This window comes from Tropicimonas sp. S265A, from assembly GCF_049800835.1.
Lineage (GTDB): Bacteria > Pseudomonadota > Alphaproteobacteria > Rhodobacterales > Rhodobacteraceae > Dinoroseobacter.
Genome location: NZ_JBNAFU010000003.1, coordinates 112,344 through 226,466 on the forward strand (window position 1 = coordinate 112,344; position 114,123 = coordinate 226,466).

Below are 114,123 nucleotides of genomic sequence, written 5' to 3' on the forward strand. Positions count from 1 at the left end.
TGACTTCTTAGGTCAATGCCTAGGCGCACTATTGAATGACCTTGTAAAGTCGTTGAAAACTCTCGACGATGCTTATGCTTTCAACCCGAGACAAGAAACGCTCCAGTTCCTCGTTCACTTGGCAGGCTTTGTCTATTTCTGAATTAGAGCCCTGTGTATACAAACCCGACTCGATCATGAGCCTTGATCGCTCATATGCACTCAATAACGTTCGCGCTTGGTACAATATTTCATTTTCGCCTGTGGATGCTGCATCAGGAAGACTTCGGGAAACTGATTGCAAGACGTCGATCGCCGGGAAGCGGCCTCTTGCTGCTATTTCGCGCGAGAGGATGATATGCCCGTCCAGAATACCTCGAGTGATATCCGATATTGGCTCCTCCAGATCAGATCCGGCCACGAGCACACTGAATACAGCGGTGATATCGCCGGCATCGTGTTCGCCAGGACCCGCTCTTTCGACCAATTCCATAAGCAGACTAGATGTGGACGGTGGGAAACCTCGCATGCTCGTAACCTCTCCGCAGGCACTTGCAACTTCTCGGTGAGCCTCTGCGAAACGCGTAAGGGAATCTGCGATAAACAGGACATGCGCGCCTGCATCACGGAGACATTCCGCAATCGACATCGCTGAAAACAAGGCGCGCCGCTTGATTGCCGGGGATTGATCTGAAGTGGCCGCGACGACCACACAGCGCGTCATGGCATCAGGACCAAGAATCTTTTCTACGAAATCGCGCACCTCGCGCCCGCGCTCCCCGATAAGGACGAGGACTACGACATCCGCCGAGACAGTCTTTGCGAGTTTTCCCAGTAATGTGGTTTTGCCCACGCCGGAGCCCGCAAAAACCCCAATGCGCTGCCCGCGAGCAATAGGAAGGAATGTATTGAGAACCGCCAGGCCGGTTTCCAGCCGTCCTCCGAGTGGTTTTCGGTCCATTGCGTTCGGCGGGGATGCACGAAGGGGGTAGCTGCGGTCTCCGTCGCGCAGACGTGTTCCATCCATCGCGTTGCCGAATGCATCCAACGTATGTCCAACCCACGAAGGATCGGGTGCGATAGAAGACTGTCCGCAATAGATTGCCCGATCGCCAATCGCCAGACCTTCTGTACGTGACTCTGGAAAAACTGACGCTTTCTCACTGTTCAACGCAACCACCTCGGCACCGACAGATCGCCCTGCCTTCGTTTCCAACCTGACTCGGTCTCCGATCTTCAAGAGCCGCGCGAGGCCTTCAACGTCGACGAGTGACTCGCCGAGCCGACAAATCCTGCCAGATACGGTTTCTATTTCTAGTCGCGCAAACTGCCGATTCAATTCAGAAAAGTTGGAACTCTGGATCATCTTGGCGCTTTCACTCCCCGGCTTACCGTTTCTTAAACGAATCGGGGTTAATCCTTGGTTGAAACAGTCGAGGGAGAAGCCCCGATGCTAGATAGTTTGAGCCTTTTGCGTATCGCCGGGGAGAAATCTTCGGCCTCTGCGACTGCGCACAGCGTCATTGCACGTAACATTGCAAACGCGGACACACCCGGCTTTCGCGCACTGGGTATTGAAAGTTTCAAATCGCGTTTCACCGCAGAGAACAGCGCGTCGTTGCGGACGACGCGCGCTGAGCACATGTTCGCAACTGCGCCTGCGTCAGACGTGAAGACCTATATCGATACCGCGGCACCAGTCGACCAGAACGGCAATTCAGTTTCACTGGAGCGCGAAATGGTTCGTATGGCAGAGAACCGGCAGGAGCATGACCTTGCGCTGACAGTCTACAAATCCACGCTAGGCATTCTTCGCGCCGGGCTTGGGCGAGGCTGATCAGTATGTCCAACCTCCTTCAGTCTCTTTCAACTTCGGCTGCAGGCCTTGTAGCCCAAGCAGATCGCTTGAATGTGGTTTCACAAAACATCGCGAATGCTGACACCCCGGGCTATCAACGGAAACAGGTCACGTTCGCGGAAGTCATGGACAACCTTTCCGCGCCAGCAAAGGTTACTGTCGAGCGGATAACTCTTGATGACAGTTCACTGAAGCAAATCCACGACCCGTCGCACCCTTTGGCAAACGAACAGGGTTTTTACGACGGCTCGAATGTAAATCTAATGCTGGAAATGGCGGACTCGAGAGAAGCGCAACGCTCGTATGAGGCCAACCTTCGCAGTTTTGAGAATGCGCGGCAAATGTCCCAGTCGTTGCTCGATCTTTTGCGGCGCTAACCGGGGGTTCAAATGGATATTCGTTCTTCTCTTCTGGCGACACAGGGCTATGCGCAAACGAAGGCCGTCGCCCCGGCATCTCAAGAATCCAACGAAGCTTCGAAGGCAATGAAGTCTGCCCAAAGCTTTATAGAAACGATGCGGGAAAACGAAGCGGTCGTTACTGAAAACCTTATCACCGGTGCAGACCCGCACGCCCTGGTTCAAGCAATTGCCGAGACCGAATTGGCTGTGGAAACGGCCGTCACCGTCAGAAACAAGGTCGTCGAGGCCTATCAGGAAATCCTGAGGATGCCGGTATGATGAGCGACGGACAGTTCTTCGATACTTTGCGCCAGGGCCTGTGGGTCGCCGTCGTCATATCAACGCCGGTTCTCATCGCAGCCCTCGTCACAGGTCTTGCTGTTGGTTTGCTTCAAGCGCTTACTTCGGTTCAAGAGATGACCCTTACATTCGTTCCGAAGGTCGCCGTGATGATGGGCGTCTTTTGGGTGACGATGGGCTCGATGACAGAACTTCTGAAAGACTATTTTCAGGTCGTTCTAATCCCGGCAATCGTGGGGTTCTGAGACTATGGACACCATGATCTACACGGCGTTGTCGCGGCAGTCCGGTCTGAAATCGGAACTCGACATCATTGCGAATAACCTTGCAAACGCCTCGACGACCGGCTTTCGCGCGGAGAGCCTCGTATTCTCAGAATACGTGAGCCAGCAGAGCCGCACGAGAGACTCGGTGTCTATGACCGACATCGGCGCCCGCATCATCGATTCGTCGCAAGGTGCTTTGCGGCAAACCGGGGGTACGTTGGATATCGCGATCGAAGGCGAAGGGTACTTTCAACTTGCCGGCGCCGAGGGGGTGCTGCTGACCCGCGCAGGGTCGTTCGCCAGCAACGAGAACGGTGAACTGGTGTCCCTCGAAGGCCGGCAGGTTCTGGACGAAGGTGGCGCTCCTATCTTCATCCCCCCCAATGCACGCGACATTTCTGTCGCGTCGGATGGAACTCTCAGCGCAGACGGTGCGCCGCTGTCGGTTGTTGGCGTCGTTGCGCCGATCAATGCAACAGCCATGGCGCGCGTTGGTGCAACGGCCTTTGCACCCAACGGCCCTGTGGAAATCGTCGAGGGCGCTACACTCCACCAGGGTTTTCTCGAAACCTCGAACGTCAATCCCTTGGAAGAAGTGGCACGGATGATCGAGGTCCAACGACGCTACGAGTCCGTGAAATCATTCGCCGACCGAGAGCATGACCGTATCAAATCGGTCATCGACACACTTGGACGCTGACGGAGACCGAAATGAAAGCACTATATATCGCCGCCACCGGGATGAATGCCCAACAGACCCGTGTGGAGGTTATCTCAAATAATCTCGCGAACATGGGTACGACAGGGTACAATACAAGGCGGGCAGAGTTCAGCGACCTTCTGTACCAGCAAGTCAAACAACCCGGTACGATCAACGCATCTGACGGCACTGTCCTGCCTACCGGTATCCAAATCGGCCTCGGCGTACGGACAGCTGCTGTCAGCGTGGAACTTGCACAGGGTGGCTTGACGCAAAGCGGCGGCGACCTCGACATCGCGATAGACGGAAACGGCTTCCTGGAGGTTGCCCTCGCCGATGGCACGGCTGGATTTACCCGCGATGGCAGTCTTAAACGCTCGGCCGAAGGCGTCATCGTCACATCGGACGGCTATGCGCTTCAACCCGAAATCGTAATTCCAGACGATGCGAGCCGGATTTCGATTAATTCGGAAGGTGAGATCTTCGCATACTTTCGCGACAGAACGGAACCCGAAGAATTGGGCCAAATCGAGCTCGCCACGTTTCCAAACGCAAAAGGACTTGAAGCGATTGGCGGCAATCTGTTTCTAGAGTCCAACGCATCCGGTCCTCCGATTAATGCAACCCCAGGCTTGGATGGTTTGGGAACCATCCGCCAAGGCTACCTCGAAGGATCGTCCGTGGACGCAGTGCGCGAGATAACCGAACTGATCGAGGCGCAACGAGGGTATGAACTCAATTCCAAGGTCATGACCGCAGCTGACCAGATGATGAGTGCTACGTCACAGGTCAGATAATGCGTCTTCTTCTCATTGCTCTCATTCTCGCGCCGATATCCGGCCAGGCGGACTCGCTTCTGGCAGCGAGAACAATACGGTCACAGACCATTTTGACCGAGGATGACATCACAAAGTCGGAACAGGTATTTGCAGGTGCGATTTCTGACCCGTCACAAGTCATAGGGATGGAAAGTCGCGAGATAATTTATGCCGGTCGGCCAATTACTGTAGGCCAGCTCGGACGCCCCGCACTTATCCAAAGGAACGAAATCATTACGCTTATTTTCGAAACGCCCATCATGCGGATTGAGACCGAAGCGCGATCCCTGGGAAGGGCAGGCCTTGGTGAAACGGTTCGCGTGATGAACTTGAACTCCCGAACCACAGTCTCCGGGACGGTCACAGCGTCCGGGCACGTTCTTGTGGGAAAATAAGGAAAGGACGAAGATGCGAAATACTGTCTTCATCGTGCTCTGCGCAACCTTCGCACTTTCATCTTGCGGGCGTCTCAAGGATGTTGGGCAAACGCCGGAGTTTACGGCCTCGGCTGGAAATTCCGAGTATCTTGCGATGACGGTTCCGACACTTCCACAAAGCCTGACGACTCAAATTCCAACTGAGGAAGCCTCACTATGGAGCGGCAGTCGAAACTCGCTGCTCGGCGACAGAAGAGCGAGTAATGCGGGCGATATCCTTACAGTCGTGATCGAGATCGATGACCGCGCTGAGATCTCCAACAGTACGGATCGGTCTCGCTCGGGGTCCGAGGAGCTCGAGATTGAAGAGTTCTTTGGAATTCCGCAGCGTATCGCACCTCAGCTTCCGGACGGCGCATCTTTGGGATCAGCAGTCAGTACCAATTCGAACAGCAGCTCGGAAGGCGAAGGATCCATTAGTCGACGCGAGAAGCTCACCCTTCGGATTGCTGCAACCGTTATTGGGCTAATGCCAAACGGCGTATTTCAGATACAGGGGAGTCAGGAAGTGCGCGTAAACTATGAACTCAGGGAGCTGATCGTTTCCGGCTTTGTAAGGCCGGAGGATATCTCGAGACAAAACGAGATCACATATGACAAGATAGCTTCTGCAAGAATATCGTATGGTGGTCGCGGCCAGATTTCCGATGTGCAGCAGCCAAGATATGGCCAGCAGATCACAGACATTCTCTTGCCGTTCTGAAACCCGTCATGAGACTAATCTTGCCGGTCTTGGGAGGTCTTATCGGGGTCGCAGGCGGCGTCGGCGCTGCTTATATACTGTCGGAGCCGGTTGAACCAGAAGTCGTGGAGGAAGAGCTCACGTCACCCGCAGAGTTGATTGCACCTCAGGATGATCCCGAACTCGCGGCTGAGCTTGGACTGGAATATATCAGGCTGAACAACCAATTCGTCGTACCTGTTGTGAGAAATGGTGCCGTTTCTGCCCTGGTCATTCTTTCTCTTACGGTCGAAGCTGATGCCGGCACCCGGGAGGCCGTTTTTGCCATGGAGCCCAAACTGCGGGATGCGCTGCTCTCGACCTTGTTCGATCACGCCAACACCGGTGGCTTCGAAGGCGTTTTCACAGAAACGCACACGCTCGCCGGTCTTCGCGCAGCTTTGCGAGAGACGGCAAAGTCACTCATGCCAGAAACAATTCGCGACATCCTGATCATGGATCTGGTACGGCAGGATACAACTTAATCGTATTCGGATCTTTTCAGACGCGCCTTTCTCTCGGCCGCGGCTGCCCCCTTCGCAAGGGTCTTCACAACCAGTTCCTTCGCGGCGGCCTTTTTATGAATGTGTTCAAGTTCGGCTAAACGAACTCTAGCCTCGATCAACGTACTGTTCGTCTCTTCGATTTTCTTCCATGCCCAATTCTCATGCTTTATCTGATGTTCGATATCGAGCGAATCTCGAGACCCTCGGCGCGCGTTTTGAACCGAAACGCGCAAGGCTGAGACAGTGTCTTGCAATTCTCGACACGCCTTGAGTTGAGATACGTATTCGATCTCTGAACGCAACTTTGCTGCGTGCGCCAGATCGAGCAACTGGTTTAGGTGTGCGTCCGGTCTCAACCGAGTTTTCTCTTCTTCAACGCATCGGAGAAACGTATTGCGGCGGCAACAGCCCTGAAATGCTCGGGTCTGATTTTGTCCCCGATCTCACACAGCTTGTGCAAACTGCGCGCTGTCAGAGGATCCCGTCTGACAGGAACTCCGTTCTCATATGCTATTTCCCTGATTCTAAGTGCGATTTCGTCAACACCTTTGGCAACAACGATCGGTACAGACCCTCCGTCACGATCCCACTTGAGCGCAACCGCAAAGTGTGTCGGATTAACAACAACAACGTCTGCATCGGGCACATTCGTCAGCCCGCCTTGACGCGCCCTCTCTTCCGCGCGCTGCCTCCGCTTGGACCGCAATAAAGGGTCACCTTCATTTTCCTTCGCTTCGTCCTGGGCTTCCTTGCGAGACATCCGTAGCTTCTTCAGGTGAAAGGCCCGTTGGACGAGATAATCGATTACTCCGACGCCAAGCGCGAGACCTGAGCATGTCACGCAAAACAGAATGAGCAACTCAAGCGAGAACCTCCACCCCTCCGAAAGGCTCTGATCCAAAAGATTGTACAGTTCGTTAAATTCGCCCTTCAGAAGAAAGAATCCGATGATAAATAAAATAGATAACTTCAGCGCACTCTTGAAAAACTCAAATAAACCTTTTGGTCCAAACTTATTCTTAATACCGGAAACCAAAGAGATGTTAGATAACTTTGGCATTATCCTTTGTGACGAAAATACAAAGTCACGCATCACGAGTGGAACGCCAACTGACGAAACTCCTGACACAATAAGAATAAGCAAAAAAAGGGGCAAAATCGATGAAATGATGCCAAGGTGTTGCAAGATCAAAGCGTCTAGGCCTGCATTTGATTGAATCCATGCATCGCCAGACCAATAGTAAGAGAGTCGCACTTCGAACTCTGGATACGCAACCAAAGAGAAGAGCGTAACCACCATCACTGTAAGAATTATTCCAAAGGCCGAAGATAGTTCCGATGATCTGACAACATCGCCTTTCTCTTTTGCTGACTTCAGCCGTTTCTCAGAGGCTTCAAATTCCTTTTCTCCACTGTCACTTTCACTCATCGCTTACCATCCCCGCAATTCGTGCAGTTGTGCAATCCACGCTCCAAGTGCCAAAGGCAGGAAAATGACAAGAGTCAGCAAAAAACCCCCAACCAGAAGCGGAGCTCCGACAAACGCGACCATCAGTTGGGGCATCGCGCGATTCATGAAACCAAGAAAGGCGTTGTACAGGATGTTGAGTGCGACGAATGGCATTGCGAGAATAACAGCGACCCTGACAACCGTGCCTCCAACGTCCAAAACTGACGTTAGAAGAATCTGAGCGTAGCTTTCTTCAGATGAGCAAATCAGCGGCGTGTTTTGAAGTGCAGCGACAAAATCGATATGCACATCAATGGAGGCCAGAATGAATAGGCCGGCAAAAAGGACAAGCTGTCCTACAGCTGGTGACATATCACCCGCAACACTCGGGCCAAGAATCTGCGAAAGCGAGCTTAGCTGTGAAAGAAAGGCGCCAAAAACCTGTAGAATGAAAACCGAAGCGCGCAAAAGAACACCGAGCTGTAGCCCTGAGATCAGGCTTTGTATGAGTATCACATTGCTTTCAACGCTTTGGCACCTTAGCTCCAGAATGGTTTCAGCTCGCGACGGAAACAGGATAAAAGAGAACAGGATCAAGCATACGACTTTGATACGCACCGACAGCATTCGCTCCCCATAAATTGGTGCAAGTAGCAAGAAACCGGAGACCTGTAGGAACGTGGACTGGATCGCAACACTTGATAGGTATGCCAAGAACTCATTCATTGCGATGGCGCTGCAACAAGACCAACAAGCGACATGTTCTTCTCGCCTCGCAACTCTTCGTAACTCACGACATCTGCCTGAATATCCTTTGACTTGAGAATGGAATAGAGAAATCTGCGTCGCACCTGTGAAGTCACAAAAACAATCGGCAGTCCTTTCTCGGAAATCGTCTTTACCTTCTCTACAGCAGCATCGACCAAAGACTGAAAAAGATCAGGTGGTAGCGCAACAGTTGGAAAGCCGCTCCCTGCACTGGAGTACTTCAAGAAAATATCTTCCCACTCCCTGTCGAGTTGAAGGAGAGAAAGTTCACCATTCTCCGATTTGACCTTCTCAAGGATCTGCATACTCATCGCCTGACGAACCTTCTCAAGTATTGCGTCAGATGACTTCTCGTATTGCGCTGCTTCTGCCGTTATCTCGATAATTCTCGGAAGGTTTTTTATAGAAACACCCTCTTCCAAGAGCATGCGCAAAATCGATAGCAGCACTTCCTTTGAAATTCTTTCCGGAATCGTTTCCGCTATGAGGTTTCTATTTTCGGCTGCACGTACGGTATCCGAAATTTCGGTAATCCGGTTCAGGATATCGTTGAGGGCGCGCATCGTCAGAAGTTGAGAAAGATTGTTCTTTATGACTTCAAGCAAGTGCGTCGAAATCATCTCGATAGGGCTGATGACGCCATGTCCGAGTTTTTCGACCTCTGCTCGTGTGCTCTTCGGAACCCACAGAGCTGATGCGCCGAAGACCGGTTCCTGAACTGGCACCTGCCCTTTGATCGACATGTCCTGATCATCTGTCAGCACTAGATAGTGGTGCACCATGGCTTCTGCGCTCGCAACTTTGACACCTTGTATGCGCAGAACGTATCGACCCGGGGGTAGCGCGGGATCATCCGTGATCCGGACTTCCGGCAGGACAACGCCGAAATCAGTGGCAATGTGCCGACGCAAACCGTCTACGCGAGCCTCAAGGCCTGATATCGGGTCAAGGACCTGTCCAATGAGATTGGGCGCAATGCTTAGATGGATCTCGTCCACATCGAGAAGGTCAACAAGCTTCGGTTCATTGTCGGCTTGGGAAGCATCGGACGGGTCTTCCACTTCTCCATCTGGCTCCTGCCGCGCCCTGTTCACAAAATAAAGCGCGGTCGCGCCGACAGCGAGGGCAAAGAAAGGGAGAAAGGGCATTCCCGGAAAGACGGCAAAAACAGTCATGATGCCTGCCACCAAAAGTAGTGCTTCCGGGAATCTACCGATCTGACGTCCGAGGGCTGTATCTGTCCGGTCGGTCAGGCCTGATCGTGCGAGCAAAAGACCGGAAGCCACTGAAATCACGACCGCCGGAATTTGCGTGACCAGTCCGTCCCCGATCGTCAGGATCGCATAAACCTCAAAAGCATCGCCGACGGTTAACCCATGAACCAGGGTGCCGACCAATAGTCCTGCAACAATGTTGAGCAGCGTAATCAAAAGACCCGCAATGGCATCCCCTTTCACAAATTTGGATGCCCCGTCCAGCGAGCCGAGAAAGCTTGCCTCGGCCTGCTCGGTAGCACGCCTGACCTTTGCTTCCTCGTGCGAGATTGCGCCGGCAGCCACATCACTATCAATTGCAAGTTGGCGCCCTGGCATACCATCAAGAGCGAACCGCGCACCAACCTCGGCCATGCGCGCAGCGCCTTTGGTGATGACCATGAAATTAACGATAAGAATGACGCAAAATGTAATGATCCCAAGTAGAAGACTGCCGCCCATAATGAAGCTTGCGAAACCTTCTATAACACTTCCCGCTGCTGATGTTCCCGTATGTCCCTCTGAAAGGATCAGTTTGGTCGATGAGACATTGAGAGAAAGGCGTAACATCAGTGACCCCAGAAGGATCGATGGAAACGCAGAGAAATCCAAAGGACGCTCAATAAACAGAGTGACCGTGAAGATCGTGATCGCAATTCCAAAAGAAAATGCGAGGCCAAGGTCCAGAACGAAAGAGGGGACAGGCAAGATCATCATGACAATGATTGCCATCAGGAATACGACCAAAGCTGCGGTTGATTGGGCGCCCATACCAGCTACTCCAGATCGCTGCCGACAATCGTTGCAAGCCGCTCCAGTCTTTCGGTAAGCGTCTGGGGGGGCGTCCGGTTCGATGCGGGCTGAGTGGCGTGGTTGACCGCGGCTCCCTGCGCCTCTGCGGAGGAATACGCCGGCGCGTTTTGCTCAAGCCACGCGCCGATTGCCACGGGGGTCATCGATGCCCCGTTCGGTACCAGAACATCTCCCCCCCAGTTTGAGAGATACGACTTCAACAGGAGGGAATGGAATTCATCCTCTTCGTCCGAGAGAAGCGCGAAGCTTTCCTGCAAGAGAGCCTGTTCAAGGGTTGCGTGGTTCGCCGTCATCACGTCGAGAGCTTCGCGCGTCAAGGACGGGTTACGCCGATGCAACGCGTAGCGCAGCTTCAACCTCGCAAGGTCTTGTCCTGCTGGCTCCCTTCGAAACTGAAAAATCGCCGCATCAATGAAAAGCAAATCTTCCGTTGCAAGGTCCAGATCCTGATCAATCGCCCTTTGAAGCAACCGTTGCAAAGCCTTGGTTGACCCCCTGTCAACTTCAGCCAATGCCGCCGCCGTTTCCGTATTGGGGTCCAGACCGAGTGCGTCCGCTCCCTCGGGCGCCATGTCGATCCGGGCCAAGTCCATCGCAGCCGCCGGGTCGAGTTTCTGAGCATTCTCAGCCACCCGCCGGGCTTGCGCGGTTCGCCCGGAAGCCAGCAACTTTTCAGCCAGCGGGGGACCAATATATCGCCTGAGCTGCGCCGACAGGTTGAAAAACTGAAGCACTGCCTTGTCGGCACCCGCGTCGGTCACATTTGGCGCCACCGAACTCGCGAGAAGCGCCCAGATCAGCTCCGGTGACTCACATCCGATGGCCTCGGAAAACGTCCCGTCTGGAAGGGGTTTTCGCGCGACCGTAAGCGCGATGCTCGACAGGTAATCAACTTCGGGAATGCCCTGCGGCAGCAGCGATAGAGTAGACTTTGCCTCCACCGCAAAACCCAGGGCTATCTCCGCAGCGGCCAGTTCGAGCGCCGATTGAACGACGACACGGTCAAGGTCGTTGAACAGTTTTCCCCGAAGCCCGGCCAGCTGATCGAACGAAACCTCTTGCGGCAATTGATACCGTTTCACCGACTTGACGCATTGCGGTGCATCTCCCTCAATCGCAAGGATGGTCGTGCGTGCGCGGTCGCTTTCGATCTGCGTTTGGACCTGAGCGGGTGCAGGTTTGTCGGGTGCCTTTTCCGGTTGATCCGGGTCATCTGTCGCGACGATTTCACCTGCGGGTCGAAAGTCGGAAGCTGCGACAAGCCCTTGCGTCATGGCCCGAGAGAGCGCGTTAACGAGGTCACGCTCAACCGTGCCGATGTTCACTTGGGTTGCCGGAGGTCGTGACTGTGCGAAGTCCGGCTCTGGTAGAAACGATCTTTCAGGCACAGTTGGAACCGTCCCCACCGGGAAAATGGCCTTTCGTTCTGCGCCTCGCTCCTCCGTTTTCGAACCGGTTTCTAGTTTGCTCACCGGAACAGACAGGTTTTCTTCAAAGTTGCTTGTGCGCGGTGCTGGTCCATCTTTGAAGTCCAGGACGATGCGGCCGTTTCTGATCTCGAACGCATCCGCATAGCACTCTGTACAGGCGAGCTGAAAAACAAGGAGTTCCGTTTCCGAATCATACAGAACATCCGCGACACGTGTTCGGGGTATCATGCGGAAAACATTGGACAGACCCGATGGTGTGACGAGGGTTTCCGCAGCAAACGCATACCCTCCTGCGTATCTGCCGAACTTCCAATCCCCAGCGTCCGGCAACTCCACAACAATCCGAGAGAAATCGGCGTGCTCACCGGACCGAAGCACAGTTGCTTGCGCTGGCACAGCCGCAAAAAGCCCAAGCAAAACGACCCAACTCAGCCGCATCAAGCCGCCTCCTGCTGGACTGTCTTGAGGGCATCTTCGAGTTCGACGAAGGACGGGCGAAAATGGCCCGGCGTATTCTGACGACCGACTTCAATGCAAAGATTGACAGGATGCTTGTGCAGGCTCGCGACCAGGACCTCACGGATCAAGAGGTAGAAATTACTTTCCTCCTCCACCACGGATTTCACTTTGGCTGCGAAAGGACCGACCATGCCGTAGGCAAGAAAAACGCCAAGAAACGTCCCAACAAGCGCGCCACCAATCAGCTTTCCGAGAATTTCCGGTGGCTGGTCAATCGATGCCATGGTTTTGATAACCCCGAGAACAGCGGCAACAATACCCAAGGCAGGCAAGCCGTCCGCCATCGTCTGAAGGGCATGGCTCGAGTGCAGCGAATGCTCAAGATGGGCTTCCATACGCTTGTCCAGAACTTCCTCAACCTGATGAGGATCGTCATAATTCATTGAGGCGTTGCGCAGCGTATCCGCAATCAAGTCAACAGCTTCGTGGTCAGCGGCAATCCTGCTGTATTTCGAGAAGATGTCTGAGTTCTCTGGCGCTTCGATATGCTCTTCAAGGGCAACAGGGTTTTGCTTTGCCAGTCGCAGAAGTTCGTAGAGCAAGCACAAAAGATCTCGATAGTCTTCGGACTTCCACTTCGCTCCTTTAAAGACTTTCCCCACATCCTTGATCGTGTGTTTTATCCCCGCCATATCGTTGCTGATAATGAAGGCACCAACGGCCGCACCGCCAATCATCGTAAACTCAAATGGCAGGGACTTCAGAATGATCCCCATTTTACCTCCAGCAGCCAGATAGCCGCCGAAGACCATGACGAAGACGATTACAACACCGACAATTCCGATCATCTCTCGCTCCGTTCCTTACTGATTACTCTGAAGCGGGTCGCTCGCGCAGGTCGCGCGCATTGCGGCCTGCAATCAAAACACTGACCGCATAAGCAAAATCAGGGGACACTCCTGACAGCACCTGCGCTGCGATTTGCGGCTGCATGCGCCCCAGGAACCCCGCGGCAAATTCAGGCGACATGGTTTCGAAGAGCCCCGCAGCATCCTTCGGCTTCATCGCTTCATATACGGATACCAACCGATCAAGGTCATCACGGGCAGTCTCGGAAGCGATCTGCCGTGAGTCTTCGAACTCTGCGCGTTCGGCGGCCAACTCTGCCTGCATCAACTGCAATTCCTCGTAGCTTTCGCGCATCAAGATGTCCGCCTCGGCAAGTTCCGCTTCCCTGAGCGATGCTGTCTCCAACTGCGCATCCAGCGCATCTCGATCCGATTGGAGCGTGCGATACATCAGTTCAAGTTCAGGCAATCCGGTACAGACTTGCGCGCCATCCGCCGTCGTCGAACCTGCTTCAAATCCTGCCGTTGTGGCGAACACCGGCCCCAAACCCCCGCCCAACCGCAGCGCCGCGGACCCGGCAAACAAAAACGCGAGGACGAAAAGCGGATGCAGGATGAAACGCTTGAAATACTTCATCGCAAAGCGCCCCCCACAGGGCGACGCGTGCGCCATTGCACTTCTTCGCGCGCTTCACCCGACGAAGCTTCCTTCTCCGATGGGGCGCGCTTCTCCGGCTCGGGCAAGTCATGCATTGCAGCCAACAGAAGTTCGAGACGCTTGGCTGCGGCTTCTGCTCGTTTGGCGATCTGATCGAGTTCCGACTCGGCCGTCTTCGCGGTGCCTTGCGCTTGAGACAGCGCCTTGGTCATGTCGTCGACCTGGACGGATAGGACTGCAATTGCACCTCCCATCCCTTTCTCGAGGTCCGAGAACCGCGAAAGCCGCCGGGACAAAACAAGGCAATACACAGCAGCGCCGATGGCGCCTGCGGCCAGAAGAATATCTGAAAGAACAGCCAAGCTCGCCTCCTAGTTAAGAACAAATTCGGTTACGAGAAGATCGCGTACGCGCCCTTCCCCGGCGACAACCTGCATGCGACGCAGCAGTTGCGCGCGCATGCGTACAAACGCTTCGGGATCCTCGATGTCTTGCGCCTCAAGGGCCTGCAGATACCCGTTCAACACATCCAGAAACCGTGGCTCCATCCGAGTGATTTCAGCCTCGTAACGGGCGGCGACTTCAAGCTGTGCATTGAAGCGCAAATGCGAGTTCTTTGCGTCGCGCCCGAGCGTGATGATCAACGGTTCAAGGGGAACGAAGGCGACATCTGCAGACGGGCTCTCAGTCTCGGGGACCTGTTCGCTCTCGGCCTCTTTCGCGGGGAGGGGGATCAGCCCAGAGGACGCCGCGAAGAATCCCCCGCCACCTGCTGCCAGCAAAGTGACAAGCGTGACAAGAAGCAGGCCCAGTTTACCTTTTTTCTTTGGTTCTTCTTCGACTTGTTCGTCGGTTGTCTCTGCCATGGTCTCTCCCGCGCTTCTGCTTGCGGCAAGGCCATCGCTAACCCATCAGAACTAACCGATTATTAAGACCGACCCGCTTAGGCTCCGGGAAACTGGAGACCAGAAGGTCAGTATGAATACACAGCAGTTAGAACGGTTGCGTCAGAGTTGGGGCGCGCTTGGTACAAAACAGCAACTCATGACCGGAGGGGTCTTTGTTGCAGCAGTAGTGGCAATTCTTGCCATTGCGAATTTCGCGTCCCGAACTGAGTACGCTTTGCTCTATTCCGGCCTTGAGGCCGCAGCAGCCGGAGAAGTCGTAGCTGCGTTGGAGCAACGCGGCATCGCCCATGAGGTTCGCCCAGGCGGCATTTTCGTGGACGCAACGCAACGCGACCGCCTTCGCTTCTCTCTCGCAGCGGAGGGACTGCCTGCGTCCGCTGGTGGCGGCTACGAACTCCTCGACTCGCTTACCGGCTTCGGAACCACATCGCAGATGTTTGACGCGACCTACAAGCGCGCGAAGGAAGGGGAATTGGCGCGCACAATTGCAGCAAGCAGCGCGATCAAATCCGCCAGGGTACATATCTCTTCGCCGGAGCGGCGCGGTATGCGCAGCATTTCTCCCGGATCTGCGTCCGTTTTCATCACCCCAACCCGCGCGACGCTCTCACGGCCACAGGTCGAGGCTCTTCAGTTCCTTGTGGCGTCGGCCGTTGGCGGGCTGAACCCTAAAATGGTTTCTGTCGTCGACAGTGTCAGTGGCAGGCTGCTGTCCGATGGGGAGCCCACACCCGGCGTTGAGGGCGAGTTGGAGATCAGCTCCACACTCAGAGCGCGCATCGAACGTCTGCTGGAGGCCCGCGTGGGACCCGGCAATGCGATCGTAGAAGTCAATGTCAGTTCAGAACTGGATCGGGAGAAGGTGATCGAGCGGCGGTTCGATCCGGAAAGCCGCGTCGCAATTTCCACGGAGACAACCGAAAACAGTGCGACGTCCAATCAATCCAGCACCGGCCCCGTCTCGGTTGCGAGCAATTTGCCCGACGGTGATGCAACCGGAGGCGGCGAAGACTCGCTATCGGAGACAGAAACGCGTGAACGGGTCAACTACGAGGTTTCCGAGACAACGCGCGAGATAGAGCGCGGTCCTGGCACCATAAAGCGGATCACGGTGGCTGTTCTGGTCAACGGGATCTCGACGGTCGACGACTCAGGCGAAGTCCAGACGCAACCGCGACCGGATACGGAGCTACTGGCCCTCGAAGACCTCGTAAAATCCGCGGTTGGGTTTGATGCAGAGCGCGGCGACGTGGTCACTCTGCGCTCGATGGGAATGCCCAGTATCGAGCCGCAGGGCACCTTCGCCTCTGGTGGCTTCCTGTCCAACCTCGCACTTGACCTGAACGGGCTTCTGCGGCTTCTGGTGTTCGGCCTCGTTGCAATTGTCCTGTCGCTTTTCTTTGTACGGCCTTTGATGATGGCCGCGTTCGCAAAGTCGGGCACGCCAGTTCTTGCTGACCAGTCCCTTCCGCCGCTGGCACCGCCTCAAGCGTCCAGTATGCCAGCGACATCAGAGACATCCGCAACCGGTATCAACACGCAGGCCCCGCCAGCGCTTGATGGCGAGATCGCCGGACCAGGCGTGCCCTTGCCAGACACCGCAGAGCCAGCACGCCTGCCCAACAAGGCCGATGCGGTGATGCGACTCAGAGAGCAGATGAAGCTTCGCAAGGCAGACAGTGTCGCCGTTTTGCAGAACTGGGTCGAAGATACTGGAGAGGTTCGATAAATGGCAGCGTTGGCATTAGAGGAGTTCGGCCTCCCAGCAAGCGCGGACTCGCCGCGAAATCCCGAGACAAAGATTGATCCGGCCAAAGCGCGCATGGAGGGGTACGAGAGCGGTTATCAAGCCGGCTGGGATGATGCGGTCAAGTCAGCCACCGACGAAAACACGCGGATTGATGCGGAGCTTGCGCGCAATCTCGAAGAGCTGTCCTTTACGTTCTTTGAAGCGCAACGACATGTGAGCCTGTCGCTTGAAACGCTGGTGATGACCATGGCTGAAAAGGTGCTGCCAGCGCTTTACCGTGAGCATTTCGGCGCACTGATCAAAGAAACCCTTGCGCCCTTGATCGAAGACAGCGGCAACCTGACCGTAGAATTGCTCTGCGCACCCTCCGATCTGGCGCAGATCACCGATATCCTGCAACCACATAACGAACTGCCACTGTCAATTCGCGCGGAGCCGTCTTTCGCTCAGCATCAGGTCAGGTTCCATCTGGGACACGAGGTCCATGACATCGACGGGGACGCCTTGTTGACCGAGATCCGCACCGCCCTCGAAACACATTTCACCCAGCTTCAGGAAGTCCACGCCAATGTCTCTTGATCAGGAAAGCCTTCAAACGTCCGAACAGTCCACGCCGCTCGTTTCTGTGCCCATCGAAGTCACGGTCTCCGTAGGTCAGGCGCACCCTACAGTCCGCGAACTGCTCGCCTTGCGAAAGGACTCCGTATTGACCCTCGATCGCAGGATCGAAGACCCGGTTGAGCTTTTTGTCGGGGCCCATCTCATCGCACGCGGTGTCCTTGAGGAAAACGAAGATGCCTCTGGTCTCCGTGTGCGCCTCACAGATGTTATTGCGCCTGAAAAGGCCTTCTGATGCGGTGGCTTCCCGGTCCGGTCGCGATCGCTTTCGTTCTTCTGACCACCGTGCCGGCCGCATCTCAGGACTTGGCGATCCTTTTTGGGGAGGAAACCTCCCTGACGAACCGCACTGTCCAAATCATCGCGTTGATTACGGTCCTGAGTCTCGCGCCAGGCATTGCGATCATGGTGACGTGCTTTCCGTTCATCGTGACAGTTCTGTCCATTCTCAGAACTGGTCTCGGGCTGCAATCATCCCCGCCCAACATGCTGATCGTGAGCCTTGCGCTGTTCCTGACATACTTCGTCATGGAACCGGTGTTTCTCGAAGCGTGGCGGACCGGAATTCAACCTCTGGTGAACGACGAACTCGAGATGATGGAAGGTCTGTCCCGGGCCTTGGAGCCTTTTCGGATTTTCATGAGCGCCCGTACCGACCCCGAGACTGTTTTCCGGCTGGCGCAGCTTCGTTCTGAAGGGGATTTCGTAGCGTTCGATCCGGAGAACCCGAGCCTTTCGGTTCTGATCCCGTCTTTCATGCTGAATGAAATCGAGCGGGCGTTTCAGATCGGGTTTCTGATCTTCATGCCCTTCCTGATCATCGATCTGGTTGTCGCGGCAATTCTAATGTCCATGGGCATGATGATGGTGCCACCAGCAATCGTTTCTCTCCCCTTCAAGCTCGCGTTCTTCGTCGTAGCCGATGGCTGGACACTTATCTCCGAAGCATTGGTGAGCGGGTATCTTTAGCGGACCACGAATTCAGCATGCAGCGCGCCTGCGGCTTTGATGCTCTTGAGGATATCGATCATGTCTCGCGGTGCGACCCCGAGGGCGTTCAGGCCGGCAACCACCTCTGACAGATCCGTACCCCCGGGCACTTCCGCAAGTCCTATTCCCGGTTCTTGCTCCAATGCGGCCTCCGCGCGCGGCACCACCACCGTTTCTCCATCCGCGAACGGGTTCGGTTGCACCGCAAGCGGTGTCTCTTCGATCCGTATCGTAAGGTTGCCCTGCGACACGGCAACGCGAGACACGCGCACATTCTCGCCCATAACGATCGTCCCGGACCGCTGATCCACCACGACACGGGCGCGTAGCTCCGGTTCCACCAGAAGATTCTCGATTCTGCCGATGACGCGCGCCGGAGATGCAAGACGAGTGCGTTCGATATCGAGCTCAACAGTTCCGGAATCGAGCATCAAAGCGACATCACGGCTGAAGAAGCGGTTTATGGCTGCTTCGATACGACTGGCGGTCGTAAAATCCGGAGCACGAAGAGCAAGGCGTACTGTTTGCATCTCCGAGAAAACAAAATCCACTTCCCGTTCGACCCGTGCGCCGGCGGGAATGACGCCTGAGGTGGGCACGCCCCGGGTTACTTCCGCGCCTTCACCTTCTGCCGAGGCCCCGCCCGCGATAATTGTTCCCTGGGCAACCGCATAGATTTCTCCGTCAGCTGCATTCATCGGCGTCATGATCAACGTTCCGCCCAGCAAGCTCTTCGCGTCGCCGATTGCGGAAACGGTGACGTCTATCTGGGATCCGGCCCTTGAGAACGGGGGAAGTTCCGCCGTGACAAGGACCGCAGCAACGTTCTTGGGCCGGAACTGTTCGCCAGATACGTTAACGCCCAACCTTTCCAGGATGCTCGATAAGATCTCCTCGGTAAAAGGTGCGTTTCGGATCCCGTCCCCGGTGCCGTTCAGGCCGACGACGAGGCCGTATCCCACAAGGTCGTTTCCGCGCACGCCATCGAATTCCACCAGGTCTTTCAACCTCACCGGGGACGCAGACGCCGTAAATGAGGACATCAGAATGAGCCCGATGAGAAAAATTCGAAAAACCATCATAGATACCTTGTGAGAGTAAGGTCGGATAACCGCGCAGTGACGGCATAGAGCGTCTCTAGCTGCAAGGTCGCGGCATCCAACTTCGAGGCGGTTTCATAAGGGTCGGCCGCATAAACACCATTAAGCGCTGTTTCATAAGTGAAGCGTGAGGCTTCCAACGCGACCGCATCTTCCTCAACACGCGCTTGCAACGCCCCAAGGGAGCCTCTGATCCCGGCAAGAGCGGACTCGTTCGAGAAAAGCTGCTCCGCACTGGTCGCGACCATCTCGGCTTGAGCATCCAGATCGCCTGCAAAGACAGGATCCTGAGCAAGTGCTGCAATAGACAGGGCTTGCAGTGTATCCTTCAAGGCGGGATCGTTCGCACGTATCTCGAATTCGACATCCGAATTCTCAGAGCTCGGCAGAATGATCCCGTTCGAAATGCTTCCGCTGTATATTACGTTGTCAAACCCCGAAACGGGGTAGGCAAACCAAGCCTCGATAGCGGCGACGGCGTCCGCGGCGGTAGGGGACGCCGAAATTTCCGTGCTCAGGGCCGAGAGCAAGGAGTCCACGCCTGCAAGCGGGCTGTTCGTCGTGATTGACCCGCCAAACAAGGCAGACCCTCCGACACTCGTATTCAGAGCAGACATAACAGATTGCAATTCAAGCTTTGCAGTTGCAGCCGCCGTATCCAGAGTGGCTGGAGTTTGACCTCCGCTCACAGACAGAAACTGGGATGCACTCTCGGAAACGGAGGTTTGTATGTCCGCCAGCGCTGCTTGTGCAATCTCCAACCTCAACGCTGTTTCGGCGTTGGCTGTTTTGTATCGTTCCGTGATGCTGACCGATCTTTCCAATGCCGACACGCGCGAGAAATCACCACGTTCCTGGGCAGAGATATCTTCTTTCAAACCAGTCGTCAGCTCTGTCGAAAGTGTCGAAACCTCGGACTTCACGCGCGAGAGTTCCAGGCGAGACGACAGGTTTGCGGCGAGGTCGCCAATTGAAACGGGGGTCATGTTTAAATCCGGGTTAGTGTGTCGAGCAGATCGCCGATCGTTTCAATGACCTTGGCGTTCGCGGCATAAGCCTGCTCAATTTGCAGCAACTTTTGGAGCTCGGCGTCCGTATCCACGCCTCCTTCGAGTTCGACGAGGCGAAGGGCTTCCCATTTCGCGCTGGAAAAAGCCATCTGCTCTTCCGCTCTCTGACCTGCCAAACCGACATCCGACAGGACCTGTGAAGACACAGCGAAAAACGTCTGAGAGGCGGCTCCGGGCGTTGCCGAAACCGGCGGGCGCCGTTCAGCCAGGACATCGACGAAGGCCAGTATTTGAGCTGCTTCTCCAGCGGGCCCCTGTACGGAGGCCCCCATGCCGTCGCGTATCCGCCACGTCTCGCCTCCCTGAGCAGGATCAACCGACGCGTTCAGGGATATTCGCTGTGAAAGTCCGGTGAGATCCGCAGGATTGAGCACGGCGCCATCATCGGTGAACAATCCCGGATCGCCGAGCGAAAGGCTTGCATCGACGACAGGATCTTCGAAACGCGAAATCAGGTCTGCGGCAAGAGTATCGATGGACTGCTGGGTGCCTATGCTGAGTTCATCCCGAATGGAAAACAACGCGTCCAGAGACCCGCCCTGCAACATGTTGGTCGCGCGGGAAAGGTCGACCGGCTGGCCATTCAACAGAACCATGCTGAGCGCATTGCTACCGACGGTCATATCCGGAGTGATCGTATTTACCGGCGTAAACTCGAAAGTTGCCGCCTTGCCATCTAGAAGGACGGCTCCACCGGACGAAATGATCGCGACCTGCCCATTGTCGCGCGGCATTACCGATACCGGTACGATCCCGCTAATCTGGTCTATCAGCACCTGACGTTGGTCCATCAGGGCAAGCGCATCGTTTCCAGCCACCCTTTGTACAGAGATCGTCGCATTCAGATCCTCAACCTGTTGCAAAACGGAATTGAGCTGCTCGACCTGACGCGAGATTTCCCGATCCGCATCTTGCCGTTCCGACTGGATGGACTTCGATACTTGCGAGAGCTTGGCGACGACGTCACCCGCCGCCTGAACCGCGGCGTCAAGGCGTACGGTCTGATCCGGTCGACTGGCTGCATCAACAAGTGCTGCTTCGAACTTGACCAAGACCTCGTCCAGCGACCCACTGTCGCCCGGCAAACCAATCTCGCTTTCAATCCGTGCAAAATAGTTTGCGATGTTTGCATCGAACGCCACATCCGCATCCGCTTCTCGTCGATCGGCAAGCACCACTTCGTTTACGTTTCGAACCACACCATCGACGCGCACACCCGCACCCACCCCGGCTAGCGAGGCCGCAGACGTGTTCAAACTGCGTACCGCGTAGCCCTCCGTCGTCGAGTTTGACACGTTGGAAGACACGATCTGCGCCGCTCTGGAGTTCGCAGAAAGGCCGGACAATGCGTTCGATAATGAAGCGGTGATGCTCATGTCTCAGAGATCCGGGAACCCGTTAACGTTTGATGTTCGTGGTTTCCTGCAACATCTCATCAACCGTCTGGATCACCTTGGCACTGGACGAGTAGGCGCGCTGCGTGACGATCAGATTGGTGAGTTCCGCTGCGGTATCGGTGGCAGATTCCTCGAGGGCAAAGCTGACAACGTCACCAACCGGTCCATCACCCGCATCCCATAGGAAGAAGGCTCCACTATCCTGTGATATTTGATACGCTTGATTGTCCTGAGAGATCAGACCGTTCACGTTCGGCACGTCAACCAGCGGGACCTGGTAGATGACACGCGACACGCCGGAATCGTAAATTGCGTAGACAAAACCGTTTGGATCAACCTCCACCTCGGTCAGGGTGCCGACCTGAGATCCGTTCTTTCCGATCGTGACGGGGGCAAATGTATCGGACAACTGAGTGAACCCGTCCGGGTCACCATACATCCCAATGTCCAGTGCCAAGGGGCCACCACCGACGGTCAGGTCGATAACGCCAGTGGTATCATTGTAGGCCCCTCCAGAAAGCGTTGCGACGGCATCGAGCGTACCTCCACCAGTGCGCGTTGGATCGAAGTCCAGCTGATAGGTGCCGATGACAGCACCGGCCGAAGCACTATCGCGCACCTCCATCACCCAACGGTTGGACTCACCCGTCGCCGGCACAGTCGGAGTATAAGTGATGGACAACGTCTCGGACGTGCCGAGATTGCCAAAATACTCCACCGAAAGCTGTATCGGGTCACCGCTTGCACCCGCTTGGGTTTCATTCGCGGGAAGGTTCAGCGCCAGGTCAATGGCGGTCGTTGGGTCGGCATAGAATTCGTTGTAATTGATCGTCACCGGCTCAAGACCCTGAGACGAGTCTCGCGGATAGCTGGGAATGCTGCCATCCGTGTTGGCGGGCCACCCCATCAGCACGAGACCGGAGTTTGTCGTCAGAACCCCATCGGCGTTCGGCTCAAACGAGCCGGTGGTGACAAGCCGAAGTGGATAATTGTCTGTTGTCGTACCCAGTGTCGATTCAATGGTCACGGGCAGCATGCCACCGCCCGCCACCGCCAGATCAGTGGCGCTGCTGGTCGTGATTAGAGGGCCGCGTTCGTCAATTGCACGGGATGTATTGGCTGTCACACCCCCTGCGGAATAGGCGCCGCCGCTCCCGGAGAGCACGAGGGATTGGAACTGCGCCTCTGCCCGCTTGTACCCGTAGGTAGAGGAATTCGCGATGTTGTCGGAGATGGTTGCCAGCTTGGTAGCATTGGCATTCAGTCCCGCAACACCGGCGTAAAGCGAAGAGGAAATCGTCATAGTGCGCCTTTCTGATGCATCGATTCCTTGATTTGCACCAGAGTGGCGTACGCGCAGTTAAATTGATGCTAATACATCTTTTTCCAACAACCTCAACCACTTGACCTGAGGAGTACAATTCTTAGCCGGTTGTTCTGTGCCGCCGCTGCTGGGGCGCGGAACGGTTCGCGATCCGCTTGACCGCCAACTTCTCGAATTCGGTTTTCAGGGAACCCACGCCCAGTCATTGCCACACGAGCGACCTGAGCACGATCAATCGACAAGGCCCAACTCGTCTTCTGGCGCACGACGACCGGTTCGGTTGCGGTGTGCCCGGTGATCGTTACCCCGTTGGTTACATAGCCAAAGACCGTTGCAACCACACCGATCAACTGTTCGCCCAAGGGGGTCAGCGTACTGCTGTCAGGTTCGAAGACCGCCGCATCAGGGCTGTCATAAAGATCCACCAGCAACCCCTCGTCCGTTACCCGGGTCGTCACATGACGCCCAAGCTGTTCGGCGACATCGCTTTCGCCCCCAAATCCCAGCAGAACATCCGAAAGCGCCTTGAGCTTCTCGCTTTCTTCTTCTGCGGCATCGCTGGCCATACTCCGGCTTTGCAGACCTCCGGTGCCTGACCTGGCCAGAACTTCTTCGGAGAAGATGTTGGTTCCCCCAAACATGCCCTCGCCGCCGCCAGAGATGCGGTTCACCGGGATCGTCGGATTGAAATAATCCGCAATGCCCTTGCGTTGTTTTTCGGTCGTTGCGTTCAGCAGCCACATCAGCATGAAAAAAGCCATCATCGCTGTCACGAAGTCCGCGTAGGCGACCTTCCAGGCGCCACCGTGGTGACCACCGCCAGAGATGACTTTCTTTCGCTTGATGATGACTGGCGCGGGGATATCCCCTGCCATAGCATCACCTTTCCACCTTTACCCAAAGCCGTGGTAGCCCCCTGCCTCTTAAGAGCGGCTTAAATGGACGTCGCCAATGTGAAGATCGGGGGTGCGAAATGCTTAAGGTTTGATATATCTCGGGCAAAGCAACGAGCACACAGGCAAACCCGTGCCCTCACTTCGGTCCTTCCTCCGCAGTCTTGCAGCGGCCTTGTTCTTGAGCGCAATGGCTATGGGACCGGGATCGGCTGGCGAATTCTCCCTGACCCTTGCCGAAGATGACGAGGATCTTGCAGCGCAACTCGAATCGAGTTCCCTGTCCAAAGCCGCGCTGGAGCGGGATGACAGCACCGGAACGGACGTAGTTGCCGCCGCGAAAGCGGACTACCGAAGACTGCTGGAGGTTTTGTACGCAAATGGGCATTTCGACACCGATATCAGCATTGCGATCAACGGACAGGAAGCCACGAGCGTTTCACCATTCGAGGATTTTGCGGCGATTCCTTCGATTGACGTGTCCGTTTCCGCCGGGCCTCCATTCACGTTCGGCCAAACGGATATCACACCGGTCGCGCCGGGAACCGAGATTCCAGATGAGTTCGTTGTTGGCGGTCCAGCCCGCAGCAGCACGATCCGCAGTACCGTCGCAGCTGGACTCCGAGGCTGGCGCGACGCAGGCCACCCGCGCGCAGCCCTCGCTGGACAGGATTTGCGTGCTCGTCATCCGGACAGAGAACTCGACGTTGAATTGGAGCTTGAACCCGGTCCGAAGCTCCGTTTCGGCGATCTGATCGTCACCGGAACGCAGCGCATGGACCCGCGCCGCGTTCGCAAGATCGCGGCCCTGCCGACTGGCGAAGTGTTCTCGCCCAAGCAATTGCAAGATGCGCAGCGCCGATTGGTGGACACGGGCGTGTTCCGTTCCGCGGTCCTGCGCGAGAGCGAGGAAAACAATCCTGACGGCACCGTGGATGTCACGGTAGAGGTGCAAGAGGAGAAACTGCGCCGGATCGGCGGCGGGGCGGAATACGGCACGTCCGACGGCGTGTCGCTGTCAGCCTACTGGTTTCACCGCAACCTGCTTGGCGGTGGTGAGCGCCTCCGCTTCGATGCCGAACTCAGCCGCCAACTCGAAGGGAGCGAGGCGTTGGAGTACAGTCTGGGCGTCTTGTTCCGGCGGCCCGCCACACCGCGCGCGCGCACCGATCTGGTTCTGAGCGCTGTGGCGTCCCGCGAAGACAATGACGATTTCCGCGAGGACCAGATCACGGCGGAGATGTTGTTCGACCGGACCTTCACCGACGCATTGTCGGTTGCATCGGGCTTGCGATTCACTGCGACAGAAACAGACTTCAAACCGGGCATTCGAAACTTTGTCACGCTCGGGGTGCCGGTGCGTGTGACCTACGATGTGCGAGACTTCGAAACCAATGCGAAATCCGGATATTTCGTGGAAACGGAACTGTTTCCTTTCTACGGCACCGAAGATGCCGAAAGCGGCCTCCGCTTTGAACTCGATACCCGTTACTACCTGAGCTTTGGCGAGCGGCAGAACCTGACGTTTGCGGTTCGCGGCCAACTCGGGGCCGTTTTCGGGGCAGGTTCCGGGGAAGTTCCAGAGTCGTTTCTGTTCCTGTCCGGTGGCAGTGGCACGGTTCGCGGGCAGCCCTACGAATCCCTGGGGATCCAGACGCAGTTCGGCACCCTTGGTGGTACGGAGTTCGCTGCGGCCTCCCTTGAATTGCGGTACGAGTTGCAAAACGACCTTGGCGTAGTCGGGTTCTTCGATGTGGGCTATGTTGGGGATGAAGACCAAAGCGATAGTCATTCCGGCGCCGGGCTGGGCGTGCGTTACAATACCCCCATCGGACCGCTCAGGTTCGATATCGGTCTGCCCGTTGCCGGAGAAACCAACGACGGGGTGCAATTGTACTTCGGTATAGGGCAGGCGTTCTGATGCGCGTCACACTGGTTCTCGTCACGGCACTCTGGACCACCGCGGCTATCCCGCAGGAAGCCGCAGAGGAGGAAGGGTCCAGCGGTCTTGCAGGACTGTTGGAACGCAGCTTGTCGAGCGACAACATGCGGGTGCGTGTCGAGGGGCTCGAAGGCGCGCTGTCGTCCGAGGCGCAAATCGAACGGATCAGCTTCGCTGATACGGAAGGGATCTGGCTGACGATCGAGAATGCTGTTCTGGACTGGAACCGTGCCGCTTTGCTGCGGGGCCGGGTAAGCGTAAACCGACTGGAAGCGCGCCGCATCACGGTAGAGCGTACACCGGTTTCGAACGCGGAACCCGAGCTTCCAAGCCCGACGGCACGACAGGAGCCGTTTTCCCTTCCTGAACTTCCGGTCTCCATCTCGATCGGCACGATCGCTGTACCCGAAATCGTTCTGGGAGAGGGCCTTCTGGGGGAGCAGATCACCGCCACAATTCAAGGTGGGTTGGAATTTGCGGATGGAAGCGCCCTCGTGGACATCGACCTTCAGCGTACGGATATCGATGGCACGCGGGCAAAACTCATCGGCGGGTTCTCCAATGAAACATCGGTACTGGATGTCGATGTCGCCCTTGTCTCCAGACCGGATGGGCTGTTGGCGCGCAAACTCAATATCCCAGGTGCCCCGTCACTGGACCTGACCGTTTTGGGCTCCGGCCCGCTCTCCGACTTTGAAGCAGACATCGCGCTGCGGTCAGACAATTCACTGCGTCTGGGCGGAACGGTCGGTTTGGTCGAAACGGATGAAGGCCCCAAACGTTTGACGGCAGACATCGCTGGAGATGTCAGACCGCTCCTCGCGCCTGACCTCGGTGATTTTTTCGGACCCGAGACCGCCATCCGTTTGTCTGCTGTCGCAAACGAAGACGGCACGAGCGATCTGGAACGTTTGCATATTGTGACGGAGGCCTTCGATATCGCCGGCAAGGGCCGTTTGGGGGCCAACGGGTGGCCGGAGAACATCGCTCTGACTGGAATCATGGGACGCGCTGATGGTCGGGACGTCCGCCTGCCGGTCGCAGGGCCCGCTCTTACGCTCAACGGGGCCAAGCTGGGGCTCTATTACGACGCGGCACAAGGCTCGGTCTGGTCCATAGCCCTGGCGGCGACGGATGTGGTTCAAGAACAGATCGCCATTGGGACGGCAGATGTCCGTGGAGCCGGAACGGTGACCCTTCCGTCAGAGGAGAGTGCCGGTGCCCTCGATGGCCGCCTGCTGATCGGCGCAGACGGTGTCGATCTCGGTGACCCCGACTTGAACGAGGCTGCCGGGGCAGAGGTCCGACTGTCCACGCAATTTGCTTGGACGCAAGGGGGTGACTTCGATCTCAAAGACCTGGAATTGCTGGCTGGAGGCGCGAAGATCGGATTTGATGGCATGCTTGCGCTCGCGGAAGAAAACCTGCCAGTCACAGGCCAACTCAGCGCAGAAATGCCCAATCTCGGGCGATACGCAGCGCTAGTCGGTCAGGAGTTGTCCGGTGGGCTGGCATTCGAGGCCGATGCAAGTGCCACGCTATTGACCGGTGCGTTTGATGTGGCGTTGACAGGCTCGGGACGGGAGCTGCGTACGGGCATCGCCCCTGTCGACCAGCTTTTGCTGGGGTCTGCGGATATCAGCTTCGATGCCGGACGTTCCACCGACGGCTTGGCGCTGCGCGAAGCATCAGTTTCAACACCAGCAGTTGTTTTCGATGCCGAGGGGCGCGGGTCGGGCACCGATGCTTCTTTGCAAGCGGACTTGCGGCTCGACAACCTTGGTCGCCTTGTTCCGGAGTTTCCTGGCCCAGTCACCGTATCGGGCACGCTGGCGCAGGTATCAGATGGGCTATCTGTCGATCTTTCGGGGGAAGGGCCTGCGGGCACGACCCTGTCCAGCACCGGCACGATCGCGCGCGATTTCTCCAGCCTCGATCTGTCTATAGATGCCGCAGCGGCGCTGGCGTTGGCGAACCCGTTTCTGAACCCGATCACAGCATTGGGCGATGTTACGGCCGATCTGCAGGTCAGCGGCCCTCCGGAACTGTCCTCCGTCAGCGGGCAACTGCGCCTGTCCAACGCACGCATTGCGGAACCGACCGTGGGCATCGCATTGCTCGATTTGAATGGGCAGGTGGATCTGTCGGGCGCAGCGGCGCAAATAGCCCTTTCGGGGCAAGGCAACCGCGGCGGAACGCTCTCCGTGAATGGTGGCGTGGGGCTGAGCACCCCGACAACCAGTGATCTGTTGGTTGCGCTGGAGGCATTTGCCGTTGAGATTCCTGGCACTTTGACAACCTCGGTGGATGCGGAAATCGGGTTGAACGGTACATTGCCACAAGATGCCGTTCTCGCGGGTCTCATTGAGCTGGGCGAGACGGAAATTCGTATCCCCGACGGCGGCGCACCCGACGCAATCGTCGAGGACATCACACATGTCGGCGATCGTTCGGCTGCAAAGCGCACCCGCGAGCGAGCCGGTCTGGGGCCCGATCAGCCACCCCCACCCGCACCCAGCGGCGGGACTGGCGGCATCGGTCTGAACCTCAACATTCTGGCAGAAAACCGTGTGTTCATTCGGGGGTATGGCCTTGATGCGGAGTTGACCGGTGACGTCGAAGTCCTCGGCACCACAAATGACCCTCGCCCGGTCGGAGAGATTGAACTGGTGCGCGGCAGGCTGGCAGTTCTGGGCCAGCGTCTTGACCTTGATGAAGGGCGTATTCAACTGCTGGCTGACCTGATCCCGGATCTGTACTTCGCTGCGTCTTCGACGACCGACACGGCAACCGTGACAGTCGCAATTTCCGGTCCCGCAAATGAACCGGAATTCGAAGTCACGTCGAGCCCGCCGTTGCCCGAAGACGAAGCCCTGGCACAGTTGCTTTTCGGCCGGAGCCTGAACGACCTTAGTGGTTTTCAGGCCTTGCAACTGGCGAACTCGGTGATTGCGCTGCGCAATGGCACGGGCCTCGGCGTGATCAATCAACTTCGCGAGAACACCGGCCTCGATGATTTCGACCTCGACAGCGACGGCGAGGGCAACACGAACCTGCGGGTCGGCAAGTACCTGACCGAAGACATCTATACCAATGTCGATGTCAACAGCAGTGGCCAGACAGGCGTCAGCCTGAACATTGACCTGACCAACAGCCTGACGGCGCGTGGGACGGTCACCAATGACGGGGACGATTCCCTGGGGCTGTTTTTCGAACGCGACTACTGAACGGCTCTCATGTTCCGCGCAGCGGGCGTCCTCTGGGATCAACAAGCATCGCGATCACCCAGCCCGCGACAAACCCGCCAAGATGGGTTTGCCACGCCAGTTGACCGCCCATTGCCCACCACAACACAATGTTGAGAAACACCAGAAACAGAACCGTTTGCAGCACCGGCAACAAGCCCTGGTCCAGCAAGTAGCGGTCGAGGTAGTTCCATGAAACCAGCGCGCCAGCCAAACCAAACAAGGCGCCGGATGCGCCGACCATCGGATGCATGGTCTCGGTCAACAACCAGAACCCGGTCGCGCCGCCCAACATCGACACGAAGTAAATCAAGGCAAAGCGAGCCTGCCCGACCCGGGCAATCACGGCGCGTCCCAGCGACCAGAGCGTGACCATGTTGAGTGCAAGGTGCAACAAACCGCCATGCAGGAATGCATGGGTGACAAACATCAACTGCGGCTGGACCGTATAGTTGGGGCGCCAGTTGCCGAGCAGTCCAGGCCAGAAACCGAAGTATTCGTAGGCAGTCGCTCTGAGTCGAGGGGCCGTGATCCACCCCAGATCACCGAGCTGAAGCAGGGCTTCAACGGCAACACACACCACGATCAGGACCCAGACGGTCGCGAGCGTTCTCTGACCAGACGCTGCCGGCTTGGTCAGCTCGTGGTTATGTGTTTGCGGTGCGCTCATGGGTGTCGGCACTTAATCCACCTGGACCGTTACAGGAAGCGATAAGCATCATCGGTAGCAGAATTACACGTACAGTGCACCGCTTGTTTCAAAGGTTCGGTATTGATTGGCAGGCCTGAACTGTTGTCGGACCCGCCAAACCCTACTGAGGTTGCGTTGCAGGAGCCGCTTGCAGCTCAGCGAGCTTCTCCCGTGCAGTTACGAATTGCTCCCGCGGGTCGTTCGCGCCTGCGATTTCCAGCGCCCTTTGAAACTGGGCGATAGCGTCTTCCTGCCGTTCCGAGGCAAGGTAAGCCATCCCGAGATGGTACTGGACGATCGGATCGTCAGTCAGGTTCGCAGCAGCAGGCTCAAGGTATTCGAGCGCTTCGCTGTACTCACCGTTCAGATACGCAATCCACCCATACGTGTCCTGAAAGGCCGGATTCTCGGTGCCACGCAGACGACGTGCGATCCGATAAGCTCGATCGACATTGTCCGCGTCGTCGCCACGATACGTGGCAAGAAGGCTCGCGAGGTTGTTCGCGGCCACGACCGAGGAGTTGGCCTGCGCATAGATACGTTCGTAGATCTCGATAGCGCCGTCGATGTCCAGTTCTCGTTCCAGGCGAGAGGCTTTTGCCCAAAGCAGATTGGACGAGTCGGGAAGAGCTTCAAGACCTTCATCGACCAGCGCCTTGACGGCCTCCGGATCTTGCTGACGGCTGACAATCCGGATCAGCTCCAGCCAGAGCCGCTCATTCGTCGGATACTCTTCAAGGAGCATGCGATACCGTTGCTCCGCAGCTGGCAGGTCCCCTTCGACCGCCTTGAGAGCCGCATCAAAGAAGACAAGATCGTCCACGTCCGGGTTTTCGAGCATTGCGGTATCCAATGCTTCACGCGCGCGATCTGTATCACCCGCTTGCAGATAGCTCTGGATCAAGACAGCCAATGCCCGCGTGTCGCCGGAACTGTCCTGGAACTGACCTTCGAGAAATGCGATCGCCTCGTCAGACCGATCCTGCCGGTTCAGCAAAGCAAGGCGAATGCGATCCGCAGCAGAAACAGCGGGCTCCGTGCCGATCCGTCGCAAGTTTCGTTCCACTTGCTCTGCACGGCTCCAATCTTCGGTACGGATGTAGACCTCTGCCAGTGCGACAAGGGTCGACAGAGTGTCAGGACGGGCCCGAAGGCTGGAAACAAGCGTTGTCTCGGCGGTATTGAACTCTTCTTCATCAATCAGGGCGCGCGCATATCGAACACTCTCTTCCGGCGCAAAACCGGATGTCTCAGCGGCGAGACTCAACAGATCACGTGCCAGAGCACGGTCGCCGTTTCGCGCGTGTGCCTGCGCCATCAGGGTCATAAGCTGAAAATCGTCCGGCGCACTATCAAGCGCGCGGCGGAGAAGGCTGATCGCCTCGTTGCTGCGATCGTCTGTGATCATCCAGGTGGCCTGCAACTTGATCGCATCAACCTGGACACCGTCCTCGGCGAGCACTTCTTCCACGAGCTTGCGTGCGCCGACTTCGTTTTCCGTGGCCAACAGCATACGCGCGAGGGCGACCTTGAACCTGCGGGTATCCGCATTCGGCTCCGCAGTTTCAAGCAACGTTTCGAGTTGAGAAATCGCTTCGTCCCGGTCGCCATTGTCAAACTTCAGCGATGCCGCCAAAGCCGTGAGCATCGGCTCGCCTGGGCGCACCTGCAGCGCCGTATTGAGTTCAGCGATTGCCGCTTCCACGCCTTTATTGTTGCGAATGAAACGGACAAAGCTGGCATAATCGCCAAGGTCTTCATCCTCTGGCGACACAACGCTCCGGAAGAACTCTTCCGCCGCTTCCGCCTGACCGCTCGCCATATAATAGCGCAGGATCATCTGTTGGTATTCCGCCTCGTCGGGAAACCGCTCGTTCAATTCGACGAGATACTGTTCCAACCCTTCGACGTCGCCCAGTTGCTCAAGCAGGCCAAGGCGCAAGAGATACAGCTCTTGATTATCCGGCTGAACGGGTATCGCGCGGTTCGTCACCTCCAGCGCGTCCGAAAAGTTTCCGTCCGAGGCGTAGCTTTCCACAAGCAGAGCCGCAAGGGATGGCTCCTCCGGCATACGTTCGAACAATTCTTCCGCGCGACGCGCTGCTTCGCGTCTGGCCGAGGCATCCTCACTCTGGATCGCGGCCCGGTATGCCAGTGCAACCTCCACGACCTCCACGCGGGGATCGTCCGGGGCCAACTCGATCGCCCGCGCGCCATGACGTTCTACTTCCTCCCACTGGCGACGGTCCAGAGCGAGATCAGCCAGGATGACACGGCCTTCTACCTCGTCCGGATACCGCTCTACCAAGCGCAGGTAATGCCCATAGGCTTCTTGCAACCGCCCGAGCTTCAACATCTGCGACGCATAGAGCGTCCGCGCTTCGCGATGTGCCTCGTCGAGTTGGAAGACGTTCCGAAGTTCTACGAGCGCACGATCGACATCGCCGCTTTCAATCAATTCAATACTATTCTGATAGTGCTTCTCGGCACGCTCTTCCGCTGTATCGCACGCCGCAACCAGAGCGATAACGGATGCCGCAACGAGCAACCGAGCTTTCTTCGCCAAAAACATCAAATTCCTCCACCGCGAAAGGTCTTGCTACTTCCGCATAGTGTAATTGCCGATGGGGACACAATAAAGGCGACACAGCGGTGTGGTCGCCTTTATTTGAACCGGTTCAGATCAATACCCGGTACACCGTGCAACAACGAAGACCGTTTGGGCGAGGATGTTGAGGTCTTTGGACAGGCTGATATCGCGGCTGTACAGCTCATCAAAATCGGCGCGGTCGCGGAAGCTGCACAGGTTCCGGTCAGAAATCTGCCACGTTCCGGTGATCCCCGGGCGCATCGTGTAGTAAGCGACGCCAGGATAGATCTCGCGCTGGCTCTCCATCATCGGACGAGGCCCGACGAGAGACATCTCTCCCTTGAAGACATTCCAGAGCTGAGGGAGCTCGTCGAGGGATGATTTACGCAGGATGCGCCCGAACAGTGTAATGCGCGGGTCTTTCTTGAGCTTCTGGTGAGCGTCCCACTCGGCGCGGGCCTCGGCGTTTGCCGCAAGATAGGCTTCGAGCTTGGCGTCCGCGTCGATCACCATCGACCGGAGCTTGAGCAAGCGGAAAGACTTCCCATCCTTGCCGACGCGCCGTTGCCAGTAGAACGGATTGTGTCCGTCCAGAGCAACCAGAAGCGCCAGAACAACAACCAGCGGCAGAACGAAGATGGCGCTGAGCGACACGACGGCAATATCCATCGCGCGTTTGCCGTGACGTACATAGAAGGAAGACTTGCGCTTTGACGCGGATTGAAAAGCACTGACATGCACGCTTTTCGAAAGGTCGTTGGCACGTATTGTCATTGGTTAAACTCTACTCTCACCCATTGAATGCGGGGTACAACTTGAACAACAGATAAATGTTACTGCTTTGTATGGAGATACCTTACCCACGTTTGCTGCTTGTGCAAAGGTCGTTGGGTCTCCCAAGTCACATACCAGCCGGTCCCACCATTGATTTCATTGAGTTTTCTTAGAACACCTAGGCAATCTGCGCAAATGTGCTCAACCAATGAGCGAAGATTGTTCGATAATTTGATCCAAAGTTTGTTCGGTTTGTGTCTTTGGAGCGACTGTTCGGACCCTCAAAGACGAATCAAGGGATTCGCAGAGACGCGGCTCGGTCTTCTGTTTTTGTTCACAGATTTACCTATATCTGATCAAGGTGGTGTGCGAACTGTTCCCTCAGTGCCTAAAAAGCACAGTCACGACGTCGTTTGTGCACCTTGAGAAGACCGGAGCCCATGGTTCACTGTTTAATGGTGCGGATTCATGGCAAAACCGAACTCGCGTCTTCCGCTTCGGTAAGGGGCGCGGCCCGCAGAGGTAACGCGCATATTTGCGTGTCACGGTGAGTATTGATGAACGACTTATACGCCGAGTTTTTTGGTCTCCACGAGCGTCCTTTCAAGCTCGTCCCCGACCCGGAATTCATGTTCTGGAGCCGTATACACAAGCGTGCATTCGCAGTGCTCGAATACGGTGTGGTCAGCACGGCGCCTATAACAGTCGTCACTGGCGAGGTCGGAGTTGGCAAGACGACGCTGGTTCAGCACCTGCTCAGCTGCGTGGACTCGACTGTGACCGTCGGGCTTATCTCGAACGCACAGGGTGGACGCGGGGACCTGATCCGCTGGGTCCTGAATGCCCTTGGTATCGATACGGCCGGTACGGACGACTATGTTTCTCGGTTTCAGAAACTTCAGGATTTCCTGATCGCAGAGTATAGTGAGGGACGGCGCGTTATCCTCATCATCGACGAGGCCCAGAACCTGTCAAAGGAAACTCTGGAAGAGCTGCGTATGCTGACCAACATCAACTCCAACAAAGACGAGTTGATCCAGTTGATCCTGATCGGACAACCCCAGTTGCGGGCGAAGATCCTTGATCCCGAGTTGCAGCAGTTCGCGCAACGTATTTCTGCGTTCTACCACATCCCTGCCCTGGACCGCGAGATGATGGGAGAGTACGTCGCACACCGCATGAAGCACGCAGGCGGCAACGGCGAAGAGTTCATGGAGGAAGCACTGGACCGCATCTATCAAGCGTCCGAGGGCGTTCCTCGTTTGGTGAACAAATTGTGCGATTTTGCGCTATTATATACTGCGACCGAAGGCGAAAGGCTGGTAACTCCGAAAGCTGTGGACGAGGTCCTTGCCGACGGGATTTACATCGGTAACGCAATCGAGTTCGACGAGGCCGCGCAGTGACCGCCGATATCAAATTCTATCTTTCGATCCTGCGCAGGCGGCTGCCGATCATCATCGCGATCCTTCTGCCAGCGATGGTGTCGTCCTACTATATCGCCCAACAGCTGCCGACGACCTACCAGGCCAGCGCACGGCTCTTGCTGGAATCCGCATCCATTCCGGATGAGCTCACCGCACTCGGTTCTGGAGATCGCAGCCGGGAACGTATGGAGATCGTGCAGCAACGCCTTCTAACCCGCGCCAATCTGCTGGATATAGCGGAAGATTTTCGGGTTTTTGATCCAGACGCTCAGATGTCTCCTGACGCCATTGTGGCCGCAATGAACAGGGCCACGACGATCCGGATCTCATCCGGCAGGAACCGGGCCACAGTAATGAACATCCGTTTCGAGGGCCGCCGCGCACAGATGGTGGCGGATGTTGTCAACGAATACGTGACACGGATCCTGAGGGAGGACGCCGATTTACGCCAGGGCCAGGCGCGTCAGACAGAAGAGTTCTTTCAACAGGAGGTCGATCGGCTTTCGGACGAATTGGACCTGAAAAGCGCGGCAATCAGCGCCTTTCGGTCGGAAAACTCCGATGCTCTTCCCGAGACGTTTCAGTTCAGGTTGAACCGGCTTGGCACCTTGCAGGAACGTTCCGCGAACCTGACGCAAGAGGTGCTCCTTCTGACCGAACAGAGGCGTCAGTTTGCCGAAACCCTGGCGGCGTTCGCCGGTGATTCCACCTCCGAACAGCTTACCGTGGAACAGAAGAAACTCGCGCAACTTCGCGAAGAACTCGCCCAGGCCATGGAACTTGGCGGTGAGACCGCCCCGCGCGTGCGGATACTCCGGTCTCGTATCCTGCAAGTGGAACAGGTGATCGCATCCCTGGGTGGGAATGCAGTCGGATTGACGTCCCCGGCGGAACGGCTCGCGGATCAGATCGCGCAGATCGACACCCAGCTTGCGTTCCTGCAGAACGAGCTGCGCACGATCGAAGAGGACTTGGCAGAGATCGAAGCGACGAATGCACGGACCCCGGCGATTTCCATCGCGCTTGAAGATCTCGAACGCGATTTCCTGAATACGCAACAGCAGTACAACACGGTGGTTGGCAGATTGGCGGTGGCTGAAACCACGGAGCGGATCGAACTTCTGTCCCGAGGCGAACGGATTTCAATCCTCGATCCCGCAACCGTCCCGAACCAGCCGTTCAAACCGGATAGGCGTCAGGTGATGATCGCCGGCAGCGGCGCGGGCCTGTTGCTGGCTATCGGCCTCGTTTTGGCGTTTGAGTTTTTCAACCCGGTGGTGAAACGCCCCAGCACAATCACCAAAACACTCGGGATCACACCGATCGCAACCTTGCCCTACATCCGGTCGAACCGGGAAATGTGGACTGACCGGATCATGCGCATCGCTGTGCTATGCTTTGTCTTTATCGGTGTTCCGGCTGCATTCTGGTTGCTCCATACCTTCTACCTTCCGCTCGACCTGATCGCGGAAAAGGTTCTCGACAGGTTGGGTGTCTAGATGCAGTGGCGCGGTTTCAAAGGTAATTAGAAACGATGGAAAAGCTTCAAGCAGCACTCGAAAAGGCGAGGGAACACCGGGGCACCGCTACCCCCGTTCCTCCAAATCGGGAGAAAGCGCTCGGTGCGACGCGAGGCAACACGCGATCCGAGCAATCGCTGTCATGGGAAAATATCCCGGAGGTCGCGCTTGATCTTCAACACCTGCTGGACCACCGGATTCTGACGTCGGAGGCAAGCACAGACGAGTCTGCTGGGTTTGACCTCTTGCGCACCAAAATCCAGCTTCAGATGGAAAAGAACGGCTGGAAACGTCTGGCGATCACCTCGCCGACCAAGGCCTCCGGAAAGACAACCGTCTGTGCGAATGTTGCCTTTGCTCTGTCTCGTCAGAAATCGAAGCGCACCATCGTGTTTGAAATGGACATGCGACGCCCATCCATGGCGAAGACCTATGGTCTGAACCCCGCCCGCAGCACGGCGGACCTTCTGCGCGGCGATGTTGAGTTAGAGGACCAAGCGTTTCGCATCGGACCGGACGTAGCGGTTTCGTGCAATCCACAATCTCTGGTATCGCCATCTGACCTGTTCCTTGACCCTCGGACAACGGAGCAGCTCAAGCGGATCGAACGGAGGTTTGCGCCGGACCTGATGATTTTCGACCTTCCACCAATTTACGCAGGGGACGACGCAACAGCGTTCTTCCCCAACGTCGATTGCGTCCTTCTGGTCGCAGAAGCCGAACGCTGCACGATCCAGCAAATTGACAAGAGCGAACGTGAGATCGCTGAACACACGAATTTCCTCGGGGTGGTACTGAACAAGTGCCGCTATCCCGAAGAGCAGGAATCCTACGGGTATTCCTACACATGAAGCAGCTTAGGCTTGGGCGGTCAAAACGCTGACAGTCTGTCCGTCGAACCGACCCGCCGACAACACTCCGGTATGGAATGCACCGGTATCCAGTCCCACGCGCTTGTTGTGAAGCACGGGCCGATCAACCACCGTATGCCCATGGACCACCCAAAGCCCGTCTGACCGTGCGGGCATATTCGCGCGCGGCCGCCCCCATAGCAACGTTGCCTCGGTCTGGTCGTCCCATGGTGTTCTGGGGTCTGTGATCGCATGCGCACACCCAAGTGTCCCGGATCGCCACTGCAACGGCAATTGCGCAACCCAATGCAAAAGAGCGGGGTCAAGATTTGCGAGAACCGCGTCGCGACAGGCTTGTTCGAATGCAACTCCGGGAGGTGCTTTCCAGTCAGCGCCCAGTAAACTTGTCACTGTTTCGCGCCCGCCGTTGAGCAACCACCGCTCGCCCGCTGCCGCAGGATCCGCGAGAAAATCAAGAAACATGCGTTCATGATTGCCCATCAGGCAAACACGACGCACATCCGGAAGTTCAAGAGACAGCAGAGTTTCGAGAACGGCGGCAGAGGACGGCCCACGGTCGATATAGTCCCCTAGGAAAACCAGATCAGCGGGATTACCTGCACGGTCCCCTTCAATCAACTCCAGAAGCTGTTCAAGCAGATCGAGGCGCCCGTGAATATCCCCCACCGCATAAGTCAAGCGATCCGGTCTGGGAACATCTGACGCATCGCCAGTGCTTCGCCCAAGGAGGGCTGCGACAGCTTTAGAAAATGGCGACATGACCGCCCCGGTTTCCAATCACGTCTGGACCTGTGCGAAGGTCCGAATGGTCTTGTGGCGCACCAGATCCGCCACTGCAGAATCGAAGCGTTCGAAGTGCGGCAGAGTCAGGTGCCTGTCGAACATCGACCGGTCATAATACACCTCGTAAAGGAACACTTCGTCAGGTCTTGCGGGGTCCGTGCACACATCGAACCGCAGGCAACCCGGCTCGTCGGCAAGGGACGTGCGCGCATTCTCCAGCATCAGAGGCATGAACGCCTCTGCACCCCCGGGGATCAGTTCAAAGGTAACGGTAACCGCGTACATGGCCTGCCTCGTCAATCGTTCGATCTCTTGCTTGCAGCATGCAGCGCGTCACGGCAAGACTGCACCGCGGGAGGACAGTCATGACAGAATTGAAGATCGCGGTATTCGACGGGGACGGTATCGGCCCCGAGATCATGGCCCCAACGGTGGCCTTGCTCCGAAAACTTTCCGCAAGGGCTTCCGAATACAGCCTGACGTTTGAGACACTGGCAGCCGGTGCCGGCCACTACGCCAAAACCGGAGACGCGCTGCCGAAAGCCTCCGTTGCGGCGGCACGGGCGGCTGACGCAATCCTTCTGTCGGCAATGGGTTTGCCGGATGTCAGGTACGCCGACGGGACAGAAATCACACCGCAAATCGATCTGCGCTTCGAGATGGACCTCTATGCAGGGGTCCGGCCTGTGCGTATCGCTCCGGGTTATCCAAGCCCGCTTGGCGCCCCGGGTGACGTGGACTTCGTGCTTATTCGCGAAAGTACCGAGGGCCTGTTTCATACCAAGGGAAAAGGCACCGTCACCGAGGACTACGCGACAGAGACGCTGAAGCTCACCAGAGCCACCTCAGAGAAACTCTGTCGTTTCGCCTTCGCGCTGGCACGTCAGCGGCGCGACTCCGGGCGTGGGCCGGGCCGCGTAACATGTGTCGACAAAGCCAACGTCTTTCGCGCATTTGCGTGGTTCCGCGAGATCTTCGACGCCGAAGCCGCGCACCATCCGGACCTGGGCGCGGATCACGCGTATGTCGATGCAATGGCGCTTTGGATGGTGCAGAAGCCCGCCGCATTTGACGTCCTTGTGACCGAAAACATGTTCGGCGATATCCTGAGCGACCTTGGCGCAGGGTTGATGGGCGGGCTGGGGCTGGCACCATCCGCAGATATCGGCGACGCCAACGCGGTCTTCCAACCCTGCCATGGAACCGCTCCGGACATTGCGGGCAAGGGGATTGCAAACCCGATGGCGATGATCCTGTCCGCAGCGATGATGCTGGACTGGCTCGCTGTAGAACGAGACCTGCCCGCACTGGCCGCAGACGGCACGCGCCTGCGGGAGGCCGTGGAGCGCGTGTTGCAGTCGAAAGAGGTCCTGACCGGAGACCTTGGCGGGTCTGCGACCACGCAACAGGTGGCCGAGGCAGTCGGGGCCGCGCTGTGACCTTACGAGTTGCGTGCCTTGGCGCCGGGTATTTCGCCCAGTTTCACCATGACGCCTGGCGCAGGATCGACGGGGCCGAACTGAGCGCGGTTGCAGATCGCAATCCTGGTCTTGCGGCCCGCAGTGGGGCTGCTGCCTACGCAGATCTGGGCGTCATGCTCAGGGTACAAGAACCAGACGTTCTAGACATCGTCACGCCCCCCTCCACTCATGCCGACGCCATCAGAGAAGCCCTGACCGCGGGAGTGCGCGCGATCATTTGCCAGAAACCCTTTTGCGAGACACTGCAGGAAGCGCGCGCCGTGGCAGCAGAGGCGGACGCGGCGGATGTACCTCTGATCATTCATGAGAACTTCAGGTTTCAGCCATGGTATCGGGCAATGCGTACCGCGATCGAGGCTGGATCAGTGGGCGACGTCCGGCAGTTCACGTTCCGCATGCGAACGGGCGACGGGCGGGGGCCAGAAGCATACCTTGCCCGGCAACCCTACTTTCAAAAGATGCCACGGTTCCTGGTCCATGAGACCGGCGTGCACTGGGTCGATACATTTCGCTACCTGCTGGGCGAGGCATCGGGTGTTTATGCAGATTTACGACGCGAGAACCCAGCCATCGCGGGGGAAGACGCCGGATACATCCTGTTCGACTACGCAAATGGTTCGCGCGCGCTCTTCGATGCGAACCGAACGCTGGACCACGCCACGCAAGACGCCCGACTGACCTTTGGAGAGGCCTTGCTCGAAGGGACAGAGGCGACACTCGCACTAAGGGGCGACGGGTCTGTCACAACGCGCGCCTTTGGCGCAACGGCTGAAAAAACACTTCTACCCGCCGCATCGTACTCCGGCTTTGCGGGCGATTGTGTCTACGCGTTGCAGAACCACGTCGTGCGCGCGATGGCCGGGGATGGGTCGTTCGAGAACCTTGCGTCCGACTACATGGTGGTGCGCGAGATCGAGGAAGCTGTCTATGCCTCGGCAGAGGCGCGGGCTCGGATGGTTCTGTCCTGAAAAAAAGGGCGGCCCACGTGGACCGCCCTACTACTGATTTAATCAGCCGGCTCCGCTAGTCAGCATAGGCGACCGCGGGCAACCACGTCGTCAATGCCGGGAACTCAAACACGATGAACAGACCGACCAGCTGTAGGATCACGAACGGGATGATCCCACGGTAGATGTGACCCAGGCTCACGCCGGGTGGACAGACGCCCTTTAGGTAGAAGAGCGCAAAGCCCACCGGTGGCGTCAGGAAGCTCGTTTGCAACGTTACCGCCACGAGGATCGCAAACCAGACGACCGCTGGATCACGGACCTGATCGAAGCCCGGCACCGCCAGTTCAAGGCCCTGAATGATCGGCAACATCAACGGCATGATGATGATGGTGATTTCAATCCAGTCCAGCAGGAATCCGAGCAGGAAAATGATGAACAGGATGAACAGAACAATCATGTACGGATCGCTGAAGGCCGACAGGACATACCCCTGAATAATCTCATCGCCCCCGTATCGGCGCATGATGAGGGCAAAGAAATTCGCCGCAAGGAAGATACCCACGATATAGCCGGAGGTGTTGAGGGTGGATCTGCTGACCTCCTTGAGAACCTTGTAGTTCAATCTACCATTGAAGAGCGCCAGCAGCGTCGCGCCGAGCGCGCCGAGACCCGACGCCTCGGTCGGTGTCGCGAAGCCCGCAAAGATGGATCCGAGAACCAGAAGGATCAGGAACATCGGCGGCACCACGGCCAGAAGCACCTCCTTAACGACATCCCAGCCGACCTCGTCGGTCTGTGGTGGCGCGGGCATCGCCTTGGGGTTGATCAGGCCGTATGTCACAATGAACGTGATATAGAGAGCGCCAAGAATCAGCCCCGGAAAAAGAGCACCCATGAACAGATCACCAAGGCTGATCGCCAGCTGGTCAGACATGATCACCAGCATGATGGACGGCGGGATCAGAATGCCGAGCGTGCCGGCTGAGGCAATCGTGCCGGTTGCGATCGGTTTCGAGTAATTCTGTGCCATCATCGCTGGCAGAGCCATCACCCCGAGCAAGGTGACGGACGCGCCAATCACCCCGGTCGACGCTGCGAGGATGATACCGATCAACATCACGGTCAGCGAAAGTCCACCGCGCAGGCCACCAAACAGTTTCTGCATCGACTGCATCATGCGCTGTGCAACACCGGACTGATCCAGCATGAGCCCCATGAAGATGAACATCGGCAGCGCCACCAGGACCGGGTTCTTCACGATGTTCCCAAACAGACGACCGGACAGAACCTGCAGACGCTGATAGTCGATACCCGTTCGATCAAACTCGATGATATCCCGGAACGCGGCCCGGTTCGGGTCGAGAAAGATCTCTGCGATCAGCGCAAAGATCAGGCTGACGCCGACCAATGCAAACGCAACGGGAATCCCGCGAAACAGCAGAAAGATGAAAACGCCGAACATGGCAAGAACAGCGAATTCGTTGAGGGTCAGAAACTGGCCCAGAAATTCCAGAAGGAACATGCGTCAGTACCCCGTATCGCGTGCGCGATCGCGCAGGTAAGCCAGTCCGATGACCAGGAAGGTGACGACCACTGTGATCATGATCGTATACGGAATCTCCTCAACACCGACTTCAAGTTCGCCGAAGATGGGGTTCCGCCCAATCTCGCGGTTCGTGACTTCGCCCGAAGTTGTCAGGCGCAGGAACCACCAGATTCCGTAGAAGACGATCAGATTGATCAGAAACATGGTCGACGGGAAGGCGAACAACAACTGCTTCCAAAGCACCGGTTCGGTCAGCTTGTTCAGGAAGCGGATGTAAGCAGCCCAGATCGCAACCCCGATGAAGATGAAGGCCACATTCATGAAAACCTTCAGAATCCATAGATTGTGCAGCCCGTTCGGGCTGTCGGAGCCCTCATCTGCACTGACCGAGGCGATGGCATAGTGGACTGTCACATCCCAGCACAGAATGATGAAAGGCAGGAAGAGCCAGACAAGACCAAAGATCTCAATCCTCGATTTCTTGTCCTCGCGGTAATTGTCGAAGAAAATGTCAACCCGCACATGTGCATTATTGGTCACGGCATATGCGATCCCGACTAGAACAGCGGAGCCGTACAGCCACCATTGCAAGTCATCGAGCCAAGCCTGGTTGAAACCCGAACTGCGCAAAACGACTTGCGCACAGATCGCAATCATCAGGATCGGGAACAGCCAAGCAGCGACGTTCGAGACCTGAACCACGAACCGGTCGCCGCGCGTGTGTTCGGCGCGACCGACCTCTCCGGGATCGGAGAGCTTTATGATGTCTTCGACAGGTTCCATGCATCCTCCGGATTTCGCTCTCCATCCCAAGAGCGCGAGAAAGCCGGAGCGACACCATTGGTCGCTCCGGCTCAAGTTTTTGTCAGCGGCTTAGTTCCAGGGACGCGGCAGATAGATGTTGTTGCCCCAGGTCTTGTAGCCTTCGCGGAACTCTTGCAGATCGGCCCAGGCTTTGGCGAACATTTCGTCACCTTCAGCCAGTTCGGCGGCCACTTCGAGCCATGCGGCTTCGAACGCGCGCAGCTGCTCCGGGGTCCACTGCTTGATGGTGACACCGCGGTTCTCCACGTTTTCGACCATAGCCGGGAAGTTAAGCGCTTCGCCTTCTGCAAAGTTGTCGGTGATGTTCGCCATGCAGGCGATCTCGATCTGCTTCTGGCTCAACTCGTCCAGTTCTTCCCAGCGATCCTTGTTGATCAGCAGTTCAAACAGGGTCGAAGGCTGGTGCCAGCCGGGGAAATAGTTGAACTTCGCGATGTTGTAGAAACCCAGGCGCGCATCCACGATGGGCATCGAGAACTCAGTCGCATCAATCGCGCCACGCTCCAGCGCCGGGAAGATGTCACCACCAGCCAGCAGAGAGGTTGAGACGCCCAGCTTTTGCATCACTTCGGCGCCGAGGCCGAAGAAGCGCATGTTCAGACCTTGCAGGTCCTCGAGGGTGTTGATTTCTTCCTTGAACCAGCCGGACGTTTCCGGGGCGTAGGTGCCGCAGAGCATCACGTGCACGTTGTAGCCATTGGTGTCATACATCTCACGCATCAGCGTCAGACCGTCATCGTAGAGCATCCATGCCAGCATTTCGCCCGGCTCGGGACCGAACGGAACGGCCGCGAACAGACCTGCGGCATCCATCTTGCCCTGCCAGTAGCCGGAGGTTGTGTACGCGGCATCGACAGAGCCGCTGGACACGGCGTCCAGTGCTTCGAGAACGGGCACAAGCTCACCGGGATCGAAATGCTCGAACTCGACGCTTTCGGAGATGCTGTTGATCTTGTCGGTGAAGTTGACAGCCGCCGTGCCGAGGATCGGCAGGTTCTTACCGAACGCAGATGTCATTTCGAGCACCTCTTGCGCCTGAGCGCCGGACGCAGCGATACTAAGGCAGCAGGCTGCTGCCATCGTTTTGAATTTCATGGATCTCCCTCCCTAGGTTTACCATGTATTTTGGTGGTTTTTTCCACCTTTGAACACGGCCGAAACCGGCCAAATACGTCCCACGAGCATCAAAAAAACGGGCCTATAATACAACCCGCTTTCTAAGAAAATTTACTTGTTGGTTTTCAGGCATTTAGACGGATAGCCAAGAAAAACACTGCGGCGCATACCCACTACTACGCAGAAAGGGGTAACCCCATGCGGACGCAGAAGATTTCACGCAGTCCGGCGATGCCACCCGCTCACAGAAACCGGATCAGAACCCACGCCACAAGCCCAAGCTGCACCATGTTCAGGGCAACCGACAGACCGTGCAACATATCGAACTTGCGCTTGGCCGTGGCATCACCCGCCGTGAATGCGTCGCGCGCGCTGTTGATGCGGGGCATCAGCCCCTGTCGGGCCACCAGGGCTATCGCTGCCGTTCCGATCATGAGCCCGACCGATAACCGATCCAGCGGCCAAAGCAGACCGGCACCAAGGGCGGAAACCGCGATGATGAACAGGTAATACCAGGGGAACGCGCGGCGCAGCAGACGTCCCGCAGCCTCTGCCCGCAGTTCCGCGAACAAAAGCGGCGCGAACCCGAAAGAATAGAGTGTCATGCCGCCAAAAAGCGTGGCCGTTGCCAGGAGCGCTGCGCTTTCCATTATTCGGCCTTGGTCGGTGTGACCGCATGGCCCATGTAAATGATGGCCGTTCCGGGCAGGCGCCCAAATGTAAAATCCCCCCGGCGTGTCAGCCCTCGTGGTCCCAGGCCCGTGAATGGGCCAACCTCGAACCCGGATGCCTCCAAGGCGGTGCGCAACTCGTCCGGTTTGATGAACATCTCCGGATCGTGCGTGCCCTTCGGCAGCAGTCCGAGCGTGTCCTCCGCCAAAGTGATGACGGCAAACCGTGCCAGCGGGTTTCTGTTGATGGTATCGAACAGAAACACGCCGCCCGGTTTCAAGACACGGTCGACTTCAGACAGGACCTTGGAGAGATCCGCGACGTGTTCCAACACGTCGACGCAAACCACGATATCAAAAGCGTCGTCATCGTACGGCAACGCTTCACCGACCCCAACGTCGTACCGGATCTCCAGCCCGGTTTCCGCAGCATGCGCTTGCGCGGCGCTGATCGCCTGCGCTGCGGGATCGATACCCGTGACCCAAGCGCCTTTCTTTGCAATGGCTTCGGCCATGAATCCCCCCGCACAACCGAGGTCGAGAACCTGAGCGCCGGGCCAATGGACAAACCGGTCAAAGTACGCCAGCCGTCCCGGCACCATGTTCTTGAGAGTGCGCACCCACCGGGTTTCGTCGGACCACCACCGATCTGCCTCGGCGTCGTAGATACTCAGGTCGTTACGGACAATGGTTGATCCGTCAGGCATCATGCGCTCTCCTTCGTGTCAGTCTTGGCAGCCAATACGGCACCCGCGCCTGATAGGCGTGAAAACGGTCCCCGTAGTATCGGGAAAATCGACGCTCTTTCAGGCGTGGGGCGGCAATGCAATAGGCGGTGTAGGTGATCGCGATCATCAACTGGTCCGGGGTCCAGACCGGCACGCACCACAGGACCAGGGCAAACGAGACATAGATCGGTTGCCTTACGATGCGGAACAGACCCTGTTCCGGCATGTCGGGGTACACCGGTGGTGCGTTTCTGAGCAAGGCCACCCATCCCAACGACCCTGCTTGCACGGTCGGGCCGGCGTCGAACGACGCCTTGGTCAGAAGAACCCAACTGGCGGCATACGCCATGCAAAAGAGCCACAACGCAGCCCCTTCGGCGACCCAGAGAACAACCCCTGAGGGTGACCACATCGTAAACAGCAGCAGCAGTTGGAGTGACGCCAAGGTCGCATAGGTGGTCGTCGCAAGCGTTTTTCCGGTCCCGAATGGCGCCAACCGTGTCAGCACGCGCCGTCCGCGGTCGCTCAGGAAAAACGAATGTCCCAGCGGAAACTGCAGCAAAAGAGCCGCATTTGCGACCCAAGCCCAGAGCCCGGTCAATGTCCCGAACCCGCTTTGCATCCCGGTGAACAGGCCTATCAGCATTGCGAGCCCCGCCAACGCGAAAACCCCGTGGCACACAACGCCATAGGTCACTGCCAGCGCAACCCGTTCACGATCTGACAACGGCTGTTCGGTCATTGCCGTCAGGTAGAGCGCGCACCTGTTCTGTCTAGCTGGCGCGGATGCGTCAGGCCGTCTCGATTTCCGACAGGCCGAGTTCGACCACCATCGCGGCCCGCATTTCGAATTTCTGGGGTTTTCCCGTCACCGTCATGGGCAGACTGTCGCGGAACTGGATCGTTGTCGGCACTTTGTAATGCGCGATCCGGTCCTTGCAAAATGCCGCGATACTGGCTTCGGAGGGTGTTGCCCCGGGTTTTGGTACAATCCAGGCGCAAACGCTCTCCCCGAACTTACGGTCGGGGATACCAAAAACCTGCACCTGGCTGACATCGGGATGCGTATACAGAAACTCTTCGATCTCGCGTGGATAGATATTCTCGCCTCCACGGATGATCATGTCTTTCAGACGACCCGTGATCTTGCAGAACCCCTCTTCATCCAAAGTCGCGAGGTCGCCGGTATGCATCCATCCGTCAGCATCAATCGCCTCCGATGTCTTCTCCGGCTCATCCCAATACCCCTGCATTACCGAGTAACCGCGGGTCCAAAGCTCGCCCTGCGCACCAACCGGTACAGGTTGCCCCGTCGCGTCGACGATCTTGACCTCGACATGCGGCTGGATACGCCCGACCGAGGCAACACGCTTTTCCAACGGATCATCCACCGCGGATTGGAACGACACCGGGCTGGTCTCCGTCATGCCGTAGGCGATTGTGACCTCATCCATATGCATCTCGGATTGCACACGGCGCATGATTTCGATGGGAACCGGAGCGCCCGCCAAGATGCCTGTTCGCATCATATGCAAGTCGAACTCCGGGAAATCGTCATGCTGAAGCATTGCGACAACCATTGTCGGCACTGCATAAAGCCCAGTACAGGCTTCATCTTCCAATGTCGCAAGCGTTGTGCGTGCATCGAATCCCTGGGCCGGAACGACGATCGTGGCGCCCTTGGTGACACAGCCGAGCGTTCCCATCACCATGCCAAAACAGTGGTAGAACGGCACCGGGATGCACAGGCGGTCCTCAGCGGTCAAACCGATGGCATCTGTCACGAAGCGCGCATTGTTGACGATATTTCGATGCGTGAGGGTCGCGCCCTTGGGTTGTCCGGTCGTACCAGACGTGAACTGGATGTTCACTGGGTCATTGCAGTCCAACCCCTCTGAAATCTCGTCCAGCGCGGCAGAGGGCACATCACGCCCCCAATCGACCACGTCAGGGAACGACAAGCATCCCGGCGGTGGCATGTCGTCCATCACAATCACCGATCGCAGGTCAGGCAGGCGCTCGCTGATCAGCGTTCCGGGTTTGGCCTGCATCAACTCCGGCGCAAGCGCGTTGATCATTGCGACGTAGTCGGACTCCTTGAACCGCGGCGCCAGGATCAGAGCCTTGCACCCGGTTTTTCGCAGTGCGAATTCCAGCTCACTGGTCCGGTAAGCCGGGTTCACGTTGACGAGGATAACGCCGAGCCGAGCCGTGGCAAACTGCGCCAATAGCCATTCGGGACGATTTGGCGCCCAGACCCCCAGACGATCGCCTTTGTTCAGGCCGAGGCGCAAAAGCCCGCCAGCAAGGGCGTCGACCTCGCGTTGAAAGTCGTCGTATGTCCACCGGATACCGTGTTCGACAAACACGGCAGCTTCACGATCCGGAAACCTGTCAACGGTTCCGGAAAGCAGCGCTGGGATCGTGATTTCCAGCAGCGGAGTGGTCGTGTCGCCGTAGACGTAGCTCTGCCCCGCGTCGGGCACGCGCAGCGCACCGATCGCAGGGGTCAGTCGGGCCGATTGTTTCACGGCATCCTCCCGGTTTGGTCGTTGGGTGCCGCCGTTAAAGCGATGGCTATTTTTCTTGGTCTTGAGACTCGCTGGGTCTGAAGCAGCGGGCATTGGACTAAAGTGCCATTCGTACGCACGTTATGTCAACCAAGGTACATTTCAGATACGCCTAATTACGCAGCACCCCGCCACTCTTTCGCGCCCGTAGCACTCACCAGCTGCGACAAGACCCAAGAATGCGAGAAGTTTGCGGGCGTAAAGTCGCAAATCCTTAACAAACCGTTGACCCGTTTTCGGCTTCTGCGTTGACTCACATTGGGAGGCGAAAGGACATTACGATGAAGATGTTCGCCGTGCCTGAAATGTATTGCCCAAAGTGTTCAGGCTCGATCCGTACAGCCCTGACAGCGCTTGATCCCGCGGCGAAAATCGAAGCCAATGTCGAGTTGAGGTACGTGCGCCTCGAAACGGAAGCTTCGGACGCGCAAGTGCTTATGGCCCTCAACGAAATCGGTTTCGCTGCAAACGTGCGCAGCTGAACTTTACCCGTCGGAACGGGCCTGACCGACCAGATCGATCAGTCGCGCTTCGTCCACCAGTCCGGGCAGAATGGTATCCCCGACAACAAACGACGGCGTTCCCGTGATCCCGAGGGACTGCGCCAGCGACATCGAGGTCTCGATATGTTCCGACACGGCGGCCGACTCCATATCGGTACGCAGTTGCGCCGTGTCTATGCCCACTTCTTCTGCAACGGTCATCACGGCAGCCTCGGTTATCCGGCCCGACAGCCCCATCAAACCCCAGTGAAGCTCTTCGTAGAGCCCCTGCTCACGTGCTGCGAGTGCGGCGCGCGACGCAAAGACTGACGCGTCTCCGAGAATGGGAAACTCCCGGAACACGATCCGAACACTGTCATCGGCAGCCAAAAGGCCTTCGATCACAGGTTTGGCACGGCGGCAGTAGGGACAGTTGTAGTCAAAGAACTCGATGACCGTGACATCGCCATCGGGATTTCCGAGAACCGGCGCATTCTCGTCCTGCTCCAGAAGCGCGCGCTGCGTTTCGAGCGTTTCTGCCGCTGTTGCCGCTTGTGCAGCGGCGTCCCTTTCCCGAAGGATGGCGACGGCGTCCATGACGATCTGCGGGTTCTCGAGAATCGCTTCGAGTGCGAGTTCCTTGATCCGCTCCTCGCTCAGGTCCTGGGACAGAGCCGGTAGCGCAGTCACAGCCACCAGCGTTAACGAAAGGGCAAGGCGTTTGATCATAACATGGTCCTCAGGTCGAGCGCGCCGTAAATGGCGCGGATTTGGCGCAACACTGACGGAAGTCGTCCAAGGCGTCAAAGCCCTTGCGGTCTCGGGCGGGTTTTGGCCGCATCCCTCGCGCGGTTGTGAAGCTGAAAATCGTGAAAGGCCATGATAAAACCACGTTTGTTTGCGACAGAATCGGTTCGGTCGGCAGGTAAGTGACGTCAGGAGATTGGTATGATTTCGAAACGCGCATTTATGGCGCTTGGCGCAGCGGCGCTGGGAACCCCGTCAACCACGTTTGCCCAATCAGGATTTCAGCTCGATCCCCGATTTGAGCCACAGGTCGTGCCGCTCCGGTATCCCTTCCAACCGGGCCAGATTCTTGTTCTGCCGCAAGCACATTATCTCTACTTCGTGATGCCAGGCAATCAGGCGATGCGCTACGGTGTCGGCGTCGGCAAGGCCGGTCTTGAGTTCAAGGGCAACGCCGTAATCCAACGCAAAGCCGTCTGGCCTGACTGGCGCCCGACGGACGAAATGATCGAGCGCGAACCACACAAGTACGAAAAATACGCGGATGGCGTGCCTGGCGGGCCCGGCAACCCCTTGGGCGCGCGCGCATTGTATCTTTATCAGAACGGCATCGATACGTATTTCCGTATCCACGGCACAACCGAACCCTGGTCAATTGGCCGGTCTGCCTCGAACGGGTGTATCCGGATGATCGATGAGCATGTGATCGATCTTTACGAACGCGTGCCCCGCGGGTCGATCGTCACCGTTCTGTAAACAACGCCCTAAAGCGGGCATACTCGGCCCCTTCGTTCAAGGAAGCAGGATGCCTTTGAGATTGCCCCGACGCGCGCTGGTGCTGGGTGGCGGGGTAGCTGCGGCGGTTGGCTGGACGGAAGGCCTTTGGCCAATTCTGTCCGGATCTCGCGCTCTCGATGACATCGAATTCCGACCGATAGACGGCATGCCCGGATACAGGCAGGTCGCGAGCAGCGCTGCAACCAGCGGTGGCTTCGATCCTTTTGTCGGTCTGCAGGTGCCCGATGCCGTGGGACACAAGAACACGCCGGACCCGGTAATCCCGAATGATCCTTGCACTGCTCTCTATGGCGACGACTTTGACACCCGCGTTCCCCTTGCGGTCTTCACCGACTACAACTGCCCATACTGCCGGGTGCTTGATCGACGACTTCTTCGCCTCGCAGACCAACGCGCAAGTGAGATCACGTTGAAGGTGCACCAACTGCCTCTTTTGGGCGAAGCCAGCCTGTGGGGCGCGCGCGGCGCGCTCGCTGCGGGGCAACAAGACGCATACATCGCCTTTCACAACCGCTTGATGGGCGCAGCTTTTTTGATCGAACCAAACTATCTTCGAGAGGTCGCAAAATCCATGAACCTTGACGGAGACCAGCTCATGCAAGACGCCACAGGGCCTGAAGTGTCCCGTCAGATCGCAGAATCGCGATCTTTCGCTACCCGGCTGGGTATCATCGGCACGCCTGGTACGCTTGTTGGGCGAACTCTGGTCATGGGAAATGTTACAGATGCCCTGCTGGAGAGGTTGATCCAGCTCGAAGCGGACGAGGGCTCCGCCCCGAATTGCGCGGCATTCGCATGAAGGTCATCGTGCCATTTCTGCTTGCAATCGCGGCGTGGATTCTCGCGGCCCCTGTGTCCTTCGCGGCGGCCTCGGACGTTCACGATGGGCCGACAACGAAGATGCAGCTTGTCACCGCCGAAAATGGGGTGGCCCCGAATGCTCGGTTCGTATCGGCGGGCTTACACATTGAACTCGACGAGGGATGGAAAGCCTACTGGCGCTCACCCGGCGAAGTCGGACTGCCCCCGGAGATTGATTGGTCAGGTTCAGAAAACCTCGAGTCCGTTGAAATGCTGTGGCCTGCACCAACGCGGTTCCGTGCCTTCGGGATCGAGAACTTCGGCTACGAAAAAGCGGTCACGCTGCCCCTGAATATCACGCTATCGAATCCCGGCGCGCCTGCCGAACTGCGGGCAAAGGTCTTTTTGCTGGTGTGCGAAGACATTTGCATCCCCGAAGAAGCGGAGCTGGCTCTGTCCTTGCCCCTCGGATCGGGGATAGACGCGAATGCAGCAAGTCTGATTGCAGCCTCCGCCGATCTGATACCCGATGACATAAGTCGCAGCGATGTCGCCTTGCGCAGCGCCGCGTTCACCGATGATGGCGCAGCTCTGGTGATCGAAGCGGTGCATCCCACCGGGTGGAGCACGCCCGACGTTTTTCCCGAACTTGGAGAGGGTGTTGCCTTTGGCGCGCCCGATATTCGGCTCGGGGATGCAGACCGCTTGCTTTGGGCGTCGCTCCCTATCCTGTCAGACCCTGTGACCGACCCGAAAACGCAGGCAGAGATGCTGCGCCTCACACTGACGGACGGATCCCTGGCCGTGGACGCGCAGCGCCCTGCGTTGAGTGACACCCCGGCCAACCCGCCCTTCGCACTGGTTGGCTCGCAGACGAGTTTTGCGGATCTTCTGTCTATCGCGCTGCTTGCCATCCTCGGTGGCTTGATCCTGAACGTGATGCCCTGTGTGCTCCCGGTGCTTTCGATCAAGCTCGCCTCGGCCATCAAGGCCGTTGACCATTCTGCTGCGCGGGTACGGGGTGGGTTTCTGATGTCTGCACTGGGCGTGTTGACCTTCATGTGGGTCCTCGCAATAGCCACCCTTGCGGCCCGCGGCATGGGGATGACAGTTGGATGGGGCCTTCAATTCCAGAACCCGATCTTTCTTGGCGTCTTGCTGCTGATCATCGCGGTCTTCGCCGCCAATATGCTGGGCCTGTTCGAGATCAACCTCCCCTCTGGGCTGATGACCCGTTTATCCGGCGCGGGGTCCGGTGGCGGCTACGGCGGCGATTTTGCAACGGGCGCCTTTGCCGCGATCCTGGCAACCCCATGTTCCGCGCCGTTTCTGGGCACCGCAATTGCATTCGCCATGGCGGGTCGTCCCGTTGATATCGTGGTGATTTTCACCGCGCTCGGTCTGGGCCTCGCCCTGCCTTATCTGCTGGTCGCAGCAAAACCCGGTCTTGTTCGTATGCTGCCGAAACCGGGGCGTTGGATGACAGTTCTGAAGATCGTCCTCGGGGGGCTGCTTGCACTCACCGCCGCGTGGCTCTTGTGGGTTCTGCTCGGCGTTGCCGGCCCGCGCGCGGCTGTGGCAATGGCCGTAATGACCGGGCTTCTGATCGTCCTCTTTTCGCCCGTAGGTCGCGCGTTGGGCAAGGTACGCGCCGGCGTTGCCGCCGCGGTAGCCGTGCTTGCGCTCGCCGTCCCGGCAGTGATCAAACCCGCTCCGATCCTGGTGGCAACAGGCGCCGAAACGGAATGGGCGGGGTTCGACAGGGGAGAGATTGCGCGGATGGTGTCCCAAGGGACCGTGGTATTCGTCGATGTGACCGCTGACTGGTGTCTGACGTGCAAGGCCAACAAGGCTCTTGTTCTGGACCGCGACCCCGTCGCGTCTGTCTTGGCGCAAGACGGTGTCGTGGCGATGCAGGCCGACTGGACGCGCCCAAGCGATCTGATCGCTGGGTTCCTGCAAGACTTCGGTCGCTTCGGCATCCCGTTCAATGTCGTCTACGGGCCGGGCGCTCCTGAGGGTCTCCCGCTGCCGGAACTGCTGTCCGCGGACGCAGTTATGGAGGCGTTGACCACGGCAAGTGGTGCGCAAGTGGCCAGCCGCTAAGCGGCTCTAGAGTCCCAGTGCATTCAAGGCAGCCGTTGTGGCCGCGCGACCTGGATCGCCTTCGGGCAATCCGTCCGCCAAAGCTCGGGCCGTCGATGCAGCCCGTGCCGCGCCTTCGGCCTCACCCAGAACGGTGTAGGCGCGGGCAAGGCGGAGCCATCCCTCCAGATCGTCCGGCTCCTGTTCAAGCCGCGTCGCAAGACGATCCACCATTGACTGCACGAACTCCGCACGATCAGCGTCCGACATCTCTTGTGCAGCTTCCATGTCCTCGGCGGTCGGACCGGGGATCGCGCTACCGCCGCCCTGCATCATCGGGGCGAAGTCTGTTAGGCTGACGGGCGTACCGCCGAACTCTTCGGCCAGCTGGTTCGCCTGCCGGACGAAGAACTCCATCCAAGGCTGGAAACCATCCGCCGTCCTCAGGCGCGCAATCAGCAAACCGTGCGCCTCACGCAGGCGTCCTTCCTGGGCAAGAAACTGCGACTGATAGTAGGTTCCGGCCGGGTTGCGAGGGTCCAGTTGAACGGCACGTTGGATTGCTTGCGCGGCGCGGGGCGTGACCACGCCATTTTCAGCGGCAATCAGAGCTTCGGCATACTGCGAAAACACCATGGAGGTTGCGTCGGGCCGCTCGGCGATCCTGGAAAACGCCTCGACGGCGTCGTCGGTTCGCCCCATGCGCATGTACGTTTGCCCAAGCAGCAGCCATCCGTCCGTCGGCCCGCCATCACGGTCCTCCAACAAGCGATTGCGCAGCGTCGCGGCAAGTTGCGCCACCTCGGTCGCTTCTTCTTGTTCGGCGGCGCGTTCGGCAAACGGAACACTCGGGATCGAAGGCTCACCACGAATGGAATAGAGCCAGAAGCCCATCGCCGGGATCGCAAGCGCAGCAACAATCATCAAAGCTGTGCCGCCGCTTCCATCACTTGCGGGTGCATCGCCGGACGACCGGGTCAGGGTGAGCATACGGCGCTTGATCTCGGAGCGGGCGGCCTTGGCTTCATCGCCCGAGATCAACCCGCGCGCGGCATCCCGGTCAACCTCCGACAATTGATCCTTGAAAATCTCCAGCGCGCTTTCGTCCCGACCCAGCATCGCGCGGCGGCGGCGAAAGACCGGCACCAGAAAGGCCAGCGCCGTCAGCGCCGCAAGACCACCGCCAATTGCCCAGATCATCCCTGTCGTCCCTCGTTCTTTTCATCGAGCAGCGCATCTACCGCCGCCTCTTCTTCGGCGCTCAGCGCGACGGCACCAGCGTCGATACGTCTGGGACGACGCGCCAGCATCACCGCCACACCGATCCCGCCCAGCGCCATAATGGCAAACGGACCGATCCACAGCGCGTATGTAGACGGTTTGAAGGGCGGCCGGAACAGCACGTAGTCCCCATAGCGGGCCACTATATAATCGAGCACCTGCTCATCGCTATCGCCTGCAACCAAACGCTCGCGGACCAACAAGCGCAGATCGCGCGCAACCCCGGCGTTCGAACTGTCGATCGGCTCGTTCTGGCAGACCACGCAGCGCAATTCCTTGGAGATCTCTCGCGCGCGTTCCTCCAGAGCCGGGTCCGCGAGGATTTCGTCCGGCTGCACGGCAAGGCCCGGCACCGAAAGGCCGCAAAGCATCGCGAAAACAAGCAGGATCCGGCTGATCATCAGACGCCCCCACCGGCTTGGGCGCGCGCCTGCTGCAAGGCCGTTTTGATGTCGTCCACCGCGCCGGTGTCAACAATCGGTCCGACATAGCGATAGACGACGGTCCCGTTTGTATCGATCACGAAGGTTTCCGGAACGCCGGAAAGCCCCCATTCGATGCCGACACGGCCCGAGAAGTCCGAGCCAATACGCTCGTACGGATTTCCAAGTTCATCCAGCCATGCCGCTGCATCTGCCGGTTTGTCCTTGTAGTTTATTCCCATCAGCCGCACGCCATCCTGTTCAACCAGTCTGGTCAGAACGACGTGCTCCGCCCGACAGGGCACGCACCACGACGCGAAGACATTGACGAGCACTGGCTCTCCAGCGGATTTGATATCGGCAACCGACAAGCCCGGTGTTGCCGTACCCTCGACCGCTGGCAGGTCGAATTGCGGTGCCGGTTGCGAGATCAGCACCGACGGGATTGCATTGGGATCACGGTCGGGGTTCAGGCCCCAATAGAAAAACCCGAACAGGACGCCGACAATCGCAACCGGCAGGAACAGCAAGATGCGTTTCATGACCTACTCCGCAGGGGTGGCTTGCGGCGGCGGGGCCGCCTTTGACCGGCGCGGTGCACCCACACGCAAGCGGCGGTCCGTAAGCGAGAAGCACCCGCCGATCACAAGGAACACTGTTCCGATCCAGAGAAAATTGACGAACGGCTCATACAGAACCCGCAAGGTCCACTGGCCTGACGCCTGGTCCGCTGCTGGCTCTCCGATCGTGACGTAGAGATCCCCTGCGAGCGTGGAGCGGATGGCGCTTTCGGTCGTCTGCATCTGTGCCACCGGGTACCAGCGGCGCTCCGGATCTAGGGTCGTGATCATCTCTCCGTCGCGGAAGACTGTCAGGCTGCCCATGTCCGACACGTAGTTCGGCCCGCGCACGCGCGCGACACCGTCAAACCGCACTTCGAACCCAGCGACCTCGACGACGGTGCCCGGACCCGCAAAGAGCACTTGCTCTTCTTTCCAGGCAGAGGACCCGACCATGCCGAGGATCAACAGGGCCACACCCATATGCGCGAGCGTCATACCGTGGGCTGCACGCGGCAGGTTTCTCGCACGGCGTATGCTTTCGGCAAACGGAACCGCTCCCAGCTTGATCCGAGACGTCCACTCCCGTGCGCAGGCGATGAACAACCAGCCGCCCACACCCATGGCTATGATCGCCATCACCGGGCCATCCGTATCGCGCCACCATGCCCACAGCGCTGCTGCCAGGGCCACCGCCATCGCAAGCTTGAGGCGCTGCAAAGCCCCCGGCAAATCCGCGCGTTTCCAACTCATGAACGGGCCCAGTCCCATCAGGAACACCAGAGGCAGCATCAGCGGTATGAAGGCCGCGTTGAAGAAAGGTGGGCCGACGGAGATCTTGTCGCCGGTTATGGCCTCCAGAAACAGCGGGTACAGGGTGCCGAATAGCACTGCCGCTGTCGCCGTAGCCAGCAACAGGTTGTTCATCAACAAACCTGCCTCTCGGGAGATCGGCGTGAAAAGACCACCACCTTCAAGTTGAGGTGCGCGCCATGCGTAGAGCGCCAGCGACCCCCCGATCGAAATGCCAAGCAAGCCCAGAATGTAGACGCCGCGCTCCGGATCCACCGCAAACGCGTGCACCGATGTCAGCAAGCCAGACCGCACGATGAACGTGCCCAGCAAGGATAAAGAGAAGGTCAGGATCGCCAGGAGGATCGTCCAGCTTTTGAACGTGTCGCGTTTCTCGGTCACGATTGCGGAGTGCAACAGGGCCGTGCCCAAAAGCCATGGCATGAACGAGACGTTCTCTACCGGGTCCCAGAACCACCAGCCGCCCCAGCCAAGCTCGTAATAGGCCCACCAGGAGCCAAGTGCGATGCCGCCGGTCAGGCTGATCCAGGCCGCCAGGGTCCAGGGGCGGACCCAGCGGGCCCACGCCGGGTCAACGCGGCCTTCAATAAGCGCAGCCACGGCGAAGGAGAACACGATCGAGAAGCCAACATAACCAAGGTACAACAGCGGGGGATGCAGCGCGAGGCCGATATCCTGCAACAGCGGGTTGAGGTCATTTCCGTCCATCGGCGGCGGATACATCCGGTCGAACGGGTTCGACGTGAAAATCATGAAGGATAGAAACCCGACCGATATCCATGCCTGCACGGACAGCGTGCGCGCCTTTAGGCTTGCGGGAATATTCTTGCCGAGCAAGGCGACCCCGGCTCCGAAAATCGCAAGTATCAACACCCAAAGCAGCAAGGAACCTTCGTGACTGCCCCATGTTCCGGCGACCTTGTAGAGCATCGGCTTGAGAGAGTGAGAGTTCGCAACGACATTCACGACTGTGAAGTCCGAAACGATGAAGGATCGCATCAGCGCTGCAAATGCAACGGCCAGAAGAAAACACTGCACCAACGCCGTAGGGATGGCGCTTTGCATCCACATCACCTTGCCGCGTGACGCGCCGAGGATCGGCAACACCGACTGCACAAGCGCGGCGGCCAGCGCCAGCATCAGGGCAAATTGACCAATCTCTGGAATCATCGCGTGTCCTCCTTGGCCAAGTTTGGCGGTTTCAGCAGCCGAAAGGTCAACCGGACCCGATGGCACGCCGTGTCACACTCGCGTGACAGCCTCCTCTTGCCAGATGCGGCAAAGATAGGGAAGCAACCACCCGCGCGCCACGGATTCCGATGAAACTGCGACAAAGGTGCAAGGAAAATACGGGTTTCGCCGCCATGCTGAAGCCCCATTCATCTATACCACTATGATCAAACCCGACGGCCGCTGGACTGGCCCAATCGAAAAACAAGAGCGGCGCGATGCATCCTCCACCGAAAAAAAGCTTAGCGCGGGTTTGGCTGTGCTTGCTTGGTGTGTTTCTGCTTAGCCTCGCTTACCCGCTCGAAACGACCGCTTTCGTCGCTGAAAACCCTCGCGACCTGTTCCGCTTGGAAGCTTGGCAGGCCCACTTCGCGAAACTCGACGAGTTTTATGGCAACCCTGAAGCAGTAGACGCTTTAGCGGCAACCATTGTTATTCAAAAGCTGATAGCCATTCTTGGACTGTCTTGGTTGATGGTCTTCTTGATGCAAGCAATGCGCTTCAAACACGGACCTCACGGTTCTTTGGTTCGAGATGGAAGCTTCGGTTTCAAGCTTGTTCCCTTACTCCAAGTAGTAGCTGCGACTATTTTGTTTGTTCCAATTAGCTTCGACCCCACGAACGATGGATCACGACTTCATGGTATGCCAATCGCCATTTTTCAGTTTGCGTACGCGTCAACCACCAGCTGCTTTGCATCATTTTCCGCAGGCTGTCTTTTAGACCCTAGGTACGTACAAGGCGCGTTTCCGGGAATGTTCAAACAAAAACCCCAGTAAAATCGCGTGCAGCAGTTATTGAGGTGCAACCCCGCCCATCTCACACACGATCCGCCATTCGGCCTCGGTCACGGGCTGTACGGACAGGCGTGAGTTGTTGACCAGAACCATCTCGGCCAACGCCTCGGTTCCCTTGATCTCCTGCAAGGTCACAGGCCGTACAAAGGGGCCAAGCGCGCGGATATCGACGCACTCCCAGCGTGGATCGTCGGTGGTGCTGTCGGGATGTATCTCAGCGCAGACTTCGACCGTACCGACGACGGCTTTGTCCTTCTGGCTGTGATAGAAGAAGCCTTTGTCCCCCAGCTTCATCTCGCGCATGAAATTACGTGCCTGGTAGTTGCGCACGCCATCCCATTCCTCGCCAACATCGCCCTTGGCGACCTGTTGATCCCATGACCACGTGTCGGGCTCGGACTTGAACAGCCAGTATTGCATCAGCCGATCACCCGGTTCCAATGGCGCAGTTCCACACTCTCAAACAATCCGGCTTTGCCGTAGGGATCGCCCGCGGCGAAAGCCTGAGCGGCCTCCATGTCTTCCACGTCGAGGATGATCAGAGATCCGCACATCTCGCCGGTGTTGGACAGGAACGGACCAGCCTGCTGCACCACGCCCGACGCTTTCAGATACGCGACATGCGCCTCGCGGTTGGCTTTGCGAAGCTCAAGCGCCCCGGGTTTGTCGATGGCGGTCAGGGCAATCAGCATATCATTCCTCTCGTAGATCTCGGGACAAAAGGCGTTCCATCGCCTCGCGCAGTGTCAATGTCTCGTCCAGAACTGCCGATACCATCGTGCAGATCGGCATGTCGAGGCCGTGCTCCGCCGCAAGCTGCGCTACGGCCGCCGCAGTGGCACGCCCTTCCACGGTCAGCCCCTGGGGCAAATCCTCCCCGGCTCCAAGAGCCTTCCCAAACAGAAAGTTCCGGGATTGCGTAGACGTGGCTGTCAGAACCATGTCTCCGAAACCCGAGAGGCCGAGCAACGTATCCGACCGTGCGCCCATGGCCAAAGCGAAGCGCTGCATCTCCACAAACCCGCGGGTCATGAGCGCGGCGCGCGCGGACTCGCCCAGACCCGCGCCGATCACGAGACCTGCGGCGATAGCGACAACGTTCTTCAGTGCCCCGCCAAGTTCGGCGCCGACGGTATCGGAGGTTCGATACACACGCAGCACATCTGTCGAAAGCGCGCGCTGCAGCACTTTCGCATGCGCGGCCTCCGGCGTGGCCAATGTCAGGGCCGTGGGCAAGCCGCGGGCGATGTCCGCCGCGAAACTGGGGCCGGTGAGGATGGCTGGAGCCGCATCCGGGCAATTTTTTCGGATCACTGCGGTCGGCCCCTGCCCTGTTGCCAGATCAAGGCCCTTGCAACATGCAACCAAGGCTGTACCCGCCGGCGCAGGAACCGCCGTCACATGACCCGACAGCGCCTGCATCGGCACGGCAAGAAGCCGGGTTTGCGCGGTCAGAGCATCGGGATCGGCCGTTACCACCACATCCTCCGGCAACGTGACCTGCGGGAGCCGGGCAACACGGCGGGTGCGGGTCATTGCCTCGGCTTGCTCTGCATCGCGCGCCCAAAGGGTCACCTCACGCCCGGCGCGCGCCAACGCAATCGCCAGGGCAGACCCGAAAGCGCCTGCGCCCGTGATATCGACCCGGATCATGCCTTCGCCCCTTTTTTGCCGGACCCAAGAAGCGCTGGAGCCGTCTGGTCCAGCGGCCATCGCGGGCGTGCCGACAGGCCTAGGTCCGACCGTTGTCCGGCGCGGTATGCTTCCGCCCCGGCCCAGGCGATAACTGCGGCGTTGTCGGTGCAGAACTTCAGCGGCGGGGCCGCAAACGGAACATTCGAAGCCATTGCCAGGGCCTCAAGACCCGCTCGAACGGCCTGATTTGCGGCCACGCCGCCTGCAACCGCAAACCCGGTGACCTCCGGACAGTTTGCAAGCGCACGATGTGACTTTTCAATCAGGACATCGACAATGCTAGCCTGAAACCCTGCACACAAATCGGCGCGATCCTGCGATGTCATCCCACCCTTGTCTGCCACGATCGCGTCGCGCGCGCGCAACAGGGCGGTCTTGAGCCCCGAGAAGGACATATCGCACCCGGCCCGATCCAACAGCGGGCGGGGAAACGTATATCGGGTCGGATCGCCGGCTTTTGCAGCAGACTCCACCTCCGGACCCCCGGGCTGCGGCAGCCCAAGCAATCTTGCTGTTTTGTCGAATGCCTCCCCCGGGGCGTCGTCGATCGTACCCCCCAGACGCACGAACGCCTCGGCCCCGTCAACGCGCAGAAACTGGCAGTGCCCGCCCGACACCAAGAGCATCAGGTAGGGAAACACGAAATCGTCCGTAAACCGCGGGGTCAGGGCATGTCCTGCAAGGTGGTTCACACCAATGAAAGGAATGCCTGTCGACACCGATAGGCCTTTTGCAAGCATTACGCCGGACAGAACCCCGCCAATCAGGCCCGGGCCTGCAGTTACGGCAATGAGGTCGATATCGGCGAGCTGCATTTCTGCCCTGTTCAGGGCTTCGGTGACGGCAAGATCAAGTTTTTCAACATGGGCACGGGCTGCAAGCTCCGGGACGACACCGCCGTATGGCGCGTGCACTTCCGTCTGACCAAACACGACCGACGAGGCAACCTGAGCACTGTCTGAACGCGTGCGCAGAATTGCTGCTGCGGTATCATCGCAACTGCTTTCTATCCCTAAAACGGTCAGTTCGTGGCTCATGCGGGCACCTTGCGTGGTGGTCAGACCGCAGGTAACACCGGGACCATGTCCGCACAACACCGCGTCCCCGTGATCCTGACCCGTGCCCAAGCACAGTCAGAGCGATTTGCGAAGACGCTGCCCGACAGCACGCGCGCGGTGTTCAGCCCCTTGCTCGAAATGGATTTTCACCGTTTGTCGGAGGCGATTTTACCGCAAGAGACACTTCTTTTCACGTCAGAGAACGGCGTTGCGGCACTGGTCGCGCAAGACGGAGGAACACGCGGTCAAAAGGCGCTCTGCGTCGGGGACAGGACCGCGCAAGCGGCGCGTGCTGCCGGGTTCGATGCCCGGAGCGCGCGCGGCACCGCCGATGATCTGGTGCAAATGGCGGCGCACGCGCCGGGCCCGTTTGTCCACATCCACGGGGCGCATACGCGGGGCGATGTCACTGCGCGCCTGATCGGTGCAGGCAAGTCCTGCCGCGCGCTTTGCCTCTACACTCAACAGGCCCGTCCGCTGACGCCGGAGGCTCTGAGCGTACTGACAGGGAACACACCCTCGCTCGTTCCGCTGTTCTCGCCCCGGACGGCAGCGCTTTTCCGGGCCGCCTGTCCGTCTGCCCCAAAGGCGCATCTGATTTGCCTGAGCAAAGCCGTTTCAAAACAGGTGACAGACGGGCGCTACGCGGTGTGCAAAACTGCCGCGCGCCCTGACGCCAAGGCGCTGCACGCGCTGCTCTGTCAAGAATTAAAGGCCATTCGCCTTGAGACGGGAGGGGCGTCTGGTTAGCATGTCGCTGGTGCGTTTCTGGGTTGGAGGATTCGCACGGCCCCAGGAAGTTGTATGAGGATGCCCCCTGTGTCTGATCCAAAGTCGAAACCCGAAACCGAGACGCCCGACGGATTGGAGACAGACGCCAACGCGCCTGAGACAACGCAAAACACGTCTGCGAAGGCTGGAGATCGCGATCCCACCGACGTTGAACCGGAGACACCACTTGGGCCAGACGATACCGAAACCGACCTTAGCTCCAGCGAGACCGACGATATGGTCGCCGACCGAGACGGGAAACCCCACGAGGCGTCCGAGGAACCTGAGATCGAGGACGCCGAACTCGTTAACGAGGCAACCGAAGCTGCGTCGGACAAGGTCGATGCCGCGACCGAAAACGACACCATACACGGCCCAGAACCGGAGCTCGAGCCAGACGTCGCCCGGAACGAAACGCCTCCCGCGGCGGTCGCACCGCAGCAGGAAAAGCGCAGCGGATTCTTCGCGCCGTTCCTCGGCGGTGTCGTCGCCGCAGGCCTCGGTTTCGGATTGTGCTACTATTTGATTGATCAGGGTGTCCTGTCCGCTGGGGATGTCGAAACATTTGAAGAAGAGCGTGCGCAGATCAGCGCATTGGAAGACCAGATCGCCTCCGTGCGCGGTCTGGTGTCCGACATGAACACCGAAGATCCACGCATCGGCCCGCTCGGCGATGGACTTGCCGCCGTACAGACGACCATTGTAGAAGTTCAGGCCGAGGTCGGTGAACTCCAGTCCGAAATCGAAGCGCAAACCGGGCTCTTGTCTGGAATGCAATCGGAATTGGACGCAATAGCCGAAATGCCCGTTGAAAGCTCAGACGCGAGCAGCGCGGCAGTTGCGGCCCTTCAAGCGCGGCTTCAGGAACAGCAAAACGCAAACGCCGAGATGCAGGCCCAGCTGCAAGAGATGGCTGCACAAGCACGGGCTGAGATGGACGAGGTGCGCAACCGGGCCGGCGCCTTGCAGCAGGAAACGCAAGCCGCCGTGGACGAGGCAACCAATCGCGCCGCTTTGGCGAACATAACGTCCGCTTTGGAAAGTGGTACACCGCTGGCGCCGTCGCTGGCGAGCATCACCGTCCCGGTGCCCGATGCGCTTACGGCCGTTTCTGAGACCGGCGTTTCGACCGTGTTGGAGTTGCAGCGCGGGTTTCCCGCAGCGGCGCGCGCCGGATTGAGCGAGTCGTTGAAAGTCACCGTCGGCGATGCGCCGACCGATCGTTTCATGGCCTTCCTTCAGGCGCAGGTGGGTGCACGATCGCTCGAGGCCCGCGAGGGTGATGACCCGGATGCCGTTCTGGCACGCGCTCAGGAAGCTGTCTCCAGTGCACAATTCGACGTCGTCCTGACCGAACTTGCGACCTTGCCCGCCGAAGGGCAGGCCGCGATGGCTGACTGGATCGCTGACGCGCAAGCCCGCGTCGATGCCGTGGCCGCGCGTGACGCGCTCGCCGCTGAACTGATTTCGAACTGAGGGCGCGCACATGCTTTGGTCATTGATTAAAATTCTTCTGTTTGTCGTGCTAGTCGCGGCGTTGACCTTCGGGGCAACATTTCTTTCGGAAACCGGTGAAACGATCCGGATAACCGTTGCAGCGACGGAATTCACACTGACGCCTTTGGCGGCGGTCATCCTGATGCTCGTTCTGCTGGGGTCCGCGTGGCTTCTTTTCAAACTTGCCGGGCTCATCTTGGCATGTTTGAAATTTCTGAACGGCGATGAAACTGCCATTTCCCGTTATTTCAGCCGCAATCGGGAGCGCAAGGGGTTCGAAGCCATGGCCCAAGGCATGAATGCCCTTGCAGCCGGTGATCCGCGCACCGCGATGTCGAAGGCGATGCGGGCAGAGCGCTATCTGCACCGTCCGGAATTGACGAACCTTCTGATGGCGCAGGCTGCGGAGAGCTCCGGTGACAAGCAAAAGGCTTCCGAGGTCTATAAATCCATGCTTACCGAGGATCAGACGAAGTTCATCGGTGTGCGGGGATTACTCTCCCAGAAGCTTGACGAAGGCGATACCGCGACCGCCTACGCGCTGGCTCAGAAAGCGTTCGCCTTAAAACCGCGAAACGCGGAAATGCAGGATACACTGTTGCGTCTGCAGGCCGGAGCCGAGGATTGGGCAGGGGCACGCAAGACCCTGGCAGCAAAACTTAAGTCGGGCACCCTGCCGCGCGATGTTCACAAGCGCCGTGATGCTGTCCTTGCCTACTGCGAGGCTGAAGACTGCATCGCGTCCGGTGATACCGCCAAGGCGACGACGCTTGCCGCGGATGCCAACAAACTGTCACCGTCGTTCGTGCCTGCGGCGGCCCTGACCGCTCGGACCCAAACCGCTGCAGGGCAAGGTCGGGCGGCGGCCAAAACCATCAAGAAAGCCTGGGCGGAAGCCCCACATCCGGAACTGGCGGCAGCCTATGCCGAAATCGATCCGAAGGAAACGGAAGCTGCACGAATCAAACGCTTCGAGCAGTTGGTCAAGCCCAACCCAAATCATCTGGAATCGAAGCTCGTGATGGCGGAATTGTTCATCGCAGCAGAGGATTTTCCAGCAGCCCGTCGGGCGTTGGGAGACCTCTATGAAACCGCACCGACCGCCCGGTCTCTGACCATCATGGCCGCCATTGAACGCGGCGAAGGCGGATCCGATGCGGTGGTTCGTGGATGGCTTGCCAAGGCCGTGACGGCGTCGAGAGGACCCCAGTGGACGTGTGGGAACTGCAACAAGATACACAGCAGCTGGGTTCCGGTGTGCAACAACTGCGATGCCTTCGACAGTCTCGCATGGGTTGAGCCTGCGGAAGACGAGGGCAGCTCGGCGGGATCGGCTGAAATGCTGCCGCTGATCGTAGGTCTTCTGGAGGACGACAAAGGCGCGGATGAGCCGGCTGACAGCAACGTCGTTGACATCACCCCAAACGCCGATGCCGCCGAGGCGTCCGACGCGGACACCATGGAGAAAAATAGGGCTTCCGCTTCCTGAAACTCGGTGCTAGGACGCGCGTCACCAAAACGCCGCTGTAGCTCAGATGGTAGAGCACGTCATTCGTAATGATGGGGTCGGGGGTTCGAGTCCCTTCAGCGGCACCAGTTTTCTGCCAAGTCAGCTGTCGATGGGTTTGCGTGTTGTGCTCAATGGCCCACAGGCAAATACTTGAAAAGTGGCGGAAGACTGCTCCTTTTTCGAAACGGGCATCAATCCCGGATTCCCCCGCCCTGCGCCTTTCAGGTAATGACGTCGGCCTTGTCCCGCCCGGTATGGTGTGAGATCTGCGCAAGCGTCTCTGCAGCGGCCAAGACCGGGCTGAGCGCGTCTTGCACATTCATGGCATGATCACCATCCGCTGGAACAAAACGTTCAAGGTATACCCGTAACGTGGCCCCTTGCGTACCCGTTCCGGACAACCGCAGAACCACCCGGGACCCGCCTTCGAACCGGATACGCACGCCTTGCGCCTCGGTCAGGCTCCCGTCAACCGGGTCCGCATAGGAAAAGTCATCGGCGCCCAGAATGATCAGGCCCCCGGCGGTCTTTCCCGCCAGGTCCGGCAAGCTCGCGCGCAATGCAGTCATCAGCCCAGTTGCTGCCTTTGTTGGGATCTCTTCATAATCATGGCGCGAGTAATAATTGCGCCCGAAGCTGCGCCAATGATCCTTTTGCAATTGGACGATGTTACGGCCGTCGCGTGCGAGGATGTTGAGCCACAAAAGCACAGCCCAAAGCCCGTCCTTCTCGCGAATATGGTTCGAGCCGGTTCCGGCACTTTCTTCTCCGCACAGCGTCGCCTTGCCCGCATCCAGCAGGTTGCCGAAGAACTTCCAGCCGGTGGGTGTCTCGAAACAGGGAATGCCCAGCCGCTCGGCCACACGGTCCACCGCCTGGCTTGTTGGCATCGACCGCGCCACACCGGTGAAGTTGCCGGCGTAGGCTGGTGCAAGATGCGCATGGGCCGTCAGCAGCGCGAGGCTGTCCGAGGGCGTCACGAACGTATCTTTACCCATGATCATGTTCCTATCCCCATCGCCATCCGACGCAGCCCCGAAATCGGGTGCATCTGGGCCCGACATCGCGGAGACGAGTTCATGCGCCCAGACCGGGTTGGGGTCGGGATGCCCACCGCCGAAATCCGGCGAGGGAAGCGCATTTATCACGGATCCGACCGGGGCACCGAGTGTGCCCTCGAGGATCCGTTTTGCGTATGGTCCGGTGACGGCATGCATCGCATCGAAACATATGCGGAACCCACCTGCGAAGAGTGCCTGGATCGCCGCAAAATCAAACAGTACGCGCATCAGGTCTTCATAGTCCTGCACGGGGTCAATCACGTCAATCTGTGTCGCACCCAAGGAAAATTGGCCAATCTGATCGATGGGGCATGCTGATGCCTCGGCGATCTGAAACTCGGTGATTTTCTGTGTACGGGCGTAGATGGCGTCGGTGATTTTTTCAGGAGCAGGCCCTCCGTTCGCAGCGTTGAACTTTACCCCGAAATCCCCGTCTTCTCCGCCGGGATTGTGGCTCGCGGACAGGATGATACCGCCGTCAGTCTCGTATTTTCGGATCAGGTTGGACACGGCGGGTGTAGACAGGATCCCGTCTTGACCCACAATCAGGCGCGCGGCCCCGTTTGCGGCCGCCATCCGGATGATCACATGAATGGCGTCAGCATTGAAGAACCGGCCGTCACCGCCGAGCACGTAGGTCTTGCCGGTTGCGCCACCCGTGCCATCAAAAATGCATTGGACGAAATTCTCAAGGTACCCTGGCTGGCGGAAGATAGCAGTCTTCTTGCGCAACCCCGAAGTTCCGGGTTTTTGCCCTGCAATGGGCGTGGTGGGAACAGTCTTGAAACTCATGATCGTTGTCCAGTTTTTTCGTATGCGGTTGGCCTCTCGCGGCCGTATCCGCACCGAGTAATCCAAATGCGATAGAGTGTGCGATGTCATCGGTGGAAAAAGGGGCTGTCAAGTTCTAGATCGGCTTCTCATAGATGGGGCCGAAAGGTTTTGCCGGGTTGCCGGTAAGCACCGCCCGACCGGTCGGCATACCCGCCAACCCAACAGGTGGTGGATCGGATATCTTGGGACGCGTCGGTACCGCGCGCGCCATGCTTCACCCGTGTTTAGAATGACGGATCGCACTGCAGGCCTTGTTCTGATCGTGGCTCCGAAGTCTGCGGCAGCTTTGGCCCTTTTTCCTTGAGCTTTTTCAGCCCACCGCGTCCACCGATTGCAAACATGCCTGCAATCGTTTCCGAAGTAGTGAGTACTTGAAAAACTTGCCTGCTACTTTTGCTAACACCGACCCGCTTCCGACATCATATCGAGAGATTTAGCGATCCCTTTTTCATGCGCGCATGCGTGTCAGAACCGCTTCTTTGACCTTTTAAACGATGTTGCTTCATCTATCGCCAGATACCTTTTTACGGACCATCTTCCTGCGCTCGTCGGCGGGAGCTTGGGACGGCGATGTGATTGGATGCCAAGCAAATCGCGAGGGAACCACATATGGAAACTGCCTCGCGCGGCTCCAACCAAATCGGTATGCGCGCCGACAACGAGCGCCATCTCCTGTCGATGATGATGCACGCAAGTGGGCTCGCCAAGGCGGAAATCGCGCGCAAGACCGGATAGTGGGCACAGACCGTCTCCGTCATCATGCGCACGCTAATGACTGATGGCCTGCTCGCCTGCGGCGAACCCCACCGCGGCAAGATTGGGCAGCCCTCGATCGCGTTCCATTTGCACGGAGAGAGTGCAGTCTTCTCGTACTGAAAACCGGAAAACGGACGACCGACCTGTTGCCGCCTGAGAAGCGGTCACGGGTCTTGGTATTGCGCTTTCATTCCAGCTTTGGGCTTGGGCAGATGCTATCGGTGCGGACACGGGGGCCATGAACGCATGGCAGGGCCGCGATATCGCCCGCGATATTGCAGATCTGTGCCCTTGTCCGGTTGTTGTATGCAACAACGCGTCGGCCGCCTGCGGGGCAGAACTTGTTCTGGCGCTTAGAACACGCTGTGGGGCTCTCTTTATGTTTATGTCGGCTTTTTTATCGGCGGTCGCGCCAACTTGACTCCGCAAAGACTGCACGGATAACGTTACATAACTTACCGCGCGTGATCTTTACGACTTGATTGGAAAATGACAGACCGCAAAATTCGAAACATGGAAGAGTTCGCAGCCGTTAGCGGAATTTCTCGCCCGACAGTTTCGAAGTACTTTAATGATCCCGACAGCGTCCGCGCCACGACCCGCAAGAAGATCGAAGCCGCGCTTGACAAGCATGACTATCAACCGAATGTCTTCGCGATAAATCAGAACCGGCGCAAAACCAAGAACCTTGGGGTCGTCGTACCCAACCTTGCAGACCCTTTCTTCTCCGAGATTGCGCGACGCGTCGAACTGGCCTGTATCGATGCAGGGTACAGCCCCATCCTGCTCAGCTCTCACGGGACACCCGCGATGGAGAGGGACAATCTGAGCTCTCTACGGTCACTGAAGCCTGCCGGCGTGTTGCTGGCCCCGTTCGGTCGATTGTCGGAGAAAGAAGCCATAAAGGCTTTCGATGCTGATTTCCCCATGGTTCTGTTCGACGCAAACATCAACGATGTCGGGCAGGCCTTCGTCGGGACGAACAACGCGCAGAGCATCGACCTGATGGTCGAGTACCTGTGCCGAAGTGGCGAGCCGCCGTGCTTTTTCGAGATGAAGTCACCATCCAACCCGAACGCGAACAAGCGTCGGCAAGCCTACATCGAAAGTATGGAACGCCACGGGCAGACCCCGGAGATTTACCAAGCCGAAGGAGAAGGCTGGAACTTCGAGGAGATTGGAAGCCTTGAAGGCGGCAGAATGCTCTCGGACAGGGCATTTCGAACGAACACGATCCTGTGCAGCAACGACCGCTTGGCGATTGGCGTACTGGCTGCTGCCTATGCCCGCGATATTCGCGTCGGGCATGGCTCGAACTGCGAACTGCGCATTGCGGGGCACGACGATCATCCATTTTCGCGGTTTACATGCCCGCCTTTGACCACGATTGCCCAGGACTACGAGGCCATCGCGAATCGTGCGGTGAATACGTTGTTCGGCATCCTGAACTCCGAGGAAAACGGGTCCGAACGGACAGAAACGCTTTTTGATGGCCGTTTGATAATGCGAGACTCGGCATAAGCGACTAAAAGATAGGCATGTCATAAATTTTACGCGCGATAATTTTTAATTGACTTCGCGTTACCGCGCTGGATACAGTGGTCGACATCATCCAACGAGGAGGAACTTTCAGGATGGCTCTCAAGAAAGCATTTCTTGCTGCAACTGCGTTGACGGTCGTCGCAGGCAGCAGCGTACACGCCGAGAACCTTGTCATCGCCACTGTGAACAACGGCGACATGATCCGTATGCAGGGTCTGACACAGGATTTCACCGACAAAACCGGCCACACAGTCGAGTGGGTCACACTGGAAGAAAACGTGCTGCGTCAGCGCGTCACCACGGATATCGCCGCAAAGGGCGGTTCGTTCGATATCATGACCATCGGCATGTACGAAGCACCGATCTGGGGTGCGAACGGCTGGCTTGTGGCCCTCGACGATCTTTCAGATGATTACAACGTCGATGACATTCTACCCGCCATGCGCGGTGGTCTCAGCCACGATGGCACGCTCTACGCCGCTCCGTTCTATGGCGAAAGCTCGATGATCATGTACCGCACCGACCTGATGGAAGCGGCCGGTCTGGAAATGCCCAAATCCCCAACTTGGGAATTCATCCGTGAGGCCGCCGCTGCGATGACAGATCGGGATGCCGACATCAACGGCATCTGTCTGCGCGGCAAAGCCGGGTGGGGTGAAGGCGGCGCCTTTATCACCGCAATGTCCAATTCCTTCGGTGCCCGCTGGTTCGACGAGGACTGGAACGCCCAGTTCGACACAGAGGCCTGGGCCAACACACTCAGCTTCTACAAGGGCACGATGGATGAGTCGGGTCCCACCGGATATGCCACAAACGGATTCAACGAGAACTTGAACCTGTTCCAGCAGGGCAAGTGCGGCATGTGGATCGACGCAACAGTTGCGGCGTCTTTCGTGACCAATCCCGAAGATTCCGAAGTGGCGGACAGCGTTGGCTTCGCACTCGCACCGAACACCGGTCTTGGCAAGAACGCCAATTGGCTCTGGGCATGGGCACTCGCAATTCCTTCCGGGACCCAGAAAGAAGCGGCAGCGAAAGAGTTCATCGAATGGGCAACATCGACCAGCTACATCGAGCTGGTTGCGGAAAACGAAGGCTGGGCCAATGTTCCTCCCGGGGCGCGGATCTCGCTTTACGAGAACCCGAACTACAAGGACATCCCCTTTGCTCAGATGACACTCGACTCGATCCTGTCAGCTGATCCAAACAACCCGACCGTGGACCCTGTGCCCTATGTCGGCATTCAGTTTGCAGCGATCCCCGAGTTCGCCGGCATCGCCACAGAAGTGAGCCAGGAATTCTCGGCGGCCTACGCAGGCCAACAGACTGTCGAAGAAGCTTTGGCCAAGGCACAAGCCCTGACCAACGACGCCATGGAAGCCGCTGGCTACCGCTAAGCGCTCCTCTTCCCGGGGGGCACACCCCTCCCTCAGTGCTCCCCGGGACCAAACCATCTCCAAATTTCTATCCTGCTTTAAGATAGCCTTTGGCGATCAACAGAGGAGGTACGCCCAATGGCTACCAAACACTCCAGATCAGCGGCGCGCCTGATGATGGCGCCGGCAGTGATCCTGCTCCTTGGATGGATGCTCGTCCCGCTGACCATGACCCTGCTCTTCTCGTTCAAGCAGTACCTGCCGCTGCGCGGCGGTGATCTTGGGTGGGTCGGTTTTGACAACTACGTTCGTTTTGTCAGTTCAAGCGCGTTCTGGCCGTCTGTCGTGGCCACGCTCACGATCGTTGGAGGCGTACTTTTCATCACCATCGTCCTCGGGGTGCTGCTTGCGATCCTCCTGAATCAGCCAATGTGGGGCCAAGGGATTGTCCGTATCCTCGTAATCGCACCTTTCTTTGTCATGCCGACTGTGTCCGCACTGGTCTGGAAGAACATGTTCATGGATCCGACTAATGGGCTGCTGTCGCACCTCTGGCGGTTTTTTGGGGCAGAACCCGTCTCCTGGCTGTCTGAAGCATCAATGACGTCGATCGTGATGATCGTGTCCTGGCAATGGCTGCCCTTCGCGACGCTAATCCTGCTGACGGCGATCCAGTCGCTGGATAGCGAGCAACTCGAAGCTGCCGAGATGGACGGCGCACCGCCTTTGAAGCGCTTTGCCTACATCACCCTGCCGCATCTCAGCCGTGCGATCACCATCGTGCTGCTGATCCAGACGATCTTCCTTCTGGCGATCTTCGCCGAGATCTTCGTGACCACTGGGGGTGCCTTCGGAACGCGCACGCTCACCTACCTGATTTTCCAGCGCGTGCTCGAAAGCCAGAACGTCGGCCTCGGCTCGGCGGGTGGTGTCTACGCAATCATTCTCGCCAATATCGTTGCCATCTTCCTGATGCGCATCGTCGGCAAGAACCTGGACGCGTGAGGAGGAAATCATGGCCCGCGCAGTTACTCAACAACGCAAGATCATCAACACGACCGCCGCATGGGCGATCGGCCTGCTGATCTTCTTTCCGATCCTCTGGACGATCCTGACCAGCTTTAAAACCGAAGCCACAGCGATTGCTGATCCCCCGGTTTTCCTCGCGTTCGACTGGACGCTGGAAAACTATACAGCCGTTATGGAACGGTCGAACTACGCCAAGTTCCTGTGGAACTCGATCATCATCGCAGGGGGGTCCACGATTCTCGGGATCATGATCGCAGTTCCGGCAGCGTGGTCCATGGCCTTCGTGCCCTCCAGGCGGACCAAGGATATCCTGCTCTGGATGCTCTCAACCAAGATGCTCCCCGCAGTAGGTGTTCTGTACCCGATCTACCTTATCTGCATCAATTACGGGCTGCTGGACAGCCGCATCGCGCTGGTTGTCATCCTGATGCTGATGAACCTGCCGATCATCGTCTGGATGCTCTACACCTATTTCAAGGAAATCCCCGGTGAGATCCTCGAAGCTGCGCGGATGGACGGAGCCTCGCTCAAGGAAGAGATCTTGTATGTCCTGACGCCAATGGCAATCCCGGGCATCGCCTCGACCTTGCTCCTGAACTTCATCCTGGCGTGGAACGAGGCGTTCTGGACCTTGAACCTGACGGCAGCCAACGCGGCCCCACTGACGGCCTTCATTGCCAGCTACTCCAGTCCCGAAGGCCTGTTCTTCGCGAAACTCAGTGCGGCGTCGACTATGGCCATCGCCCCGATCCTCATCCTTGGCTGGTTCAGCCAGAAGCAACTCGTCAGCGGCCTGACCTTTGGCGCTGTGAAATAAGGACCTAGACCAATGGGACAAATCAAACTCAATCAGGTGACGAAGAGCTTCGGAGAAGTCGAAGTCATCCCACCTCTTGATCTCACAATCGAAGATGGCGAGTTCACGGTCTTTGTCGGGCCGTCCGGTTGCGGCAAGTCCACCCTCCTGCGTCTGATCGCAGGGTTGGAGGACATTACCTCAGGCCATATCGAAATCGATGGGAACGATGCCACCAATGTGCCACCGGCCAAACGCGGTCTGGCGATGGTGTTTCAGTCCTATGCGCTCTATCCGCATATGTCGGTACGCAAGAACATCGCCTTTCCGATGAAAATGGCCGGGATCGACGAGGCTGAGCAGAATCGCCGGATCGAAGCCGCGGCGAAGGCGCTGAACCTGACGGACTATCTGGACCGTCGTCCCGGGCAACTGTCCGGTGGTCAGCGGCAGCGCGTGGCCATAGGCCGTGCGATCGTTCGGGAACCTGCGGCTTTCCTCTTCGATGAGCCTTTGTCGAACCTCGATGCGGCGCTGCGTGTCGGTATGCGGCTCGAGATCTCGGAACTTCACGAGCGGCTCAAGACGACGATGATTTACGTGACGCACGATCAGGTCGAAGCCATGACCATGGCGGACAAGATCGTGGTTCTGCGCGCCGGTCACATCGAACAGGTCGGCTCTCCGCTGGACCTGTACCACAACCCGCGCAACGAGTTTGTCGCGGGGTTCATCGGATCTCCGAAAATGAACCTCATCAAGGGGGAGGAGGCGCAAAAGCACGGGGCCGCCACGATCGGCATTCGACCCGAGCACACCGATGTCAGCAAAACCGAAGGCACATGGAAGGGAGTTGTCGGCGTTGCAGAGCACCTCGGCTCCGACACGTTCATCCATGTCCACGACACGGGGCTTGCGGACATGGTCACAGTGCGCATCACAGGCGACATCCAGGCCAAGCATGGTGACACCATCTACCTGACGCCCCAGATGAACCAGATGCACAAGTTCGACGCCCAGGGCCTTAGGATCAGCTGATGCGCCTGGCTGGAAAATCAGCCCTGATAACGGGCGCCGCCCGAGGGATCGGGCGGGCTTTTGCCAAAGCCTATATCGCCGAGGGCGCACAGGTCGCCATCGCCGACATCGACTTCGACCGAGCGGGTGAAACCGCTGCAGAGCTGGGCGACGCCGCCCATGCGGTACAGATGGACGTGACCGATCAGGCCAGCATCGACAAGGCCGTCGCCAGCACTGTGGACGCATTTGACCGGATCGACATTCTGATCAACAACGCCGCACTTTTTACAGCCGCGCCAATCGTCGAAATCACGCGCAAAGACTACCAGCAGGTGTTCGACGTCAACGTCGGCGGGACCCTTTTCCCGCTGCAAGCCGTTGCGCGGCACATGATAGACGCCGGCGTAAAAGGACGCATCATCAACATGGCCAGCCAGGCCGGGCGTCGCGGCGAGCCTCTTGTCGGCGTTTACTGCGCAACGAAGGCGGCGGTCATCAGCCTGACGCAATCCGCGGGTCTCGATTTGATACGACACGGCATCAATGTGAACGCCATTTCTCCGGGTGTCGTGGACGGGGAACATTGGGATGGCGTGGACGCATTTTTTGCGAGGTACGAGCAAAAGGCCCCCGGACAGAAGAAGAAAGAAGTCGGCGCCGCCGTGCCGTACGGACGGATGGGCACCCCCGACGATTTGACAGGGATGGCCGTCTTTCTGGCCAGTGATGCGGCAGATTACATCGTCGCTCAGACCTACAACGTGGATGGTGGACAATGGATGAGCTGATCTCCCTTTCGGATGCGACCCTCGATCAACTTGCAATTGACCATCCGCGCTACAACCGCTCGGCACTCAAGCCGGGTATTGTGCATATCGGCGTCGGCAATTTCCACCGTGCGCATCAGGCTTGGTATCTGCATCGACTGATGCAAGCCGGACAGGCCCTTGACTGGGCCATTATCGGCGCAGGTGTGCGGCCGTATGATGCCGCAATGCGTGAGAAGCTGCTGTCACAGGACTGCCTGACGACGCTGGTCGAACTTGATGCCAAGAACATTTCCGCCGAAGTTGTCGGATCGATGATCGACTACCTGCCCATCGAAGACGGCAACGCGACCCTGATCGCGCGCATGACCGATCCCGCCATCCGGATCGTTTCCATGACGGTGACCGAAAGCGGTTATTATACCGACCCTGTCACGAAGGGTTTCGACGCGGAACACCCGGACATTGTGCACGATGCTGCGCATCCCGATCACCCCCGCACGGTGTTCGGTGCCATCGTCGCGGCCTTGCGGCTGCGACGCGCGGCCGGTCACGCGCCTTTTACCGGGCTCAGTTGCGACAACCTGCAAGGCAACGGCGAAATCCTCCGGCAAACAGTGGTCTGCCTCGCGCGCCTGTCCGATCCCGACCTTGCAGCATGGATAGACACCAAAGGAGCCTTCCCGAATTCCATGGTGGACTGTATCGCGCCTGCAACCGGACCAAAGGAACTGGCGCTGGGGGCACAATTCGGTGTCAAGGATCCGGCCCTGGTAACGCATGAGGCATTCAGACAATGGGTGATCGAGGACGCCTTCTGTGCAGGCCGTCCGGATTGGGACCAGGTCGGCGCAACCTTCTCGGATGATGTTCATGCCTATGAGACCATGAAGATCCGCATTCTCAACGCAGGGCATCAGGTGATTGCGAATGTCGGCGAGATCCTGGGCCTTGAGACGATCTCGGAATGCATGGCTCATCCCGGGATCAATGCGTTTTTCGGGCGGGTTCAGCGCACCGAGATTGCCAAAACGGTCGCACCCGTGCCCGGTAGGAGCCCCTCCGAATATGTCACGCTGATCGAAAACCGGTTTGCCAACCCGCGGATTGTCGACACGACACGCCGGGTTGCCTTCGACGGGTCGGCCCGCCACACCGGTTTTGTTCTGCCAATCCTGCGCGACCGCCTTGCCGCAGGACGCTCCGTAGACGGGCTTGCGCTTGTCGAAGCCTTCTGGGCGCGGATGTGCGAGGGAACCCGCGAGGATGGGAGCGTGATCGAAGCAAACGATCCGATGTGGAATACTCTTTCATCCGCGGCCAAGGCAGCGAGGACAAACCCGATGACCTGGCTCGACCAAGACCGTATCTACGGCGATCTCAAGGACGCAAAGCCTTTCACCGACGCGTTTTGCTACTGGTTGGCGCATATTTGGACGCATGGGTGCCAGGCGACACTCTCCATGTACCTCGACGAGGCGCACAGCGAAGCCCTCGGTTCCTAGTGAAAACCTGATCGCTCCCGCCCCGGCACGAGGGCAGGCTACGAACGGGCATCCGAGCGGTGACACGCCCTGTTCTGCCTCCCACACTGTTGCGTTGTGAAAACATGTGCCTGATGATGCACATGTCGCCCGCGTCGATAGTCCCGCCCGGTGCCCGAAGTTGCGCCCGGGTCACTGAGTGGTGTTCGGACTTGGGCGCAAGTTCGCAGGTACTTCTGAACAAAGGCAACCTTGAATGCTCCGTCTCTTTCGCACTCTCCCCGCCTTAGCTCTGGTTTGGTCCGCCGTTGGTGCCGCAGCAGCAGAAACGCCAAACCCGGCTGCCACGTTCTGCACCGATCAGGGCGGGACGTATTCCGTGTCGGTGAGTGACTCGGGTCAAACTGGCTTTTGCACACTTGGCGACGGGCGTGAGATCGACGCTTGGGAGTTTTTTCGTGCCCAACATGGCACCGAAATCAACCCGGCCAGAGCCGACCGCATCTGGATGGGCGGCCCGATCCTGACAATGGTCGACGGGGCAATGCGGGCCGAGGCTCTGGCGGAGAAAGACGGCGTCATTCAGGGGGTTGGCGACGCAGACAGCGTGATGGCGCTGCAGGGCCCGGATACCCAGGTTATCGATTTGGCTGGTCGGACGATGATCCCCGGCTTTGTGGATGCCCACGGCCATGTGTTCATGACAGGTATCCAGGCGCTCTCGGCCAACATGTTGCCTGAACCTGACGGTCGCGTGAACGATATCCCCACCTTGCAGCAGGTCTTGCGCGAGTTTTCCGAGGCGCAGCCCGAGCGCATCGAACACGCGGGATTGATCCTCGGGTTCGGATACGATGACGCGCAACTTGCAGAACAACGCCACCCGACCCGTGACGAGCTTGATGCGGTGTCTACGGAGGTCCCTGTTTACGTGATCCACCAGTCCGGCCACCTTGGCGTCGCGAACTCGAAGGCGCTTGAAATCGCCGGGATCGACGCGAACACGCCCGATCCCACGGGCGGCGTCATCCGGCGTCGCGCAGGCAGCTCCGAACCCAACGGCGTTCTGGAGGAAAACGCGTCATTTGTCGTGATCGGCGCTCTTCTCGGCGGGCTTGACGAAGCAGCCAATCGTGCGATTTTCCGCGCCGGGACGGAACTCATCGCGTCCTTCGGGTATACCACCGCGCAGGAGGGGCGTTCTACACCCCAAGTCGCGCAACTCATGCAGGCCGTCGCAACCGAGGAAGGCCTCGACATCGACGTTGTGACCTACCCGGATGTTCTCGTGGACCGCGATTTCATCGCAGCAAGCCATTCGCGGGACTACGTCGACCGGTTCAGGGTCGGCGGCGCGAAACTGACGATTGACGGTTCCCCGCAAGGTTTCACCGCCCTGCGCGACCGCCCCTATTTCGATCCGCCCGAAGGATTCCGGGCGGATTATGTCGGCTATGCCTCCGCATCGGGTGATCAGGTCTTCGAGGCAATCGACTGGGCCTTTGCCAACGACGTGCAAATCCTGGTGCACGCCAATGGCGAGGGCGCGTCGGATATACTGATCGGCGCAGTCGAAACCGCGACAGAGTCCCATGGGCCTGCCGACCGCCGGCCAGTTCTGATCCACGGCCAGTTCCTTCGCGAGGATCAGGTTGATGCCTACAACCGTCTGAACGTCTTTCCCTCGCTCTTTCCGATGCACACGTTTTACTGGGGCGACTGGCATCGCGACCGGACCGTTGGTCCGGCCGCAGCAGACAACATCTCGCCAACCGGATGGGTCAGAGATCGCGGGATGATGTTTTCCAGCCACCATGACGCGCCGGTCGCGTTTCCGGACTCCATGCGCATTCTTGATGCCACGGTAACACGACGGTCTCGGTCCAACGATATCATCGGCCCTGCGCAGCGCGTCGATGTCCTGACGGCATTGAAATCGATGACGATCTGGCCCGCCTACCAACACTTCGAAGAACACCAGAAAGGCTCTCTGGAGACAGGAAAAATGGCTGACCTTGTGATCCTGTCCGACGATCCCACGGCCATTGATCCGGAGACACTCGACAGTGTCAAAGTGCTTGAAACCATCAAGGAAGGTGAAACGATCTACCAGGCCAGCGTGCGCGAAGGAAACATGCACTATGCACCTCGAGGTGACGGAACCGATCCGTACGCGGACTTTCTGCGCGTTTTCGCTGTATCGCAGGACATGCAGGGGTCACCCGGCGCTTTGAGCAGGCTGCGCCCCTCGGTTGTGGCGCGCGCACCGCATTCCGGCGCGTGTGTGGCCCGTGCCTTGGGTGATATCCTCGCATCAACCCTGTTGGAGACAGATACTCTGGTCGAATAGGGCCCGGCACAGCCGGTCCGCCGGGACCCACAACTGCAACCCTGCGCGCACCGTTGTGTGTGCCCTGGTGCCGCCGGACCCACCACCTTGCCTTTTGCATCGAAACTATGCGCATCTGAACCGTGGCCATAACGAGGATACTCAACTTTGGCATGGGTTATACCGCCTCACGAGGATCGCGAAGAGTGCAAAAGCCAGCCTCGCTGTTCCTGCACGGCAGAGGGGGAGCGCCGTATTCTGATACGGCACACCCGGCAACGGGGACGGCAATTTGCACGACGGATGCCTCACTCGTGCATACTTTTTTAAACACCCAAGGAAGGACAACACACCGTGATACCCGCGATAAAGTATGTTCACTCGCTTACAATCATCGCTCTGACTTCAGCTTCGGCCCTCGCAGTGCCTGCGCAGGCACAGGACGAGGCCATCAAACACGACGCACAGTATTACATTCTGCAGGCTCAAAACGCAGAGCAGTGGGCAGAAGACGATGCAGCGGTCGACGCACTGCTATCAGCGTTTCGTGAGACAAACGAAGGCAAACCCCCAAACATCGTATCAATCCTGATCGATGACCTCGGTTTCGGAGACATGGGCATACCCGAGTTGAACGCGGTGCGGGGTATCGATACTCCGAACATCAATGCGTTTTCGGATGAAGCGATGCGTATGGTGCGCATGTATACGGAGCCCTCCTGCACACCGACCCGCGTGGCCCAGATGACCGGTCGTCTGCCGGTCCGCATGGGCATGGGTGACACGACCGTCGATATCGCCGGTTTTGGTCTGCCGGGAAGTGAAGTGACTCTTGCCGAGGTGCTCAAGCAAGCTGGGTATGCAACCAGTCACGTCGGCAAATGGCATATGGGGGACATTGCCGAAAGCTGGGCAATGAACCAGGGGTTCGACTATGCGCAGCACGCAGTTCACCAGCAAGGCCAGCTGACCATCTTCAATGACGATGCGATCCGGGAACAGGTTTCGGTCGGGATCCAGGATTTCGAACAAGACTACGTGGTAGACAATTGGTTCCGTCCCGACGCGTCACACATGGCCACAGTGATTGAAGGCGAAGCCAACGGGCCGATCCGCGAAATTCGCATGGACGCAGGCGAACGCTGGGATGCGGAAAAATATGACGAGATGAACGAAGAGTTTCAGCTAAAAACGCTGGCAGAGCTTGAACGACTGGCCGAGGGCGATGCGCCGTTCTTTCTGCAGTACTGGCCGATGATCCCGCTCGACAACACGCGCACGGGGCGGGATGGGCCCGAAAGCGTCAATGGCGGGCTGTATGCCGACAAGCTGCAATTGCTGGACCAGTATCTAGGGGCACTCTTCGATCGGATGGATGACCTTGGTGTGGCCAACAATACCATCGTGGTTCTGATGGGGGACAATGGCCACTTCACCAAATACTCTCCGCAATCGGGATTCACGCCCATGATCTATCGCGGTGGCAAAGGCGACACGACTGAAGGCGGCGTGCGAGTGGATGCGTTCATTCGCTGGCCCGGGATCATCGAAGCGGACAGCATGATCAACAACATCATCCATGTCTCTGACCTCTACACCACCCTGTCGCGGATCGCAGGAGCCGATGAATTCATTCCACGCGACCGTCTGGTAGATGGCGTGGATCAGTCCGCCGCAATCCTGTTCGAAGACGAATCCAAGACCCGCCGGGACCATGTGATCATCTATTCCGTCGCCTCGCCGAAGGCCATTGTGAAGGACCAGTTGAAACTGAACCTGCCCGGCGCAGGGGAAAGCGCGATCCTGGCAAACTTCTTTGATATCTTTCGGGATACGCACGAAAAGTACCCTGTCTCAACCGAGGTCGGCGCTTGGGGAGGCCAGGAATTCCAGCGCATCCTCGGGCGACACATGGCGCGTAAGGAACTGTACCCGGATACCGAACCTGCGCGCGGCAGACCCTATGACGGGATTGAAAACCTGCGTCCGGAAACGGTTGCTGCGGTCGAGGCCTTTCTGACCAAGCAAGCGTCCATACAGCAATAAGTCCGTCGCGACCGCCTTTGTTGCGTGGCCGCACCAACAACAAACACCATTAGCCCTTTATTTATCTAAGCAAGCGTCCATACAGCAATCCGTCCGTCGCCACCGCCTTGGTGGGGTCGCGACCCATTCAAGACACGGATTTCGCCTTTACGTAGCTTCCGGGCGCAGGCTCCAGGGACTTGTACTTTCCCCGTTTGCGCGGCACCCGCGCCTTGACCATCTCGCCGGATTTCGCACTCAGCCAGTCAGACCAATGGGGCCACCAGGAGCCTTCATGCGGTGTGGACTGATCGAGGAACGCAGAAGCATCTTCGGGATAGGATGATGCCGTGCGATAGCCGTACTTCATGCGCGGCGATGGCGGGTTGATCACACCCGCGATATGGCCAGACCCCCCCAGCACGAACTCGACTTCGCCTCCAAGAAGACGCGTCGCGGGGTAGATCGACGTCCAGGGCGCGATGTGATCTTCTGCCGTGGCCAGCACGAACACGGGTGTTTTCACCTTGCGGATATCGATCTTCTGGCCGTCCATCTCCAGTCCGCCCGCCTCACACAATTTGTTCTTCAGGTAGATTTCTTCGAGGTACCACAGCAACATGGCCTTCGGCAGCCGGGTCGCATCGGAGTTCCAATATAGAAGATCGAATGCACGTGGTTTCTTTCCGCGCAGGTAATTGGCCTCGAAGAACGACCAGATCAGATCGTTTTCCCGCAGCATCGAGAACATGTCCTGAAGGTGGTAGGACTCAAGGTACCCTTTTTCCTCCATATGGGCGCGCAGGATTTCCAGTCGGTTGTCGTCTATGAAGACCCCGATCTCGCCGACATCCTTGAAATCGACCATTGTCGCCAGCGTTGTGGCCGCATTGATGCAATCATCGCCCTTTGCGGCAAGATATCCCAGCATCGAGGTCACGAGGATGCCGCCAATACAGAACCCGAGCACGTTGGCTTTGTCCTCCCCGGTGACATCGCGAATGACGTCGAGTGCGGTGAGCGGTCCAAGCGTCATGTAATCGGCGAAGTCCAGATCGGCGTGGGCCTTGGTCGGGTTGGCCCATGAGATCACGAAGACCGAATTGCCCTGATCCAGTGCGTATCGGATCAGGCTGTTCTTGGGCTGCATGTCCATGATGTAGAACTTGTTGATCCACGCAGGCACGAACAACAGCGGGATTTTGTGCTGCGTTTCCGTTCTCGGGTGATACTGGATGAGCTGCATCAACTCGTTCTGAAAAATCACCTCGCCTTCAGTAGTTGCAAGGTCCACCCCAACCTCGAACGCTTCCGGGTCGTTGGTCGCGATGTCCAGCCGTCCATCGCCTCGCTCCAGATCGTCCAACAGGTTTTCGATGCCGTTCAACAGGCTTTCACCACCGCTTTCCATAAGGGTCGCGCGGGCTGCGGGATTGGTGGCAAAATAGTTCGACGGGGACAGCACATGCAGCGCCTGCCGGGTGTAGAAATTTACCCGCATGTCGTCGCGACTATCCTGCGTGATCTGGTCCAGCAACTCGCCGACCGAGGTTTCCAAAGCAAGATAGGCGTCGCGGTACATGCGCGCAGCAGGGTCCTCCGACCAGCTCGGGTCGGCAAAGCGCCGATCGCGCACGGGTTCGGCATCTTCGGTCGGAGGCGTCATGACCTTGCCCCAGAACCCCGCGATATCGCTACCCGCCTTGATCTGTGCATTCCACATCTCCTGCGGATTTGTCAGCAACCGGGACCAGACGGTCATGTACGCCTTGGTCAAGGTCTGCGCATCCATCAGTGAGTACTCGGACCCGGAAGCCTGCGCGAGAGACCGTTTCTGCACTTTTGACGTTGCCTCCAACGCCCGTTGCGCCAGCGCCATCATGCGCATCGTTGTTTTCTGAACATTCGGAAGCTCAGTCTTTTTCGTGATTTCTGACATGCCGGAGACCTCCCAATCCAAATCGGACCTGCCCATTATAGCGACAGCGTGAAAAAGAGCGCTCCTCCTTTCGTTCAGTATCGCGCGCATGATATTCAAGTTGAGAGCGCACTCTGAAACACGGACGCGTGCGCTTCGAACTGGCTCGGTTTGGTCTGGTGCTGACCTCGGGAACTCATCGATTTTTTGTTCAGTTTCGGCTATATATCGTTATATTCGAAATCAACGGTCGAACTGACGCGTGACGAGGAGTGGCGAATGAATGTGATGGGGCTCGACTCCGCACAAAGCGAAGGATCGGCGACGCAGCGCGCCTACCAGATGCTGCGCGATATGATTGTCACGGGCGAACTGAAACCTGGCGAGAAACTGAAAATCGACGGGCTGCGACAGAAGCTGAACATCGGAGCCTCCCCGTTGCGAGAGGCGCTCAGCCTGCTGACATCAGACAACCTGGTGGAACGCATTGACCAACGGGGGTTTCGCGCGGCCGAGGTGAGTGCCGAGAATTTCGATGAGCTTCTGGTGCTCCGCTGCACACTCGAAGACCTTGCCTTGCGCGAAAGCATGGCGCGTGCGACCGATGCGTGGGAAGAAAGCATCGTTCTGGCACATCATCGGATGCAACGGGCAAAGGCCTCCCAGAGTTCAAGCTTCGAGCAGCTGCACAAGGGGTTTCACCTTGCACTGCTGGCGAATGCAAGCTCACCCATCTTGCTGAAGTTCTGTTCGCAACTCTACGACCTGAATATCCGATACCGATATCTTGCCGGGAACGCGCTGGACTATCAGCGCCGCGATGTCAGCGACGAACACAAGGGTATCCTCGATGCCGCCGTGGCCCGGGATGTCGATACCGCCAGTGAGCGCTTGCTCAACCACTACAAGATGACCGGCGCGTTCCTGTCCGGGCTACTTGGGCGCGGCGGGCTGGACTAAGCTAATACCAACGTCAGATCAAAGGCCACTTTCAGGTAGGCGTCAGGTACTTTGCCGGACAGATCAAACCCCTTTTCCGGAAAGGTTCCGGCGGGCATCTGAACATACCGCATCACGAGGTCTTCGCGCACGCCGAAAACCGTATCCTGATCAAGATACGGATCGTCTTCGGGGAAAACCTCGGTCACGAGTGTTTTGTATCCCTCCGCCTCCGCGATGAAGTGCAGGTGCGACGGGCGCCATGGATGGCGTCCGCACGCGCGCAGAATATCCCCAACCGGCCCGTCCGAAGGCACCGTATACTCCACGGGCCGCACCGTCGTGAAGGCATAGCGCCCGTCCGCGCCGACGGTTTGCAGACCGTGGAAGGAATAGGTCTCCTGATCCGGGTCCTGACTGGAGTAAAGCCCGTTCGGCGCGGTTTGCCAGATGTCCAGGGTCGCGCCGGGGATCGGAGCGCCATCCGGGTTCTTTACGATCCCTTCGACCAGAAGAACCGGCGCATCGAACCCCTTGCGCATGTCGCCTCCCACCCGAAGCGGCGGTGAGCCGGTGATATGAAACGGCCCCAAGACCGACGAAGACGTGCCTTCTGGCAGGTTGTGCAGCATGTCCACAAGCGATGACAGGCCCAACACATCCGATAGCAGGACAAACTCGTGCCGTTCCTTGTCAGAAATCTCTCCCGCTCTCTCCAGAAACGCGATGCCGGTGTTCCATTCCTCGTGGGTCAGGTTCACATCTCGGGCGAACCCGTGCAGATGGCGCACAAGGCTCCCCATCACTTCCCGCAAGCGCGGATTCACATCTTCGCCCAGGTAACCCATGAAAACATCGGTGATATTGTCTTTGGTGACGTCGCGCATGGGGCGCTCCTTTGGCTAGAGTAAAGCGAGGCTTAGAGCCGGAAACCGGATCAGAAGGATCAATACCAGCAGCATCACGAAGGCAAACGGCAGCGCCCCCAGAAACACGTCCTTTAGCTTGATCCGGTCGTCATCGAGCGTGGCCTTGATGACAAAGCAACTCAGCCCAAGCGGCGGTGTCAGCAACCCGATCTCTGCGGCGACAACGGCGACGATGCCGAACCACACAAGGCTCAGCCCCATTGTGTCGATCAGCGGCAGAAACAGGGGAACAACGATCAGGATGATCGAGGCGGTATCCAGGATTGTGCCCAGAAACAGCATCAACACCACGAGCAGGAACATGATCCAGAAGAACGAAAACTCGTTCGCTGCAAGGATCGTCTGAAGTTCGTTCGGCAATCCCGCGATACCCAGCATCCGCGCATACATCGACGCCGCGGTAATCAGAAAGAGGATCGCCGCAGTGATGTGCCCGGTTTCGATGACGGTTTCCCAAAAACTCTTCAGATTGATCCGCTTGCGAGCGGCTGCAATCAGGATGCCGAGCAGCGAACCTGCTGCGCCAGCTTCGACAGGCGTCGTCCAGCCAGTGTAGATCCCACCCAGCACCACAACGATCAGAATGATGATGGGAATTGTTTTCACGGCAATCTCGGACCACGGCATCAGGTCCTCGGTCTCGACCTTCTTGCCACCGACGAATGCGGGCGTGAATTTGCCCATGAACCAGATCGCCAACACGTAAGCCGCAGCCAGCAACAACCCCGGAATGACACCGGCCAGAAACATCTCGCCCACCGATTGCTCGGCGACGAATGAATAGATGATCAACATCGCGGAGGGCGGAATGATCATGCCGAGAACGGAGCTGCCCGCAACCACTCCGACCGCAAAGCGCGGGTTGTAGTCATGGCGCAACATCTCGGGCACCGACATTTTCGAGAACACCGAGGCAGATGCGATGGAGGACCCGGTGACGGCTGCAAACACCGCATTCGCACCGACCGTCGCCATGCCGATGCCACCTGTAATGCGTCGGAACCCCTGGTTCATGACCGAGTAAATATCCGCCCCAAGCCCAGCCTTGGAGACGATCAACCCCATAAAGGTGAACAGAGGGATCGTCGCAAACGTGTACTCCATCGCACTGTCGCCAATGGCGATCTTCAGCAGCGCGAAGGATAGATCCATGTTCTCGCGCATGATCCAGATGGCGACGAAGCTGACCAATCCGAGAGCAATGGGGATGTACATCCCGAGATAGATCAACACGATAATCGCTATGATCGAGACGAGGCCAATATCGACGGGGGTCATGAGCCGCTTTCTTGATGCGGGGTATGATCCCCCGTCTGCGTAAGGAAGTGAAGCAGAAAGTGCACCGTGCACAGGCACGCACTCAGGAAGATCACCAACTTGACCGGCCACCACGGCGCGGTGAACACGCCGGGTACGCCGAAGTAATCGTTGCTTTCCCACATCTCCAGAAACTCGGGCCAGATTGCGATCGCCACGAGGACCATGAAACCCGCACTTACAAGATCAATGATCTTGCCCAGCGCACTTCCGATACGCGGTTTTCGGGTCTGCATCAGGGACAGGAAACCGTCTGACCGGGTCAGGCGCCCGACGCGGATCACGTCCGGCAACTGCAGAAAGACGATCAGCACCATCGAGAACTGCACAACCTCGACCGCGCCGAGGAAGGGTGAATTGAAAAGCCCCCTCGCGACGATGTCGTAGTTCACGATCGCAATAAGCGCGACGACGACGAAGGTGCCAGCGGCATTTGCCGCCATGGCAATGCCGCTGGCAATTTTGGCGAAGGGGGCCATCGGGTCGGATGCTGCGCTTAGTTGATTGCGTCGTCGTCGGCCCAGTCGCGAACCGGGGAAAAGCCGGCTTGCTGCAACTTGCCCAGATAGCTGTTCAGCATCTGTGTACCGGGTTGACCGGCATCATTCAGACCCTGAGCCCATTCGGCAGCGATGTTCGGCATTGCGTTCGCCCAGGCGGCACGCTCTGCATCGTCCAGTTCGACAATGGTGCCACCAGCGGCGACATAAGCATCACGGCTGGCTTGTGCGCGGTCCATGGCAATTCCGGCGACATGATCTCGGTAGGCGACCGCGACCTCTTGAAGAACCTCTTTGACCTCTACGGGCAGTTTTTCCCAGTAATCCTTGTTGACCGTCACTGTTTTGGAGTTCACGGCACCAAGATCCGCCTTGAGCATATAGGGCGCAACCTCGGCAATCTTGAAGGTCGAGGCCGCTTCAGGCCAAAGCATTGCGCTGTCGACCAGACCAGTCTGAACCATGTTGTAGAAATCCGTGAGGCCGCCGCGCACGCCCGCCGCACCCTCGATGCCTTCGACATAGCGCAAGTTCATGCCCGCGCCTGCGATCTTGGTCCCCTCAAGGTCAGACAGGCTGCTGATCGGCATGCGGGAAAAAACCTGATAAGTGTCCAGGACGACACCTGTCGCAAGATAGACCTGGTTCTGGGCATCGAACTCGGCCTGCATGGCGGGATATTCCTTGGCGATTTCATCGACTGCCTTCGCGACGGCACGTGCATCCGACGACACGAACGGGGTTACAGCGGCCAGGCCCTGACTGGGCAGTTTGGAGCTGTGAAAGATCGTGGTGACGATCCCGATATCCCCCAGACCCAGTTTTACGCCTTCGAGAACCCCTTTCGGCTTCACGATGGTGCCGCCGTAACTTTCCTGCCAATCCATTTTGTAGTTGCCGGTCTCGGCAAGGCGCTTGTCTACCTCAGGAATGAAGAAGTTCGTGAACTCCTTCACCCAAAGCGCGCGCGCCGGGTATCCGTCGATGACGACCGCCTTGATCGTCTCGGTGGCCGCCGCAGGCAGGGCTGTCGCCCCTGCAAGCAATGCCGCCATGAGGGTACGGCGCGTGATCAGTCCAATCATTGTCTCTTCCTCCCAAAAAAGGCCTGACTGCTCAGGCTTTGGTCCACCTCGTCGTGAGCTGTGTGCCGGACCCAACAAACAGCTTGGCCAGGGGGCAGTACTTCTCAACCTCCACTGCCACGGCCTCTATCTCGGTGTCTGTCGCGGTGCCGGACCAGATCACGGTCTGGTCTATCGCGACAAACGGCGTTTCGATCTCCTCCGTTAGGGTGACACCCCGCCGGTCGAAGGTGCATGTCAGCCTGATGCGCAACGCGCCAATATCGACGCCTAGCTTGCTCGCGCATTTGTGGCCGATCACATTGGTACATCCGGCGAGCGCCGCCAGCGCAGTGTCTGTCGGGGTCGGTCCAAGATTTGTTCCACCGCGTTCCGTCGGTTCGTCTATCGAAAACGCCAGATCCCGAATGGCCACATCTGCCCGAGAATGCGATGGACAGGTCGCCTCGGCCTTGAGCCGGACTGTTGTCTTGTCACGCACTCCCATACGTCCTCACAAGATCTCGCACGCGTCGTCGAAATCGAACCTCGGCAGCTTCTGAAAAAGCGCGCTTTCGTCGGCATAGCCGATGTTGCACAGAAAGTTGGACTTCCAGCCGTTCTCTGCAAAGAACTCTTCATCCACGATCTGGTTGGAAAACCCCGACATCGCCCCGACATCCAGCCCCATCGCCCGCGCGGCAATCATGAAATACGCGCCCTGCAAGGTGGAATTTCGATAGGCCGTATCGTGGGCATAGTCCGGTTTTCCATCGAAAAGCGGCTTGCGGTCCTCGTGCGGAAACAGGAAGTCGAGGCGCTGCCAGTAAAGGGGGTCCCACGCAATAATCGCCGTGACCGGGGCTGCGCGCATCTTGTCGATGTTCTTGGCTTTGAGCGACTTCGCGAGGCGGTCCTTGTGCGCCGCGCTGCGCACGAAAATGAAACGCGCCGGGCAGGTATTCATGCTCGTCGGACCCTGAATGGTGATGTCGAACAGGGTACGGAGCAACTCATCGCTGACCGGGCGATCGGTCCACGCGTAATGTGATCGGGCATCGCGGAGGATCAGATCGATCGAGTCGTCGTCCAGACGCGGCTTGCGGGACCGCAGCGCACGCACGGCCTCCTGCGCGGTCGCTCTGAGGTCGGACAGGGATTCGGACCCTTCCCCCATCATTCCGCCGCCGTCTTTGCAGCGGTGTGTGCTTCATCCACGACCGGGTTGGCACAGGTTCCGACGCCTTCGATCTCAACCTCGATGACCTCGCCCGGACGCAACCAGCGTGGCCCGGGCTTCTTGGCATGACCCACGCCCGGGGGAGTCCCAAGGGCGATCAAATCACCGGACTCGAGTGTGGTGTATTCCGAAATGATCGACAGGGTCTTGGCTGCCCCCCAGATCATATTGCTTGTATTCGACGACTGGAGCACTTCGTCACCGACGCGGCTTTCGATTTTCAGGCCGCTTGCACCTTCGGGCAGTTCATCGGGTGTCACCACGATCGGGCCTATCGCACCCGTGTTGTCGAAGTTCTTTCCGGGTGTCCACTGATGGGTCTTGCGTTGGTATTCGCGGACCGATCCATCGTTGAAGGTCGTGTAACCAAAGACATGATCAAGCGCCTTGTCTTCGGGGATATGGCGGCCACCCTTGCCGACGATGAGCATCAGTTCGGCTTCGTAGTCCAGTGTTTCCGAACAGGTCGGACGCACCATCGGAGCACCGGAAGCCATGACCGAGTTGCGGCCACGCATGAACAGCGCCGGATAATCGGGAATGTCGTAACCGCCTTCCTTGATATGCTCCACGTAGTTCAAGCCAAGGCAGATGATCGTGCCCGGATTGGCGATCGGCAAGGCGGGCGAGATAGCGCTGACTGGAACGGCCTCTGCGGTTTCGGCGGCGGCGTGGGCGCGTGCCAAAAGATCAGGCGACGCAGTGAGTGCTGCAAGATCGTTGCCGATCTCCGGCAGAACGCGCGACAGATTTTTCGCCTCGTCCCCGGTTACAGCAAACACACTTTGCACGCCCTCGACGGTCCCAACGAGAAATCGCATCTTTCCCTCCATTTTCCCTGATACTCTTTTGACGATAAAAATTGCATCAGTCAAATAAAATCGATATTCTTGCTGGGCAGCAAAAGGAGACGATCGCATGCCGGCATGGAACGACTATAAATCCGAGGCGAAGTCTCGCGGTGCGCTTGCATTAGAACTCTATGCAGTGGTCTCCACGCCGACTGGCGACCCGGCGCTTGTGAAAGAGAACCTGCCGGATCATCTGGCCTACCAAGCCGAACAAGAATCCCTGGGAACGCTTTTTCTGGCTGGTCCGATGTCCGACGAAACCGGCGCGCAAATGCAGGGAACAGGACTTATCATCTATCGTACCCCGTCCCTAGACGATGCGCGTACCCTGGCGGACGCAGACCCTATGCATTCCAGTGGCGCGCGCAGTTACGTACTCAGGCGCTGGCTTGTGAACGAAGGGTCGTTGTCGCTGTCGGTCGGGCTTTCAACGAAATCCGTTGACCTTGGCTAACGCTAGCCGGGTCCGAGCGCGTGCGCGAGTTGACGTGCGAATTTCAATGCTGCAACCGGCAAGGTGCGCCCACGCAGGTGGCCGAGCAACAACTCCCCGCCCGCCACGTCCTGCGCAGAAATCGGAATAAACACCATCTCCGGGCGGGCGCGCTCGCTCAACCCGACCGGGATCTGAAATCCGATGCACTGACCGTAGGCCGCGTAGTGGCGAACCATTTCAAAGGATTCAGTCTCTAGAGCAGGCTCAAGCCTCTGGCCGCTGCGGCTGGCTGCAAGGTCAAGAAGTCCGCGAACGCCGTATTGTGGCCCAGGCAAAACCAGATCGTATTGCAGGCAGTCCCGTAATCGTAACTCCTTGCGCCCGGCAAGGGGATGGGCCCGCGACATGACCGCCATTACGGGTTGCGGAACAGCGTGAAGGATCTCGAAGTCGACCAGATGCGCGGGTTCGAACACAAGCGCCAGATCGCTTTCAAAGGTAACCAGGTCCTGCTCCGCCTCGATCCGGTCTCGCACCTTGACCGAGAACGTCACACCGGGAAACGCACTGCGGTATTCCGAGATTTGTTGCGGCAGGAAATAGGGCAGCAACGCCTGCGAACAGGCGATCTTTACATGCCCGCGCCGAACGCCTGACAAGTCTGCCACCTGGGAATGTACGCGGGCCAGATCCTGGCGCTGGCTGCGCACATGGTGCAACAACAACTCGCCGGCGGGATTGAGCCGCATCCCACGCGGCAGCCGTTCGAAAATCTCGGATCCGAACTCTTCCTCGAATGCCTGAATCCGCCTGTTTAGAGCCGAAGCCGTGATGTTCGTATCCTCGGCGGCCTTGCGGATGGAGCCCGACCGATGGACGGCTTCGATCATGTCGTAGATCAGCAGGTGACGCATTTCTTATGCTGCATTTTTTGCATCGGTCTGCTGAGTTTATAGCATTTGAGCGCAACGCACTGCAATGCAACTGTCGCTGCAAGCAGACCTCCTCACACCGAAAGGGTTTCCCATGGCATCTACCCGCAGAGACTTCCTAAAGCTGAGCGGCAGCACTCTTGGTGCTGCAATGCTTCCGTTCCTGAAAACACTACCGGCGCACGCAGCATCCGGCGACGTTCTGGTGGCCGTCACCGGGCAGACAATCAACTCGCTTGACCTGCACCGCACGGGCACAAACCGTGCCTCCTATCAGGTCGCGGTGAACGTCTATGACCGGCTTGTGAGTTTCGGCACCAAGACCGCACCGGGTGGTGGACTGTCTTACGACTACGCCGTGATCGAGCCGGAACTCGCCGAGAGCTGGGAGATTTCCGAGGACGGTCTGACCATGATCTTCAAGCTCAAATCCGACGCCACGTTCTGGGACGGGCGCAAGGTCACGGCAGAAGATGTGAAATGGTCGTTCGACCGCGCGGTCTCTGTTGGCGGCTTTCCGTCTGTCCAGATGCGCGCAGGCGGGCTGGAACGCCCGGATCAGTTTGCCGCCGTGGATGAAGAGACCTTCGTCATAACACTCGACCGTCCATCGAAACTTACGCTTCCGGATCTTGCGGTTCCCGTGCCCTTCATCATCAACGCCGAGGTCGCCAAGGCCAACGCGACCGCAGACGACCCGTGGGCGATGGAATACCTGCACACAACGCCCGCGGGTTCGGGTGCGTTCAAGGTCGCGACTTGGCAGCAAGGCCAACAACTGGTTTACGAGCGCAACGATGCATGGGTCGGCGGCCCCCTGCCCGCTTTCCAACGCGTCATCGTCCGCGAAGTGCCCAGTCCGGCCACGCGACGCGCGCTGATCGAACGGGGCGATGTGCAGATGTCGTTCAACATTCCCAACAAGGATGCGTCGGAACTGGACGCGATGGACGATGTTGACGTCTATTCCACTCCTATCGAGAACTGCATCCATTGCCTCTGCCCGAACTTCGCGTTCGAACCGTTTCAGGACGCCAACGTGCGCAAGGCTCTCGCCTATGCAATTCCCTACGAGGCGATCTTTCAGACTGCGGCTTACAGCCGTGGCGCGCCAATGTGGGGCGGAGAAGCCGAAATCACCGATATCGCCTGGCCGCGCAAGTCGCCCTACATGACCGACATGGCCAAGGCCAAGGAACACATGGCGGCCTCCGGGTTTGCCTCCGGGTTCGAGGTACCCTTGTCGATCAGCCTTGGTCTGGCCGACTGGATGGAACCGACCGCCTTGCTGCTGCAAGAGGCCTTTGCAGAGATCGGCATCAAGACGGAGATCGAAAAGATCCCCGGCGCAAACTGGCGCACGGCGGCTCTCGTTGAAAAGCGCCTGCCCCTGCACCTGGAGAACTTCGGCGGATGGTTGAACACGCCCGACTACTACTTCTTCTGGGCCTACAAGAACGGGCATCTGTTCAACTCCTCGAACTATCTTAACGAAGAGATCGAGAAACTGGTCGATGACACCCTGCACATCCCGATGGACGATCCGGCCTATGCGCCGGCCATCAAGCGGATGTTCGAAATTGCCTTCGAAGACCTGCCGCGTATTCCGCTTTGGCAGCCAGCACTCAACGTGGCCATGAACGGCGCGACCGATTACGAGTTCTGGTTCCACCGTCAATTGGATGTTCGCCCGCTTTCGTCAGCTTCAGCCTGATGAACGCGCGCGCGCAGATGATCCTGGGCCGTGTGGCCCAGACGATCCCAGTGGTGATCGGCGTTGTGGTGATTTCGTTCATTCTCACCCGCGCCCTTCCCGGGGACCCGGCAGTATATTTTGCCGGCCCCGCAGCAGACGAGGCCTCCATTGCCGAAGTGCGGGAGGCGCTCGGCCTCGACAAGCCCTTGATACAGCAGTTCTTCTTCTATGTCGGAGACCTGCTACAGGGCGATCTGGGCACCGCAATCTCGACCGGTCAATCGGTTCGAGCGGACCTTGCTGCGCGCCTTCCTGCGTCTCTGGAACTCACTCTGGTTGCGCTTCTGCTGTCCTGCGCCATTGCCATTCCGCTCGGTATCCTCGCGGCAACCCGGCCCGGAACATGGGTAGACCACCTGTGCCGAGTTGTCGTGACCGCGGGTGTTTCGATGCCCACGTTCTTCACCGGCATCGTTTTGATTTATGTGTTCTACTATCTGACCGGCCTTGCACCCGCGCCTCTGGGCAGGCTCGACTTCATCTACATCTCGCCGCCGCATGTGACCGGGTTCTACCTGATCGATGCCGCGTTGGCCGGGGATTGGAACACATGGGTCGGCGTGATGAAACAACTTGTGCTGCCTGCCTCCACTCTGGCGCTGTTCACTCTGGCGCCGATTGCTCGCATGACCCGCGCGTCCATGCTGTCCTCGCTCTCGTCCGACTTCATTCGAACTGCTCGGGCCGCCGGGCTCGGGCGGCGCAAGATCCTCTACGGATACGCATTCCGGAACGCGTTGCTGCCGGTCATCACGACCCTCGGCATGGTGTTTTCCTTTACCCTTGGTGCGAACGTTCTGGTGGAAAAGGTCTTCGCCTGGCCAGGCATCGGCTCATACGCAGTCGAGGCGCTAGTCGTGTCCGATTACGCCGCCGTGCAGGGCTTCGTCCTTGCCATGGCGCTGCTTTTCGTTTTGCTCAACCTCCTGATCGACATCGCCTATGCGCTGATTGATCCCCGGATCGGGTTTTCCTGATGGCAGATGTGACAACAAACGCAGCGAAGGCCCGTAAGGGCGACACCACCTTCGGCCACATCGCCTATGTCCTGAAGGACAACCCGGTGACCTTGTTGGCGTTTTCGATGCTCGCCTTCTTCATCGGGTGCGCAGTATTCGGACCCAGCCTCGTGCCCTATGATCCGCTGGCGACCAACGCCGCACGCGCGCTTGAACCGCCGTCGTGGAGCCACTGGTTCGGTACCGACAACCTTGGTCGCGATGTCTTCAGCCGGGTGATCGTCGCAACACGTTTGGACCTGACCATTTCCGTCGCCGCCGTCGCGCTGAGCTTCGTCATCGGTTCCACGCTTGGGGCAATCGCCGGGTATTGGGGCGGATGGCTCGATGCCGTGCTGAACCGCTTTCTCGACACGATCATGGCGTTCCCGCTGTTCGTTCTGGCCATGGGCGTGGTGGCCGCGCTCGGCAACACGGTCGAGAACATCATCTACGCAACCGCCATCATCAACATTCCGTTTTACGCGCGCCTCGTCCGGGCGGAAGTGAACATCCGCCGCAATGCGGGCTTTGCCCAGGCCGCAAAACTCGCAGGCAACAGCGATCTGCGCGTGCTGGCCTTTCACATATTTCCCAATTCGCTGCCGCCGATGATGGTCCAGGTGTCGCTCAACCTCGGTTGGGCAATCCTGAATGCGGCAGGGCTGTCCTTTATCGGGTTGGGTGTCACACCCCCAACCCCGGAGTGGGGAATCATGGTGGCCGAGGGCGCGAACTTCATCGTCTCGGGCGAGTGGTGGCTCGCGCTGTTTCCCGGCCTCTGGCTGATGCTCGCGGTATTCACTTTCAACCTTCTGGGCGACGGGCTGCGCGACATCGTCGACCCGCGCAAGAGGACCTGAGCGATGCTGTCGATCAAGGACCTGTCGGTGGGATTTCGAACGCGCAAGGGCGACGTGGAAGCTGTGCGCGGTATCTCTTTCAACGTTGCGAAGGGGGAAACTCTGGGCATCGTGGGCGAAAGCGGCTCTGGCAAGTCCGTAACGTCCTATGCACTGATGCGCATCCTCGATGCCGGAGGGGAAATTCGCGCAGGCGACGTAACCTATGCAGGAATGGACCTGCGCCGCGCCTCGGAACGCGACATGCGGGACATTCGCGGGCGCGAGATTTCGATGATCTTCCAAAATCCCCGCGCCGCGCTGAACCCGATCCGGCGGGTCGGACATCAGATCGAAGACGTGTTGACGCGTCACGCCAAGGCAACGCGTCAGGACGCGAAGGAAAAGGCCATTGCCGCGCTGGAGGCTGTCAAAATCAACGACGCCGCGGCCCGCTACGAGGCGTATCCTTTCGAATTGTCGGGTGGCATGTGCCAGCGGATCGTGATCGCCATCGCGCTCGCCTGCGATCCGCAGCTTCTGATCGCGGATGAGCCGACAACGGGCCTTGATATCACCACCCAGAAGGCCGTGATGGATCTGGTTGCGGACCTGACCAGAAGCCGGGGCATGACAAGCATCCTGATCACCCACGACCTTGGGCTGGCCTCGCAATACTGCGACCGGATCGTGGTGATGAAGGACGGCAAGATCGTCGAAGAAGACGCACCAGGCAGGCTCTTCACAAGGCCTGAACACGCCTATACCCGCAAGCTTGTCGATGCCACACCGCGCATTGGCGCGTCGATCCGCGGGCTGTTGCCGCCCGACACGCGCACCGCCGAACCCCGGTACAAGGTCCATGACCGTCCTCTGCTGGAGGTCCGCGATCTGGTGAAAACCTATCCGGGCAAGACCGGGCCGGTCCATGCGGTCAAGGGCATTTCGTTTGCGATCAAGGACGGGCAATCGGTTGGACTTGTCGGTGAATCCGGAAGCGGCAAATCCACCACCTCCGAGATGATCGTGCGCCTGCAGGACCCGACCAGTGGCGAGATCATCTTCGATGGACAGAACATCGCCAGTACCCCCGCCGCGCGGTTCGCGACCCACCCGACCCGGCGTGACATCCAGATGGTGTTTCAGGACGCAACCGACAGTCTGAACCCCCGCGATACGGCTGCCTCGGCCATTGCTGAGCCGCTCAAGCGCATCGCCCGTATGCACGGAGCAAAGGCCCGGACCCGGGTAGAGGAGCTCGCGGATCTTGTCGGCCTGCCGAAACCCCTACTGACCCGGTTTCCGCACCAGCTTTCCGGCGGGCAGAAGGCACGTGTCGGGATCGCGCGGGCCATTGCGCTGGACCCGAAACTGCTGATCCTCGATGAGCCAACTGCTGCCCTCGATGTGTCTATTCAGGCCGTTGTGCTGAACCTCTTGGTCGATCTGCGCGCCAAGCTGGGGATGTCGTACTTGTTTGTCAGCCATGACCTGAATGTCGTGCGACTGCTCTGCGACGAGGTCCTGGTCATGAAAACCGGCGAGATCATCGACCGAGGTCCCGCCGCCGAGATCATGTCGAACCCCAAACATGCCTACACCAAAGCGCTGGTGACTGCTGCTCCGCAGCCGCCAGCACAAGACGCCGCCTAAAGCAAGGACGCCCCATGCTGCATTCCCTCCCTTTCACGCTCTCGTCGCTGCACACCGCCTATGCCGAGGGATTAACCCCACGCGAGGTCATCGGGGAGGTGTTCCGCCGCATCGCGGTCGTCGATGACCCTGCGCTGTTCATCCATTTGTGCTCGATCGAAGACGTCATGGCCGACGTCGCAGCCCTCCCCCCCAAGGGGCCGGACACACCGCTTTGGGGCGTTCCATTTGTCGTGAAGGACAATATCGACGTGGCGGGCCTGACGACAAGCGCCGCCTGTCCCGCCTATGCCTATACAGCCGAGCATGATGCCTTTGTGATATCACGATTGCGGGCCGCCGGGGCGCTTCTGATTGGGAAAACCAACCTTGATCAGTTTGCAACCGGTCTGGTCGGTGTCCGGTCGCCTTTTGGCGTACCACGCAATGCGGTCGATCCAGAGCTTGTTCCGGGCGGATCATCCAGCGGGTCCGGCGTTGCCGTCGGGCATGGGCTTGTCACGTTCTCTCTGGGCACTGACACGGCCGGGTCCGGGCGGGTCCCGGCGGCGCTGAACAACATCGTCGGGTTGAAACCATCACTCGGGGCCTTGTCCACATCGGGTGTTGTCCCTGCCTGTCGAACGCTGGATACGATTTCGATCTTTGCCATGACCGTCGGCGATGCGTATTCCGTCTTTGACGTGGCCTGCGCCTATGACGCGGCGGACGCGTATTCCAAACCAGTGACCGCCACGGTGTTTGGTCCGCCCCCCGCAGCGCTGACCATAGGGGTTCCGGACGCAAGTACGCTGGAGTTCTTTGGCGACCAGACCCAGGCAGAAATGTACGACACCGCACTGGGCCATCTCAGAACGTGTGGGGTGTCAATCGTCGAACTGGACTTCACCCCGCTCTATGACGTTGCCCAGATGCTCTATGACGGTGCCTGGGTCGCCGAACGCTATGCGGTTGTCGAAAAGCTGATGGCAGAGCAGCCAGACGCGCTCCATCCAACGACGGCTCAGATCATCGCTGCGGCCAAGACCCTGTCTGCGGCCGACGCGTTTCGTGGGATGTACCGACTGAAGACTCTCCAACGTGTTGCCGAGCAGGTGCTTGTGGACGTGGATCTCCTGTGTGTTCCCACGATCCCGACGTTCTACAGCCTTGCCGACCTGGAGGCGGACCCGATAACGCCCAACTCGAACCTCGGCACCTATACAAATTTCGTCAATCTTCTGGATATGTGCGGAATGGCCGTCCCGACCGCACCCCGCGCGGATGGATTGCCGGGGTCGGTCACGCTGCTCGGACGGTCCGGCGCGGATGGTTTGGTGGCCTCCCTCGCGCGTGTGTTCGAAGGGGACAGCCCCTCAGCCACGACGCCGTCGGACCCGCCGGCCCAAAGCTCGGACGAGATTGCTCTTGCGGTGTGTGGCGCGCATATGTCCGGACTGCCCTTGAACGAAGAGTTGACCTCGCGCGGTGCGAAGTTGATCAGCGCGACGAGAACCGCGCCCCGATACAGGCTCTATGCGCTGACCGGCGGGCCACCCTACCGGCCCGGATTGCTGCGCATAGAGAAAGGGGCCGAGATCGAAGTGGAGGTCTGGTCGCTACCCAAGCCAGCACTCGGCGGTTTCGTCGCGGGCATTCCATCTCCCTTGTCTATCGGGTCGATTGAACTTGCCGATGGCGACGTGGTGCACGGATTTCTTGTCGAGGCAGCCGGTGTCCAGGGCGGCGAGGATATTACGCATCTGGGGAGTTGGCGCGCCTACATCCGGGATGCGCATCTGACACCGACCGGGGCTTGAACAGGCTCTAACAAAGGCGTTTTCTGCCAAGGCAGGGTCACAATTGCCATTCAACGGGCAACCAGCCTGCAATGGTGGCGGTGATTTTTCTCCAGGCGCTGGCCCCTGGCTCGGAGCCAGAGACCGCCTCGCCGCGATACTGCCAGACAGGATTTCCATTCGCGTCCGCCTGCACGGCAAAGGCGTAGTCCTCGATCACAGGATCAAAAAATTCTAGAAACCTCTGCGCAAACGTCGCGCTTTCGATAACCATCCCCACCTCGGTGTTCTGGCGAATGGACCTTGGATCGATATTTGCCGAGCCGACGAACAGGGTCTGATCGTCCACAATCGCAAGCTTGGTATGCAGAACCAGCGGTGTTTCCACGCCGGCCACAAGACTTGGTCCATCCGGGCGCACCTCCAGGAATTCCACACCTGCCTTGATCAGCCGATCCCGGTAAGGAGCGTACCCACCATGGACATACGCATGGTTCGTCGCCGATAGCGCGTTTGTGGTGACCCGCACATGGACACCGCGCGCCACCAACGCTTCGAAAACCTCGGCGCCGTAGGGCTCAGGCACAAAGTAGGGAGTGATGATCAGCACCTCCGACTGCGCCCGCATGAGCGTATTGTAGAAGCTGTCACCTACCACAAACGGACCCTGACCCGGCGGCGTGCGGAGTTTTTCCGGATCATCCACAACGACGCGCGCGCTCCCGGCAAACGTCTCGACACGGCCATCGAGAAGATCCCGCAGATAGGTCGAGTTCACCGCACGGTCATAGATCTCCGCCGCCTCGGATGCGGCGGCCGATCGGAACAAGACCTGTGCCTCCCGCAATGGCGCGATATCCCCATCGGCAAGGCGCGCCATGGGCACGGACCATGCGTCGTTCCAATATAGATCGAAGGCCGCCGACAGGTCCTTGACCGGGGCGCCGATAACCAACAGATCGAAATCGGCAAATTCACTGTCGGTCTCGATCTGGTAGTATTCGTCGGCTATGTTCCTGCCGCCAATCACGGCAAGACTGCCATCAACGATCATCGCTTTGTTGTGCATGCGCCGGTTCACTCGCGCGAAATCGAGAACGAAGTTCATCGCTGTCGTGCTGTTGCGCGACAAGGGGTTGAAGGCCCGGATGTCCACATTGGGATGGGCGTCGAGGCTGGCAATCTGGTCATCGCGCGCACTGGTAAACACATCGTCATACAACAGGCGCACGCGTACACCACGGTCGGCCGCCTCCAAGAGCGCAAGCCACATGAGTCCGCCCGCCATATCAGGCTTGATCAGAAACGTTTTCACATCAATGGATCGTTCTGCCGCCTCGATCATTCGCAAGCGCGCGCCAAGGGCATCATTGCCATCCACCAGCGGTGCGACACGAACCTTGTCCATTCCTTGGCCCCGAAACAGGCGCGCGGTATCGCGTGCAAGACGCGTATCATCCGCCGGCAGCGCGCGCTCAACCGGAAGATCCGGGTCGAATGGCACCGCTGTGCACCCTGCAACTGCAAGCGAGGCAGTCAGGAATACAACACGCAACACGGCAATGCCGCAGGAGATACAGCCGGACGTATGGGGCATGGCAGATCGCTTCTTGAGTGGTTTAACTTGAAACTGACACCGCCAGTGTTGATGGGGTCAACCCCGCTGTCCCGACAACCTGATGAATTTTGCAGTCCGGGTACCCGGATCGGAACCCGGGAAGTCTGGCGATGACTTGAACGCAGGCCGCCCTAGCTTGCGTCCCATGACAGACACACCTTCCAGAACGCGCGCGCGGGCTGTTCCCGCCTCTCGTACAGGGCGGCTGCTCCGATTGGGGGGCGCGGCGAGTACCGTTGCCGGCGCGTTGGCCGTCAGCGGGGCCGGTGCGCTGATGCGCGGAGAACGTCCGGAATTCCGCGATCTGTTGCTGACACCGGCCAATGTAGGTCGCATCACCGATGAGCTGGCCCGTATGCGCGGCGCCGCGATGAAGGTCGGCCAGCTTGTTTCTCTGGATGCTGGAGAGGTTCTGCCGCCAGAGCTGGCGGAGATCATGGCGCGGCTGCGTGCAGATGCCGACTACATGCCGCCCCGTCAGTTGCGCGAGGTCTTGACCCGTGCGTGGGGGTCAGGATGGACGGGTGGGTTTGCACGGTTCGATGTCCGACCAATTGCTGCTGCCTCGATCGGTCAGGTGCACCGCGCGCTGACGAAAGACGGGCGCGATCTGGCGATCAAGGTCCAGTATCCCGGCATTCGCCGCAGCATCGACAGTGACGTCACGAATGTGGGTGCGCTGATACGAATGTCCGGACTCTTGCCCCGCGGGTTAGAGATCGGGCCGCTTTTGGAGGAAGCCAAGCGCCAGCTGCACGAAGAGGCCGACTATGCCCGGGAGGCTGTCGAGATGACGCGCTTCGGCATGTTGTTGAAAGAAGATCCCTCCTTTTGCGTCCCGGAATGGGCCGAGGACCTGTCCACGGAGACAGTTCTTGCCATGACATACCTGCCCGGTACGAACATCGACTCTCTGTTGACTGCGGATCAGGACACGCGGGACCGAACGGCCACTCAGTTGATTGATCTGGTCTTCCGCGAATTGTTTGAGTTCGGTTACATGCAAACCGACCCCAACTTCGCCAACTACCGGTATGACCCGGATAGCGCGAAAATCATTCTTCTGGATTTCGGTGCAGCCCGCCCGGTCCCAACGGAGCTTTCAGAGGCCTACGCCGCGCTGTTTTCGGCGGCCCTGACCGGACAGGACCTTGCCCCTGCGGCCCTTGAGCTCGGGTTTTTCGACAAGGCAACCGCACCGCATCACAAGGCTCAGATCATTTCCATGATGACAGAGGCTTTTGCACCGATGCGTACGGGTGAAATCCTCGACTTCGGTGATAGGGAGCGGTCCCGGCGGTTGACAGAACAAGCGATGGAAATGGCCGAAGATCCGACAATGACCCATATTCCCCCGGTAGAGACCCTGTTCTTGCAGCGCAAGTTCGCCGGTATGTACCTGCTGGCCAGCCGGTTGCGCGCACGGGTCGATGTTGCCGGAATACTCGCGCGGCGCCTGCCGGCTGGCGAACGGAGCGGCGCTGGTATCACCCAACCCGCGGTCGCTGCCGCAGGTGGGTAGCGCTTGGGGGTTGCGCGGTAGACAGGCAAACCGCATCGTGCACTCGAACCGAGCGACCCGAAGTGACCATGCCGTCTGAATTGTCCGCAGCCCAACCCCTGTTTCTGACCACCCGTGAGGTCGCAGACCTGATCCGGGTGAAGGAGCGCAAGGTCTACGACCTGGCAGCGGCCGGAGAGATCCCGCATAGGCGCGTTACCGGAAAGCTGCTGTTTCCCAGAGATGAAATTCTGCTCTGGATACAAGGCGAAGGCGACAAGACACCCGCGATCCAGGACCGTCCCCCGGTTGTAACCGGGTCCCATGATCCGCTGCTCGACTGGGCCATCCGGGAATCCGATTGTGGTCTGGCGACGCTGTTCAACGGGTCTAGTGAAGGACTGAGCGGGTTCATGGCCGGGCGCGCGGTGGCCAGCGGCCTGCATATTCCAAGCGACACCGACTGGAACATAGACGCCGTCGAAGAACGCAAGATGACTGATTGCGTCCTGCTATCATGGGCAACACGTCAACGCGGACTGATCCTGTCTCAGGAGGCAGAGGCTGACATTGCCACCTTGGGCGACACGTCCGGGCTGAGGTTTGTCCAACGCCAGGCCGGTGCCGGTGCGCAGGCACTTCTGGGCAGGCTTCTTGCAGAAGCCAAAATGACGCCGAGTGCGTTTGATCCGGCCTCCCCGGTGGCGCGTACGGAAAGCGACGCTGCCGCAATGGTTGCGGATGGCGAGGGAGACGTCGCCCTTGGCCTCGCAGCGATGGCAAAACGTTATTCCCTACGGTTCGTGCCACTGCTTCAGGAACGTTATGATCTGATCTTTGATCGTCGCGCGTACTTTACCGATCCTGTCCAACACCTGATCGCATTTCTGGGGTCAGAGGCGCTTCAGACGAAGGCGAGGGCGATGACTGGCTACGATGTATCGGACTGCGGACGCGTGCGCTGGAACGCGCCCTGACGTCTCAGGACCCGCCGCGTGTCGGTTGCGCGTTGGGGAAGAACAGCTGCTGGCCATCCACCTTGTAGCCTGCGATTGCCGCCTGTCCGGCGGGCGAGATCACCCAATCGACAAAGGTTTGCCCAAGCTCGGCTTTGACATGCGGGTGCACTGCCTGGCTCACGGGAATGATCCCGTACTGATTGAACATCCGTGTATCACCTTCGACAGCGATCTGGTACGCGCCCTTGTTACCGAATGCGATCCAGGTTGCGCGGTCAGTCATAACGTAGGCCCCCATAGCGGTGCCGGTGTTCAGCGTCGCGCCCATACCGGAGCCGGTTTCACGATACCAGCTGCCGGACGCGGCGGGCGCGTCGATGCCGGCGGCCTCCCACAGGCGCAACTCCGCCTTGTGGGTGCCGCTGTCATCCCCACGCGACACGAAGGCGGATTCGCTTCGGGCAATATTGGCCAAAGCGTCAGTTACATTCGTGGTGCCCGCGATCCCCGCGGGATCCTGAGGGGGGCCCACAATGACAAAATCGTTGTACATCACGTCAAAGCGCTGCGTGCCGTAGCCGTCGGCCACAAAAGCCTCTTCCGCTGGCTTGGAATGCACGAACAGGACATCCCCGTCTCCGTTCCGCGCGTTCCGGATCGCCTGCCCCGTTCCAACGGCAACAACGCGTACCTCGATACCCGTCGCGTCGTAGAATTCGGGTAGAATGTGATCGAACAGCCCCGAATTCTGAGTGGACGTCGTCGATTGAACCACGATGAAGCTGTCATCGTTTCCACTGGCAAGTGTCGGCCCGCCGCCCAACAGGGGCGATACGGCGGCAAGAAGGACGGCAAAGCGAAACATCATCAAACAGCTCCCACGTTTTGGCTCGCAGATGGTTGAGGGGCCTCGAAATACAACCGGCCCGCGCACCACGCGCGTGCTGGGGCCGAATAGGGGGCGGTCAGAAGCGTTTCCGCCGGCGCAGCCTCCACCACAAGACCGGCATGGACGAAAAGCGCATCCTGACCTAAACGCCGGGCTTGACCAGCGTCATGGGTCACCATCACCACCGTAATTCCCGCATCGCTCGCAGCATGGATCAGATCTTCGATCGCATGGGTGGAGGCAGGATCAAGGTTGGCGGTGGGCTCATCCAGGAAAAGAACCTTCGGACGACAGGCCAGGGCCCGGGCAATGGCAAGTCGCTGCTGCTCGCCCCCGGACAGAACACGCGCCGGTCGGTGCGCAAGGTCCGTCAGGCGTGCAAGCTCCAGGGCTTCGACCTCGCGCCTTGCACGCTCTGGCCCGCGCAGCCCCTTCATGCGCAAGGCAAACCGCAAGTTGGCCAGCACCGACCGCCGGAGCATGACCGGGCGTTGAAACACCATTGCCTGTTCGGAGCGCGCGGCCTTGTCCAGCGGACGTCCCTGCCACAGAACACTGCCTTTGGTCGGAGACAGCAGCCCGTGCATCATCCTTAAAAGAAGGCTCTTTCCTGCGCCATTCGCACCCAGGATCACCGTCCTGCGCCGCGATGCAATCGCGAAGCCAGTGCCATTGATGAGCCGCTTTCCACCCATATCCAAGGTCACGCCACGCGCTTCAATCAGCGGCGGTGATCTCTTGCTGCGGTCCAGACCTAGCAGTCCGCTTTCGGTGGAAAAATCACGCATATGCAGCCCTCACGGCAGAGGCACGCAAGCTCATCACAGCGGCGTTCAGGACAATCGCTAGGCCCAGAAGGACAACCCCCAACGCGAGAGCCAACTGCAAATTGCCCTTGGAGGTTTCAAGCGCAATCGTCGTGGTCATCACCCGCGTCACATGGTTGATATTGCCACCGACGATCATCACGGCGCCCACCTCTGCCACAGCCCGGCCGAACCCTGCCAGCGCGACCGTCATCAGGCTGTAGCGTGCGTCCCACAACAGGGCTCCGATCCGGTCAACCGGACCGACACCGAGGGATGCAAACTGGTCAGCGTACTCGCCCTGCAAGTCTTCGACGACCTGCCGGGTCAGTGCTGCAATGATCGGCGTAACCAGTATGGTCTGCGCAATGATCATCGCGGTCGGCGTGTACAACAGACCCAGAATGCCCAGCGGACCGGAGGCCGACAGCATCAGGTACACACACAGCCCCACGACCACGGGCGGAAGACCCATCAACGCATTCAGCATCACATTGACCACGGGGCGGCCGGGAAACCGGAATGCACCAACCAGCGCACCCAGCGGTAGTCCAATCAGGCAGGCAAGGATCACTGCGGTGACTGTCACACGCAACGACAGACCCACAATCTCCATCAGGGCAGGGTCCCAAGACAGGATCAACCCGATCGATTGCGCCAGAATGCTCCAGAATCCGTCCAAGTGGTTACATCCTCTCTTTCGGGAAATAAAACAAAGAAATGCAGTTTAATCTAGATCACTCTCGCAGGTTTAAGGGCGACAAAAGTCGCATTTCCTACGAAAAACCAGTCGAGGGCAGGCCTAATCAAGCCTTGGCTTGGGAAAAAACACGTAAAAAAGCAGTCAAAGATATATGCTCTTACGTCAGCGCGTCCTTCGGCGTATCGCCGCGAAAGAACGCATCCAGGTTGTCGAGCGCGCGAAATCCCATCGCGTCGCGCGTCCTTGTGGTGGCCGAGCCGATATGCGGCGACATGAAGATGCTCTCATGTGCCGCGAACTCTGCGTTTCCGCCCGGTTCAACCTCAAAACAGTCCAACCCGGCTGCCATGAGCTTCCCGCTCTCCAGCGCACGGATCAGTGCGCCCTCGTCAACCAAAGCGCCCCGCGCCGTATTCACCAGAACTGCGCCATCCGGCAATAACGATAACGAGTGATCGTTCATCAAATGCCGCGTCTCTGGCGTGGATGGGCAGTGAAGCGACAGGAAGTCGCTGATTGCAAGTACGCTTTCAATCGTGTCGTGATAGATCGCGCCCGCCTCATCCTCGACCGCAAGCCGGGTCCGGTTGAAATAGTGCACCTGCATGTCGAAGCCGCGGGCCTTGCGCGCAAAAGACTGACCGACGCGGCCCATGCCGATGATTCCCAACCGCGCGCCGGTGAGCTGTTTGCCGACCATGAACGACGGCGACCAGAAATTCCACGCGCCGCTGCGCACAAGGCGGTCTCCTTCCACAGCCCGCCGCGCAGCGCCCAGCATCAGTAGCATGGCGATTTCCGCAGTCGCGTCGGACAGGACATCCGGCGTGTTGGTCACCATGATCCCACGCGCGCCCAGTGCCTTCAGGTCGCAGTGATCCACACCAACAGAGTGGTTCGCGAGGATTCTGAGCCGCGGATCAAGGCGGGCGACAACGTCGGTAGAGAAGACTTCCGAATGGTTGGGCATCATCGCGTCGACCCGCGCGCTCATCGCAACGATCTCGTCAGCTGAGGCGGGGGTGTCCGCCTCGTTCAAAATCACTTCATAGTCGCGACGTGCACGTGCCACGGTCGCATCCGAGACCTTGCGGGGCAGCCAAAGAACAGGTTTTTCGCTCATGTCAGGTCTCTTTCGTTCATGCTGCGCGGTTTTTTGTCCAGGCCCAAAGCCACTGCGCTGCGCCCATCAAACGCGCATCATTGCCACGCGGCGCCACAAGCTGTGCACCGATTGGCATTCCAGAAGGCGATGTGAGGACGGGCAGGGTCACTGCAGGTGTCCCCATATACGTCCAGAGCCCGTTGAAGATCGCGTCCCCCGTGGTGCTGAGGTCAGCTGGTGCCGCGCCCGGCGCGGCCGGACACAAGATGGCGTCTGCGCGCTCGAATATGCAACCCAAGTCCTTGTAAAGACCCTGTCTCTGATCAAGGGCAATCAGGTACTCCCGCACCGAGGCGGCTTCGCCAGCCGTCATCGCCCCCTGAATGTGCTCGGACAATGCATGCCATCCGTTCGGTCTATATCGGGCATAGTGCTTGGACATCTCGGCAAAGTTGATCAGCGCTCGCATCTCGGCAACGGTTTCGAATCCAGCAGGAAGATCCACCTCGAACACCTGTTCGCCCAGACCATGCGCCAGGTCAGCGAGCGCCTCGCGCATGTCCGCATCTGCATCCTCCCACCCCGGAGGATGCACAAAGGCAAAAACCGGAGGCCGCAGAGGCGCAGTTCGCGTGGCCTGCAAAAGCTGCGGCCGCGGCCGGGGTCCCGTGGCCGGATCACTGGCGTCACATCCGAACAGGCACTCCGCGATCATCGCGGCATCCCCAGGCGATGTGGCAAAGACCCCGAGTGTATCCAGCGTATGAGACTGCATTGTCACCCCGCTGCGCGGAATGGCACCAAAGGTTGGCTTGAAGCCGACCGTGCCGCAAAAGGACGCCGGGCGAATAACCGACCCACCGGTTTGCGTGCCGACCGCAAGCGGGACCATACCCGCCGCAACAGCCGCTGCAGACCCGGCCGACGACCCGCCGGGGGTGTGCAGGGGGTTATGGGGATTGCGCGTCTCCGTCGGGCGCAGGAAAGCCAGCTCGGTCGTCGTGGTCTTTCCCATGATCACGGCTCCGGCTGCCTTGAGTTGCGCAACCACGAATGCATCTGTGTCAGGGACATGGCCTGCGTCGTTGGGTGTGCCGTTCTGGGTCGGGATGCCCGCCGTTGCGATCACGTCCTTCAACCCGATCGGAATACCGTGAAGCCCGCCCAGCGCTGCGCCACTGACGCGCTGCGCATCGAGCGCCTGCGCTTGCGCCCGCGCATGGTCTGGATCATGCCAGACCCAGGCACGAACCTCCGGCTCTTTCTCGGCAATCCGGGCAAGATAAGCCTCGGTCACATCCAGAGCCGACAACGCCCCTGTTGCTATCCGGTCGCGCAACGTCACGGCATCAAGGTCGGTGATTTTGTCATTCGGCATGGTCTTGGCGTCCAGTCAGCAAGGCGGTTTTCTCAAGTTCGGGTCCAGGTTGGGACCCGGCCTCTTCGCGCCCTCCCCTGACCCTCCGCCGACAGACCTAACGCAGCCGGGCCCGCGTGGAAAGCGGACCCGGATCTCGTATCGATAAAGGACGGTCTCAGTCGTCGTTGGCGCGGAAATGGTCTGCAACCGTGTCGGCAGCACGCGTCACATCCTCGGGGTTGTCATAGAAGTCGAACTGCGACACCCCTTCGAGCCACTGCAAGGTCGCCGGGCTTGCAAGCGCTTCGGCAAAGCTGCGGACGCCTTGCGGGATCGCGGCGGCCTCGGAATGAACGATGGCCAGCGGCTTGTCGAACTGTGCGGCATGATCCCCGGGGTAATAGGTCAGCCAGCCTTCCCAGGAAGCGTTGTTCCACCGGTTGTCATAGGCCGGGATCGCGCCGCGTGACGGTTCGTAATAGTAGCCCCCCATCGGCATAAGAACACCTTCGGCCCCGACCGGTCCGGCCGCCGGGATGATCTGACCGCCCGCGGCCTCGGCCGCGCGGCCCATTTCGATCAGCCCCGAGACACCCTCTGGCCCCCCATAGACCATCTCCACGATCTCGGCATCCTGAAGCCAGGGGGCAACCAGACCGACCCGGTGCACAAGCGGATTTCCGGCGCTGGCGTCGACCATATACCCTGCGGACGCACAGATACCGAGACCGTTGATCTGCGCCGGATCGACCTCTGGCAAGCCCGCTACGATTTCGAACGCGGCTCGAATATCGCTGATCTTCGCCTGCGGGTCCTCCTTGTAGCGCACCTGGTTTTCCAGATCGCCGGACTTGCCCCAGCCGCGGAAATCAAAGGTGAAAGCCGCGTAGCCTCGCGCGACCATCTGTTCTGCATACTCCCGAGGCATCTGTTCTTCGACGGAGGTCCATGCGCCGGTCACAACAACGGTGGGAAGGGGTGATCCGTCATGACTTTCCGGCAGATACAGCGTCCCGGACAAGGTGCTGCCTTCGTTTTCGAACTGCACTGTGCGGGTCTGGATATCGGCCAGTGCTGTGGATGCCAGAAGGGTGGCGGCGGTGGTGAGTGCTGCAAGTTTCATGTCATTTCTCCAGTGTTTGAGTCGGGGTTTCTTCAAGGGTCAGGATCCGGGTGTGTCCCGGACAAAGGGGTTTCCGCGCTGCGCTGTTGCGGTGAACGTCATGGCATCGATGCGCCAGCCGTCTTCGGTCCGGGTGAATTCGTGGGTGTAAGTGCCCCAGACCTCCCAAAGCGCTTCGCCACCATTCTCGGGGTGTGCGCCGGCTTCCATCCTGTTCCAGGCGTAGCCGTGCGACTGCATGATCGCGGTATCAGCAGTGTCGAACGTGATCCGGTGATTGCCGCGCAGATGGAAGCTCGGCTTTTCCTCGGTCAGGTTGCCGGACCAGCCTGCGATCAGCGCATCCGCCGGAATCGACGCGGGCGCACCACCGATCAGTGATGTGAAATCCACGTCAATCTGGTCGGTGAAGTAGCTGCGCGCCTCTGCCCACGCCTTGGCGTCAACCGCAGCATCCAGGCTATCGGCGATGTGGATCAGCTGTGCCCGATCGACGAGTGTCTCTGCCGTGATGTCTGCCTGGGCGGCGGGTGCGGCAAGTGCAAGGGCCAGAACGAAGTGCTTTGTCATCTTTCCTCTCCTTTGGTGCGGGGCTGTGCGCCCTGTCGATGAAAGGAAGATGGCAGCTCGATCCCGCCTTCGGAGGCGCGGATCTTGCGGTTGAGTATGCGATTCTTGCGGAGTTAACCGGCCTCGCGAAACGCCCGCGGGGTCGCGCCGGTATGGCGTTTGAAGTGTTGGCCGAAGCGACTCAAATCTTCATAGCCAACCGCATAGGCAATTTCCGCTACCGACCTTCGGGTGGTCCGCAGCAGCAGTTTTGCCCGATCCATGCGGGCGGCGATGATGAACTTCAATGGGGCGGCGCCCGTCGCCGACTTGAACGCACGCGCGAAATGGTAGGGGCTCATGCCTGCGAGCCCCGCCATGTCCTCAAGCGACAGCTTCTGGTCCAACCGATCCTGTACGTGGTCCACGACACGCCGCAGCCGAATGTCCGAAATATCCAGCGCTGAGGTCTGAGAATGCGAGATTTCTGCCTGAAACAGGTGCGCGGCAAGCGCACGCTGCATCGTTTCGGCGTAGATGGGCTCGCCCTCAAGGAACTTGTCGGCACCGAGTGCCATCTGGATCAGCATCGGATCGAGCGTCCCAACGCGTGGCGCGAAGCCTGCGCGCGGATCTCCGCCGACTTCGGTCAGAAGCGCGTCTGGAATCTCAAGCATGACAAGGTCGAGGGCGTCATCGAACTCACACACCCCTTCCGATCCGGCTTGCATGATCCATCCGTCAAGGCGATCCAGCGGCGCGTGCAGGCGCTTGTCACCTGCGACTGCCAGATGATGTGACGGTTGCGCATCCAGAAAAATACCGACCGCCGTATGCGCCAGCTTGAATGCACCACCCCCTGCCGGAAGAGTTGCCTTGGTGTATGTCACCTTCGACATACCCCAAAGCTAGGGTGCCGCACGCGCAGAGCAAAGAAGCAAGCGCATCACGTAAGTAACAAACGGTGGTTTAACGGGGTCGGGCGCACTTTGCGCATCTAAGGCCATGAATCAGCAAGAGGGCCCTAACCCCTTAGGACCCTCTGCCACCCCACGCGCCACCTGTTAAGGCTGCACCACACGTAGATCTGAAACTTTGGGTCCTGCCATACTGGCCGGGACAGGTTTCGTATAACGTGGAACCGCGCCAACAAGCAACGGAATAGAGGATAAAATTATCGCTTTTACAGTGCTTTAACCGTAAACGCTTTCTTTACCAAAGTGCTTGGTCAGCATGTAGTAGACGACCGCGCGGTACTTGTTGCGTTCCGATTTGCCATAGGTTTCGATGACTTTGGCGATCGCTTCGTCCAGTTCTGCGCCATCCGACAGGCCCAGCTTCTTGATCAGGAAGTTCTTCTTCACCGTTTCCAATTCGCCTGCCTGCGACGACGCCACGGTGGAAGCGTCCGCATCGTAGATCGACGGACCACAGCCGATCGTCACCTTGGTCAGCAAATCCATGTCCGGGGTCATGCCGCACTTGTTCTTCAGATCATCGGCATACTGCGCGATCAGGTCGTCTCTTTTGCCCATTAGTCTCTCCCTCCCACTCAGGGATTATAAGTCCGTTCACGCCAATTCATGCGCTTGGCGTGGCAGAGGTTAACGGGAGGGGTCGGGATTACAAGAATGAACTTCCCGGCGCTATTTCGGGAACAGGAACGTCAGGATAAACCGCGCGCCCCAGTCCTCCGGACCATTGGTCGCGCTTTCGGCCCAGTACCGTGCGCCCACACCGAGGCTCACGGGCTGACCGCCAAAACTTGTAAGCTTGGAGACAATGAAGTTGACCGGCACGGCCCATTCCTCGGCCTCCCAGTCATAGGTGGACTCAGAGTTGACCGTGAACGTCCATGCATTGGGCGTGTTGTAGGCAAGGAAAGGCTGAAGGAAGGTCGCGTTGATGTCGGTATCGCCGTCCACATCAACGATGTGGTTTGCCAGACCGCCAAAGGTCCAGGGCCCCTGCTGCTTCAGCGCAACGCCTGTCAGACCAACCCCCCATTCTCCGGCCCCGAACCGATCATCCGTAGACGTCGGAAGCAGAAAGACCGGCCCAACGCCCCAGGTCCATCCGGTTGATGTAAGAGCCTTGGGCGAGAAAAAGAAGCTTTGCACCGTATCTCCGAGGCCTTCTTTCGACCCGGACCCGGAAGGAATGCCATCTGTCGAAACAACCGGCAGGATCGTCCGGGAAATAACGTTCCAGTCATCGCTGATCGAGAACGGAATGACAGGCTGAATGTTCGTGGTCCAACGCGACCCACTGTCATCGGCACCGATATTCTCATCATAGTTCAACTGGATAGGCGCGCTGATCAGATCGGCAATCGGGTTCGACAATTGCTGCGCAAGTTCGGCACTTGAAGAGGCTTGCGCCCAAACGGGACCCGCTGCGAACGCCAAAAATGCCGCAGAAACGTGCGCGATAGACTTCATGTTGACCTCGAAAGAGTTGAGTGAGTTGTCCCCACTCTAAAAGGCAAGATCGCTCAAGTCATCCAACCGAACACAAAAAATACCGCGCAAGACGGGCCCGCGCGGTATCATTGATGACTTCGAAGTCCGTTGGATCAGTAGCGGTATTGGTCCGACTTGTAAGGCCCGTCGACAGTCACGCCGATGTAATCCGCCTGCTCTTTCTTCAGCTCGGTCAGCTTGGCGCCCACCTTCTCGAGATGCAGCTTGGCGACCATTTCGTCGAGGTGCTTGGGCAGAACGTAAACCTCGTTCTTGTAGTCCTCACCCTTCGTCCAGAGCTCAATCTGGGCCAGCACCTGGTTGGTGAAGGACGCAGACATCACGAAAGACGGGTGGCCCGTCGCGTTACCGAGGTTCAGCAGGCGGCCTTGGGACAGCAGGATCATCCGGTTGCCGGACGGCATCTCGACCATGTCCACCTGGTCCTTGATGTTGGTCCATTTGTGGTTCTTGAGCGCGGCGACCTGAATCTCGTTGTCGAAATGGCCGATATTGCCGACGATCGCCATATCCTTCATCTCGCGCATGTGCTCGATGCGGATCACGTCCTTGTTGCCTGTCGTGGTGATGAAGATATCCGCGTCCTTGACGGTATCTTCCAGCGTTACCACCTCAAATCCGTCCATCGCCGCCTGAAGCGCGCAGATCGGGTCGATCTCGGTCACCTTCACACGGGCACCCGCCCCGCGCAGGGACGCAGCAGAGCCTTTGCCGACGTCGCCATACCCGCACACAACGGCGACCTTGCCGGCCATCATCGTGTCAGTCGCGCGGCGGATCCCGTCGACCAGCGATTCCTTGCAGCCATACTTGTTGTCGAACTTCGACTTCGTGACACTGTCATTCACGTTGATCGCCGGGAACGGCAACTGTCCGTTGCGCTGCAATTCATACAGGCGATGCACGCCGGTGGTGGTTTCTTCCGATACGCCCTTGATCGCGTCGCGGGTCTTGGTGAACCAGCCCGGGCTTTCGGCCATCCGCTTCTTGATCTGGGCCTTGATGACCTCTTCTTCCTCAGATGTCGGCACCGGGATGATGTCTTCACCGGCTTCCGCGCGCGCCCCAAGCAGAACGTAGAGCGTGGCATCACCGCCATCGTCGAGGATCATGTTCGCGCCTTCGGGGAACATGAAGCTCTTGTCGAGGTAGTCCCAATGCTCCTCAAGAGTCTGTCCCTTGATGGCAAAGACCGGCGTGCCGCCTGCCGCAATGGCAGAGGCCGCGTGATCCTGCGTCGAGTAGATGTTGCAGGACGCCCAGCGCACATCCGCTCCAAGATCCACGAGCGTCTCGATCAGAACGGCGGTTTGAATGGTCATGTGCAGCGAGCCGACGATGCGCGCGCCGGTCAGCGGTTTGCTTTCCCCGTACTTCTCGCGCAGCGCCATCAGGCCCGGCATTTCGGTTTCGGCGATATCCAGTTCCTTGCGACCAAACTCGGCCAGCGAAATGTCTTTGACGATATAATCAAGCGCCATCTTCGACCTCATGTTTTGCTTGAGGGCGCGCTTAACAGGTTCGCTTTGAACAGACAACAAGTCAGGGTGCGAGCGCCGCCATAAGCTCCGGGCTTCGTCGATGCGGGGGCCAGGTCTGCCCATGATCGAGGACACACGCCAACCCGCTGTCCAGATATTGCACGAAGGTCCAGCTACCGGTCTGGGAATTGCGCCACACGGCTGCGCGACCGTCATCGCTTTCCTCGAATACGTGCTCGCCGTGCCAGTCGATCAGGGCAGCATCAAGCTCGTCGGCAAGCATACATGTGTCGTGGGATTGCGCAGGCGCAACACCCGGCAGAAGGCAAAGTAAAACTGCGAAACGTTTCAACATAATAGTCTCCGGGCACACTAAAAAACGACTCGTACCCCATCGTCATTATCCACCAAAAACGCGCCTTGTGGGGTCAAAGAGTGGTTATCACCCGAAGAATTCGTGGCTGGAGGCCGATCCCGGGGACAGATCGCTGTGGCACAGCCGGATTGTTTTCATGTGGGTACTGGTCGCAGGTCGTTGCGGATTTCGGCTCGCGCGCTAGAAATGAGCTCTCTGACGATGACAGAAGGTGCCTGTTCGATGGCCAAAGCCCCACGTGCCTGGCAGCGCATGCTCTCAGGGCGCCGTCTCGACCTGCTCGACCCGACCCCCGTGGATGTAGAGATCGAGGATATCGCGCATGGGCTCGCGTTCGTGGCCCGCTGGAATGGCCAGACCGCAGGGGACTACGCGTATTCGGTTGCCGAGCATTCGTTGCTGGTGGAGTCGCTTTATACCCGGATGGTGCCCGATGCGCCGGCGAAATGGCGGCTGGCTGCATTGCTCCATGATGGGCCCGAATACGTGATCGGGGATATGATCAGCCCGGTGAAAGCCGCTGTCGGGCCTGGGTACGGCGCCCTTGATGATCGGCTTGCAGCGGCGATCCACATCCGATTTGGTCTGCCCGCTATTCTTCCGAAAACCGTGAAATCGGCTATCAAACGGGCCGACAAGGTCAGCGCCTGGCTGGAGGCGACACAAATCGCCGGATTTTCAGAAGTCGAGGCGACAAAGTTCTTCGGGGCCCCGAAATCCGCCGTCATCGAAGGCCAGCACATTCTGTTGCGCCCACCCACGGAGGTGCGTGCGGCCTTCACGGCGCGCCACGCCGCCCTGATGGAGGCAATGGGATGATCCGCATCCGTCGCGCCGGGGATCTGGATGCGCGGAACATGGCCGATCTCCTGAACCGGATCATCGCGCGCGGCGGCGCCACAGCGTTCACTGAGCCTGTTTCTCGTGACACGCTGATGGCGTGGTTCAGAAAGGCGCCGGATCAGTCCGTCTGGCACATCGCCGAAGACGACGTCGGCGCGCTGCTTGGCTTCCAGTCCGTCGAACCGCATCCCGGGTTGCCGCCCGACGCGTGTGATATCGCCACGTTCGTGCGGATCGGCCAAACCGGCTTGGGGGTCGGATCACGGTTGTTCGAGACGACCGTCGAGGCCGCCAGAAACCTCGGCTATCGCTGGATCAACGCCACGATCCGCGCCGACAACTCGGGCGGGCTGACCTATTACCAAAGCCGTGGCTTCGAAACCTACGCGCATCATCCCGAAGTCCGGCTGGCAAACGGTCAGATCGTTGACCGTATCAGCAAGCGGTTCGACCTGACATGACCGCAAAAAAAGACCCGCGCTGCGGCGGGTCCTGATCCGGTCTTCCGAACGCCCTAGCGCGGGCTCCGCTTGGCCAGAATACGCTGCAAGGTCCGGCGGTGCATGTTCAAGCGTCGCGCGGTCTCTGACACGTTGCGATCACACAGTTCATACACCCGTTGGATATGTTCCCACCGGACGCGGTCGGCGCTCATCGGATTTTCCGGCGGCGGCGGCAACTCATCGGCTGAAGCCAGCAGAGCCGCAGTGATATCGTTTGCATCTGCGGGTTTCGACAGATAGTCGGTCGCGCCGATCTTGACGGCCGCAACCGCCGTCGCGATGGCACCGTACCCGGTCAGCACAACGATGCGTGCGTCGGGCCGCCGTTCGCGCAGCACTTCCACCACATCGAGGCCGTTTCCATCCTCAAGCCGCAGGTCTACCACTGCATAAGCCGGAGGACGCGCTGTTGCTATTGCCTTGCCCGCTGCGACCGATCCGGCCATCTCCGGCTCGAACCCCCGCTTCTCCATCGCTCTGGTGAGGCGCCGCAGAAAGGGCTCATCATCGTCAACCAAAAGCAGAGATGCATCTGGGCCGATGTCACGGGTCGGTCGGTCGTTCATAAGGTCCTCCCCTAAGGTGCGGCAAATTATCCGCTTATGGTCTATGATCTTCTTTAGACAGAAACATTCGTGCGGTCAAACGCCCGATCAGCTGGCTGCATCGATGAAACAGGCCGTTCTTTCAGCGATTTGTTGCGCGCTGTCTTCACGGCGGAAAAAATCTGCAAATCCCTGACCCGGCAGCATCAGGTATGTGAACGTCGAGTGGTCGACCAGGTAATACTCCGGATCACCCTCCTGCTTGCGGTAATACGTCTTGTAGGCACGGGATGCCTGCGCGACCTGGTCGTCTGTCCCGGTCAGACCCAGCATGTCCGGATGCATCGCGTCGGTAAAAAAGGCCAGCTGCTCAGGCGTGTCCCGGGCCGGATCGACAGAAATGAACACCGTGTTCACGTCATACCCCTCAGCCGCCAGAAGATCCGCTGCCTCGCCGTTGCGATACGCATCCAGCGGGCATACATCCGGGCAGAACGTGTAGCCGAAATAGACCAGCGTCGGGGCGTCGATCACATCGACCTCGGTCACCGTCGCGCCGGTTTCGGACACCAACTCGAACGGCCCCCCGATGGACGCGGTGCCGGTGGCCACAACACCGCCTCGACACTGCGCCAGCGGATCCGCAGGCGCGTTGAAAAACGCCATATACGCCGTCCCCGCCAACATAGCCGAGGTCAGCCCCACCGCCGTTATGACATAGACGTTCATTTCCCACTCCTGATCGCAAGCGCCTTGTGTCTTCAGGATGGGTCACTCTATGGTCGAAAACCAGCGACCTGTGACATTTCGCCCGAGAATATGACTGACAATTTCGCGAGCCAGGCCAGACAAGAGGATCGTGCGACCTGGGTCCGGCTTCGGACCCTGATCCTGTTGCGCTGGCTGGCAATCACCGGCCAGATTGTCACCATTGCGGTTGCCTCGCAAATCCTTGAGCTGCAACTGAATTACGGGCTTTTGTACCTCGCCATCGGGGCCTCTTTCATCGCCAACACCATCGCGATGTTCATCTACCCCGAAAACAAGCGCCTGTCCGAAAACGAGGCGATGCTGACGCTGATGTTCGATGTCTCGCAGCTGGCGTTCCTCCTCT

General features: G+C 58.7%; 112 protein-coding genes and 1 tRNA gene (2 of these 113 running past the window's edge). 52 read left to right on the top strand and 61 right to left on the bottom strand.

The window, feature by feature from the left end; genetic code table 11:
• A protein-coding gene (locus tag ACP15N_RS10590) for a DUF1217 domain-containing protein (RefSeq protein WP_425092237.1) crosses the window boundary here: on the top strand, positions 1-11 show its end. The gene continues 778 nt to the left of window position 1, outside the view; 11 of the gene's 789 nt are visible here — the last part of the coding sequence; its start codon lies beyond the left edge, outside the window; it ends in the stop codon at positions 9-11.
• A 17-nt stretch (positions 12-28) separates the two neighbouring features.
• Here ACP15N_RS10590 and ACP15N_RS10595 read toward each other — a convergent pair whose 3' ends face one another.
• Positions 29-1,345 (bottom strand): FliI/YscN family ATPase, encoded by a 1,317-nt coding sequence (locus ACP15N_RS10595; protein WP_425092238.1) that lies wholly within the window; start codon positions 1,343-1,345, stop codon positions 29-31.
• A gap of 84 nt (positions 1,346-1,429) precedes the next feature.
• Between ACP15N_RS10595 and ACP15N_RS10600 the strand changes: the two genes are divergently transcribed.
• The 9 genes from ACP15N_RS10600 to ACP15N_RS10640 are packed head-to-tail and all read left to right on the top strand — an operon-like array spanning position 1,430 to position 5,965.
• Positions 1,430-1,816 carry a FlgB family protein gene (locus ACP15N_RS10600; RefSeq protein ID WP_425092239.1) on the top strand — a complete coding sequence of 129 codons (387 nt, stop codon included), beginning with the start codon at positions 1,430-1,432 and terminating at the stop codon, positions 1,814-1,816.
• A gap of 5 nt (positions 1,817-1,821) precedes the next feature.
• Positions 1,822-2,214, top strand: a complete 393-nt coding sequence (gene flgC / locus ACP15N_RS10605; protein ID WP_425092240.1) for a flagellar basal body rod protein FlgC — start codon at positions 1,822-1,824, stop codon at positions 2,212-2,214.
• 12 nt (positions 2,215-2,226) lie between these two features.
• Positions 2,227-2,517 carry a flagellar hook-basal body complex protein FliE gene (gene fliE, locus ACP15N_RS10610; protein ID WP_425092241.1) on the top strand — a complete coding sequence of 97 codons (291 nt, stop codon included), beginning with the start codon at positions 2,227-2,229 and terminating at the stop codon, positions 2,515-2,517.
• On the top strand, positions 2,514-2,783 hold the full coding sequence (locus ACP15N_RS10615; RefSeq protein ID WP_425092242.1) for a flagellar biosynthetic protein FliQ: 270 nt from the start codon (positions 2,514-2,516) through the stop codon (positions 2,781-2,783). Before fliE ends, ACP15N_RS10615 begins: the two co-directional genes overlap by 4 nt.
• 4 nt (positions 2,784-2,787) lie before the next feature.
• Positions 2,788-3,504 (top strand): flagellar hook-basal body complex protein, encoded by a 717-nt coding sequence (locus ACP15N_RS10620; protein WP_425092243.1) that lies wholly within the window; start codon positions 2,788-2,790, stop codon positions 3,502-3,504.
• Positions 3,505-3,515: 11 nt separating this feature from the next.
• Entirely contained in the window at positions 3,516-4,301 is a 786-nt protein-coding gene (gene flgG, locus ACP15N_RS10625) for a flagellar basal-body rod protein FlgG (protein ID WP_425092244.1), read from the top strand.
• Positions 4,301-4,717, top strand: a complete 417-nt coding sequence (gene flgA / locus ACP15N_RS10630) for a flagellar basal body P-ring formation chaperone FlgA (RefSeq protein ID WP_425092245.1) — start codon at positions 4,301-4,303, stop codon at positions 4,715-4,717. The genes flgG and flgA overlap by 1 nt, the downstream gene beginning before the upstream one ends.
• A 13-nt stretch (positions 4,718-4,730) precedes the next feature.
• The gene (flgH, locus tag ACP15N_RS10635; protein ID WP_425092246.1) at positions 4,731-5,462 is read left to right on the top strand and encodes a flagellar basal body L-ring protein FlgH; all 732 of its coding nucleotides are present in this window, start codon (positions 4,731-4,733) and stop codon (positions 5,460-5,462) included.
• An 8-nt stretch (positions 5,463-5,470) separates the two neighbouring features.
• On the top strand, positions 5,471-5,965 hold the full coding sequence (locus ACP15N_RS10640; RefSeq protein WP_425092247.1) for a flagellar basal body-associated protein FliL: 495 nt from the start codon (positions 5,471-5,473) through the stop codon (positions 5,963-5,965).
• Here ACP15N_RS10640 and ACP15N_RS10645 read toward each other — a convergent pair.
• The 9 genes from ACP15N_RS10645 to ACP15N_RS10685 form a co-directional block, all read right to left on the bottom strand.
• Positions 5,962-6,315, bottom strand: coding sequence for a hypothetical protein (locus ACP15N_RS10645; protein ID WP_425092248.1), 354 nt, complete (start codon positions 6,313-6,315; stop codon positions 5,962-5,964). The genes ACP15N_RS10640 and ACP15N_RS10645 overlap by 4 nt on opposite strands.
• Positions 6,316-6,338: 23 nt before the next feature.
• Entirely contained in the window at positions 6,339-7,415 is a 1,077-nt protein-coding gene (locus tag ACP15N_RS10650) for an EscU/YscU/HrcU family type III secretion system export apparatus switch protein (protein WP_425092249.1), read from the bottom strand.
• A 3-nt stretch (positions 7,416-7,418) separates the two neighbouring features.
• Positions 7,419-8,162 carry a flagellar biosynthetic protein FliR gene (locus tag ACP15N_RS10655; RefSeq protein ID WP_425092250.1) on the bottom strand — a complete coding sequence of 248 codons (744 nt, stop codon included), beginning with the start codon at positions 8,160-8,162 and terminating at the stop codon, positions 7,419-7,421.
• Positions 8,159-10,228: a flagellar biosynthesis protein FlhA gene (locus ACP15N_RS10660; RefSeq protein WP_425092251.1), complete on the bottom strand. Its 2,070-nt coding sequence runs from the start codon at positions 10,226-10,228 to the stop codon at positions 8,159-8,161. Before ACP15N_RS10660 ends, ACP15N_RS10655 begins: the two co-directional genes overlap by 4 nt.
• A 5-nt stretch (positions 10,229-10,233) precedes the next feature.
• Complete coding sequence (locus ACP15N_RS10665) at positions 10,234-11,742, bottom strand: hypothetical protein (protein ID WP_425092252.1); 1,509 nt, start codon at positions 11,740-11,742, stop codon at positions 10,234-10,236.
• Between the two features lie 395 nt (positions 11,743-12,137).
• On the bottom strand, positions 12,138-13,007 hold the full coding sequence (gene motA / locus ACP15N_RS10670; RefSeq protein ID WP_425092253.1) for a flagellar motor stator protein MotA: 870 nt from the start codon (positions 13,005-13,007) through the stop codon (positions 12,138-12,140).
• A gap of 22 nt (positions 13,008-13,029) precedes the next feature.
• Positions 13,030-13,644, bottom strand: coding sequence for a MotE family protein (locus tag ACP15N_RS10675; RefSeq protein ID WP_425092254.1), 615 nt, complete (start codon positions 13,642-13,644; stop codon positions 13,030-13,032).
• Entirely contained in the window at positions 13,641-14,027 is a 387-nt protein-coding gene (locus ACP15N_RS10680) for a hypothetical protein (protein WP_425092255.1), read from the bottom strand. Before ACP15N_RS10680 ends, ACP15N_RS10675 begins: the two co-directional genes overlap by 4 nt.
• 9 nt (positions 14,028-14,036) lie before the next feature.
• A complete protein-coding gene (locus ACP15N_RS10685; protein ID WP_425092256.1) occupies positions 14,037-14,531 on the bottom strand; it encodes a flagellar basal body-associated FliL family protein in 495 nt (164 codons plus the stop codon).
• Between the two features lie 112 nt (positions 14,532-14,643).
• On the opposite strand from ACP15N_RS10685, the gene fliF reads away from it, so the two are divergent.
• The 4 genes from fliF to fliP are packed head-to-tail and all read left to right on the top strand — an operon-like array spanning position 14,644 to position 17,910.
• Entirely contained in the window at positions 14,644-16,302 is a 1,659-nt protein-coding gene (gene fliF / locus ACP15N_RS10690; RefSeq protein WP_425092258.1) for a flagellar basal-body MS-ring/collar protein FliF, read from the top strand.
• Positions 16,303-16,902: a hypothetical protein gene (locus ACP15N_RS10695; RefSeq protein ID WP_425092259.1), complete on the top strand. Its 600-nt coding sequence runs from the start codon at positions 16,303-16,305 to the stop codon at positions 16,900-16,902.
• Positions 16,892-17,176 (top strand): FliM/FliN family flagellar motor switch protein, encoded by a 285-nt coding sequence (locus ACP15N_RS10700; RefSeq protein ID WP_425092260.1) that lies wholly within the window; start codon positions 16,892-16,894, stop codon positions 17,174-17,176. The genes ACP15N_RS10695 and ACP15N_RS10700 overlap by 11 nt, the downstream gene beginning before the upstream one ends.
• Positions 17,176-17,910 (top strand): flagellar type III secretion system pore protein FliP, encoded by a 735-nt coding sequence (fliP, locus tag ACP15N_RS10705; RefSeq protein WP_425092262.1) that lies wholly within the window; start codon positions 17,176-17,178, stop codon positions 17,908-17,910. Before ACP15N_RS10700 ends, fliP begins: the two co-directional genes overlap by 1 nt.
• Here fliP and ACP15N_RS10710 read toward each other — a convergent pair.
• The 5 genes from ACP15N_RS10710 to ACP15N_RS10730 form a co-directional block, all read right to left on the bottom strand.
• Entirely contained in the window at positions 17,907-19,010 is a 1,104-nt protein-coding gene (locus ACP15N_RS10710; RefSeq protein WP_425092263.1) for a flagellar basal body P-ring protein FlgI, read from the bottom strand. The genes fliP and ACP15N_RS10710 overlap by 4 nt on opposite strands.
• Entirely contained in the window at positions 19,010-20,017 is a 1,008-nt protein-coding gene (locus ACP15N_RS10715) for a flagellin (protein WP_425092264.1), read from the bottom strand. Before ACP15N_RS10715 ends, ACP15N_RS10710 begins: the two co-directional genes overlap by 1 nt.
• A 2-nt stretch (positions 20,018-20,019) precedes the next feature.
• The gene (gene flgK / locus ACP15N_RS10720) at positions 20,020-21,477 is read right to left on the bottom strand and encodes a flagellar hook-associated protein FlgK (RefSeq protein ID WP_425092265.1); all 1,458 of its coding nucleotides are present in this window, start codon (positions 21,475-21,477) and stop codon (positions 20,020-20,022) included.
• 22 nt (positions 21,478-21,499) lie between these two features.
• Entirely contained in the window at positions 21,500-22,801 is a 1,302-nt protein-coding gene (locus tag ACP15N_RS10725; protein ID WP_425092266.1) for a flagellar hook protein FlgE, read from the bottom strand.
• Between the two features lie 92 nt (positions 22,802-22,893).
• On the bottom strand, positions 22,894-23,697 hold the full coding sequence (locus ACP15N_RS10730; protein ID WP_425092267.1) for a flagellar motor protein MotB: 804 nt from the start codon (positions 23,695-23,697) through the stop codon (positions 22,894-22,896).
• A 208-nt stretch (positions 23,698-23,905) separates the two neighbouring features.
• Between ACP15N_RS10730 and ACP15N_RS10735 the strand changes: the two genes are divergently transcribed.
• Entirely contained in the window at positions 23,906-25,636 is a 1,731-nt protein-coding gene (locus tag ACP15N_RS10735) for an autotransporter assembly complex protein TamA (RefSeq protein ID WP_425092268.1), read from the top strand.
• Entirely contained in the window at positions 25,636-28,884 is a 3,249-nt protein-coding gene (locus ACP15N_RS10740; RefSeq protein WP_425092269.1) for a translocation/assembly module TamB domain-containing protein, read from the top strand. The genes ACP15N_RS10735 and ACP15N_RS10740 overlap by 1 nt, the downstream gene beginning before the upstream one ends.
• A 7-nt stretch (positions 28,885-28,891) precedes the next feature.
• Here ACP15N_RS10740 and ACP15N_RS10745 read toward each other — a convergent pair whose 3' ends face one another.
• From ACP15N_RS10745 to ACP15N_RS10755, 3 genes are all read right to left on the bottom strand, one after another.
• Positions 28,892-29,572 carry a rhomboid family intramembrane serine protease gene (locus tag ACP15N_RS10745; RefSeq protein ID WP_425092270.1) on the bottom strand — a complete coding sequence of 227 codons (681 nt, stop codon included), beginning with the start codon at positions 29,570-29,572 and terminating at the stop codon, positions 28,892-28,894.
• A gap of 142 nt (positions 29,573-29,714) precedes the next feature.
• Positions 29,715-32,165 (bottom strand): tetratricopeptide repeat protein, encoded by a 2,451-nt coding sequence (locus ACP15N_RS10750; protein ID WP_425092271.1) that lies wholly within the window; start codon positions 32,163-32,165, stop codon positions 29,715-29,717.
• A 111-nt stretch (positions 32,166-32,276) separates the two neighbouring features.
• Positions 32,277-32,957, bottom strand: coding sequence for a sugar transferase (locus ACP15N_RS10755; RefSeq protein ID WP_425092272.1), 681 nt, complete (start codon positions 32,955-32,957; stop codon positions 32,277-32,279).
• 557 nt (positions 32,958-33,514) lie between these two features.
• On the opposite strand from ACP15N_RS10755, the gene ACP15N_RS10760 reads away from it, so the two are divergent.
• From ACP15N_RS10760 to ACP15N_RS10770, 3 genes are read left to right on the top strand one after another with little or no spacing between them, the layout of a single operon-like run.
• Positions 33,515-34,363, top strand: a complete 849-nt coding sequence (locus tag ACP15N_RS10760) for an ExeA family protein (protein WP_425092273.1) — start codon at positions 33,515-33,517, stop codon at positions 34,361-34,363.
• The gene (locus tag ACP15N_RS10765) at positions 34,360-35,883 is read left to right on the top strand and encodes a GumC family protein (protein ID WP_425092274.1); all 1,524 of its coding nucleotides are present in this window, start codon (positions 34,360-34,362) and stop codon (positions 35,881-35,883) included. Before ACP15N_RS10760 ends, ACP15N_RS10765 begins: the two co-directional genes overlap by 4 nt.
• A gap of 35 nt (positions 35,884-35,918) precedes the next feature.
• Positions 35,919-36,755 (top strand): CpsD/CapB family tyrosine-protein kinase, encoded by an 837-nt coding sequence (locus ACP15N_RS10770; protein ID WP_425092275.1) that lies wholly within the window; start codon positions 35,919-35,921, stop codon positions 36,753-36,755.
• A 6-nt stretch (positions 36,756-36,761) separates the two neighbouring features.
• Here ACP15N_RS10770 and ACP15N_RS10775 read toward each other — a convergent pair whose 3' ends face one another.
• Together ACP15N_RS10775 and ACP15N_RS10780 are read right to left on the bottom strand one after the other, a co-directional pair.
• A complete protein-coding gene (locus ACP15N_RS10775) occupies positions 36,762-37,535 on the bottom strand; it encodes a metallophosphoesterase (RefSeq protein ID WP_425092276.1) in 774 nt (257 codons plus the stop codon).
• A gap of 18 nt (positions 37,536-37,553) precedes the next feature.
• The gene (locus ACP15N_RS10780; RefSeq protein WP_425092277.1) at positions 37,554-37,844 is read right to left on the bottom strand and encodes a putative quinol monooxygenase; all 291 of its coding nucleotides are present in this window, start codon (positions 37,842-37,844) and stop codon (positions 37,554-37,556) included.
• Positions 37,845-37,924: 80 nt separating this feature from the next.
• Between ACP15N_RS10780 and ACP15N_RS10785 the strand changes: the two genes are divergently transcribed.
• Together ACP15N_RS10785 and ACP15N_RS10790 are read left to right on the top strand one after the other, a co-directional pair.
• Complete coding sequence (locus ACP15N_RS10785) at positions 37,925-38,998, top strand: isocitrate/isopropylmalate dehydrogenase family protein (RefSeq protein ID WP_425092278.1); 1,074 nt, start codon at positions 37,925-37,927, stop codon at positions 38,996-38,998.
• A complete protein-coding gene (locus ACP15N_RS10790) occupies positions 38,995-40,008 on the top strand; it encodes a Gfo/Idh/MocA family protein (RefSeq protein ID WP_425092279.1) in 1,014 nt (337 codons plus the stop codon). The genes ACP15N_RS10785 and ACP15N_RS10790 overlap by 4 nt, the downstream gene beginning before the upstream one ends.
• Positions 40,009-40,063: 55 nt before the next feature.
• On the opposite strand, the gene ACP15N_RS10795 is transcribed toward ACP15N_RS10790, so the two are convergent.
• The 7 genes from ACP15N_RS10795 to ACP15N_RS10825 all read right to left on the bottom strand — a co-directional run bounded on the left by ACP15N_RS10795 (position 40,064) and on the right by ACP15N_RS10825 (position 47,407).
• Entirely contained in the window at positions 40,064-41,512 is a 1,449-nt protein-coding gene (locus ACP15N_RS10795) for a TRAP transporter large permease (protein WP_425092280.1), read from the bottom strand.
• A 3-nt stretch (positions 41,513-41,515) separates the two neighbouring features.
• Positions 41,516-42,319, bottom strand: coding sequence for a TRAP transporter small permease subunit (locus ACP15N_RS10800; protein WP_425092281.1), 804 nt, complete (start codon positions 42,317-42,319; stop codon positions 41,516-41,518).
• A 90-nt stretch (positions 42,320-42,409) separates the two neighbouring features.
• On the bottom strand, positions 42,410-43,456 hold the full coding sequence (locus tag ACP15N_RS10805) for a TRAP transporter substrate-binding protein (RefSeq protein ID WP_425092282.1): 1,047 nt from the start codon (positions 43,454-43,456) through the stop codon (positions 42,410-42,412).
• A 263-nt stretch (positions 43,457-43,719) separates the two neighbouring features.
• Positions 43,720-44,127 carry a DUF4149 domain-containing protein gene (locus ACP15N_RS10810; RefSeq protein ID WP_425092283.1) on the bottom strand — a complete coding sequence of 136 codons (408 nt, stop codon included), beginning with the start codon at positions 44,125-44,127 and terminating at the stop codon, positions 43,720-43,722.
• Complete coding sequence (gene ubiG / locus ACP15N_RS10815) at positions 44,127-44,855, bottom strand: bifunctional 2-polyprenyl-6-hydroxyphenol methylase/3-demethylubiquinol 3-O-methyltransferase UbiG (RefSeq protein WP_425092284.1); 729 nt, start codon at positions 44,853-44,855, stop codon at positions 44,127-44,129. Before ubiG ends, ACP15N_RS10810 begins: the two co-directional genes overlap by 1 nt.
• Positions 44,848-45,618 (bottom strand): methyltransferase family protein, encoded by a 771-nt coding sequence (locus ACP15N_RS10820; protein WP_425092285.1) that lies wholly within the window; start codon positions 45,616-45,618, stop codon positions 44,848-44,850. Before ACP15N_RS10820 ends, ubiG begins: the two co-directional genes overlap by 8 nt.
• Positions 45,619-45,667: 49 nt before the next feature.
• Complete coding sequence (locus ACP15N_RS10825; RefSeq protein ID WP_425092286.1) at positions 45,668-47,407, bottom strand: AMP-binding protein; 1,740 nt, start codon at positions 47,405-47,407, stop codon at positions 45,668-45,670.
• Positions 47,408-47,727: 320 nt separating this feature from the next.
• Here ACP15N_RS10825 and ACP15N_RS10830 point away from each other — a divergent pair, with 320 nt between their 5' ends.
• Positions 47,728-47,928 (top strand): cation transporter, encoded by a 201-nt coding sequence (locus ACP15N_RS10830; protein ID WP_425092287.1) that lies wholly within the window; start codon positions 47,728-47,730, stop codon positions 47,926-47,928.
• Positions 47,929-47,931: 3 nt separating this feature from the next.
• On the opposite strand, the gene ACP15N_RS10835 is transcribed toward ACP15N_RS10830, so the two are convergent.
• Positions 47,932-48,657 (bottom strand): DsbA family protein, encoded by a 726-nt coding sequence (locus tag ACP15N_RS10835; protein WP_425092288.1) that lies wholly within the window; start codon positions 48,655-48,657, stop codon positions 47,932-47,934.
• 219 nt (positions 48,658-48,876) lie between these two features.
• Here ACP15N_RS10835 and ACP15N_RS10840 point away from each other — a divergent pair, with 219 nt between their 5' ends.
• From ACP15N_RS10840 to ACP15N_RS10850, 3 genes are read left to right on the top strand one after another with little or no spacing between them, the layout of a single operon-like run.
• A complete protein-coding gene (locus ACP15N_RS10840) occupies positions 48,877-49,431 on the top strand; it encodes a L,D-transpeptidase (protein ID WP_425092289.1) in 555 nt (184 codons plus the stop codon).
• 49 nt (positions 49,432-49,480) lie between these two features.
• A complete protein-coding gene (locus ACP15N_RS10845) occupies positions 49,481-50,272 on the top strand; it encodes a DsbA family protein (protein ID WP_425092290.1) in 792 nt (263 codons plus the stop codon).
• A gap of 8 nt (positions 50,273-50,280) precedes the next feature.
• Positions 50,281-52,380, top strand: coding sequence for a protein-disulfide reductase DsbD family protein (locus tag ACP15N_RS10850; protein ID WP_425092291.1), 2,100 nt, complete (start codon positions 50,281-50,283; stop codon positions 52,378-52,380).
• A gap of 6 nt (positions 52,381-52,386) precedes the next feature.
• Here the strand turns inward: ACP15N_RS10850 and ccmI are convergent, their stop codons facing one another.
• The 4 genes from ccmI to ACP15N_RS10870 are packed head-to-tail and all read right to left on the bottom strand — an operon-like array spanning position 52,387 to position 56,605.
• On the bottom strand, positions 52,387-53,559 hold the full coding sequence (gene ccmI, locus ACP15N_RS10855; RefSeq protein WP_425092292.1) for a c-type cytochrome biogenesis protein CcmI: 1,173 nt from the start codon (positions 53,557-53,559) through the stop codon (positions 52,387-52,389).
• A complete protein-coding gene (locus ACP15N_RS10860) occupies positions 53,556-54,041 on the bottom strand; it encodes a cytochrome c-type biogenesis protein (protein ID WP_425092293.1) in 486 nt (161 codons plus the stop codon). The genes ccmI and ACP15N_RS10860 overlap by 4 nt, the downstream gene beginning before the upstream one ends.
• A complete protein-coding gene (locus ACP15N_RS10865) occupies positions 54,041-54,604 on the bottom strand; it encodes a DsbE family thiol:disulfide interchange protein (protein ID WP_425092294.1) in 564 nt (187 codons plus the stop codon). The genes ACP15N_RS10860 and ACP15N_RS10865 overlap by 1 nt, the downstream gene beginning before the upstream one ends.
• A 3-nt stretch (positions 54,605-54,607) precedes the next feature.
• Complete coding sequence (locus ACP15N_RS10870) at positions 54,608-56,605, bottom strand: heme lyase CcmF/NrfE family subunit (protein WP_425092295.1); 1,998 nt, start codon at positions 56,603-56,605, stop codon at positions 54,608-54,610.
• Positions 56,606-56,883: 278 nt separating this feature from the next.
• On the opposite strand from ACP15N_RS10870, the gene ACP15N_RS10875 reads away from it, so the two are divergent.
• Positions 56,884-57,444, top strand: a complete 561-nt coding sequence (locus ACP15N_RS10875; protein ID WP_425092296.1) for a hypothetical protein — start codon at positions 56,884-56,886, stop codon at positions 57,442-57,444.
• 15 nt (positions 57,445-57,459) lie between these two features.
• Here ACP15N_RS10875 and ACP15N_RS10880 read toward each other — a convergent pair whose 3' ends face one another.
• The 4 genes from ACP15N_RS10880 to tsaD are packed head-to-tail and all read right to left on the bottom strand — an operon-like array spanning position 57,460 to position 60,194.
• Positions 57,460-57,882: an EVE domain-containing protein gene (locus tag ACP15N_RS10880; RefSeq protein ID WP_425092297.1), complete on the bottom strand. Its 423-nt coding sequence runs from the start codon at positions 57,880-57,882 to the stop codon at positions 57,460-57,462.
• Complete coding sequence (locus tag ACP15N_RS10885; protein WP_425092298.1) at positions 57,882-58,154, bottom strand: YciI family protein; 273 nt, start codon at positions 58,152-58,154, stop codon at positions 57,882-57,884. Before ACP15N_RS10885 ends, ACP15N_RS10880 begins: the two co-directional genes overlap by 1 nt.
• A gap of 1 nt (position 58,155) precedes the next feature.
• On the bottom strand, positions 58,156-59,115 hold the full coding sequence (locus ACP15N_RS10890) for an NAD(P)H-dependent glycerol-3-phosphate dehydrogenase (RefSeq protein WP_425092299.1): 960 nt from the start codon (positions 59,113-59,115) through the stop codon (positions 58,156-58,158).
• On the bottom strand, positions 59,112-60,194 hold the full coding sequence (tsaD, locus tag ACP15N_RS10895) for a tRNA (adenosine(37)-N6)-threonylcarbamoyltransferase complex transferase subunit TsaD (RefSeq protein WP_425092300.1): 1,083 nt from the start codon (positions 60,192-60,194) through the stop codon (positions 59,112-59,114). Before tsaD ends, ACP15N_RS10890 begins: the two co-directional genes overlap by 4 nt.
• A gap of 45 nt (positions 60,195-60,239) precedes the next feature.
• Here tsaD and ACP15N_RS10900 point away from each other — a divergent pair, with 45 nt between their 5' ends.
• The 4 genes from ACP15N_RS10900 (at position 60,240) to ACP15N_RS10915 (ending at position 64,079) form a co-directional block, all read left to right on the top strand.
• Entirely contained in the window at positions 60,240-60,965 is a 726-nt protein-coding gene (locus ACP15N_RS10900; RefSeq protein ID WP_425092301.1) for a uroporphyrinogen-III synthase, read from the top strand.
• Between the two features lie 54 nt (positions 60,966-61,019).
• Positions 61,020-62,462, top strand: coding sequence for a COG4223 family protein (locus ACP15N_RS10905; RefSeq protein ID WP_425092302.1), 1,443 nt, complete (start codon positions 61,020-61,022; stop codon positions 62,460-62,462).
• Between the two features lie 10 nt (positions 62,463-62,472).
• Positions 62,473-63,972 carry a heme biosynthesis protein HemY gene (locus tag ACP15N_RS10910; RefSeq protein ID WP_425092303.1) on the top strand — a complete coding sequence of 500 codons (1,500 nt, stop codon included), beginning with the start codon at positions 62,473-62,475 and terminating at the stop codon, positions 63,970-63,972.
• Positions 63,973-64,003: 31 nt separating this feature from the next.
• A tRNA-Thr gene (locus tag ACP15N_RS10915) sits at positions 64,004-64,079 on the top strand.
• A gap of 135 nt (positions 64,080-64,214) precedes the next feature.
• Here the strand turns inward: ACP15N_RS10915 and ACP15N_RS10920 are convergent.
• Positions 64,215-65,846 carry an alpha-D-glucose phosphate-specific phosphoglucomutase gene (locus ACP15N_RS10920; RefSeq protein ID WP_425092304.1) on the bottom strand — a complete coding sequence of 544 codons (1,632 nt, stop codon included), beginning with the start codon at positions 65,844-65,846 and terminating at the stop codon, positions 64,215-64,217.
• 651 nt (positions 65,847-66,497) lie between these two features.
• Here ACP15N_RS10920 and ACP15N_RS10925 point away from each other — a divergent pair.
• The 10 genes from ACP15N_RS10925 (at position 66,498) to ACP15N_RS10970 (ending at position 79,033) form a co-directional block, all read left to right on the top strand.
• Positions 66,498-66,623 (top strand): hypothetical protein, encoded by a 126-nt coding sequence (locus ACP15N_RS10925; RefSeq protein WP_425092305.1) that lies wholly within the window; start codon positions 66,498-66,500, stop codon positions 66,621-66,623.
• A 510-nt stretch (positions 66,624-67,133) separates the two neighbouring features.
• Positions 67,134-68,165, top strand: a complete 1,032-nt coding sequence (locus ACP15N_RS10930) for a LacI family DNA-binding transcriptional regulator (protein ID WP_425092306.1) — start codon at positions 67,134-67,136, stop codon at positions 68,163-68,165.
• A 113-nt stretch (positions 68,166-68,278) separates the two neighbouring features.
• Positions 68,279-69,583, top strand: coding sequence for an ABC transporter substrate-binding protein (locus tag ACP15N_RS10935; RefSeq protein ID WP_425092307.1), 1,305 nt, complete (start codon positions 68,279-68,281; stop codon positions 69,581-69,583).
• A gap of 117 nt (positions 69,584-69,700) precedes the next feature.
• Complete coding sequence (locus tag ACP15N_RS10940; RefSeq protein ID WP_425092308.1) at positions 69,701-70,567, top strand: carbohydrate ABC transporter permease; 867 nt, start codon at positions 69,701-69,703, stop codon at positions 70,565-70,567.
• Positions 70,568-70,577: 10 nt separating this feature from the next.
• Positions 70,578-71,408, top strand: coding sequence for a carbohydrate ABC transporter permease (locus ACP15N_RS10945; protein ID WP_425092309.1), 831 nt, complete (start codon positions 70,578-70,580; stop codon positions 71,406-71,408).
• 12 nt (positions 71,409-71,420) lie between these two features.
• Complete coding sequence (locus ACP15N_RS10950; RefSeq protein WP_425092310.1) at positions 71,421-72,425, top strand: ABC transporter ATP-binding protein; 1,005 nt, start codon at positions 71,421-71,423, stop codon at positions 72,423-72,425.
• On the top strand, positions 72,422-73,195 hold the full coding sequence (locus ACP15N_RS10955) for an L-iditol 2-dehydrogenase (protein ID WP_425092452.1): 774 nt from the start codon (positions 72,422-72,424) through the stop codon (positions 73,193-73,195). The genes ACP15N_RS10950 and ACP15N_RS10955 overlap by 4 nt, the downstream gene beginning before the upstream one ends.
• A complete protein-coding gene (locus ACP15N_RS10960; protein ID WP_425092311.1) occupies positions 73,183-74,679 on the top strand; it encodes a mannitol dehydrogenase family protein in 1,497 nt (498 codons plus the stop codon). Before ACP15N_RS10955 ends, ACP15N_RS10960 begins: the two co-directional genes overlap by 13 nt.
• Before the next feature lie 235 nt (positions 74,680-74,914).
• The gene (locus ACP15N_RS10965; protein ID WP_425092312.1) at positions 74,915-77,008 is read left to right on the top strand and encodes an amidohydrolase family protein; all 2,094 of its coding nucleotides are present in this window, start codon (positions 74,915-74,917) and stop codon (positions 77,006-77,008) included.
• A gap of 333 nt (positions 77,009-77,341) precedes the next feature.
• A complete protein-coding gene (locus ACP15N_RS10970; protein ID WP_425092313.1) occupies positions 77,342-79,033 on the top strand; it encodes a sulfatase-like hydrolase/transferase in 1,692 nt (563 codons plus the stop codon).
• 127 nt (positions 79,034-79,160) lie between these two features.
• Here the strand turns inward: ACP15N_RS10970 and ACP15N_RS10975 are convergent, their stop codons facing one another.
• Entirely contained in the window at positions 79,161-80,951 is a 1,791-nt protein-coding gene (locus ACP15N_RS10975; RefSeq protein WP_425092314.1) for a PHA/PHB synthase family protein, read from the bottom strand.
• Positions 80,952-81,209: 258 nt separating this feature from the next.
• Here ACP15N_RS10975 and ACP15N_RS10980 point away from each other — a divergent pair, with 258 nt between their 5' ends.
• Positions 81,210-81,890 carry a GntR family transcriptional regulator gene (locus tag ACP15N_RS10980; RefSeq protein WP_425092315.1) on the top strand — a complete coding sequence of 227 codons (681 nt, stop codon included), beginning with the start codon at positions 81,210-81,212 and terminating at the stop codon, positions 81,888-81,890.
• Here the strand turns inward: ACP15N_RS10980 and ACP15N_RS10985 are convergent.
• The 7 genes from ACP15N_RS10985 to ACP15N_RS11015 are packed head-to-tail and all read right to left on the bottom strand — an operon-like array spanning position 81,887 to position 87,740.
• A complete protein-coding gene (locus ACP15N_RS10985) occupies positions 81,887-82,756 on the bottom strand; it encodes a dioxygenase (RefSeq protein WP_425092316.1) in 870 nt (289 codons plus the stop codon). The two genes, ACP15N_RS10980 and ACP15N_RS10985, sit on opposite strands and share 4 nt — an antisense overlap.
• A 15-nt stretch (positions 82,757-82,771) precedes the next feature.
• Positions 82,772-84,076, bottom strand: a complete 1,305-nt coding sequence (locus ACP15N_RS10990) for a TRAP transporter large permease (RefSeq protein ID WP_425092317.1) — start codon at positions 84,074-84,076, stop codon at positions 82,772-82,774.
• The gene (locus tag ACP15N_RS10995) at positions 84,073-84,558 is read right to left on the bottom strand and encodes a TRAP transporter small permease subunit (protein WP_425092318.1); all 486 of its coding nucleotides are present in this window, start codon (positions 84,556-84,558) and stop codon (positions 84,073-84,075) included. The genes ACP15N_RS10990 and ACP15N_RS10995 overlap by 4 nt, the downstream gene beginning before the upstream one ends.
• 53 nt (positions 84,559-84,611) lie before the next feature.
• Positions 84,612-85,700 (bottom strand): C4-dicarboxylate TRAP transporter substrate-binding protein, encoded by a 1,089-nt coding sequence (locus tag ACP15N_RS11000; protein WP_425092319.1) that lies wholly within the window; start codon positions 85,698-85,700, stop codon positions 84,612-84,614.
• Positions 85,701-85,731: 31 nt separating this feature from the next.
• Entirely contained in the window at positions 85,732-86,187 is a 456-nt protein-coding gene (locus ACP15N_RS11005) for an OsmC family protein (RefSeq protein ID WP_425092320.1), read from the bottom strand.
• Between the two features lie 6 nt (positions 86,188-86,193).
• Entirely contained in the window at positions 86,194-86,856 is a 663-nt protein-coding gene (locus ACP15N_RS11010; protein WP_425092321.1) for a malonic semialdehyde reductase, read from the bottom strand.
• Positions 86,856-87,740 (bottom strand): fumarylacetoacetate hydrolase family protein, encoded by an 885-nt coding sequence (locus ACP15N_RS11015; protein WP_425092322.1) that lies wholly within the window; start codon positions 87,738-87,740, stop codon positions 86,856-86,858. The genes ACP15N_RS11010 and ACP15N_RS11015 overlap by 1 nt, the downstream gene beginning before the upstream one ends.
• Positions 87,741-87,837: 97 nt before the next feature.
• Here ACP15N_RS11015 and ACP15N_RS11020 point away from each other — a divergent pair, with 97 nt between their 5' ends.
• Positions 87,838-88,224, top strand: coding sequence for a YciI family protein (locus tag ACP15N_RS11020; RefSeq protein ID WP_425092323.1), 387 nt, complete (start codon positions 87,838-87,840; stop codon positions 88,222-88,224).
• A gap of 2 nt (positions 88,225-88,226) precedes the next feature.
• On the opposite strand, the gene ACP15N_RS11025 is transcribed toward ACP15N_RS11020, so the two are convergent.
• The gene (locus ACP15N_RS11025) at positions 88,227-89,120 is read right to left on the bottom strand and encodes a LysR family transcriptional regulator (RefSeq protein ID WP_425092324.1); all 894 of its coding nucleotides are present in this window, start codon (positions 89,118-89,120) and stop codon (positions 88,227-88,229) included.
• A gap of 112 nt (positions 89,121-89,232) precedes the next feature.
• Here ACP15N_RS11025 and ACP15N_RS11030 point away from each other — a divergent pair, with 112 nt between their 5' ends.
• The 5 genes from ACP15N_RS11030 to atzF are packed head-to-tail and all read left to right on the top strand — an operon-like array spanning position 89,233 to position 96,186.
• The gene (locus ACP15N_RS11030; RefSeq protein WP_425092325.1) at positions 89,233-90,852 is read left to right on the top strand and encodes an ABC transporter substrate-binding protein; all 1,620 of its coding nucleotides are present in this window, start codon (positions 89,233-89,235) and stop codon (positions 90,850-90,852) included.
• A 17-nt stretch (positions 90,853-90,869) separates the two neighbouring features.
• Positions 90,870-91,871 carry an ABC transporter permease gene (locus ACP15N_RS11035; RefSeq protein WP_425092326.1) on the top strand — a complete coding sequence of 334 codons (1,002 nt, stop codon included), beginning with the start codon at positions 90,870-90,872 and terminating at the stop codon, positions 91,869-91,871.
• On the top strand, positions 91,871-92,755 hold the full coding sequence (locus ACP15N_RS11040) for an ABC transporter permease (protein ID WP_425092327.1): 885 nt from the start codon (positions 91,871-91,873) through the stop codon (positions 92,753-92,755). Before ACP15N_RS11035 ends, ACP15N_RS11040 begins: the two co-directional genes overlap by 1 nt.
• Before the next feature lie 3 nt (positions 92,756-92,758).
• On the top strand, positions 92,759-94,387 hold the full coding sequence (locus ACP15N_RS11045) for a dipeptide ABC transporter ATP-binding protein (protein WP_425092328.1): 1,629 nt from the start codon (positions 92,759-92,761) through the stop codon (positions 94,385-94,387).
• Positions 94,388-94,401: 14 nt separating this feature from the next.
• Positions 94,402-96,186, top strand: coding sequence for an allophanate hydrolase (atzF, locus tag ACP15N_RS11050; RefSeq protein ID WP_425092329.1), 1,785 nt, complete (start codon positions 94,402-94,404; stop codon positions 96,184-96,186).
• A 37-nt stretch (positions 96,187-96,223) separates the two neighbouring features.
• On the opposite strand, the gene ACP15N_RS11055 is transcribed toward atzF, so the two are convergent.
• On the bottom strand, positions 96,224-97,762 hold the full coding sequence (locus tag ACP15N_RS11055; RefSeq protein WP_425092330.1) for a phospholipase D family protein: 1,539 nt from the start codon (positions 97,760-97,762) through the stop codon (positions 96,224-96,226).
• Between the two features lie 166 nt (positions 97,763-97,928).
• Here ACP15N_RS11055 and ACP15N_RS11060 point away from each other — a divergent pair, with 166 nt between their 5' ends.
• Positions 97,929-99,305, top strand: coding sequence for an ABC1 kinase family protein (locus ACP15N_RS11060; protein WP_425092331.1), 1,377 nt, complete (start codon positions 97,929-97,931; stop codon positions 99,303-99,305).
• A 68-nt stretch (positions 99,306-99,373) separates the two neighbouring features.
• Positions 99,374-100,261, top strand: a complete 888-nt coding sequence (locus ACP15N_RS11065) for a substrate-binding domain-containing protein (protein WP_425092332.1) — start codon at positions 99,374-99,376, stop codon at positions 100,259-100,261.
• Positions 100,262-100,265: 4 nt separating this feature from the next.
• On the opposite strand, the gene ACP15N_RS11070 is transcribed toward ACP15N_RS11065, so the two are convergent.
• From ACP15N_RS11070 to ACP15N_RS11125, 12 genes are all read right to left on the bottom strand, one after another.
• Complete coding sequence (locus tag ACP15N_RS11070; protein WP_425092333.1) at positions 100,266-101,111, bottom strand: substrate-binding domain-containing protein; 846 nt, start codon at positions 101,109-101,111, stop codon at positions 100,266-100,268.
• Complete coding sequence (locus ACP15N_RS11075; RefSeq protein WP_425092334.1) at positions 101,111-101,920, bottom strand: ATP-binding cassette domain-containing protein; 810 nt, start codon at positions 101,918-101,920, stop codon at positions 101,111-101,113. The genes ACP15N_RS11070 and ACP15N_RS11075 overlap by 1 nt, the downstream gene beginning before the upstream one ends.
• Positions 101,913-102,620 (bottom strand): ABC transporter permease, encoded by a 708-nt coding sequence (locus tag ACP15N_RS11080; protein WP_425092335.1) that lies wholly within the window; start codon positions 102,618-102,620, stop codon positions 101,913-101,915. The genes ACP15N_RS11075 and ACP15N_RS11080 overlap by 8 nt, the downstream gene beginning before the upstream one ends.
• Positions 102,621-102,798: 178 nt before the next feature.
• Positions 102,799-103,764 carry a 2-hydroxyacid dehydrogenase gene (locus tag ACP15N_RS11085; RefSeq protein WP_425092336.1) on the bottom strand — a complete coding sequence of 322 codons (966 nt, stop codon included), beginning with the start codon at positions 103,762-103,764 and terminating at the stop codon, positions 102,799-102,801.
• Between the two features lie 16 nt (positions 103,765-103,780).
• Positions 103,781-105,124 carry an amidase gene (locus ACP15N_RS11090; RefSeq protein ID WP_425092337.1) on the bottom strand — a complete coding sequence of 448 codons (1,344 nt, stop codon included), beginning with the start codon at positions 105,122-105,124 and terminating at the stop codon, positions 103,781-103,783.
• Between the two features lie 157 nt (positions 105,125-105,281).
• Complete coding sequence (locus tag ACP15N_RS11095) at positions 105,282-106,229, bottom strand: alpha/beta hydrolase (RefSeq protein ID WP_425092338.1); 948 nt, start codon at positions 106,227-106,229, stop codon at positions 105,282-105,284.
• A gap of 39 nt (positions 106,230-106,268) precedes the next feature.
• A complete protein-coding gene (locus tag ACP15N_RS11100; protein ID WP_425092339.1) occupies positions 106,269-106,799 on the bottom strand; it encodes a nuclear transport factor 2 family protein in 531 nt (176 codons plus the stop codon).
• A gap of 113 nt (positions 106,800-106,912) precedes the next feature.
• Positions 106,913-107,677: a helix-turn-helix domain-containing protein gene (locus tag ACP15N_RS11105; RefSeq protein WP_425092340.1), complete on the bottom strand. Its 765-nt coding sequence runs from the start codon at positions 107,675-107,677 to the stop codon at positions 106,913-106,915.
• 294 nt (positions 107,678-107,971) lie between these two features.
• Entirely contained in the window at positions 107,972-108,313 is a 342-nt protein-coding gene (locus tag ACP15N_RS11110; protein WP_425092341.1) for a DUF2853 family protein, read from the bottom strand.
• Between the two features lie 111 nt (positions 108,314-108,424).
• A complete protein-coding gene (locus ACP15N_RS11115; protein WP_425092342.1) occupies positions 108,425-109,219 on the bottom strand; it encodes a transporter in 795 nt (264 codons plus the stop codon).
• Positions 109,220-109,353: 134 nt separating this feature from the next.
• Positions 109,354-110,742 (bottom strand): adenosylhomocysteinase, encoded by a 1,389-nt coding sequence (gene ahcY, locus ACP15N_RS11120; protein ID WP_425092343.1) that lies wholly within the window; start codon positions 110,740-110,742, stop codon positions 109,354-109,356.
• A gap of 61 nt (positions 110,743-110,803) precedes the next feature.
• Positions 110,804-111,025 (bottom strand): S-adenosyl-L-homocysteine hydrolase, encoded by a 222-nt coding sequence (locus tag ACP15N_RS11125; protein ID WP_425092344.1) that lies wholly within the window; start codon positions 111,023-111,025, stop codon positions 110,804-110,806.
• A 315-nt stretch (positions 111,026-111,340) separates the two neighbouring features.
• Here ACP15N_RS11125 and ACP15N_RS11130 point away from each other — a divergent pair, with 315 nt between their 5' ends.
• The gene (locus ACP15N_RS11130) at positions 111,341-111,937 is read left to right on the top strand and encodes a hypothetical protein (RefSeq protein ID WP_425092345.1); all 597 of its coding nucleotides are present in this window, start codon (positions 111,341-111,343) and stop codon (positions 111,935-111,937) included.
• The gene (locus ACP15N_RS11135; protein WP_425092346.1) at positions 111,934-112,422 is read left to right on the top strand and encodes an N-acetyltransferase family protein; all 489 of its coding nucleotides are present in this window, start codon (positions 111,934-111,936) and stop codon (positions 112,420-112,422) included. The genes ACP15N_RS11130 and ACP15N_RS11135 overlap by 4 nt, the downstream gene beginning before the upstream one ends.
• 53 nt (positions 112,423-112,475) lie before the next feature.
• On the opposite strand, the gene ACP15N_RS11140 is transcribed toward ACP15N_RS11135, so the two are convergent.
• The gene (locus ACP15N_RS11140) at positions 112,476-113,030 is read right to left on the bottom strand and encodes an ActR/PrrA/RegA family redox response regulator transcription factor (RefSeq protein WP_425092347.1); all 555 of its coding nucleotides are present in this window, start codon (positions 113,028-113,030) and stop codon (positions 112,476-112,478) included.
• Between the two features lie 87 nt (positions 113,031-113,117).
• The gene (locus tag ACP15N_RS11145) at positions 113,118-113,738 is read right to left on the bottom strand and encodes an SCO family protein (protein ID WP_425092348.1); all 621 of its coding nucleotides are present in this window, start codon (positions 113,736-113,738) and stop codon (positions 113,118-113,120) included.
• Between the two features lie 90 nt (positions 113,739-113,828).
• On the opposite strand from ACP15N_RS11145, the gene regB reads away from it, so the two are divergent.
• A protein-coding gene (regB, locus tag ACP15N_RS11150) for a sensor histidine kinase RegB (RefSeq protein ID WP_425092349.1) crosses the window boundary here: on the top strand, positions 113,829-114,123 show its 5' end (the start). The gene runs 1,097 nt beyond the window's last position; 295 of the gene's 1,392 nt are visible here — the first part of the coding sequence; it begins with the start codon at positions 113,829-113,831; its stop codon lies beyond the right edge, outside the window.

Coding starts and splice junctions, on each gene's coding strand:
- ACP15N_RS10595 (WP_425092238.1), bottom strand. CDS start 1,345: ATGATCCAGAGTTCCAACTTTTCTGAATTGAATCGGCAGTTTGCGCGA.
- ACP15N_RS10600 (WP_425092239.1), top strand. CDS start 1,430: ATGCTAGATAGTTTGAGCCTTTTGCGTATCGCCGGGGAGAAATCTTCG.
- flgC (WP_425092240.1), top strand. CDS start 1,822: ATGTCCAACCTCCTTCAGTCTCTTTCAACTTCGGCTGCAGGCCTTGTA.
- fliE (WP_425092241.1), top strand. CDS start 2,227: ATGGATATTCGTTCTTCTCTTCTGGCGACACAGGGCTATGCGCAAACG.
- ACP15N_RS10615 (WP_425092242.1), top strand. CDS start 2,514: ATGATGAGCGACGGACAGTTCTTCGATACTTTGCGCCAGGGCCTGTGG.
- ACP15N_RS10620 (WP_425092243.1), top strand. CDS start 2,788: ATGGACACCATGATCTACACGGCGTTGTCGCGGCAGTCCGGTCTGAAA.
- flgG (WP_425092244.1), top strand. CDS start 3,516: ATGAAAGCACTATATATCGCCGCCACCGGGATGAATGCCCAACAGACC.
- flgA (WP_425092245.1), top strand. CDS start 4,301: ATGCGTCTTCTTCTCATTGCTCTCATTCTCGCGCCGATATCCGGCCAG.
- flgH (WP_425092246.1), top strand. CDS start 4,731: ATGCGAAATACTGTCTTCATCGTGCTCTGCGCAACCTTCGCACTTTCA.
- ACP15N_RS10640 (WP_425092247.1), top strand. CDS start 5,471: ATGAGACTAATCTTGCCGGTCTTGGGAGGTCTTATCGGGGTCGCAGGC.
- ACP15N_RS10650 (WP_425092249.1), bottom strand. CDS start 7,415: ATGAGTGAAAGTGACAGTGGAGAAAAGGAATTTGAAGCCTCTGAGAAA.
- ACP15N_RS10655 (WP_425092250.1), bottom strand. CDS start 8,162: ATGAATGAGTTCTTGGCATACCTATCAAGTGTTGCGATCCAGTCCACG.
- ACP15N_RS10660 (WP_425092251.1), bottom strand. CDS start 10,228: ATGGGCGCCCAATCAACCGCAGCTTTGGTCGTATTCCTGATGGCAATC.
- motA (WP_425092253.1), bottom strand. CDS start 13,007: ATGATCGGAATTGTCGGTGTTGTAATCGTCTTCGTCATGGTCTTCGGC.
- ACP15N_RS10675 (WP_425092254.1), bottom strand. CDS start 13,644: ATGAAGTATTTCAAGCGTTTCATCCTGCATCCGCTTTTCGTCCTCGCG.
- ACP15N_RS10685 (WP_425092256.1), bottom strand. CDS start 14,531: ATGGCAGAGACAACCGACGAACAAGTCGAAGAAGAACCAAAGAAAAAA.
- fliF (WP_425092258.1), top strand. CDS start 14,644: ATGAATACACAGCAGTTAGAACGGTTGCGTCAGAGTTGGGGCGCGCTT.
- ACP15N_RS10695 (WP_425092259.1), top strand. CDS start 16,303: ATGGCAGCGTTGGCATTAGAGGAGTTCGGCCTCCCAGCAAGCGCGGAC.
- ACP15N_RS10700 (WP_425092260.1), top strand. CDS start 16,892: ATGTCTCTTGATCAGGAAAGCCTTCAAACGTCCGAACAGTCCACGCCG.
- fliP (WP_425092262.1), top strand. CDS start 17,176: ATGCGGTGGCTTCCCGGTCCGGTCGCGATCGCTTTCGTTCTTCTGACC.
- ACP15N_RS10710 (WP_425092263.1), bottom strand. CDS start 19,010: ATGGTTTTTCGAATTTTTCTCATCGGGCTCATTCTGATGTCCTCATTT.
- ACP15N_RS10715 (WP_425092264.1), bottom strand. CDS start 20,017: ATGACCCCCGTTTCAATTGGCGACCTCGCCGCAAACCTGTCGTCTCGC.
- flgK (WP_425092265.1), bottom strand. CDS start 21,477: ATGAGCATCACCGCTTCATTATCGAACGCATTGTCCGGCCTTTCTGCG.
- ACP15N_RS10725 (WP_425092266.1), bottom strand. CDS start 22,801: ATGACGATTTCCTCTTCGCTTTACGCCGGTGTTGCGGGACTGAATGCC.
- ACP15N_RS10730 (WP_425092267.1), bottom strand. CDS start 23,697: ATGGCAGGGGATATCCCCGCGCCAGTCATCATCAAGCGAAAGAAAGTC.
- ACP15N_RS10735 (WP_425092268.1), top strand. CDS start 23,906: ATGGCTATGGGACCGGGATCGGCTGGCGAATTCTCCCTGACCCTTGCC.
- ACP15N_RS10740 (WP_425092269.1), top strand. CDS start 25,636: ATGCGCGTCACACTGGTTCTCGTCACGGCACTCTGGACCACCGCGGCT.
- ACP15N_RS10745 (WP_425092270.1), bottom strand. CDS start 29,572: ATGAGCGCACCGCAAACACATAACCACGAGCTGACCAAGCCGGCAGCG.
- ACP15N_RS10750 (WP_425092271.1), bottom strand. CDS start 32,165: ATGTTTTTGGCGAAGAAAGCTCGGTTGCTCGTTGCGGCATCCGTTATC.
- ACP15N_RS10755 (WP_425092272.1), bottom strand. CDS start 32,957: ATGACAATACGTGCCAACGACCTTTCGAAAAGCGTGCATGTCAGTGCT.
- ACP15N_RS10760 (WP_425092273.1), top strand. CDS start 33,515: ATGAACGACTTATACGCCGAGTTTTTTGGTCTCCACGAGCGTCCTTTC.
- ACP15N_RS10770 (WP_425092275.1), top strand. CDS start 35,919: ATGGAAAAGCTTCAAGCAGCACTCGAAAAGGCGAGGGAACACCGGGGC.
- ACP15N_RS10775 (WP_425092276.1), bottom strand. CDS start 37,535: ATGTCGCCATTTTCTAAAGCTGTCGCAGCCCTCCTTGGGCGAAGCACT.
- ACP15N_RS10780 (WP_425092277.1), bottom strand. CDS start 37,844: ATGTACGCGGTTACCGTTACCTTTGAACTGATCCCCGGGGGTGCAGAG.
- ACP15N_RS10785 (WP_425092278.1), top strand. CDS start 37,925: ATGACAGAATTGAAGATCGCGGTATTCGACGGGGACGGTATCGGCCCC.
- ACP15N_RS10795 (WP_425092280.1), bottom strand. CDS start 41,512: ATGTTCCTTCTGGAATTTCTGGGCCAGTTTCTGACCCTCAACGAATTC.
- ACP15N_RS10800 (WP_425092281.1), bottom strand. CDS start 42,319: ATGGAACCTGTCGAAGACATCATAAAGCTCTCCGATCCCGGAGAGGTC.
- ACP15N_RS10805 (WP_425092282.1), bottom strand. CDS start 43,456: ATGAAATTCAAAACGATGGCAGCAGCCTGCTGCCTTAGTATCGCTGCG.
- ACP15N_RS10810 (WP_425092283.1), bottom strand. CDS start 44,127: ATGGAAAGCGCAGCGCTCCTGGCAACGGCCACGCTTTTTGGCGGCATG.
- ubiG (WP_425092284.1), bottom strand. CDS start 44,855: ATGCCTGACGGATCAACCATTGTCCGTAACGACCTGAGTATCTACGAC.
- ACP15N_RS10820 (WP_425092285.1), bottom strand. CDS start 45,618: ATGACCGAACAGCCGTTGTCAGATCGTGAACGGGTTGCGCTGGCAGTG.
- ACP15N_RS10830 (WP_425092287.1), top strand. CDS start 47,728: ATGAAGATGTTCGCCGTGCCTGAAATGTATTGCCCAAAGTGTTCAGGC.
- ACP15N_RS10835 (WP_425092288.1), bottom strand. CDS start 48,657: ATGATCAAACGCCTTGCCCTTTCGTTAACGCTGGTGGCTGTGACTGCG.
- ACP15N_RS10840 (WP_425092289.1), top strand. CDS start 48,877: ATGATTTCGAAACGCGCATTTATGGCGCTTGGCGCAGCGGCGCTGGGA.
- ACP15N_RS10845 (WP_425092290.1), top strand. CDS start 49,481: ATGCCTTTGAGATTGCCCCGACGCGCGCTGGTGCTGGGTGGCGGGGTA.
- ccmI (WP_425092292.1), bottom strand. CDS start 53,559: ATGATCTGGGCAATTGGCGGTGGTCTTGCGGCGCTGACGGCGCTGGCC.
- ACP15N_RS10860 (WP_425092293.1), bottom strand. CDS start 54,041: ATGATCAGCCGGATCCTGCTTGTTTTCGCGATGCTTTGCGGCCTTTCG.
- ACP15N_RS10865 (WP_425092294.1), bottom strand. CDS start 54,604: ATGAAACGCATCTTGCTGTTCCTGCCGGTTGCGATTGTCGGCGTCCTG.
- ACP15N_RS10870 (WP_425092295.1), bottom strand. CDS start 56,605: ATGATTCCAGAGATTGGTCAATTTGCCCTGATGCTGGCGCTGGCCGCC.
- ACP15N_RS10875 (WP_425092296.1), top strand. CDS start 56,884: ATGCATCCTCCACCGAAAAAAAGCTTAGCGCGGGTTTGGCTGTGCTTG.
- ACP15N_RS10880 (WP_425092297.1), bottom strand. CDS start 57,882: ATGCAATACTGGCTGTTCAAGTCCGAGCCCGACACGTGGTCATGGGAT.
- ACP15N_RS10885 (WP_425092298.1), bottom strand. CDS start 58,154: ATGCTGATTGCCCTGACCGCCATCGACAAACCCGGGGCGCTTGAGCTT.
- ACP15N_RS10890 (WP_425092299.1), bottom strand. CDS start 59,115: ATGATCCGGGTCGATATCACGGGCGCAGGCGCTTTCGGGTCTGCCCTG.
- tsaD (WP_425092300.1), bottom strand. CDS start 60,194: ATGAGCCACGAACTGACCGTTTTAGGGATAGAAAGCAGTTGCGATGAT.
- ACP15N_RS10900 (WP_425092301.1), top strand. CDS start 60,240: ATGTCCGCACAACACCGCGTCCCCGTGATCCTGACCCGTGCCCAAGCA.
- ACP15N_RS10905 (WP_425092302.1), top strand. CDS start 61,020: ATGAGGATGCCCCCTGTGTCTGATCCAAAGTCGAAACCCGAAACCGAG.
- ACP15N_RS10910 (WP_425092303.1), top strand. CDS start 62,473: ATGCTTTGGTCATTGATTAAAATTCTTCTGTTTGTCGTGCTAGTCGCG.
- ACP15N_RS10920 (WP_425092304.1), bottom strand. CDS start 65,846: ATGAGTTTCAAGACTGTTCCCACCACGCCCATTGCAGGGCAAAAACCC.
- ACP15N_RS10925 (WP_425092305.1), top strand. CDS start 66,498: ATGGAAACTGCCTCGCGCGGCTCCAACCAAATCGGTATGCGCGCCGAC.
- ACP15N_RS10930 (WP_425092306.1), top strand. CDS start 67,134: ATGACAGACCGCAAAATTCGAAACATGGAAGAGTTCGCAGCCGTTAGC.
- ACP15N_RS10935 (WP_425092307.1), top strand. CDS start 68,279: ATGGCTCTCAAGAAAGCATTTCTTGCTGCAACTGCGTTGACGGTCGTC.
- ACP15N_RS10940 (WP_425092308.1), top strand. CDS start 69,701: ATGGCTACCAAACACTCCAGATCAGCGGCGCGCCTGATGATGGCGCCG.
- ACP15N_RS10945 (WP_425092309.1), top strand. CDS start 70,578: ATGGCCCGCGCAGTTACTCAACAACGCAAGATCATCAACACGACCGCC.
- ACP15N_RS10950 (WP_425092310.1), top strand. CDS start 71,421: ATGGGACAAATCAAACTCAATCAGGTGACGAAGAGCTTCGGAGAAGTC.
- ACP15N_RS10960 (WP_425092311.1), top strand. CDS start 73,183: ATGGATGAGCTGATCTCCCTTTCGGATGCGACCCTCGATCAACTTGCA.
- ACP15N_RS10965 (WP_425092312.1), top strand. CDS start 74,915: ATGCTCCGTCTCTTTCGCACTCTCCCCGCCTTAGCTCTGGTTTGGTCC.
- ACP15N_RS10975 (WP_425092314.1), bottom strand. CDS start 80,951: ATGTCAGAAATCACGAAAAAGACTGAGCTTCCGAATGTTCAGAAAACA.
- ACP15N_RS10980 (WP_425092315.1), top strand. CDS start 81,210: ATGAATGTGATGGGGCTCGACTCCGCACAAAGCGAAGGATCGGCGACG.
- ACP15N_RS10985 (WP_425092316.1), bottom strand. CDS start 82,756: ATGCGCGACGTCACCAAAGACAATATCACCGATGTTTTCATGGGTTAC.
- ACP15N_RS10990 (WP_425092317.1), bottom strand. CDS start 84,076: ATGACCCCCGTCGATATTGGCCTCGTCTCGATCATAGCGATTATCGTG.
- ACP15N_RS10995 (WP_425092318.1), bottom strand. CDS start 84,558: ATGGCGGCAAATGCCGCTGGCACCTTCGTCGTCGTCGCGCTTATTGCG.
- ACP15N_RS11000 (WP_425092319.1), bottom strand. CDS start 85,700: ATGATTGGACTGATCACGCGCCGTACCCTCATGGCGGCATTGCTTGCA.
- ACP15N_RS11005 (WP_425092320.1), bottom strand. CDS start 86,187: ATGGGAGTGCGTGACAAGACAACAGTCCGGCTCAAGGCCGAGGCGACC.
- ACP15N_RS11010 (WP_425092321.1), bottom strand. CDS start 86,856: ATGGGGGAAGGGTCCGAATCCCTGTCCGACCTCAGAGCGACCGCGCAG.
- ACP15N_RS11015 (WP_425092322.1), bottom strand. CDS start 87,740: ATGCGATTTCTCGTTGGGACCGTCGAGGGCGTGCAAAGTGTGTTTGCT.
- ACP15N_RS11020 (WP_425092323.1), top strand. CDS start 87,838: ATGCCGGCATGGAACGACTATAAATCCGAGGCGAAGTCTCGCGGTGCG.
- ACP15N_RS11025 (WP_425092324.1), bottom strand. CDS start 89,120: ATGCGTCACCTGCTGATCTACGACATGATCGAAGCCGTCCATCGGTCG.
- ACP15N_RS11030 (WP_425092325.1), top strand. CDS start 89,233: ATGGCATCTACCCGCAGAGACTTCCTAAAGCTGAGCGGCAGCACTCTT.
- ACP15N_RS11035 (WP_425092326.1), top strand. CDS start 90,870: ATGATCCTGGGCCGTGTGGCCCAGACGATCCCAGTGGTGATCGGCGTT.
- ACP15N_RS11040 (WP_425092327.1), top strand. CDS start 91,871: ATGGCAGATGTGACAACAAACGCAGCGAAGGCCCGTAAGGGCGACACC.
- ACP15N_RS11045 (WP_425092328.1), top strand. CDS start 92,759: ATGCTGTCGATCAAGGACCTGTCGGTGGGATTTCGAACGCGCAAGGGC.
- atzF (WP_425092329.1), top strand. CDS start 94,402: ATGCTGCATTCCCTCCCTTTCACGCTCTCGTCGCTGCACACCGCCTAT.
- ACP15N_RS11055 (WP_425092330.1), bottom strand. CDS start 97,762: ATGCCCCATACGTCCGGCTGTATCTCCTGCGGCATTGCCGTGTTGCGT.
- ACP15N_RS11060 (WP_425092331.1), top strand. CDS start 97,929: ATGACAGACACACCTTCCAGAACGCGCGCGCGGGCTGTTCCCGCCTCT.
- ACP15N_RS11065 (WP_425092332.1), top strand. CDS start 99,374: ATGCCGTCTGAATTGTCCGCAGCCCAACCCCTGTTTCTGACCACCCGT.
- ACP15N_RS11070 (WP_425092333.1), bottom strand. CDS start 101,111: ATGATGTTTCGCTTTGCCGTCCTTCTTGCCGCCGTATCGCCCCTGTTG.
- ACP15N_RS11075 (WP_425092334.1), bottom strand. CDS start 101,920: ATGCGTGATTTTTCCACCGAAAGCGGACTGCTAGGTCTGGACCGCAGC.
- ACP15N_RS11085 (WP_425092336.1), bottom strand. CDS start 103,764: ATGAGCGAAAAACCTGTTCTTTGGCTGCCCCGCAAGGTCTCGGATGCG.
- ACP15N_RS11090 (WP_425092337.1), bottom strand. CDS start 105,124: ATGCCGAATGACAAAATCACCGACCTTGATGCCGTGACGTTGCGCGAC.
- ACP15N_RS11095 (WP_425092338.1), bottom strand. CDS start 106,229: ATGAAACTTGCAGCACTCACCACCGCCGCCACCCTTCTGGCATCCACA.
- ACP15N_RS11100 (WP_425092339.1), bottom strand. CDS start 106,799: ATGACAAAGCACTTCGTTCTGGCCCTTGCACTTGCCGCACCCGCCGCC.
- ACP15N_RS11105 (WP_425092340.1), bottom strand. CDS start 107,677: ATGTCGAAGGTGACATACACCAAGGCAACTCTTCCGGCAGGGGGTGGT.
- ACP15N_RS11110 (WP_425092341.1), bottom strand. CDS start 108,313: ATGGGCAAAAGAGACGACCTGATCGCGCAGTATGCCGATGATCTGAAG.
- ACP15N_RS11115 (WP_425092342.1), bottom strand. CDS start 109,219: ATGAAGTCTATCGCGCACGTTTCTGCGGCATTTTTGGCGTTCGCAGCG.
- ahcY (WP_425092343.1), bottom strand. CDS start 110,742: ATGGCGCTTGATTATATCGTCAAAGACATTTCGCTGGCCGAGTTTGGT.
- ACP15N_RS11125 (WP_425092344.1), bottom strand. CDS start 111,025: ATGCTTGCCGACGAGCTTGATGCTGCCCTGATCGACTGGCACGGCGAG.
- ACP15N_RS11130 (WP_425092345.1), top strand. CDS start 111,341: ATGGCCAAAGCCCCACGTGCCTGGCAGCGCATGCTCTCAGGGCGCCGT.
- ACP15N_RS11135 (WP_425092346.1), top strand. CDS start 111,934: ATGATCCGCATCCGTCGCGCCGGGGATCTGGATGCGCGGAACATGGCC.
- ACP15N_RS11140 (WP_425092347.1), bottom strand. CDS start 113,030: ATGAACGACCGACCGACCCGTGACATCGGCCCAGATGCATCTCTGCTT.
- ACP15N_RS11145 (WP_425092348.1), bottom strand. CDS start 113,738: ATGAACGTCTATGTCATAACGGCGGTGGGGCTGACCTCGGCTATGTTG.